We start from the raw sequence: 114293 nt of genomic DNA, 5'->3' as shown, positions 1-114293 counted from the left end.
CTTCAGCGTCCGCGCCTGGACGGGGTCCGGCAGGATGTCGAAGGTGGTGGCGCACTCGGCGGCGTGCACCCGCAGCGCGGCCCGGGTGTTGTGCGTGGTCGGCAGTGTCGAGCCCACCATCACCGCCGTGGTGGGCCGCAGGCTGGTGCCCGGCTCGCCGAGCTGGTCCAGCAGCGGGCCGATGGCCTGGAGCATCATCAGGTGGGCGGCGTCCATGTGCCGCATCGTCAGCGGCGGGATGCGCACCTGGCGGGGGGACGGCAGGGGGTACGGCGTGCCGAAGCCGGCCTCAGGGAGCGGCCCTTCGCCGCGCAGCCACGCGGGTACCTCGGCGGTGTCCAGGCCGGGCAGGTGGGTGTTCCAGCCCACCACGACCAGGTCCTCCGTGTCGGTGCGCACGTCCGTGCCGCGCCGCTGCGCGGGGGCGGCCGTCGGCACCCGGTCGGAGAGGATCACGTGCGCGTCCGCTCCTCCGAGGCCGAACGACGAGATCCCGACCGTCCGCGGCCGCGCGTGGTCCGTCGGCCAGGGCGCGTCCACGACCGGTACGGTCAGCCGCTCGCCGTCGCCCAGCAGCGGATGCGGATCGGTGACCACGGGCTGGCCGGGGACCGCCCCGCGTTCGAGGGCGACCAGCGCGTGGGCGACCGAGACCAGCCCCGCCAGCACACCGGTGTGTCCGAAGACCTGCTTGTTGGACGTCAGCAGGCACGCCCGCTGCCGCGGCCCCAACCGGGAGAGCAGCGAGCGCAGTTCGATCTCGTCGCCCACCGGCGTGCCGGTGCCGTGGGCCACGACCCAGTCCACGTCGTCGGCCTCGACGCCCGCGTCGGCCCAGGCCCGGCCGATCGCCAGCTCCTGCCCGCGGGTGGCCGGGGCGTGGATGCCCTTGCCCCGGCCGTCGGCGGCGAGACCGGTGCCCCGGACGACACCGAGCACCCGGTCGCCGTCCTCCACGGCCCGCGCGTACGACTTGAGGGCGAGCATGATGGCGCCCTCACCGATGAGGGTCCCGTCGGCAGCCTGGTCGAAGGGGCGTACCTTGCCGCTCATCGAGATGCCCTGGGCCCGGCAGAAGAGGGTGAACCCGATCGGCTCGATCACCGACGTACCACCGACCAGCGCCACCTCGCAGGAGCCCTCGCGCAGCGCCTTGACCGCCGCGTCCAGGGCGAACAGCCCGCTGGCGCAGGCCGCGTCGAGGGTCAGGTGCTGTGAGTCGCCGGGGATCAGTCCGCGCAGCGCGTTGCGGGAGACGGCGGCTGGCAGATACGCCTGCGGGTTGCCGCCGTCGCCACCGTAGTGGGCGCTGATCGCGTGGTCGGCCAGTTCGGCCAGCCAGTCACCGTCCTGGCCGGCGGGGATCGCCTCGCGCACCATGCGCTTGTACTCGTCACCGAGCACGACCCCCTGGGGGCCGAGCCCCGTCTGGTCGTGGATACCGGTGGTCGCGGCGAGCCACCGGTCCGTGGGGCGCCGGCGCACCCCCGCCAGGGCCTGGACGGTGCAGTGCCGCAGCCAGCGTGTGGTCCGCGGCCATCCGGGGTGGCCGACGTTCCCGTCCGGTTCGGTGAGCGAGGCGGGGTCGGGGACGAAGTTGTGGAGATAACCGGCTTCGCGGACGTAGAAGGAGTCGGTGTCCTCCCGGGTGGGCGCCCAGAAGTGCTTCAGGTCGAAGGCGGACGGCTCGCTGGAGAGCAGAACGCCCTCCCGCAGCCGGTCCCAGAACTCCGCCGTGTTGTTCGCGCCGGGCAGGGCCAGTCCGAGACCGACCACAGCGACGGCTCCGGGGTCCGCCTCCGGCGCCTGATCCGGCGCCGGGGCCGGTACGGGCACCGGGCGGGCCGCCGCCGGTTGTGCAGGGACGGGCCGCCTCGCTTCGGGGGACGTCTCCACCACCGGGGCCGCTACCGGGGACGGGGACGGGGAAGGGGCGGCGACCGGTACCGATACGGGTACGGGTGCCGGGCGGGCGGCCGCCGGTTGTTCGGCGGCGGGCGGGTTCGCCCGGGGCGCTGTAGCCGCTGTGGCCGGCGCGGCTACTGCGACCGGCGCGGCCACTGCGGCCGGTTGGCGCCGGGCGGTCGTACTCACCCGGTCCGCCAGTCTGCTGTGCAGCCGCAGGCCCTGCATCCCGCCGATGCTGATGCCGCCGTCGGCGACGATGGTCTGCCCGGTGATGAAGCCGGTGTCCTCGTGCAGGAGGTGGACGATCAACTTGGCCGCGTCCGGCGTCGAGAGGGTACGGCGCATCAGCTCCCCGGCCTCGGCCGGGTCACCGAGCGCCGCCGCCGGATCGTCGAGATTGACGACGATCTCGCTGGCGACGGAGCCCAGCAGCACCGTGTTGACGCGGACGCCCTGGCTGACCAGTTCGAGCGCAAGATAGCGGACCAGCGACTCCAGGGCGCCCTTGGTGACACCGCCGGGGCCGTATCCCGGAACCGGCTGGTGCGCTCCGACGCTGGACAGGCAGAGGATGCTCGCGCCCTCTCTTCCCGCCATCAGCTCGGCCGCCCGGCGTGAACAGTGGTAGGCCCCCATCACATTGGTGGACCACGCCCGCTGCCAGTAGGTGTCGTCGACCTCGAACAGCGGCAGGAACGCCCCGCCGGCGGCGTTGTTGATCAGAATGTCCAGACCGCCGTGCCGCTCCTGGACCAGGTCGAACATCCGGTCGATCTCGCTGGTCTTGGCCACCGAGGCGCGGATGAACTCGCAGCTGTGACCGGCCTCCTCCAGCTCCGCCCGCAGCAGCTTCGCCTGGTCGACCGAGTGGAAGTAGTTGACGATCACATGGGCACCGCCCTGCGCCAGGCGGCGGACGATGTCCGCGCCGAGGCTCTTCGCGGCCCCGGTCACGAGTGCGACCCGGCCCCGCAGGTTGTCCGTGGAGGTCATCGCCCGGCAGCCTCCGTCCGGCTCCGCACGACGCTCTCCGCGATCCGCCGCAGTGTGCCGGCGGTCAACAGGGAGGAATCCGACCGCAGATCGGGCAGTCCGAACTGGTCGGACACCCGGCCGAGCAGGACGACCTGCTTGAGCGACTCCACTCCCAGCTCGGACTCCAGGCCGTCGTCCTCGCCGAGGAGGTCCGGCGGGTAGCCCAGGAAGTCGCCGTAGATCGTCCGCAACTCGGCCAGGACCGTCTCGTAGTCCAGTCCGGCGGACACCGCCGAGGCGGCCGGGGCGACGGCGACCGGAGCGGCCACGACCTGAGCCGTCGGGGCGGCCGGGGCGGCCGGGGCGGTCAGATCCGCGGGGGGAGAGTAGGAGACGGGAGCCGTGTAGGACAGGGGGGCCGGGGGCGCGGGCGCCGTGGCGGGGAGTACCGCGACGGGGCCGGCCGCCGTGGGTGCGCTCACCCGCGCGGCGGAAACACGCCTGTCGCCCGAAGGCACCGTCGAGCCCGGGCGGAACGGGCCGCCGACGGTCTCGTCGAGCAGCGCCCTGACGGCTTCGACCGGGTCGCTCTCGCTCAGCGGGACGACACACTGCACGCCCGGGATCGACGCCTCGACGAACTTGGTGACGACGGGCCACTCCCCGCACTCCACAAAGGCGTCGGCGCCTGCCGCGTGCAGTTCACGGATCGTGTGCAGCATCCGGACCCGGGCGGTGAGCGCGCCGGCCACCAGGTCGACCGGGTCGTCGTCGCCGACGTCCCGCCCCAGCCAGGGTGAGCACACCCGCCAGCGCCCGGCGCCGTACGGAACGCGCGGCGCGCTGGTCCGCAGGTCACGCGCGGCCTGCGCCATCGCCGGAGTGTGGGTCGGATGCGGGACGTCCAGGGGAAGGCTCGGCCAGCCGAGCGCGTCGGCCACCCGCTCCACGTGCTCGATCAACGCCTCGGGACCGCTGATGACGCTCTGCCGGGGGGCGTTCTCGCAGGCCAGCACCAGGTGGGGATGGTTGAGCAGCCCGGCGAGCGACTCCGCTCGGCGGCCGTCCACACCGACGGCGATCATCTTTCCGTCCCAGCTCTGCCGGGTCAGTACCTGGGACCGGGCCACGGCCAGGCGCGCGGCGTCCTCCACGGACAGGTGCCCGGCGGCGGCCAGGGCCCACAGCTCCCCGATGCTCTGCCCGACGATCGCGACCGGCCGGGCGCCCTCGGCGATCAGCATGTGGTGCGTCGCGATGCTGACCGCGAAGATCTCCAGATATTGCACCTCCGGGCCGCGCCGGTCGCTCGTGTCGTTGTGTTCGATCAGCCGGGCACTGATGTTGGGCAGCCCCATTTCCCGGGCCGCCTTGTCGATGCGGGACAGTGTTTCCCGTACGGACTCGTAACGGTTGTGGAAATCGCGCAGAATACCCCCACGCGGGGCGGCCACCGTACCGGGCATGACAAAGACAGAATTCACCACGTGTATCACCCTCATCTCCGCCCCGGCCGCCGGCGATTTCACATCGGCCGACCGGGAGCCTGAAACGCCACAACGGCGCGACGAAATCGACGACATACGTCCACTTGCTGCGCTATACCCGAGCGGCGGCTTCAGCGAAATACGGGCTCTGTCCTTACTGTCGCTGATTGCCATTTCCACAAATGCGTGAACCTGTGCAGGGGGGGCTGCCGGACAGGGACGCCATTTAAGGTAACTGTGCTTCTTTCGGAGGGTCAATGATCTTCGGGACTTAGTTTCAGCCTAAACAGATCGTGTTTATTATTCGTCAATCATGTAACAGCGGGTGGCGATTGCGCTCTTGTCGCTGGGTGAGGTCTCGTGTAAGTCGCGGTCGGTCGTGTGGCCACAATCACCATGGCGGTCCGTTTCGACCGGATATGATTGTTTTACTCGAACGTAACGCGTCCAGGAATTCGAACACATCGCGACGAGCGAAATTGGCTGAGACCGGACGCTTGGACCGTACCGATGTGGTGATCGCCCGATGAGCTGTGTACGGGGGCGCGGCCGTACGCCGGGCACGCCCTACGCGTCCGACACCGAGTCGAAGTCGACCTCCGCGCGCCCGATCCCCTGCGCGTCCGCGTCGACCGAGCGGCGCAGCGCCTCGTGGAGCTTCGCCGGGGTCAGCACCCCCGCGAACCGGCTCCCGTCCAGGACCGCCACCCACCCCGCGTCGTGCTGGAGCATCTCGCTGAACGCCTGCTTCAGCGGCGAGCCGAGCGGCACCCATGCCTCCATCCGCCGGGCCAGATCGCCCACCCGAGGCTGCGCCGGCCCTCCACGCTCCGGCCGCTCCGGGTGCCGCCCCGCGTCCTTCCCGGCGCCGTCGAGCGCCTCGGCGGAGACCCAGCCGTGGAGTTCGCCGTCGCCGTTCAGCACCACCGCCCAGCGGGCGCCCTCCGCCCGCATCCGGCGCGCCGCGTCCCCGGCCGGCTCCTCGGTCCTGGCGACCGGCGGCTCCTCCAGATCGGCCCGTTCGACAGCGGTGACCGACAGCCGCTTCAGCCCCCGGTCGGCGCCGACGAAACGGGCCACGTACGGGGTGGCGGGGGTGCCGAGGACGGCCGCCGGGCTGTCGTACTGCTCGATGCGCCCCTCCCCGTACACGGCGATGCGGTCCCCCATCCGTACCGCCTCCTCGATGTCGTGCGTCACCAGCAGCACCGTCTTGCGCACCGTCGCCTGGAGCGTCAGGAACTCGTTCTGGAGCCGCTCGCGCGCCACCGGGTCCACCGCGCCGAACGGCTCGTCCATCAGCAGCACCGGCGGATCGGCGGCCAGGGCGCGTGCCACCCCCACCCGCTGGCGCTGCCCGCCCGACAGCTGCGCCGGATAGCGCGGACCGTACGTCGCCGGGTCGAGCCCCACCAGATCGAGCAGCTCCGCCGCCCGCGCCCGGGCCCGCGCCCTCTTCCAGCCGATCAGCGCGGGCACGGTCGCGGTGTTGTCGAGGACCGTACGGTGCGGGAACAGCCCGACCTGCTGGATGACATAGCCGATCCGGCGGCGCAGCTCCACCGGATCGACCCCGGATATGTCGTGCCCGTCGACGAACACCCGGCCGGAGGTGGGCTCGATCAGCCGGTTCACCATCATCATGGTGGTCGTCTTGCCGCAGCCGGACGGCCCGACCAGCGTCACCAGCTCGCCGGCGGCGACCTCGAAGGACAGCCCGTCGACGGCGGTCGTACCGTCCGGGTAGACCTTGCTCACCCGCTCGAACCGGATCATCACCTCACGCTAGGAGCCGTCCGCCCCGCGCGCACTCGGGCCGGGACTGTACGAGAACTCCCGAGCCGTCCGGCGCCGTCCGCGGGGCCCGGCCGGGCCCGGTCACGGCCGGGCCGCTGAACGCGACCGGCGCCCCGTGCGTATCGAGCCCGGGACAACGGGGCGGCTCGGGCGGGCCGTCCCCGGTGTGCTGAACTGTCCGGCATGGGCCGCCCCCGCCCGGGGGCCATCGAGAACGGGAACCGTCTTGACCAGCTATCGCCATCCCGGCGTCGTCCTCACCGACCACAGCTTCACGGTCCCCCTGGATCACGGGGATCCGGCGGGGGAGCGCATCGAGCTGTACGCGCGGGAGGCCGTCGCGAGCGCGCGGGCGGGCGAGGACCTGCCGTGGCTGGTCTATCTGGAGGGCGGACCCGGCTTCGGGGCGCGCAGGTTCATCGGCCGGCAGGCGTGGCTGGGCCGGGCCCTCCAGGAGTTCCGGGTGCTCCTCCTCGACCAGCGCGGCACCGGGCTCTCCACCCCGGCCAACCGGCAGACGCTCCCGCTGCGCGGCGGCCCCCGGGAACAGGCCGACTACCTCTGGCACTTCCGCGCCGACGCCATCGTGCGCGACTGCGAGACCATCCGGCCGCTGCTGACCGGCGGCGCCCCCTGGACCGTACTGGGCCAGAGCTTCGGCGGCTTCTGCGCCACCCACTACCTCAGCGCCGCCCCCGAGGGCCTGGCCACCGTCCTGATCACCGGCGGGCTGCCCTCGCTCGACGCCACGGCGGACGAGGTCTACCGCGCCGCGTATCCGCGGATCGCCCGCAAGGTCGAGGCGCACTACGCCCGCTATCCGCAGGACATCGGGCGGGCCCGCCGGATCGCGCGGTACGCGGCGGAGCACCGGCCGGTGCTGCCGGGCGGATACACCCTGACCCCCGAGGCGTTCCAGTCGCTCGGCATCCTCCTCGGCGGCGGCGACGGCAGCCACCAGTTGAACCACCTGCTGGAGAACGCCTTCATCCGCACGCCGAAGGGCCCGGTCCTCTCCGACGCCTTCCAGGAGAACGTGGCGTCCGCGCTCTCGTTCGCCGGACATCCGCTGTACGCGGTGCTCCACGAGGCGATCTACGCCCAGGACGGCCGGCCGGCCGAGTGGGCCGCCGAGCGGGTGCGCGGTGAGTTCGCCCGGTTCGACGCGGCCAAGACCCTGGCAGGTGAGGGGCCGTTGTACTTCACCGGCGAGTCCATCCACCCCTGGCACTTCGAGAACGACCCCGCCCTGGTCCCGCTGCGCGAGACCGCGGACCTGCTCGCGGCCCGTAACGACTGGCCCGCGCTGTACGACCCCGCCCGGCTCGCCGCCAACGAGGTGCCGGTCGCTGCGGCCGTCTACCACGACGACATGTACGTCGACACGGAGCAGTCGCTGCGCACCGCGCGGTCGATCCGGGGGCTGCGGACCTGGGTGACGGACGAGTTCGAGCACGACGGCGTACGGGCCGGTGGGCCGCGTGTCCTGGACCGGCTGCTGGCGCTCGCGCGCGGCGAGGGCTGAGGGCTCCGCGGTCCCGCTCCCGCCCCGCGTCCGCCCCGCCCCCGCCCCCGCGTTCGCTCACCGCGCGGATGCGGGGCCGCGGGGGCACAATGGAGCCATGGGGGCCGATGCTCCGCTGTGCGCCGAGGCGGGCGGGAGCGCGCCGATTCCGAGCGGGAGGTGGTGGACATGCTGCTGCCGAACAGACATCTGGTCGCCGATCTGCTGGCCCGGTACCGTGCCTGGGAGCGGCTCGTACTCGCCGATCCACTCGACGAGACCGTACGCGGCCGGTTCGAGGACGTCGCGTACACCCTGTGCGTACTGATGGGGCAGCGCACCGCTCGTGAGGCGATCTGGCAGGCGGAGGCGTATCTGCGCCGGATCAGACCCGTACCGATCTTCCCGGAGACGCCCAGGAGCGTCGCACCGGCGGGCCGCGACTAGGACCTGTCCGCACCCCACACCACCGCACGCACTCACACACACGTCACGGAGCCCGCGCGATTCGCGCGGGCTCCGCCGTCTCCGGCGTGACAAGGCTGTTTCCAGCGTGGCAAGCGACCGCTTAGTATGCGCGGTACTGCCCATCGTGTGTGGAGGCCCCCAATGCAGGCATGGCGAGTGCACCGGAACGGCGAGCCGAGCGAGGTGATGCGGCTGGAGGAGGTGGAGCGCCCGGTCCCCGCGGACGGACAGACCCTGCTGCTGGTCAGGGCGGCGAACATCAACTTCCCCGACGCGCTGCTCTGCCGGGGCCAGTACCAGGTCCGGCCGCCGCTGCCCTTCACCCCCGGTGTCGAGATCTGCGGCGAGACCGAGGACGGCCGCCGGGTCATCGCCACCCCCGCGCTGCCGAACGGCGGGCTCGCCGACTATGTCGTCGCCGACACGTCGGCTCTGCTGCCCGCGCCCGACGCGCTGGACGACGCCGAGGCCGCCGCGCTGCACATCGGCTACCAGACCGGCTGGTTCGGGCTGCACCGCAGGGCGCGCCTCCAGCCGGGGGAGACCCTGCTCGTCCACGCGGCGGCCGGCGGGGTCGGCAGCGCGGCCGTACAGCTCGGGAAGGCCGCCGGCGCCACCGTCATCGGCGTCGTCGGCGGCGCCGACAAGGCCGGGGTCGCCCGGGAGCTGGGCTGCGACCTGGTCATCGACCGGCGCACCGAAGACATCGTCGCGGCCGTCAAGGAGGCCACCGGCGGCCGGGGCGCTGACGTCGTCTACGACCCGGTGGGCGGGGACGCCTACGCCAAGTCCGTGAAGTGTGTCGCCTTCGAGGGCCGGGTGGTGGTCGTGGGCTTCGCCAGCGGTGTGGTCCCCACCCCCGCCCTCAACCACGCGCTGGTGAAGAACTACACGATCCTCGGCCTGCACTGGGGCCTCTACGCCACCAAGGACCCGGCGGCGGTGGCGCGTTGTCACCAGGAGCTGACCGCGCTCGCCGACCGGGGCGCCATCCGGCCGCTCGTCGGGGAGCGGGTGGCGATGAAGGGCGCCGCCGACGCCGTGCAGCGCGTCGCCGACGGCGCCACCACCGGCCGTTCCGTCGTACTCCCGCAAGGAGCCCGCCGATGACCGACGCCACCGAACTGCGCACCCGAGTAGCCGAGTTGATCGCCGCCCATCCGCCGTCCGGCACCGGCAGGGACGACTTCCTGCGAGCCCGCTTCGACGCCGGACTGGCCTGGCTGCACTACCCGCAGGGACTCGGCGGACTCGACGCGCCGCGCTCGCTCCAGAGCGTCGTGGACGCCGGTCTGGCGGCGGCGGGCGCCCCCGACAACGATCCGCGCCGCATCGGGATCGGCCTCGGCATGGCCGCGCCGACCATCCTGCGCTACGGCACCCAGGAGCAGAAGGAGCGCTTCCTGCGGCCCCTGTGGGTCGGTGACGAGGTGTGGTGCCAGCTGTTCAGCGAGCCGGGCGCGGGCTCCGACCTCGCCGCGCTGGCGACCCGCGCCGTACGTGACCAAGCCTCCGGCGACTGGATCGTCGACGGGCAGAAGGTGTGGACCTCCAGCGCGCATCTGGCCCGCTGGGCCATCCTCATCGCGCGCACCGATCCGACACTGCCCAAGCACCGGGGAATCACCTACTTCCTCTGCGACATGACCGACCCCGGTGTCGAGGTACGGCCGTTGCGCCAGCTCACCGGTGAGGCCGAGTTCAACGAGGTGTTCCTGACCGGTGTGCGCATCCCCGACGCACACCGCCTCGGCGGGATCGGCGAGGGCTGGCAGGTCGCCCGTACGACACTGATGAACGAGCGGGTCTCCATCGGCGGCGCCCGCCTCCCGCGCGAGGGCGGCATGATCGGCGCGGTCGCCCGCACCTGGCGCGAGCGGCCGGAGCTGCGCACCCACGAACTGCGTCAGCGGCTGCTCACCCTCTGGGTGGAGGCCGAGGTGGCGCGGCTCACCGCCGAGCGGGTGCGCCAGCAGCTCGTCGCCGGACAGCCGGGCCCCGAAGGCAGCGGGCTGAAGCTCTCCTTCGCCCGGCTCAACCAGGAGATCAGCGGCCTTGAGGTGGAACTCCTCGGTGACGAGGGCCTGTTGTACTCCGACTGGACCATGCGCCGGCCCGAGCTGGTCGACTTCACCGGCCGGGACGCCGGCTACCGCTATCTGCGCTCGAAGGGCAACTCCATCGAGGGCGGTACGAGCGAGGTACTGCTGAACATCGTCGCCGAACGCGTGCTCGGGCTGCCCTCGGAGCCGCGTGACGACAAGGACGTCGCCTGGAAGGACCTCGCCCGATGACCACACCCCCCGATCTGCTCTACTCCGAGCCCGAGGACGATCTGCGCGCCGCGGTACGGGCGCTGCTCACCGACCGCGCCGACCTCCCGGCCGCACTCACGCGCGCCGAGTCGGGCGACCCGTACGACCCCGCGTTGTGGACCTCGCTCACCGCCGGGATCGGCGTGGCCGGTCTGCTCGTACCGGAGAGCCTTGGCGGCCAGGGCGCGGGCCACCGCGAGGCGGCCGTCGTGCTGGAGGAGCTGGGCCGGGCCGTCACGCCCGCGCCGTATCTCACCAGTTCGGTGACGGCGACCGCGACGCTCCTCGCCTGCGACGCCGACAGCCCGGACATCGCGGGGCTGCTCACCGCGCTCGCGGAGGGCCGCAGGGTCGCGGTGCTCGCGCTGCCGTTCGGCACGGCCCCGGACTCCCCGCTCCCGGTCGGCGCGGACCCGGTGCGCGGTGTGGCCGACGCGGTACGGGCCGATGTGCTGCTCGTCCCGCGTCAGGACGGGCTGTACGCCGTCGAGACCGCCTCGCCCGCCGTCACCGTCGAGCCGCTGACGCCGCTCGATCTGACCCGGCCGCTCGCCGCCGTCACCGTCGACCCGGGCGCCGGACTGCGGATCGCCGCGGCGCCCGTGGCCGGGAGCGCGGTACGCGCGGGACTGCTGGCGGGGGCGGGGCTGCTCGCCTCGGAACAGCTCGGCATCGCCGAATGGTGTCTGGAGGAGAGCGTCCGGCACACCAAGGACCGGCACCAGTTCAACCGCCCCCTCGGATCCTTCCAGGCGCTCAAGCACCGGATGGCCCAGCTGTGGCTGGAGGTGGTCTCGGCCCGCGCCGCGGCGCGGGCGGCGGCCGACGCGCTGGCCACCGGCAGCCCCGACGCTCCGCTTGCGGTCGCGCTGGCCCAGGCGTATTGCGGCCCGGTCGCGGTCCACGCCGCCGAGGAGTGCGTCCAGTTGCACGGCGGTATCGGCATGACCTGGGAGCACCCCGCGCACCTCGCCCTCAAACGCGCCAAGTCCGATGCCACGGCGCTCGGTTCGACCGGCCGGCACAAGGAGGCGCTGGCCGCGCTCACCGACCTGCCCGCCCCCGGATAGCGACCGCGCCCGGCGTCCCGGCGCCGCCGGGCGCCACCCGTACGGCCCGCCCCCACTCCCGTCCCCGGCCCGAACCACCCGTACGGCGGACACGCCAGTCGGCCGTACGGACCGTCTCCTCCGCCACACTGGCGGCCGAATGCCGCGCACAACGGTGCGGCGGAGGAGGTTGTCCGTGGCCATTTCCATCTCAGTGCTGCTGCTTCTGGTGATTCTCGCGGTGGTCTTCCTGCGCAGCGGCGGGCTGAAGCTCTCGCACGCGCTGGTCTGTGTCCTGCTCGGGTTCTTCCTCGCGGGGACGAGCATGGCGCCGTCCATCGCGAACGGCATCTCCGCGACGGCCGGGGTGGTCAGCAGCCTCAACCCCTGATGTCCGCCGATGTCCGCGTTCTGTAACGGGCGTCCGCCGGGGCATGCGATATCCCTATTATGTGCGTCTGCCGAGCTGCCATTGGGGGGTGCTCGGCCCGAACGTGGGGATCACGCATGCGTCACACCCGCACACTCGCCACCGCCGCCGTCGCGGCGGCCTTCGCCGGATCGGTCCTGCTGCCCGCCCAGGCGCAGGCCGCCGCCGGTTCGGTGCACCTGCACAAGATCTACTACAACAGCCCGGGGCCGGACAACCGCTCCAACGCGAGCCTCAACGCCGAGTGGGTGCAGATCAAGAACACCACGTCGAAGGCCGTGAGCCTCAAGGGCTGGACGCTCACCGACGCGTCGAAGCACACGTACACCTTCGGGAGCTACAGCCTCGGCAAGGGCAAGACGGTGACCGTACGCACCGGCAAGGGCAAGAACACGGCGGCCAACCGCTACCAGAACCGCGGCGCCTACGTGTGGAACAACGACAAGGACACCGCGACGCTGCGCAAGGCGTCCGGTGCCAAGGCCGACACCTGCTCGTACAACAACCCGAGGGCCGACTACAAGAACTGCTGACGGACCCGCCGGAGTCAGCCCCCGTCGGCCCGCGGCCACTCCCAGGAGATGCCGTGGATGCCGGCGGGGCATCTGCCCGCCGCCGCGTGGACGGTGTGCGACGCGTCGAGGACGACCCGGTGGTTGTAGCTCTTCTCCGCGCCGGAGCGCTCGCGGTAGTAGCGGTGACCGACCACCGGCAGCGCCGCCGGGTGGAAATAGACGTGCAGCAGATATTCACGCAGCCGCACACGGGTACGGCGCTCGTAATGGTCGTCGCAGCCGTCTCCCGGATCGACGGAGATGGTGTAGTCGATGACCGCCGTCTCGTTCTTCGCCAGCTTTCTGCCGAACTCTATTTCGGTCACGGCGGTGCTCACCTCGGGCAGAAAGCGGACCTGGCCCGGCATTCCGCAGCGCACGGTGATGCGCACCGAGCGCGCCCCGCTGTCGAAGGTGTGGACGGCGGTCAGCCGGTCGGCGCCCTCGCGGGTGGCGCGCAGCACCTGCTGGATGGCGATGGAACTCAGGCGCCGGTTCTCGTCGATGGTGACGGTCTCGCGGATGCTCAGGGTGCCGATGTCCTCGTTGAGCGAGCCGAAGTCGTCGCCGAGGATCTGTTCGGCCAGCGAGTTCTCCCCGAACACCCGGTGCGAGGTCCGCAGATCGTGGGCCTGCGACGCGACGCGCCCGCGCGGCCGGTAGGGGCCGATCAGCGAACGGAGCGCGCCGGTCGGCAGCGCGAGGATCTGCTCCAGCGCGTCGACGGCGCGCAGTGATCCGGCCCGTTCGGGCTCGCTGCGTCCGCGCTGCCAGTAGCTGAGGGTGGTCAGGCTGATCCGTATGCCCTGCTCGGCGAGGCGGTTGCGCACACGGTCCAGGGACAGGCCGCGGCTCTTGATGGCCTGCTGGAAGACCAGGGCGAAGGTGGTGTCCGGGCCGCTCTCCTGGTGCACGGGTACTCCTCCCCTCATGGACCGGCCGGACGCGGCCGGGCTCGGACGAGGAGGGACGATCGAAGGACGGGGGCCACTCACCGTATCCGATGAGTGGCCCCCGTCATCCGGTGGGGGGAGGGGGATCAGTTGGTGTTCAGCGTGAGCTGGTAGTGCGAGAGGGCGTCGTCCAGCGGCTGGAAGTAGGAGGAACCGGGCGAGTTCACACTGCCGCTGCACCGCTGAGCTGACGGGCCGCCCGAGGTCATGCCCTGGGCCTGGTTGCCCGAGATGTAGGCGCCGCCGCTGTCACCGCCCTCGGTGCAGACCGTGGAGCTGCCCAGCCCGGTCACGACGGTGTCGGGGCCGCCGTTGGCGTCGGAGTAGGTGACGGTCACGTTGTACGAGCTGACCTTGCCGCAGGTCCAGAAGGTCGTACGGCCCGACTTGCACAGGTCGGCGCCGGCCGCGGCCCGCGTGCTGCCCTGGACGGCGACGGTGCCGGCGCTGCCGTACGTCCCGACCTGCGTGGCGATGGAGCTGCCCGAGTCGACGGCCGCGATGCCCATGTCGACGCTGCGGCTGCCGACGGCGAAGCGGGAGTCGGTTCCCTGGGCGAAGCGCGATCCCTTGTACGACAGCACGGGCAGGTCCTCGATGCAGTGGCCCGCCGTGACGAGGTACTGCTTGCCGGAGGAGTCGCTGGCACCGTAACCGACCGAGCAGACATAGCCGTTGAAGGCCATCTCGTCACCCGGGCTGACCACGGCCTGGGTGCTGAGCTTCTGCTGGTCCTCGACCACGCGGACGGCGTCGCCGTGGGCGCGGGCGGCCTTGAGGAAGGACTTGGCCGCCGCGCTCTTGGCGTTGTTGACCTCGACCGTGACGGTGTCGGAGGCGAGATCCACCGACCAGGCGGTGACGCCGGCCGGAGCCTGGTCGAGCGCCTTGGTGTCCAGCTCGGCCTTGATCCGGTCGAGCGCGGTCTTGCCGTGCTCGGCCACCCGCGGGGTCAGACCGGCGTCCTCGATACGCTGCTCGGCCTTGGCGCCGGTCGCGTTGACGACGAGCGAGCCCGCCTTGTCGAAGAAGGCGCCGTCCGTGGACACGCCCTTCTTGTCCAGCGCGGAGAGTCTGTCCTGCTGCGCTGCCTGGCGGTCGAGCCGCGTGGCGGCGGCCTGCTCGCTGACTCCGAGACTGGTGGCCAGGGCCTTGACCATCGCCGGGTCGTAGCGGTCGGCGGGCTGTTCGCCGGCCTGCGCGCCGGAGGCGGCGGTGACGGCGAGAAGGGCGCCGACGGCGGTGGCCGCCAGAATGTTCCGCGATATTCGCACGGTATTCCTTCCGTTCACAGAGCGGGCGGCCGTGCATGGGGGGAGTGCGATGGCCCGGACAAGCCGATCGCACAGGGTGGCCGCCGTCTGGCGGCGCCGGTTTCCCTGGCGCCGCAACGGAACTCTGACGCATTTTCATTGGCCGGTTCAAGAGCCTCCGTTGCTAAACATTCAACAGAGTTACCAGTCGCTGTTGAAAATCCGCGAAGAATTCTCGGGAAAGTCATTTCATGCGCGGAGATTCAGCGATTGGTTCCTTGTGGCCCGTATGGTCCAGATTGGCGGACATGACCGCGCCCCCTTCCCGGGAGGGGAAGGGGGCGCGGTCGCCGCTGGTCACTCGGCGGGGTACTCCTCGTGTCCCGGCACGGTCCCGGCCGGGAACGGGAGTTCTCCCCGCGTGGTGCGGCTGATCCTGTCGCTCAGGACTGGGGGCGGCTGCCGTGGTTGGCGCCGTTTTTACGACGTGCCTTCTTCTTACGGCGACGCTTCGATGACATGCCGTCTCCTTTCCGGTTGTACCGTGCGCTATTTCACCGGACGCCGGGCGCTTCGCGGTGCCCCGCGTCCGGTGAACACCGTACCCGGTCGCGGCACCGCTTCGGCGTTCCTCCGTATGTATGAAAAGTCGACCTTTCATCCTTGTGTCGCGTCCGGCCGGCCCGGAGCGCGGCCCGGACGCCGCCATGATGGGCGCGCGGGGGAGAAGCGGGCAGAGGGGAGCACAGTGACGGCCCTTCAGGTGTCAGTCGTCGTGCCGTGTTTCAACGAGGCGGAGGTGATCGAGACCTTCCACGCCGCGCTGCTCCTGGCCATGGAACCCACCCGCCTGGCCTTCGAGATCTGTTACGTGGACGACGGCAGCGGCGACCGGACCCGGGAACTGCTCAGCGCGCTCGCCGCGACGGACCGCCGCGTGCGCTACCTCGCCTTCAGCCGGAACTTCGGCAAGGAAGCGGCCATGCTCGCCGGACTGCGGATGTCCAGGGGAGGCGCTGTGGTCCTCATGGACGCCGACCTCCAGCACCCGCCGGAACTCCTTCCCCGCATGATCGAACTGCACCGGCACGGCTACGACCAGGTGATCGCCCGGCGGGACCGCACGGGCGAAGGCGCGGTGCGCTCCGCTCTCAGCCGGACCTACTACCGGGTGGTGCGGCACTGCATGGACGTCGAAGTCGTGGACGGATCAGGGGACTTCCGGCTGCTGTCCCGGCGCGCGGCGGACAGTGTGCTCGCACTGCCCGAGAGCAACCGCTTCTCCAAGGGCATCTTCTCCTGGATCGGCTTCGACACGATCGGCTTCACCTACCAGAACTGTGAACGGGTGGCCGGGACCTCGAAATGGGGCGGCAGACGGCTGCTCAACTACGGCATCGACGGAGTGCTCTCCTTCAACAGCCGCCCGCTGCGCCTGGCCATCCACGCCGGCCTCTGGATCTTTCTGTCGGCGCTCGGCTACGCGCTGTGGATCATCGTGGACGTCGCGCTCAACGGGGCCGCCGCGCCCGGCTACGCGACCCTGCTGACCGCCGTCGTCGCGCTCAGCGGAATCCAGCTCGCCACACTCGGCGTCATCGGCGAGTACGTCGGGCGCATCTACCACGAGACCAAACAACGCCCGCACTACGTGGTCCGGGAGACGGACGCGTCCGGTCCGGCGCTCCCGGTCCGGACGCCGACACCGCGCCTCGGGAGGCTGCGGCCGCTCGGAGCGGGCCGTACCCGCGGCCGTACCCTCCTGCGGGCCCGGACGCCCGAGCGGACCCGCACCCTGCGGCAGTTCGCCTACTTCGTGACGATCGGACTCGTCAACACCGCCGTCTATCTGGCGGTCTACGCCTCACTGAACAGGTCGATGCCGTATCTGGCCGCCCATGTGCTGGGCTATCTGGTGAGCGTGGTGGGATCCTTCTTCCTCAACACTTATCTCACCTGCCGGACCAGGCCGACCTGGCACGCCTTCCTGCGCTATCCGCTGTCGAGCGTCTTCAACCTCGTCGCCGCGGGCGGCCTCCTCTATCTCGGAGTCAGCGCCCTCGGCATGGACAAGAACCTCGCCGCCGTGGCCGCCGGAGTCCTCGTCACCCCCTTCTCCTTCCTGCTCGCCCGCTGGGCCATCACCTCCGGCGCGCTCGCCGCCGACCGTCCCGTCCAGCCGGCGGACGAATCCGATGCCGCCTGAGCGGCGCGCGGGACACGGGACGGCGGCCTGGCCGGCGGCGCTCGCGCTCCTGCCGCTCGGCCTCCTGGGCGCCGCGGCGTGGTTCGGGCGCCGGGTCCGCCCCGGCGCGGACGACTGGTGCTTCCTGCCCGTGGTGCGGGACGACGGCGTCTCCGGACTGGTGGGGAAGTTCTACCTCACGGACAACGGCCGGATCGCCAACGGTGTACTGACCGGTCTCTACGCGAAGTTCGGTGTCGCCGGGCACCAGTGGTACGCGCTGATCAGCGCCGTACTCGTGCTCGGCGTGCTGTGGGGCGTGAGCGTATCGGCGCTGGGCAGGGCCCGGCTGACGGCGCCGCGCGGCGTCCCGCTGCTCGTGGCGTCCGTGGTCACCGCGGTGTTCCTCCTCGCGACACCCAACACGTACAAGACGTTCTACTGGCCCGCCTCGTCCGTCTCGCACACCGTCGCTCCCGTGCTCGCCTGCGCCGCCGCGATTCCCCTGCTGCGGGCCCGCTCGCGCGCGGCCGGGAACGCGGCCGTGGCCACGGTGTTCGTCGCGGGAGCCGTGATGGGCACGCTGTCCGAGGGGGTCTCGGTCGTCGTGTTCGTGACGCTCGCGTGCGCCCTCGCGGCCGGCCACCGGATCCTCACCGGGCGCCGCTGGTCCTACGCGCGGATCTGGTGCGTGGCGGGCATCCTCGGCACCGCGGCCGGGACGCTCGTACTCGTCACGTCCCCCGGCTCGCGGATCCGTCGCGAACGCTACGGAGCGCAGGGCGTGTCCATGCTCGCGCCGGAGTCGCTGGCCGAATCACTGCGGGCCTTCGCGCACGTCCTCGCCACCCTGCTGACCACCTGGCAGTACCTGGGCGTGGTCGCGGCGGGCCTGCTGCTCGGCCTGCTCGTCCGAGGGGCGGACGGCCGCCCGCCGGCCCGGCCGCCGCACCTGGCCCTGCTGTCCGGGACCGGCGTCCTCGCCCTGCTGGTCTCCGGCTGGCTCTGCACGCTCATCGCGTACCCCGTCTTCGGCGCGGGGGTGGCGGGCGCCAGCCGGACCTGGAACGACTACCTCCTGCTGTACATCGCGCTGCTCGCCGGCGCCGGCGCCGTCCTGGGCGGCGCGCTGCGCGAGCGCGGGCGGCGGCGTACGGGAGTGATGCGGGCGACCGGCGCCGCGGTGTGCGCCGTGGTGTGCGTGGCCCTCGCCCTTCCTCTCGCGCGCCTGGAGGACACCATGCGGGCGCGGGCCCTCGCGTGGGACAGCCAGGACCGGTGGCTGCGTTCCCGGGCGGCGCTCGGCGCGCACGTCCTGCCGTACACGCCACTGCCGATCAGCGGGATGGGTGAGCCGTTCGCCGACCACGGCCGCAAGGTGTGGCCGGCGAAGTGCGTCGCGCGCTACTACCGCGTCGACCGGATCACCGACGCGACGAGACGCCCCTGACCGGGCGCGCGCCGCGCACCGTACGAAGGCCCCGGCCCCCGGAATCCACGGTGGGGGACGGGGCCTTCCGCCGTCGCGAACACAATGATCAATAAGAGCGCTACCTGCGCAAGAGTGACCCGGCTCACTCCCTTCGGCAGAGTCGGTGCGCGTGCGGGTCCGGTCGTTCAGCGAACGCCCCTTCCCGAATCACTGACTTCCGTGGGAAGGCGACACCACCGAGCATGAAGACCGAAGAAGTGCAGTCATCCCTGGGCACCCTGCCGCTCCTGCTGATAGCGGGGGTCGCGGTCCTGGCCCTGCTGTTCCTCATCATCAAAGTGAAGATCCACCCGCTGATCGTGCTGCCGCTGGTGAGCCTGGCGACCGCGTTCGCCGCCCGCGTACCCACGGACGAGATCGTGGACGTCCTGATCGACGGGTTCGGCGGGACCCTGGGCGAGGTCGCCCTGCTGGTCGGATTCGGCGTGATGTTCGCCCGGATCGTCGAGATCAGCGGCGGCGCCCAGGCCCTGTCCGACACCATGATCCGGCTGTTCGGCGAGAAACGGGCACCCCTGGCACTGGGGGTGGCGTCGCTGCTGTTCGGATTCCCCATCTTCTTCGACGCGGCGCTGATGGTCATGCTGCCCATCGTCTTCGCCGTGGCCCGCCGCCTCGGCGGCGGTGTGCTGCGCTACGCGCTGCCCGCGGCGGCGGCGCTGTCGACGATGCACATCTTCCTGCCGCCGCACCCGGGCGCGGTGGCGGCCACGGTCTTCCTCGGCGCGGACGTCGGCCTCGTGGTGCTGCTGGGCGTGCTCATCGCCGGACCCACCTGGTACATATCGGGCTACCTGTACGGGATCTGGATCGGCGGCCGGATCGTCCTGCCGGTGCCCGAACTCCTCGCCGGAGGACCGCGGAAGGACACCGGCGGCGACGGCGGATCCGACGGCGACCCCGCTCCGCCGAGGGCGTCGACGGTGCTCCTCCTGCTGATGCTCCCGCTCGGACTCATCTTCCTCAACACCGGCCTGCGTACGGCGGTGGACACCGGATCCCTGGCGAAGGACCTCGCGTGGGTCGACGTCCTGCGCGTGCTGGGCAGCACCCCGGTGGCCCTGCTGATCACCGTGCTCACGGCGTCGTACGTGCTCGGCACCCGGCGCGGACGCGGCAGGGACTTCCTGGAGGACCTGTACGACAACGCCCTCAAGCCGATCGCCCCGGTCGTCCTCATCACCGGCGCCGGCGGCATGTTCGGCAGCGTGCTGGTGACCAGTGGCATCGGCGACGCGCTGGCGGACACACTGCGTGACACCGGACTGCCCCTGATCGTCTCGACGTTCGTCGTCGCCGCGATCCTGCGGATCGCGCTGGGCACCGCCACCGTCGCCATCACCACCTCGGCCGGGCTGCTCAGTGCCTCGGTCCTCGCGGCCGGTCTCAACCCCGTACAGACGGCCGCGATGGTGCTCGCCCTGGCCGGCGGCTCGGCGGTCGTGCCGCACGTGAACGACGCCAGCTTCTGGCTCTTCGGCAAGCTGCTCGGAATGGACATCCCCACCACGTTCCGTACCTGGACGGTGATCAAGACGCTGATCGGTGTGATCGGATTCCTCTTCGCGTGGATCATCTTCGCCCTGGCCTCCTGAGCCGGGACCGGGCCGGTCCTCACGACATCAGTCCGAGCCGGGACAGGATCTCCGCCGTGGCCCTGTCCTGCTCGGCCAGATAGCCGGCGAAGCGGTCGCCGGTCAGGAACGCGTCGCTCCAGCCGTGCTTCACCAGCTCCGCCCGCCAGCGCGCCGAGCCGCGCATCCGGTCCAGCGCGTCGGTCCAGCGCGCGCGCTCGCGGGCGCTGATCCCCGGCGGGGCCACGATGCCCCGCCAGTTGGCGAAGACCAGATCGATACCGGACGCCTTCAGCGTGGGGACGTCGTCGAGGACGCCGACCGGCTCCGAACTCGTCACCGCGAGCACCCGCAGCTGACCCGCCGCGACCTGGTCGAGGAACTCCCCGTACCCACTGGCGCCGAACGCCACACTGCCGTCCATGACGGCCGTCAGCAGCTCGCCGCCGCCCTCGTACGCGTGGTAGCCGACCTTCCCGGGGTCGAGCCCGACGGCCCTGGCGAGCCGCATCGGCAGCAGATGGTCGGGGCCGCCGGGTGACGAACCGCCGCCGACGGTCACCCTGCCCGGGTCGGCGCGCCACGCCCTCACCAGCTCACCGATCGAGGTGTACGGCGAATCCCGCGCCACGACGATCGCCCCCGCCTCCTCGATCAGCCGGGCGATCGGTGTGGTCTGAGCCAGGGTCACCCGCGAACCCGACACATACGACGCCCCGACGATCCCGAGCCCCATCTGCATGGCCAGCGCGCCGTTGCCCCGCTCGTCGACCAGGCGCTGAAGGCCGACGGTGCCTCCGGCGCCCGGCAGATTGAACACCTGGACCCCCGAGGCGATGCCGGTCTCCTCCATCACCCGGGCCACCGTCCGCGCGGTGCTGTCGTACCCGCCGCCCGGGGCGTTGGGCGCCATGATCCGCGGCTCGGCGGCCCAGCCCCCGGTCCCGTCCGACCGGTCCCACGGGGCACCCCCGCAGCCGCCGGCCGTGAGCACCGGCACGATGACCAGCAGACTCAGCAGCGCGGTGATCCTAACCGTCACCATCCGCCCCTTTCGTTTCCGGACACCCGGCGCCATGATGGTCCGACGCGGTGGGCGTCGCCGTGTCCTGTGTGGTCAGAGAAGATTGAGTTCATCGTGTTCGCGAGATTCCGCCGGCTGACGCTGGCGGGTGAGCTGCTCGTCCTCCAACTCGCCATCATCGTGGTGGTCGTGGCGGCCGTCGGCGCGCTCTCGCTGGCACAGTCAGAGGCGACCTTCGACCGGGTCGAGGGACGCCGGGTGACGGCGCTCGCGGAGCAGATGGCCTGGAACCCGCTGGTACGCAGCAGACTCGGGAAGCCGGCGCCGGGCGAGGTGCTCGCCCCGCTGGTGCACAGTACACAGGCCCAGTCCGGAGTGACATCGGTGACCGTCGCGGACGCCGGGGGACGGACGGTCGCCTCCACCGACCCCACCCTGATCGGCACACCGCTGCCCCTCGGCGACAGCGACGCCGCCGAGGGGCGCGGCTGGTCCGGCCACATCGAGATCGACGGAGCCCACGAGCTGGCCGCCCGGGCGCCGGTCCTCGGCGAGACAGCCGCCGACCGGGGCCGGCAGCTGGGCACGGTGATGATCGGGGTGGCCGCGCCGACGGTGTGGGAGCGGCTGGCCGGCGCCTCCTCGTACCTGGTCCTCTATCTGGGTATCGCCGTCGTCCTCGGTGTCCTCGGATCGTGGCTGCTGGCTCGCCGCATCAAACGCCAGACCCTCGGCATGGAGCCACGCGAGATCACCGGCCTCGCCGAACACCGGGAAGCCATGCTCTACGGCATCGCCGAAGGCGTGATCGCGCTCGATCCCGCGCTGCGCGTCACTCTGGTGAACGAGGTGGGGCGCCGGCTGCTGGATCTGCCCGAGCGCTGCGTCGGCATGAGCCTGACCGAGCTGGGCATCGGGGACCGGCTCTACGACGTGCTGGCGGGCAAGAGGGAGGACCCCGGCGCCGCCGCCAGGGACGCGGGTGACGAGATCGCCATCCGGGGCGGCCGGGTGCTGGTGATGAACCGGATGACCGTCGTCAAGGACGGCCGCTCCCTCGGCTCGGTGACCACGCTGCGGGACCGTACCGAACTGGCCAGACTCGAACGCGAACTGGGCTCCTTCCGCTCCACCACCGAACTGCTCCGCGCCCAGGCGCACGAGTTCGCCAACCAGCTCCACATCATCTCCGGGCTGACGCAGATGGACGAGCCGGACGAGGTGCTGCGCTACATCCGCGTGCTGAGCGGCCACCGCAAGTCCCTGGACCTCCAGGTGACGAGCCGGATCGACGACACCGCCGTCGCCGCCCTCGTGATGGCCAAGTCCTCACTGGCCGCCGAGCGCAAGGTGAGGTTGCGGCTCTCGGAGCGCACGGCGCTGCCGAGACTGGAGCCCGGGGACTCCGCCGATGTGGCGACGGTGACCGGGAACCTCGTGGACAACGCCATCGACGCCGCCGCCGGGACCGTCGGTGCGGGCGGCGGCGGTGGCGGGGGTGCGGTCGAGGCGTGGGTGGAGGTCGAGCTGCGCCACGACGCCTCCGGCGTGGAGATCGTGGTACGGGACTCGGGGCCGGGGGTCGCGCCGGGACTGGCGCACGAGGTCTTCGCCCGGGGCTTCACCACCAAGGCGGCCCGGGGCGGCGAACGCGGCATCGGGCTGGCGCTCACCCAACTGGTCTGTACGCGCAGGGGCGGTGAGGTCGCGGTCGCCAACACCAGCGACGGCGCGGTGTTCACCGCGCACATGCCCGTGGGACACCTCGCCCACGAGACGGCGGACACGGCGGACACAGCTGAGACGGAAGAGACGGAAGAGACGGAAGAGACGGCGGAGACGATGGAGACGGTCCGATGATCGACGTACTCGTGGTCGACGACGACTTCATGGTCTCGCGGATCAACAGCGGATTCGTCGACCGGTGCGAGGGCTTCCGCGTCATCGGCGAGGCGAACTCCGGCGAGCAGGCGCTCGCACGGGTCGCGGAACTCGACCCGGACCTGGTGCTGCTCGACCTCTATCTGCCCGATGTCTTCGGACTCGACGTCGTCAGCCGCCTCAGGGCGACGGGGCACGACTGCGACGTCCTGGTGGTCAGCGCCGCGCGCGAGCTGGAGTCGGTGCGCGGAGCCGTACGCCGCGGAGTCGTCAACTACCTGCTGAAGCCCTTCGACTTCGACGACCTGCGGGTCCGGCTCGAACAGTACGCCGCGCAGCGGGCGAGCCTGGACAACGCCGTCATCAGCGGCCAGACCGATGTGGACCGGCTGCTGACCCGTACCGGTACGGCGGGACCGGCCGCCGCTCCCGCCGTACCCAAGGGGATGAGCCCCGAGACGGCGGATCTCGTCACCCGCGCCCTGCGCGCCGCCGACGGGACCCTCTCCGCCAGCGAGTGCGCCGTCCTCATCGGGATCTCCCGGGTCAGCGCGCGCCGCTATCTGGAGCACCTCACCGTCACCGGCAGCGTGGACGTCTCCCTGCGGTACGGCGTGGCCGGCCGCCCGGAGCGCCGCTACCGCTGGCTGCCGGCCGAGCGCGCCGGGAGCCGGTCCCGAGGCTGACGCCTCCCCGCCACCGTACGAACACGTCCGCCCGTGAGACGTGACGAACATGTTCGTCACGTACTTGTTCTGCACGAACATGTTCGTTACGGTGGAAGGCATGGACCCCCGCACCGAACCGCGCAGCCGCAGGGAGCGCCCCGCCAAACCGGCCCTGAGCCGGGCCGTGATCGTGGCCGCCGCCATGGAGATCACCCGGGCCGAGGGGCTGCGGAAAGTCACCATGCGACGCCTGGCGCGTGAGCTGGACACCGGCCCGGCCTCGCTCTACGTCTACGTCAGCAACACCGCCGCACTGCACGCGGCGATCCTCGACGAGTTCCTGGGAACGGTCGAGGCCCCGGCCGAGGGGGAGTGGCACGAGCGGCTGGAAGGGCTGCTCACCGCGTACACCGCCGTACTCCTCGCCCATCCGGGACTGGCCGCGTCCGCGCTGGTGGCCCGCCCCGGCGGGCCGTGCTACCTGGCCCTGCTCGAAACACTGCTGCGGCTGCTGGACGAGGGCGGGGTGGCCGCAGGGCGGGCCGCCTGGGGCGTGGACGCGCTGCTGCTGTACGCCACCGCGACGGCGGCCGAGCACGCGGGCCGGGACGGCGCGGACGACGAGCGGGACGACTGGGACGCCCTGACCCGCGCCATCGACGCGGTGGACGAGCGCACCCACCCGCGCATCGCGGCCCTCGGCTCCGCCTTGCTGTCCGGCGCGCCGCGCGAGCGTCTCGCCTGGGGCTTCCGCGCCCTGATCAACGGCATCGCGCGCACCCCGGTCCCGTCCGCCGCCCCCGACGGCGGCCCACTTTCCGCCCGCGACCAAGGAGCAGCATCATGAGTACGCACCATCGCATCGCCGTCGTGGGCGCCGGTCTCGGCGGCCTGACGCTGGCCCGGGTCCTGCACGTCCACGGCATCGAAGCGGCCGTCTACGACCAGGAGGCGTCCCGGGACGTGCGCCACCAGGGCGGCATGCTCGACATCCACGAGGAATCCGGCCAGGCGGCCCTGAGCGCCGCCGGGCTCCTGGACGACTTCCGCCCGCTGGTCCTGCCGGGAGGGGAGGCCACGCGGGTCCTCGACCGGCACGCCGAGGTCCGTATGGCGCGGGAGGACGACGGTACGGGCACCCGCCCCGAGGTCGAACGGGGGCAGCTGCGCGACCTGTTGCTCGACGCGCTGCCCGAGGGCACCGTCCACTGGGGGGCCAAGGCCGCCGACGTCCGTACCCTCGCCGACGGCCGGCACGAGGTGACCCTCGCCGACGGCGCCGTGTTCACCGCCGACCTGCTGGTCGGGGCGGACGGCGCCTGGTCCAGGGTGCGCCCGCTGGTCTCCGACGCCCGGCCCGCGTACACCGGCTTCTCGATGGTCGAGGTGAACCTCCGCGACGCGGACACCCGCCACCCCGTCAGCGCCTCGGTCGTCGGCGGCGGGACGCTCTTCGCGCTCGGCGCGGAGCGGGGCTTCCTCGCGCACCGCGAGTCCGACGGCTGCCTGCACACCTACGCCACGCTCAGGGTGCCGGAGAACTGGGTCTCCACCATCGACTTCACCGACACCCCGACCGCCAAGGAGGCCGTGCTGGCGCTCTTCCCCGACTGGGACCCGAGCCTGCGGGCGCTGGTCGCCGACGCCGACGACGCCCTGGTCCCGCGGGCGGTCCACGCCCTGCCCGTCGGTCACCGCTGGGAGCGCGTCCCCGGGGTGACGCTGCTGGGCGACGCCGCCCATCTGATGTCACCCTTCGCCGGGGAGGGCGCCAACCTCGCGATGATCGACGGGGCCGACCTCGGCCTGGCCCTGGCCGCCCGCCCCGATGACACCGAGGGCGCGCTGACCGCGTACGAGCGGGTGATGTTCCCGCGTGGTGAGTCCGCCGCGGCCGGGTCCGCCGCCAACCTCGTCATCTGCTTCGCCGCCGACGCGCCCCGGGGCCTGCTGGAGATGTTCGCCTCGGTGTGAGCGTCAGTGCTCCTTCACACCGCTCACCTCGTTCACGGCCTTCGGCAGGGTCACCGAGGCCGACCGCTCACCGGAGGCGAGGTCGATGGCGATCAGCTTCTTGTGCGCGGGGTCCGACACGTACGCGGTGGCGTCCCGTACGAACAGCGCCGGGCGCGGCTGCTGCCAGTCCAGCGGCTCCTGCCACGGGCCGAGGGCGGGGATCTTCTGGGTGACCTTGCCCGTCGTGGGGTCGATGACATGGATCCGGCCGTCCGTCCCCAGGACGAGCGCCTCACCCCGCGGGCCCCGGGCGAGCGAGCGGAACGTGTAGCTGGTGCCGAGGTCGACCAGCCGGAGCTTGCCCGTCGCCGTGTCGATCAGCGACACCTGTTCGGGGCGTTCCAGCTCCGCGTCCTTGTCCTTCTTGTAGTCGCCCAGCACGATCGGTGACGCGTCGGATCCGGCCTGGTTGCCGATCCGGCCGTACGCGTCGGGGCTCTTGACCTTCTTGATGGCGCCGTCACGGTAGATCAACACGCCGTTCTCGCAGCCGATGACCACCGCTTCGTCGCGCGCGGTGGCCTCGCCGTGCACCCCGGGGCACTCCTCGCTGCGGACGATCTCCTCGCGGTCCTTGTCCAGGACGGTGATGCCGACCCGCTTCTCCTCCGTGCCGAGCGTGGTCACCAGCTCGCCGTTGGCCAGTTGGATGGCCACGCCGTGGTGCGCGGAGGCGGAGGTGTATGTCTCGGCCTGCGGCTTCGTGTCACCGAGGTCCTTCGGGTCGAAGACGGTGACCTCGCCCGTGCCGTCGGAGAACAGCACCGTACGGCCCGCGTGACGCACGACGTGGCCCGGCTTGGCGCCCTTGAACTCGACGTCCGTGAGCCGCCGCCCCACCGCGTCCATGACGCGGAAGCCCGCGCTGGTGGAGACCATCACGTGACGGTCGTCGCCCGCCGGGTTGACCCGGTTGAACCCTGCCAGCGGTATGTCCTCGGCGAGCTTCAGCGTCGCGCCGTCCAGGACGTACAGACCGCCGTCGTACGTGGTGACGACCGGGTTAGCGACCGGCCGCGCCGACGGGCCCGACGAGCTGTCCGCCTTCGCGTCCGACGGCTCCGACGTCGTACCGCCGCACGCGGTGAGTGCCGCGGAGCCCGCCAGCAGCAGGGCGATGGCGGCTGTCGTTCTGGGGCGTGTCATTTTCTTCCTCATGTGTTTCCTTCTTCCTCGCGGTTGCTGTCGCGCGGTGTCATGCGGTGCTGAGACCGGCGGTGATGGACGCGGTGTTGGCGCGCATCATTTCCAGATAGGTGGCGGCTCCTTCGCCTTCGGCGGTGAGGGATTCCGAGAACAGCGGCACGATCTCCACGTCGATGCCGCTCTCGCGTCCGAGCACCTGGGCCAGCCGGTCCGGCTGCGAGGCGTCGGCGAAGACCGCCCGGACGCCCGCCTTCTCGATGGCGTCGGCCAGGGATTTGAGATCCGACGCGCTCGGTGAGGCCAGGGTGGTGCCGCTCGGGATCACGGCGCCGACGATCCGGAATCCGAAGCGCTGCGCCAGATAGCCGAAGACATGGTGATTGGTCACCAGCCGGCGTTTCTCCGGCGGTATGCGGTCGAACTCCTCGCGCATCCAGCCGGTCAGCTCGTCGATCTTCGCGGAGTACTCCGCCGCGTTCCTGCCGATGGCCGCCGCGTCGACTCCCGCGACCTGTTCGACGACCTGTCCGGCGATGAGATCCACGGCCTTGGCGACCCGCTCGGGGTCGGTCCAGAAGTGCGGGTCCAGGGTGTCGGCGCTCTCGCCCGACCCGTACCCGAGCGGGTCGACCCCCTCGGCCACCGCCAGGGTGGCGACGCCCGCCGCCCGCGCCGCCTCCACCGGCCGCAGGACGTTCTCCTCCAGGCCGAGCCCGTTGTACACGACGAGGTCGGCCCGCTCGATGGACGCGGCCTGGGGCGCGGAGATGCCGAAGGAGTGCGGATCGGCGTGGGGACGCATCAGCACCGTCACTTCGGCCTCGTCGCCGACGATGTTGCGGGTGATGTCACCGAGGATGTTCGTGGTGACCACCACACGGGGGCGGCCGCGGTCCTGCCCGGCGCAGCCGCTCACCCCCAGGAGGAGCAGCACGCAGAGCACCGGCAGCAGATACGACCGGGCGGGGACGGACCGGCCCGGCGTGGACCGGTGCGGGGCGGATCGGTGAAGGGCGGATCGGCGCGGGCCGGATCGGTGAGGGTTCGTCATCGTCCGGTCTCCACCATGTACGTGGGCGCGAAGCCGAGCGGGAAGGTACGGGCGAGCCGGAGCCGGTCGTTGTAGTCGATCTCGTAGACCTTGCGCGCGGCGGCGTCATTGACGTACGCCCGGCTGGTGTCGACCTCGATGACGGCGGACGCGGCTCCCTTCGCGGAGAGCAGTGGCACGCGGGCCGTGCGCTCGCCGGTGCCGGTGTCGTACGCGCTGAGGGCGCCGTCCTCGCCGAGCGCGAGCAGGGGAGCGCCCTCGCCCGCGGTGTTGACGGCGACGACCGGGCCCGTCTCCACCCGGGTCCAGGTGCGGTCGGTGACGTCGAGGATCCAGACGGCGTCGTCGCCCGAGGTGGCCACGAGGGTGGTGCTGCCCGCGCGGTGGCGCAGATCCACGGCACGCTCCGAGGCGCTCACCCGGGTGCCGTAGGAGATCTTCTCCGCGCTGAAGGCGCCCTTCTCCTCGGTGACCAGCAAGGCTCCGTCGGAGCATCCGAAGACCACGCCCCGGCGGGTCACGGCCGCGCCGCCGGCCGCCGCACACGGTTCGCCGAGTGTCGCCACGTCCGTACCGTCCCTGCTCAGGATCCGTACGGTGGCGCGTTCGGCTCCCGCCGAGGCGACCAGCAGATGTTCCCGGTACGGGACGACCGCTCCCCGGCCCGCACCGGCCAGGGCCCGGCCGCGGCCCGCGCTGCCGCTCTCCAACTTCTCGCGGTCCAGCAGCAGGGCGGTGCCCGTCCCGGAGGAGAGCGCGGTCAGGGCCGGGTCGCCGTGGACATGGGCGGGGGCCGTCGCTTCGATCGCGCCCACGTCGCGGATTCCGGTCCGGTAGTAGTGCACGTGGTCGCCGTGGTCCACCGTCCAGGCGCCGCTGTCGAGGACGCGGGTCGCGCCGGCGGCGGTGAGGTAGGCGAATCTGCCGTCGGCGCGCAGCCCTTGAACGCCCTCGGCCCGCTTCAGCGGCGTGACTTCTCCGCCGATCAGGTCCAGCACCCCGACCGCGCCGGTCCCCGCGTCCGCCAGTACCAGCCGGGACTGCTGCTCCGAGGTCTCCTCGGCTCCCTCGACGTAACCGTGGGGGACGGGCGCGTCGCTCGACCGCGCCTTCGGGTCCGGCCGGTCGCCGCTGCCGCCGCCGTCTCCGCGCTGGCATCCGGTCAGCAGCGCGCAGCCGACGAGAACGGCGCAGGACAGCACCGTCGCGGTGCGGATTCCGCCAAGTGCGCGGGACGCGGCGGGCGTTGTGAGTGTCATGAGGGGTGTCCGTATTCCAGGTGCGGGCGGTCGGTGCCGGGTGCGAGTGTGATGGAACGTGCCAGCCGGTCGCGCAGACCGGCCGCCAGAGTGGAGAGCGCGAACTGAAGGAGCGCGGTCGCGGCGATGGTCGCCCCCGCGGCCGTGTGGAGGTGCCAGGAGAGCAGCAGCCCGAGGAAAGTCGCGCTCATCCCCAGACAGGCGGCGCCGGTCATGATCACCGGGATACGGCGGGCCCACGGCAGCACGGCCGCCGGGGGCGCGATCAGCAGGCCGAACACCAGCAGGGTGCCCACGACATGGAAGGACGCGACGATCGCCAGGGTGAGCAGGCAGAGCAGCGCCGTGTGCGCGACCCGCGGCCGCAGCCCCAGTGTGTGCGCCTTGCGCTCGTCGAAGGCCAGGGCGACGAACGACCGGTGTCCCCGCACACACACCGCCAGCGCGACACACGCCGCGAGCCCGAGGTAGGCCAGATCGACCGGGCGCACGGCGAGCACCTCACCGAAGAGGAACCCGGTCAGGTCGACGGCGAACGACTGGGAGCGGGAGACGATGATCACGCCCAGCGACAGCATTCCCACGAACAGCAGCCCGATGCTGGTGTCCTGCGACAGCCGTGGTGACCGGCCGACCACACTGACGCCCAGCGCCATGACCGCCGCGCTCACCGCCGCGCCCACCAGCAGATTCGCCCCGAGGAGCGAGGCCAGCGCGATACCGGGAAGCATGCCGTGGGACATGGCGTCGCCGAAGAACGCCATACCGCGCAACACCACCCAGGTGCCGGCGAGGGCGCAGATCAGCGACACGAGCATGCCGCTCCACAGGGCTCGTTGCACAAAAGCCACCTCGAAGGGGCCCGTCAGCCATTCCATGCACCGGACCTTATAATGAAAATGATTATCAATACAACAAGAGGCTGGGAGGCGGTCGCGTGATCCGCGAACAGGTGGTGCTCCATGAACAGGTGGTGCTCCAAGAGGTGTCGGCCGGTTATGCCGGCCGTGCGGTGCTCCAGCGGCTCACCGTGGAGATACCGGCGTTCACCACCACCGCCGTGGTCGGCCCGAACGGCTCGGGCAAGTCCACGCTGCTCGGCGTGCTGGCCGGTGTGATCCCCGTGACCGGTGGAACGGTGACGCACAGGACCGCCCGCCGCCCGGCGTTCGTGGTGCAGCGCAGCAGGGCGGCCGACACGCTGCCGCTCACCGTGCGGGACGCCGTGGCGATGGGGAGGTGGGGGCACCTCGGATGGCGCAGGCGCCTCTCACGCGGTGACCGGGCGGTGGTCGAGGAGTGCATGGAGCGACTCGGCATCGCCGCCCTGGCCCACCGCCAACTGGGCGAGCTGTCCGGTGGGCAGCGCCAACGCGCCCTGGTGGCCCAGGGCTTGGCCCAGGACGCGGACCTTCTGCTGCTCGACGAACCCACCACGGGCCTGGACGCGACGGCCCGGCGTCTGATCGCCGACGTACTCGCCGAGGTCACGGCGGACGGTGTCACGGTCGTCCAGGCGACCCACGACCTGGACACGGCCGCGACGGCGGGACACGTCCTGCTGCTGCGCGAGGGAGCCCTCTGCGACGCGGGGACACCGGACACGGTGCTGGGCGGCCGGCCCGCCGAGCGGCTGACGAGCGCCGAGGCATCCCCGAGCGGACCGTCGTGAGACCGGGCGGTGCGACCCGTATCAGCCCGTTGGCGCAGCGGTCCCGACGGCGGCTTCGCCGGACGCTTCGCGCGGAGCCAGCCCCTGCGCCCTGAGCTGGCGGGCCTCCGTCGATTCGATGCGTGCCGCCTGGGACCGGGTGATGACATCGCACACCCAGTCCCAGTGCAGCGCCACCAGGTCGCCGGGGGCGACACCCGGGATCAGGGACCGGCCGCCCCGCGACCAGCGTACGGACTCCCGGCGCGGTGGACCGGGGACCAGGTGGGTGCCCGTCCAGCGCAGGGCCCGGGACTCGACGGTGGCCGACTCGCCGTGCACCGAACGGACCACGCCCGTACGGATACGGCACCGGTCGAGGACCGAGAGCGCCGTCGGATGGGCCGAGACCCGCAGCAGGCCGGCCCAGGGGTACACGTCGAAGACCTGGAAGCTGTGGTGTGCCAGCGCCCGGCCGGACGCCTCGCGCCAGGTGCCGCCCCGCTGGCCCCGGAAGCGGTCCCGCATCCGGGCCAGCAGGGCGGCGGGGTCGGTCAGGTCGAGGAGTTCGTTGCCGATCCAGTACGCCTCCACCACCCGCTCGTCCAGGGGGTCGGGGATGCCCGCGCTCTCGGCGAGCAGTTCGAGATAGCACCAGGCGCCCTCGAACCGCCGGGCGCTGCGCTCGATCCCCGCCGTCGCCTCCGCGCGGAGCAGGGCGGAGGCGTCGGCGGGGCCGCAGTAGCCGAGTTCGTTGGGCGGATAGGCGTACCGCGCGAAGAGGATCGCGCCGCGCTCGCTCATTCAGCAGATCCTCGGCAGCTGTTCCCCGACCGGCAGGCCGACCACCCGGGAGCCGCCCAGACCGGTCCTGGCGACCACCATGCCCGGATGCTCCGGCACACACGTGCCGATCCGGCGCGCCCCGCGCCCCAGCGGATGGCCCGTCATAGCGGCGAGGACGCGCTCGGCATCGTCGGCCGGCACGATGGCGATCAGCTTGCCCTCGTTCGCCACCTGGAGCGGGTCGAGCCCCAGCAGGCTGCACGCGTCCCGCACGGTGTCCGGTACGGGCAGCTCCCGCTCGATCAGCTCGACACCGACCCCGGAGGCGGTGGCGATCTCGTTGAGCGAGGCCGCCACACCTCCGCGCGTGGGATCGCGCAGGACGTGTACATCGGCGCCGGTCGCGATCATCGCGCCGACCAGTCCGTGCAGGGGCGCGGTGTCGCTCTCCACCGTCGTACCGAACTGCAGGCCCTCCCGGCAGCTCATCACCGCCACGCCGTGCACTCCGATGTCGCCGCTGATCAGCACGGCGTCACCGGGCCGCGCGCGACGCGGGCCGATGTCGACGCCGTCGGGGATCACACCGATCCCCGAGGTGTTGACGTACACACCGTCACCACTGCCGCTGTCGACGACCTTGGTGTCACCGGTGACCAGCCGGACCCCCGCCGCCCGCGCCGCCGCGCCCATGTCCTGGGCGATCCGGCCGAGGTCGCTGAGCGCCGTCCCCTCCTGGAGGATGAACGCGCAGGACAGGTAGAGCGGTACGGCGCCCGACATCGCCAGGTCGTTCACCGTACCGTTCACCGCCAGGTCGCCGGTGGAGCCGCCGGGGAAGAACATCGGCTTCACCACGAACGAGTCCGTGGAGAAGGCGAGCCGGGCGCCCGCGCCGACGGTGAGCACCGCGGAGTCGCCCAGTTCGGACGCGGCCGCCGAGCCGTACGCCGGGAGGAAGAGGTGCTCGACCAGCTCGGCCGACATCGCACCGCCGCCGCCGTGGCCCATCACCACCGTCGGGGTCTCGCGCAGCGGTACGGGGCAGACCCAGCTCTCGAAGTCCAGCTCGGCGCCCTGCGCGGAGGGGAGAGCCGTCGTCCCGGTCATCTCTGTCACATCAGTCACTTCGCATCGACCAGTTCCAGTCGGCGGTACGCGTAATACGCGGCGCACGCCCCCTCGGTGGACACCATCGTGGCGCCCAGCGGATTCCTCGGTGTGCACTCCTTGCCGAACGCGCCGCACGCGTGCGGCTTGATCAGCCCCTGGAGGACCTCGCCCGACCGGCACAGCGACGACTCGGCCGTACAGATCGCCGCCACGTCGAACCGGCGCTCGGCGTCGAACTCGCTGTACTTCTCCGCCAGTCGCCATCCGCTGAGCGGGATCATCCCGATGCCGCGCCAGGTCCGGTCGGTGACCTCGAAGACATCCCGCAGCATGTCCATGGCGGGCAGGTTCCCCTCGGCGCGCACGGCCCGCGGGTAGGCGTTCTCCACCTCGTGGCGGCCCTCTTCGAGCTGGAGAACGGTCCTGCGGACGCCCTCCAGGATGTCGAGCGGCTCGAAACCGGTGATGACGATGGGGACCCGGTACCGCTCCGCCAGTGCCGGGTACTGCGCGGTCCCCATCACACTGCACACATGCCCGGCGGCCAGGAACGCCTGGACCCGGCAGGTGGGGGACTCCATGATGGCCGCGATCGCGGGCGGCACGAGGACGTGCGAGACGAGCAGCGAGAAGTTGCGCACCCCGAGACGGCGTGCCTGATGGACCGTCATGGCGTTGGCCGGGGCGGTCGTCTCGAAGCCGATACCGAAGAAGACGACCTCCTTGTCCGGGTTCTCGCGGGCCAGTTTCAGCGCGTCGAGCGGCGAGTACACGACCCGTACGTCACCGCCCGCGCTCTTCACGGAGAACAGGTCCTGCCCGCTGCCCGGCACCCGCAGCATGTCGCCGAACGAGCAGAAGATGACACCGGGACGCGCGGCGATGGCCAGCGCCCGGTCGATGATCTCCAGCGGCGTCACACAGACCGGGCAGCCGGGACCGTGAATCAACTCGATCTGGTCCGGGAGAAGTTGGTCGATGCCGTGCCGGATGATCGAGTGGGTCTGACCGCCGCAGACCTCCATCATCGCCATCGGGCGGGTGGTGGCCGCGTGGATCTGGTCGAGCAGCCGCTCGGCCAGCTGGGGGTCGCTGAATTCGTCCAGGTACTTCACAGGTCCGTTCCTTCCACCGAGTCCCGCTGCCTGGCGGCCAGTTCGAAGCCGTCCCCGAACTCCTCCTCCAGGATTCCGAGCCTCTCGAAGTTGGCCAGGGTCTCCCGGGCCGATGCCTCGTCGAGCCGCTGGATGGCGAAGCCGACATGGACGACGACGTATTCACCGACCGCCGCGTCGGGGACGTACTGGAGGCAGACCTCCTTGCGTACGCCCCCGAAGTCGACCTCCGCCATCACGGCGCCGTCGACCTCGGCGGTGCGCAGGACGCGCCCCGGGACTGCCAGACACATGGTGCCTTCCTTCTCTGCGGGTCGTGAGTGGCTCTCGGTCTCGGGTGTCAGCCGCCGGCCGCCGCGATCAGCAACTGTCCGAAGGCGAGGCCGCCGTCGTTGGGCGGCAGCAGGCGGGGGCGCAGGACGGTGAAGTCCCGTTCCGTCAAGGCGCGATGTGTCGCTTCGAGCAGGACCGCGTTCTGGAAGACCCCGCCGCTCAGCGCCACCACGCCGAGCCCGGTGCGCTCGCGGCACATCTCGGCGAGGTCCGCGGTGAGGCGGGCGGCGGCCGTGTGGAAGCGCGCCGCGATCAGCTCCGGCGCGACGCCCGCCCGTACGTCGGCGGCCACCGCGCGGATCACCGGCCCCGGGTCGGCGAGCACCGGCTCGCCGGCGCCCGCACCGTCCCGTACGGCGAAGGTGAAGGCGTAGGCGTTTCCGGCGGGCTCCGGCGGCGCCGCCCGGGCCAGGCCCTCCAGCTCGATCGCCGCCTCCGCCTCGTACGCCACCTCGTGCCGTACGCCCGCCAGCGACGCCACCGCGTCGAAGAGGCGGCCCATGCTGGACGTCGGGACGCAGCCGAAATCCGTCGCGAACTGGTGCGCCAGCACGTCGCGTTCGGCCGTCGGGCAGGCCGCCACCGGGGGCAGCTCCTCGGCCCAGCCGACACCGGCGGCCCGCAGATGCGCGAGCGCCATCCGGTACGGCCGCAGCACGCTCGCGTCGCCGCCGGCCAGCGGCACGTACGCCAGGTGCGCCGCCCGCTGGTACGACTTGTAGCCCGCGATCAGCACCTCGCCGCCCCACACCGCCCCGTCGGCGCCGTGTCCGGTGCCGTCGAAGGCGAAGCCGATGACGCTCTCGCCGGGACCCAGGCCGTGCTCGCCCATCACGGAGGCGATGTGCGCGTGGTGGTGCTGCACGGTGCGCACGGCCCGGCCCCTGGCGTGGGTCCGGGCCCAGGTGCCGGAGCGGTAGCCCGGGTGCCGGTCGGCCACCAGCTGCTCGGGGGCGACGCCGGTCAGCAGCGAGAGATGGTCCGCCGTGCGGGTCAGCGCCTCGACCGTGGACAGGTCGTCCAGGTCGCCGATGTGCTGGCTGACCCAGGCGTAGCCGCCCTCGCCCAGCGCGCAGGTGTTCTTCAGATCGGCGCCCGCCGCCAGCAGCGGCGGGATCTCGAAGGGCAGCGCGAGGGGCAGCGGCGCGTACCCGCGCGATCTGCGCACGGGCAGTTCGGCGCCCGCGACGAACCGGCTCACCGAGTCGTCGCACGGCACCTGGATCGTCCGGTCGTGCCGCAGCCAGGCATCGGCCAGCGGGGCGAGTGCGGTCAGCGCCCTCGCGTCGTCGGTGACGATCGGCTCGCCGGAGCGGTTGCCGGAGGTCATCACGAGCGCGTCGGGCCCCGGGGCGTCGTCGCCGAGGCCGAAGAGCAGCACGTGCAGCGGCGTGTACGGGAGCATCAGCCCGAGATCCGGGCTCCCGGGCGCCACGGCGTCCGCGACGTCCCTGCCGGGGGCGGGGGTACGGCGGGCCAGCAGCACGATCGGCTTTCGCGCCCCCGCGAGCAGCGCCCGCTCGTCCTCCGTCATCGTCACCAGCTCCTCGGCCGCGCCGAGGTCCGCCACCATGACGGCGAAGGGCTTGCCGCCCCGGCCCTTGCGCCGCCGCAGCCGGGCGACGGCGGCCTCGTCGCGGGCGTCACAGGCCAGGTGGTAGCCGCCCAGTCCCTTCACCGCGACGATCCGGCCCGCCGCGAGCAACCGCCGCGCGGCGCGCAGCGCCGCATCACCGTGCAGTGGCGCCGCGCCGTCCTCGGCGACCAGTTCGAGCCGGGGACCGCAGGCGTGGCAGGCGATCGGCTGGGCGTGGAAGCGGCGGTCGAGCGGGTCGAGGTACTCCGTCCGGCACTCCTCGCACATCGCGAACGCCGCCATGGTGGTCGCCGCGCGGTCGTAGGGCAGACCGGTGACGATCGTGAACCGGGGGCCGCAGTGGGTGCAGGTGATGAAGGGGTGACGGTGGCGCCGGTCGCCCGGGTCGCGCAGCTCGGCCAGACAGTCCTGGCAGGTCGCGACATCGGGGGAGACCAGGGTGCGGGCCCGGTCGCCCCCGGTGGACTCCTCGATGGTGAACCCGGTGCCGCCACACGGTGGTTGGTCCGTCTCCGTGACGGATTCCACGACCGCCAGTGGGGGAGGCCCGGAGCGCAGCCGACGGCCGAACTCCGTCACCGCCTCCGTATCGCCCTCCACCTCGGCGATCACCCCGGCGGCGGTGTTGGCGACCGAACCGGTCAGGGCGAGTTCGGCGGCGGTGACATACACGAACGGGCGGAACCCGACGCCCTGGACGACGCCGCGCACCTCGAAGCGGCGGCGGACCCGGTGCTCCCCGGGAGCGTCCTGCGCCTGCTCCTCCTCACGGACGCCGCTGCCCATCATCTCCAGCCCCGACAGCGCCTCGGCCGCCTTCGCCTCGTCGATGATCTCCATCGCGAAGCCCATGTGGAGCAGCACCCAGTCACCGGCGGCCGGGGGCGCGTCGAGCATGCCGATGTTGATCCGGCGCCTGGCGCCCTCCACATCGACCAGGGCGAGCTGGTCCGCGTACCCCGCGACGATCTCCACGACGCGCCCGGGAATGCCGAGACACATGATCAGGTCCTCCGGGGCGGGTCGGGCGCGGTCAGGGGAACGGGGTCGGGCTCCTGGGACGACGCGGCCGCGGCTGCCGGCAGCCGGTGGAGCAGCGCGCGCACCGCCGCCACCGCTTCGGGAACCGCCGCGGCGACCGCCGCGCTGAGACCGATGCCTTCCTCGACACCGGCGGGGGTGCAGCCCACGAGGTGGGTCAGCGGCAGAGTACCGCCCAGATGATCCAGATTTGCCAGCACCGCGACGGGATTCATGCCATGTGCGTCGAATTCACCCTTACCGAGGTCGTCCGGGCCGACCTCCAGCACCGTCAGCTCACCGGGCGGCCCGCCGCCCGGGTAGGCGTCCACCAGCACCAGCGCGTCGTACCCGTCGAGCAGGTCGTACGCGAGGTGCATGCCCCGGATGCCGTAGTCGACGACCCGGACACCGGCCGGGAGCGGCTCACCGGGACCGGTGGTGAGCCGCCGTACGACCTCCGGGCCGAAGCCGTCGTCGCCGAGGAAGAGATTGCCGATGCCCGCGACGAGCACGCTCTCCCGCTCGCGCCGCGCGCTCACATGGAGCGCATTCTCAGGTACCTGCGAATGTCGGGGATCGACCGCACGCCGACGGCGACGGCGACGGCCGCCAGCGCGGCGGCCACACCTGTGGTGATCAGTCCGAGGGATCTCACGATGGGTTCTCCTTCCGGAACTCCGGTGCGTCGGGGATGTCCTGGCCGCCGCCGTCGGACGGCAGCGGTTCCAGCTCGTCGGGGGCGAAGTAGAAGTAGCGGCCGTACCAGTCGTGCAGATCGGCCGCCGGGTCGTCGACGAGTACGAGAGCGACGTGCACGCCACCGTCCACGTCCGAGAGCACGGCCGTCACCCGCGCCACCTGGCCCGCGAAGAACAGGTCCTGCGCGTCGGCGCGGCGCGCCGGGTGGACGCGTACGAGACTGCCCTTGGCGACGGGGACCCCGTCGATCACGACGGAGTCGGACCCCGGCGACACGGAGGCGTCGGCCGCCGGGTCCCACCAGGGGGCCCCGCCGGTGTCGAAGGCGGCGGGAGCGGCGTCCCGCGGATCACCGGCCGGATCCACCGTGTCCACCGGGCCCGAGGGCGCGGCCGGGGCGTGCGGATCCCGGAGGAGGCCGTGCAGCCGCCGCAGCTCTTCCGGCGCCATCGCGTCGCAGCGGTCGATGATCTCCCGGGCGCGGGGATCGGTGGCCCGCGCCTCCGCCTTCTCCCGGTCGGTCATCGTCATCACCCGCAGCGTCAGGATCTCGTCGATCTCGGTGGAGTCGAACAGGTCGCCCGCGCTCTGCTCGGCGATCTCCGGGTGGTCGTAGAGAATGATCGGCGCGCCGATCACCGTGTCCGTGGAGCCCTTCGCACCGGCCAGCACCGGCCAGCACCTGCGCTGTTCGCAGCGCGCCGCCGCCGGGGCCGCCTCGTCCGGGGGCTCGCGCAGGGAGACGAACGCGGCGCCGTGCGCCCGGAGGATCACGTGGGTGCCGATCAGCGAGGCGCGGATCGCCGCGTCCTTGTCGGCGGCGGTCCCCGGGTGCTCGTTGTCCACCGCGACCGTCAGGCGCAGGAATCCGCCGTCCCGCTCCGTACGGGTACGGATCCGTACGGCCAGGGGCTCCCGGCGCCGTACGACACTGCCGACCGTCACCCCCCGCGCGTCCGTGAGGTGCTCGGTCTCCTCGCCGCCGGGGACCGTGCGGTGCTGATCGGTCGGACCCGTCAGCGGGACCGGCGCCAGGTCGATCTCCCGCTCGACCGCTTCGTCCCAGCTCAGGAACGCCACGCCGTCCACGGTGAGTTCACCGACCGCGGTGTGGCGGCCGTCCTCCTCGCACCGCCGCACCTCGCGCACCTGGTGCTGGAGGAAACGCAGCCGTACCTCCACCTCCGCCGTACCGGCCGCCTCCGCGGGCACCGAGAGCAGGCACTGCGTCGCCATGCCCGGCTCCTCCGCGAAGCTCGCGGGCGCCGCCGAGGGCGGACCGAGTACGCCGAACTGCCAGCGGGAGCGGTTCTTGGCGGAGCCGGCGCGGTACGGATAGAGCAAATAGCCCTCGTACAGCACCGCGTCGGCGATCTCCCGCACATGGTCGAGCCCCACCGCTGCCGCCCGGGTCACTGGACCACCCCATCGAGATCCCCGGCCGCGGCACCGGTCTCCGCGCCCGCCAGTAAGGTCCCCACCGTCTCGTCCCAGCTGATCAGCCCGTGCCGTTCGCGGAACCCGGCGAAACGCGTGAGGACGTCGTGATCCAGCCTGATCCAGCCCGAGTTCGGGTAGTGGAACGCCATCAGCTGCCGCCACACCGCGACCGGCAGTTCGTGGCGCGCCTCGCGGTCCCAGGGCACCTGCCGCACCCCGAAGCCCGCGCGGCCACCGCCCCTGGTGAAGACGGTGCCCGAGAAGAGCAGACTGACCGGCACCGTCCCGTCCTCCCCGAGCGCGTGCAGATAGCGGGAGCCGACCACGTCGAAGTCGTAGGTGCACGGCAGCGCGAGGTCCACCTCGGTGGCGCCGGTGAACCCCTGCACCGTCGTGTTGCACTGCATCCACAGGAACGGCCGCAGTGTGTCCTGCCACCGCTCCCGCTCCCCGAACAGCCCCCGCAGACCCTCCTGTTCGGCCCGGTCGTAGCGCCGTCGCTGCGGTTCGATACGGACCTGGCAGCGCAGCACGATCGCGTGTACCCGCTCGCCGGACCCGTCCTCGATCCGCAGCCGCGCGGTGAGCTGCGGGGCCGCGGTGTACGGCTCGGCGACGATGTCGCGAACGGAGAACAGCGGGCCCTCCGCCGCCACGGGGCCGTTCATGAGGCACCGTCCGGGTGCGCCGCCCGCGCGCCCGCCGGCTCCGGCTCGGGCAGCTGCCCGGGCTCCTGATCCGGCTCGGGCCGCTCGGCGCGGGCCGGTTTGCCGCGCGCCCTGACCTGCTCGAAGAACGCGTCCATCGCCGCGTGCGCCTCCCGGCCGCCGTCGAAGCCGCGCCACAGCGTGCGCAGCCGGCCGACCAGCTCGTAACAGGCGTCGATCGGCACCAGATGACACGAGGTCACGGCCTCGCGCCCGTTGCCTTCCGTACGGCGGACGAGCAGCGCCTCCACATCGGCCCGTACCACCGCCAGTTCGGGGGCGGCCGTCACGAGCGCGGTCCAGGCGTCGAGCGGCAGCTCCGACTCCGTCGCCCCGGCCGGGCCCGGGTAGAACGCGACGGTACGGTCCTGGACGGAGTTGCGGAACAGGAAGGCCAGTCCCACCGGGATCTCCAGCTCGTCCCAGCGCCGCGCGTCGAGCGCGAGCCCGTCGAAGGCCAGATACCGGTCGGGCACCGAGCGGTAACGCAGCCGCGCCCCGTCGTCCGTGAACAGCAGATAGCAGGCGCGGCAGCAGCACATCAGGCTGCGGCTCTCCAGATTCACCACGTGCTGGTGCTCCCCGCCGACCGGGGCGGCGCACATCTCGCAGCGCTCCCCGGCCACCGGCGCCGGCCGGTTGCGGGTGACCCGCAGCAGCGCCGCGACGGGGGAGCGGCCCGCCGGCGCGCTCATGTCGCGACCACCGGCGCGGACGGTACGGCGACCGAGACCGAGGCGCCGTCCGCCAGCACGGGCAGCGGGTCCAGATGCGCGGCGCCCGCGTCGGCGTCGAGACAGGCGCCCGCCCGCCGTACGTCGTAGTGCGCGCGGCAGGTGGAGCACCGCAGCACCCCGTCCGCCGAACCGCCGCCCAGCCGCCGGGCCAGCGTCGCGCCCTTCATCGGCCCCTCGCACCGGGCGCACCGGTCGTGGAAGACGAACAGCTCGGCGCCGATCCGGCAGGCCACCACGGGGAACCCGCCGGCGGTCAGCCGTTCGACCCCGCCCGGCTCCAGACCGAGCAGGGCCGGCACCGGCTGCCAGGCCGCCCCCGGCTCGCTGCCATCGGCACCGGTCGTCGCCGTCCCGTGCGGCTCGTGCAGCCGGGCGAACAGCGCGTCCACCGGCACCAGCGGCCCCGGCGCCCCGGCCGTCTCCGCCGCGGCCTCCACCTCGATCGCGGTGACCTCCGGCGCCGCCGCCTCGACCGCGCCCCGTACCGCGAGGGCGAGGGTGGCGGAGGAGGACGGGCAGCCGTCGCAGCTGCCCAGCAGCCGCAGCCGCACCACCCCGTCCTCGGTGATCCCGAGCAGCTCCACATCACCGCCGTGCGAGCCGAGATACGGCCGTACGCTCGCCAGCGCGTGCTCGACCCGTGTCTCCACACCGTACGGATGCAGCCCGTGCACCAGCAGCACACTGGCGACCAGATCGTCGCCGGCGAGGGCGGCCAGCAGTGTGTCGTCCAGCACCCCGCGCTCGTGGACGAGATCGAGCAGCCGTTCCAGTCCCGCGCCGTAGAAGTCGGTGACGAGCCTGACCAGTTCCTCGCTGCGTTCGCGCGCCAGCGCGCCGCCCGCCGCGCTCGCGGTGATCGGGGTGTCGATCCGCTCCCCGGTGGCCCGCCAGGTCTCGGACTCCGCGGGCTCACGCGTCTGTGACTCCGTCATGTCATTCACTGCCCGCGGACTGCGTGGGCGAGTGCAGCAGCTCCAGCTTCTTGCCCTCACCGAGATACATGTGCACACCGCAGGGCAGACAGGGATCGAAGCTGCGCACCGTCCGCATGATGTCGATGCCCTTGAAGTTCTCCCGGTCGTTCTCCTCGAAGATCGGCTGGCCCTGCACCGCGTCCTCGTAGGGCCCGGGTGTCCCGTAGGTGTCGCGCGGGCTCGCGTTCCACGGAGTGGGCGGGTACGGATGGTAGTTGGCGATCTTGCCGTCCCTGATCACCATGTGGTGCGAGAGCACGCCGCGTACGGCCTCGGTGAATCCGCAGCCGACACCCTCCTCCGGCACCTCGAACTTCTCCCAGGTCTTGGTCCGGCCGGCCCGGATCTCCACCAGCGCCTTCTCGGCGAAGTGCAGCGCGCAGGCCGCGGCGTACGCCTGGAAGTAGCTGCGCGCCCGGTTGCGCTCGATGGTGTTGCTCCAGCGCGGGACGTGCCACTCCAGCTCGACCGGGCCCTTGGTGGCGGTCTTCGGGAGGTTGATCTTCACGCTGTTGCCGGTGGCCTTGATGTAGCCGATGTCGACCAGACCCGCCAGCGCGGTGGTCCACAGCCGGGCGAGCGGCCCGCCGCCGGTGTCGAGCGCCAGGTAGTCCTTGCCGTCGAACCAGCGCGGCGACATCACCCAGCTGTACTTGTCGTCCAGATCCCGCTTCTGCGGCTTGGGGTTGGTGTGCTGGTTCCACGGGTGCCGCCGGTCGACCGGGTTGCCGAGCGGGTCGTGGGTCACGAAGGTCTCCTGCTCGTCCCAGTCGTTGTAGTACGACGAGCCGAGCAGGATCCGGATGCCCAGGTTGATCTTGACCAGGTCGGTGGTGACGAGCTTGCCGTCCACGACGATGCCGGGGGTGACGTACATCTTCCGGCCCCAGTCGGTCATGTCCTTGTACGCGAAGTTGCAGTGCTCCGGGTCCTGGAAGGAGCCCCAGCACCCCAGCAGGATGCGGCGGTTGCCGACCTGCTCGTAGCCGGGCAGCGCCTCGTAGAAGAAGTCGAAGAGGTCGTCGTGCATGGGCACGACCTTCTTCATGAACTCCACATAGCGCTGGAGACGGGTGATGTAGTCCGTCATGAGCTGGATGGTGGCCACCGTGCCCACCCCGCCGGGGTAGAGCGTGGAGGGGTGGACGTGCCGCCCCTCCATCAGGCAGAACATCTCCCGGGTGAGCCGGCTGACCTGGAGGGCCTCGCGGTAGAACTCGCCGGTGAACGGGTTCAGCGAGCGCATGATGTCGCCGATGGTCCGGTAGCCGTGGGCGTCCGCGTGCGGCGAAGGGGTGCGATTGGCCTGTTCGAGGACGCCGGGATTGGTCTCGGCGACCATCTTCTCGCAGTAGTCGACCCCGACCAGGTTCTCCTGGAAGATGTTGTGGTCGAACATGTACTCGGCGGCCTCGCCGAGGTTCACGATCCACTCGCCGATGTGCGGCGGCTTCACGCCGTACGCCATGTTCTGCGCGTAGCAGGAGCAGGTGGCGTGGTTGTCACCGCAGATTCCGCAGATCCGGCTGGTGATGAAGTGGGCGTCGCGCGGGTCCTTGCCCTTCATGAAGACCGAGTAGCCGCGGAAGATCGAGCTGGTGCTGTGGCACTCTGCGACGACTTTCTGCTTGAAGTCGATCTTCGTGTAGATGCCCAGACTCCCGACGATACGGGTGATGGGATCCCACGCCATCTCGACCAGTTCGTCTTTTCCCTGGCTCGTCGTCGTCATGAGGCCGCCTCTTCTTTCCGGTCCGGTCGATGCGTTACCAGGTGCGGGTGGCGCCACTGGTCAGCTGCTTGCCGCGCTTACGCCATTTGGGTTCGCGGTCGAGGGTGTGCGTGGTGATGTGGCGAAGGCGCCGCATCGTCGATCCGTACAGCCCGACGGCGTTCGTGGAGAGCTTTCCGCCCGGCGGCTCGTCCATGAACGGCATGAATTTGTCGGGGAATCCGGGCATCGTGCAGCCGATGCAGATTCCGCCGACATTCGGGCAGCCGCCGATGCCGTTCATCCAGCCGCGCTTGGGCACATTGCATTTCACGGTCGGTCCCCAGCAGCCCAGTTTGACGATGCACTTGGGCGAGCCGTACTCCGTCGCGAAGTCGCCCTGCTCGTAATAGCCGGCCCGGTCGCACCCCTCGTGCACCGTCTGGCCGAACAGCCAGGTGGGGCGCAGCTCCTCGTCGAGAGGGATCATCGGGGCCTGGTCGGTGGCCATGTAGAGCAGGTAGGTGAGGGTCTCCGACAGGTTGTCCGGCTGGATGGGGCAGCCCGGGACGCACACGATCGGGATTCCGGCCTTGGACTTCCAGTCCCAGCCCAGATAGTCCGGCACGCCCATGGCGCCGGTCGGGTTGCCCGCCATGGCGTGGATGCCGCCGTACGTGGCGCAGGTGCCGACCGCGACGACCGCGGTGGCCTTGGGGGTCAGCCGGTCCAGCCACTCGCTGGTGGTCATCGGCTGCCCGGTCGCCGGGTCGTTGCCGAAGCCCGACCAGTACCCCTCGTCGTGGAGCTTCTCGTTGGGGATCGAGCCCTCGACGACCAGGACGAACGGGTCCAGCTCGCCCCGGTCCGCCTTGAAGAACCATTCGAGGAAGTCGTCGGCCCCGCCGTTCGGGCCGCACTCGAAGTCGATCAGCGGCCAGTGCATGGCGATCCGCGGCAGGCCGGGCAGGGCGCCGAGCGCGATCTCCTCGATGCTGGGCTGGGTCGCCGCGGTGAGCGCGACGGAATCTCCGTCACAGCTCAGTCCGGCGTTGATCCACAGCACATGGATGAGAGTGTTCTCCGCTTTTATCGCTGCTTCTGTCGGCATAGTCCGCTGCCTTTCGGGATCGAACCGCCCGATACCAGTGAGTGGGGTGTCACTCGCATTGCTACCATCTAGAATCCGCCGGGAATTTCTGTCAACACGAGTTTTCCGCGCGGCGGTCGTTTTCCCCTCGGACGGCCGGGACCACATGGGTGAGTACGGGAGAGCCGACAGTAAATGCATGAATTATCAATTACTCAGAGCGTGGTCGACGCGGTGTGCGAGCGCGCTGCCGGACGACCTGTGCGGGCCGTCAGAATCCGGGTGGGAATACTGACGGCCGTGGTACCCGACTCGATGCGGTTCTGCTTCGATCTGACCACCGCGGGCACGGTCGCCGAAGGCGCGCTGCTGGAGATCGACCAGCCGCCGGGAACAGCGCACTGCCGGGCGTGTGAGACGGACTTCGGCCTGACCGATCTTGTATTGCTTTGTCCGTGCGGCAGCGCCGACGTGGAGATCACGTCGGGGCGGGAGTTGCAGATCGTCTCGATGAGAGTGGGCTGACCACATGTGCGGTACTTGCGGTTGTGACGACGGGAGCGGTACGGGCGGCGGCGGGACGAGGATCGCCGTCCCGCACGGACATCCGCACGACCACGGCCAGGTCCACGACGGTGACGGCGACGCTCACCACCCCGGCCATGCCCACGAGCACCGATGGGACCGCTCGCCGGCCCTGGACGGCACGGCCGCGGGCGGCGAGACGCTCACTCTCGAACAGAAGGTCCTCGGCAAGAACGAGGACCTGGCCGCCCGCAACCGCGCCTGGCTCGCCGCGCGGGACATCGTGCTGGTGAACCTGATGAGTTCGCCCGGCGCCGGCAAGACCACCCTCCTGGAGCGCACCATCAGGGACTTCGCCGGCCACCGCCCGGTGGCGGTCATCGAGGGCGACCAGGAGACGATGCTCGACGCCGAGCGGATCGGACGGGCCGGCGGCGCCGTCGTCCAGGTCAACACCGGCGCCGGGTGCCACCTCGACGCGGAGATGGTGCGCGGCGCGCTCACCACCCTGGAGCCGCCGGACGGGTCGCTGGTCCTGGTCGAGAACGTGGGCAATCTCGTCTGCCCCGCCCTCTTCGACCTCGGCGAGCGCAGCCGGACCGTGATCATCTCGGTCACCGAGGGAACGGACAAGCCGCTCAAGTACCCGTACATGTTCGCCGCCGCGGACCTCGTGATCATCAACAAGATCGACCTGCTCCCGTACGTCGACTTCGACGTCGAGCGGTGCGAGAAGTACGCCCGTTCCGTCAACCCGGACGTACGGGTGCTGACCGTTTCCGCGACCACCGGCGAGGGCATGCGGGCCTGGTACGACTGGGTGGCCGAGCGCCCGGCCGGGGTGTTCCCCGGCGCCTGAGTCCGAGCGGCAGCCCGCCGGCGCGGGCGGCTCAGCCGCCGCTCGGCGCCGGGCGGGGCGCGCCGTGCCGGGTCCAGTAGAGCCCGGGCTGAATCTGCTCGTCACAGCCGATGAGACCGAGCCGGGGATGCTGCTCCGTGCGCGCCTCCCAGCGCGGCGGCAGCGGACGGTCGTCCTGGTAGAGGCACTTGTTCCCGTTGCCCGCGATGCGCCACGCCGCGCGCTTCCACGTGGCGCTCTTCCACGGCCGGTGCGTCCACCGCTGTTCGGCGTGCGACGGGGAACAGCGGGCCAGCCCCGCGCCCTTGGACAGCTCGGTCAGACAGTGGTTCTCGTGGAGGAGCGAGCGGATCGTGCCGTCGCTCCTGATGTCCCACCGCTGCGCGCGGGTCCCGTCGCAGCCGTTGATCCGGACGGCGCCGTCCTTCGCCTCCGCGCTCACCGCTTCGAGGCACTGCTCGGGACTCCGGCCGCTGAACGCGGTGGTCCTCCCGATGTCCGCCATGATCTCGCCCGGCCGGGGCGCGCGGTGTGTCTGCCCGTACTGCCGGTGAATCCACTTCGCGGAGTCGGGCGGGAGGTGCCCCTTGTAGACACCCTCGGTGGCGCAGCTGCTCCGGTAGCGGCACTCGGCCCCGGCGATGTACCGCCTGACCGCCGTCTCCTTCGGGGGCACCTGCGCCTCGGGGAGGTTGGCCCGCAGCGACGACATCGTGTAGCCGAGGTAGGCGGAGACGGGGATCCCGGCGACGTATCCCGCCCGCCTGAAGTACCGCGCCCCGATGCCGTGGTCGCTGTGGTCGACCCGGCCGCTCAGACCGTAGGCGAAGGAGGCGTTGTCGTGGTCGAGTGTGAGGATCCGCTGCGCCTTGTCCTGCCGGGCCAGGTCGGACAGGGTCCGCACGAGCTGTTCGCCGGTGAAGGTCTCCCGGCTCCCGAAGAGCGGGATGCGTTCGCGGGTCCCCCGGAACAGCTTGAGCATGCTCTCCTCGCCCTGTCCCTTGGGGAGTCCGTCGTGCAGGCCCAGGAACACCAGCCGCACGGTGGGCCCCGAGGACCGGTCGAGGGTGAACGATCTGATGGCGCGGCCGTCGACCCGTACCGTGCCCTCGGTCCAGCGGTCGGGCGCGCCGGCCAGCGCCGCGTACGCCGCGCGCACGCCCTGCTCCCTCTTCTCGACGTAGTCGAGCGCGACCCGCCGCGGCCTCTTCCCGCCGTCGCCCGCCGTGAGATACACGGTGGTGACCGGGCATCCTGCCCGGATGGTCGCGCGGATCTCCGGGTCGATGAAGTAGAGGTCGTCGTCGGGGTGTGCGACGCCCACCAGGGTGCGTCGGCACCCGGCAGGCCGCGCGCTCGCGGCGGCCGCCGCCTCCGCCTTCGCGCCCGCCTCCGTCCTCGTGGCGGGGGTGTCCCGCTCCCCGGGTGAGCAGGACACCCCCGCGAGGACGCACAGCGTCAGCGCGCCGGCCGCGACTGCCGCCCGGTACCCCGGGCGGGCCCTGTCTCCGGTACGTCGGTGACCCATGGAACCGTCCCCTCCTCCCGGCCTCGGCGGCCCCGTCCACGGGGCGCCGGACGGGCGCTGCCGGGCAGTCCGGTCCAGTCCATACGCCGCCGGTGCGTTCCGCACGCGGCCGGGGGCCAGGTGGGGGAGCGGACGGGAGGGCGCGGGCACCCGCGCCTATGGCGCCGCGTCACTCGTTGACGCCGACCAACCGGCCGATCACCTCGCCGCGTTCGAGCCTGCCGATGCCGTCGGCGATGTCGTCGAAGCCGATCCGGGTGACCCGGGAGGTGACCCTGCCCGCCGCGACGAGGCCGAGGACGGCCCGGCGGTCCTCGGCCGTACCCGCCTGCGAGCCGATGAGCACGACCTGGTTGAGGGTGAGCGTCTGGAGGTTGATGGTGCCCTCGCCGACCCCCAGCCCGACCTGGACGACCCGGCCGTCGCGCCGTACGGTCTCCACCGCCGCCGCGGTCGTGGTGCCGAACCCGGCGAAGTCCACCACCACGTCGAGCTTCTCGTCGGCGAACGCGCTGATGTCCGTCGCCACATCGGCCACGCCGAGTTCGCGGGCGAAGGCGTGAACCTTCTCGTTCTTCTCCGCCACATAGACCTCGGCACCGACCGCGAGCGCCACCTGCGCGCCCAGCGAGCCGAGTCCGCCGAAGCCGATGACACCGACCTTCGTGCCCGAGGCCACCCCGCCCTGGACGACCATCGCGTGGTACGAGGTGAGCCCCGCGTCGGTCGCCGCGGCGGCCTGGTCCCAGGCGATGCCGTCCGGCAGGGGGAGAACGAGGTTCTCGCGTACGGCGACCTTCGGCTGGAAGCCGCCGTTCGACGAGGTGCCGGGACCCTCGATCGCCGCCGGTACCGCGACCCGGTCGCCGACGGCGAAGCGCGTGACGCCGGGGCCGGTGGCCGCGACGACGCCCGCGATCTCGTGACCCAGGGTGATCGGACGGAACGGGAGGAGGGCGGTCAGGGTGCCGTCCAGGAAACCGACGTCACTGTGACACAGGCCCGCAGCCCTCACCTCGATGACGATCTCGCCGGGACCCGCCTCGGGCTCCGGGATCTCGTTGTGGCTGAGGGGCTTTCCGACCTCGGTGAACTGCCATGCCTTCATTGCGATTCAGTCTTTCTCTCCGTGCTCGGCGGGCGTCGTGCTTGGCGGCGGCCGAGAAGCTGGGGGCCCCTGCCGCATCGGCCCGCGCACCATGGAGCAACTGGACGCCCAGTGATGCCCACGCCGTCAACCCGGCCCTCGACGCGGTCAACCGGCGGCGCCGAACCACTCGCCCGGGGCTGACACCACCGCGCGGCACCCTGCCCGTGCCGGTACGGTCCGCTTCACTCCTCCCCCGCCCCCGCCCCTGTCTCCGGCGCGTCCGGATGGATCCGCAGCAGATAGGTGTCCATGATCCAGCCGTGCCGGGCGCGCGCTTCGGCGCGCGCCCGCCCGATCCGTTCGGCGACGTCGTCCAGCGGCCCGGAGATCAGGATCTCGTCCGGGGTCCCGATGTAGGCGCCCCAGTAGATCCAGGTGTCCGCGCCGGTGAAGTGGCGGAACGTCTCGTGTGCGTCGAGCATGACGACGATGTCGCCGTCGTCGTTCGGAAGGCTCTCGGCGAGCCGCCGTCCCGGGGTGATGTGGACGGGCCGGCCGACCCGGTTGAGGCCGATACGGTGCCGCGCGGCCAGCGCGGAGACACTGCTGATGCCGGGGATCACCTCGTGGTCGAACGCCACCCCGCCGCGGGCCCCGATGTCTTCGAGGATGCCGAGCGTGCTGTCGTACAGCGAGGGGTCGCCCCACACCAGGAACGCCCCGCACTGTCCCGGAGCCAGCTCCTCGCGGATCAGCCGTTCGCAGACGTCGGCGCGCCGGCGGCGCCAGTCGTGCACCGCGGCGGTGTATCCGGCCCGTTCGCCCTGCGCACGGTCGCGCCAGGGATCCTCGGCCTCGACGACGCGGTACGGACCGGGCACGTGCTCGTCGAGGATGTCCCGCCGCAACCGCGTCAGGTCGGACTTCTCCCTGCCCTTGCCGAGTACGAAGAAGACATCGGCCCTGCGCATGGCCTTCACGGCGGCCAGCGTCACATGGTCGGGGTCACCGGCGCCGATGCCGATGACCAGCAGGTGGCGTAGCCGGGTGGTCATGGTGCTGGTCTCCTCATGTTCGTCCTGCCGGTCCCTCACAGGCCCGTGCGACCCGTACCGCGTCCGCCGTCGCCCGGACCTCATGGACGCGTACGGCCCAGGCTCCCCGGTACGCGGCTATCGCCGAGACGGCTGCGGTGGCGGCGTCCCGCTCACGGGCCGGGGGCGGGGTGTTCCGGTCCTCGGTCAGAAGGTGGCCGAGGAACCTCTTCCGGGAGGCCGCGATCAGCACGGGGCGTCCCAGGCAACGCAGTTCACTCATGCTGCTCATCAGGCGCAGGTCGTGCTCGGCCCGTTTGGCGAAACCGAGACCGGGGTCGACCACGAGTCTCTCCGGCGCGATCCCCGCGCCCACCACGGCGTCGATACGGGAGCGAAGCTCCGCCACGACCTCGCCCACCACGTCCGCGTACACCGCGCGGCCGTTCGTCCCATGGCTGAAGCCGCGCCAGTGCATGACCACGAAGGGGATACCGGCGGCCGCCACGACGGGGACCATGGCGGGGTCGGCGAGTCCGCCGCTGACGTCGTTGACGAGGACCGCGCCCGCCGCGACCGCCCGTGCGGCGACGGCGGCGCGCATGGTGTCGACGGAGACGACGACGCCCTCGGCCGCCAGGCCCCGTACGACGGGAAGGACGCGCCGCAGCTCCTCGTCCTCGTCGACCCGGGTCGCGCCCGGACGTGTCGACTCGCCGCCGACGTCGACCAGATCGGCTCCCTCGGCCACGAGGTCCAGACCGTGCTCGATCGCGGCCGCCGCGTCGAAGCAGCGGCCGCCGTCCGAGAAGGAGTCCGGAGTCACGTTGACCACGCCCATGACCGCGCAGCGGTCCCAGACCGGCAGTCCCTCCACCGAGCCTCGTCCCTGCTGACCGGTCATGTGCACCGCATTCCCCTTGTCCGACTGACGACTGACGACTGACGACTGACGACTGACGACTCCGACTCCCGATCCGACCGCGGCGGGCCGTTGGTCCGATGCCGCTCGGGGCACGTCGGCCGGACACGGCGAGCTGTCCGGCCGACGTGCCCACCGGGATCAGGAGTTCTCGGTCGCCAGCTCGGCCCGGATTTCACGGGCGGCGGTGACGAGGTTCTCCAGGGAGGCCCGCGTCTCGGGCCAGCCGCGGGTCTTCAGACCGCAGTCCGGATTGACCCACAGCCGCTCGGCGGGGATGGCCTCCAGTCCCTTGCGCAGGAGGGCCGCGGCCTCCTCGGCGCTCGGGACGCGCGGGGAGTGGATGTCGTAGACACCGGGCCCGGCCTCGCGCGGGTAGCCGTGCTCGGCCAGTTCGCGGGCGACCTGCATGTGGGAGCGGGCCGCCTCCAGGCTGATGACGTCGGCGTCGAGGTCGTCGATGGCCTGGACGATGTCCCCGAACTCCGCGTAGCACATGTGCGTGTGGATCTGGGTGTCCGGCCGTACGCCACCGGTGGTCAGCCGGAACGACTCGGTCGCCCAGGCCAGGTAGGCGGCGTGGTCGGCGGCGCGCAGCGGCAGTGTTTCGCGCAGGGCCGGTTCGTCGACCTGGATGACCGAGGTGCCGGCCGCCTCCAGGTCGTCGACCTCGTCGCGCAGGGCGAGCGCGACCTGGCGCGCGGTGTCGCCGAGCGGCTGGTCGTCGCGGACGAAGGACCAGGCGAGCATGGTGACGGGGCCGGTCAGCATGCCCTTGACGGGGCGCTCGGTCAGCGACTGCGCGTAGGTCGTCCAGCGCACCGTCATCGGCTCGGGGCGGGAGATGTCCCCGGCCAGCACCGGGGGCCGGACGTAGCGGGTGCCGTAGGACTGGACCCAGCCGTGCCGGGTGGCGAGGTAGCCGGTGAGCTGTTCGGCGAAGTACTGCACCATGTCGTTGCGTTCGGGCTCGCCGTGGACCAGGACGTCGATCCCGGCCTTCTCCTGGAAGGAGAGCACCTCCCGGATCTCGTCCTTGATCCGCTCCTCGTACCCGGCGACATCGATCCGCCCGGCCCGCAGGTCGGCCCGTGCCGTGCGCAGTTCGGTGGTCTGCGGGAACGAACCGATGGTCGTCGTCGGCAGCGGCGGGAGGCCGAGGTGCGCGCGCTGGGCGGCGGTCCGTTCGGCGTACGGCTGCGACCGCCGGCCGTCCGCGTCGGTGATGGCGGCGGTACGGGCACGTACCCCGGGATCGTGGGTCAGCGCGGACCCGGCCCGGGAGACCAGGTCGGCGCGGTTCGCCGCGAGTTCGGCCTGGATGGTGCCGGTGCCCTGGCCGAGACCGCGCGCCAGGACGGCGATCTCGTGCGTCTTCTGCCGGGCGAAGGCGAGCCACCGGGCGATCCGCGGGTCGATGTCGCGTTCGGCGGAGGCGTCCAGCGGTACGTGCAGGAGCGAGCAGGACGTGGAGACGTCCACGCGGTCGGCGAGGCCGAGCAGCGTGCCGAGAGTGGCGAGGGACTTCTCGTAGTCGTTGATCCAGATGTTGCGTCCGTTGACGACGCCCGCGACCAGCCGCTTGCCGGGCAGTCCGCCGGCCGCCGCGAGGTCTTCGAGGTTGGCGGCGCCCGATTCGGTGAAGTCGAGGGCCAGTCCTTCGACCGGGGCCTTGGCCAGTACGGTCAGCGCCTCGCCGAGCCGCCCGAAGTACGAGGCGACCAGCAGCTTCGGCCGGTCGGTGGCCGCGCCCAGGTCGCGGTAGGCGCGGGCGGTCGCGTTCAGTTCGGCCGGGGTACGGTCCTGGACCAGCGCGGGTTCGTCGAGCTGGACCCACTCGGCGCCGGCCGCCCGCAGATCGGCGAGCACCTCCGCGTACACCGGCAGCAGCCGGTCCAGCAGGGTCAGCGGCTCGAAGTCGGCCGCGACGCCCGGGGCGGGCTTGGCCAGCAGCAGGTAGGTGACGGGGCCGACGAGGACCGGGCGGGCGGTGTGGCCGAGCGCGAGGGCTTCCGTGAACTCGGCGACCTGCTTGGCGGAGTCGGCGGTGAAGACGGTGTCGGGGCCCAGCTCGGGCACCAGGTAGTGGTAGTTCGTGTCGAACCACTTCGTCATTTCCAGCGGGGCGATGTCCTGGGTACCCCGGGCCATCGCGAAGTAGCCGTCCAGCGCGTCGGCCTCGACCGCCGCGCGGTGCCGCTCGGGGACAGCGCCGACCATGACGCTGGTGTCCAGGACATGGTCGTAGTACGAGAAATCACCGGACGGCACTTCATGGATTCCGGCGTCGGCCAGCTGCCGCCAGTTCGAACGGCGGAGGTCCGCCGCGGTCTCCCGGAGGGCGTCGGCGCCGACCCGGCCCTTCCAGTAGCCCTCGATGGCCTTCTTCAGCTCACGGTTCCGACCCTGGCGGGGGTAGCCGTACACGGTGGCTCGTGCTGCCGCGGCTGCGGGCTTCGCTGTCACGGAACTCTCCTTCGCGAGATGTGTCCTGGTATCCCGGGGACGGGACCGAGGACGCGAAGGGACGACCGACCGGGCGGCCCACGACGCTGTGCCGTCGCGCGTGCCGCTCGATATGTACGCCGACCCGCCCACGAGGTCACCGGGATGTCCGCGCGCGATCGGTCGCGTGCGGGCAACGGGCAGGTCTTCGGACTCGCGGGCCCGTCTCGTGTGGATCACGAGACACCTACTGGCCGTCGCTTCCCGGACCCGGTCGGATCCAGTGCTTGTATGACGGCGGTCGTTCCCACTCACCGCTGCGGGGCAGTCCCGGATTCCCACCGGGTTCCCTCTTACGACACCCCGCCTGGCGGACGGGGCGAACCAGCTGCACGTCCACCTTAGAGCGAGAAGAGGCGGGCGCACACTCCTGCCCGCATCCCGGGACGCGACCCGGGTCACGCGAAGTGACGGTATGGTGACGCCCCGGAGTTCCGGGGGGCTCCGTGTTCGGACCCGGGGCCCGCCGCGTTCACGCCCGGGCGACTCCGCGTTCCGGTTCGCGGCGGGGTCACCGTAGGGTGACCGACGCGATCGTGTTCACGTTCCGGACCGGGGCAGGCCGGACCGGGGCTGTGGGTCCAACTCCCCCCAGAGGTACGGCGAAAGGACACCCGTCCGTGAAGGTTCACCACCTCAACTGCGGCACCATGCTGCTGCCCACCGCCCACCTGGTGTGCCACGTCCTTCTGCTCGAAACCGACAACGGCCTGGTCCTCGTCGACTCCGGCTTCGGCCTGGAGGACATCGCCGACCCCAAGCGGCGCCTGGGGGCTTCGCGGCACGTGATCCGGCCGGTGCTCCGCGTGGAGGAGACCGCCGCCCGTCAGGTGGAACGGCTCGGCTTCAGCCGGGACGACGTCCGGCACATCGTCGTCACGCACTTCGACGCCGACCACATAGGAGGGCTCTCCGACTTCCCCCGCGCGCGCATACATGTCACCGCCGCCGAGGCGCTCGGGTCCATGATCGCGCCGTCCCGGCGAGAACGCATGCGCTACAGCTCGGCGCAGTGGGCGCACGGCCCGAGGATCGTCGAACACAGCCCCGACGGGGAGAAATGGCGAGGATTCGCTGCGGCCAGGGAACTCGACTCCATCGCTCCCGGGATCGTCCTCGTCTCGCTGCCCGGCCACACCCGTGGACACGCGTGCGTCGCGGTCGACACCGGCCCCCGCTGGCTGCTGCACGCCGGTGACGCCTTCTACCACTCCGCGACGGTCGACGGCCGCTCCCGCATCCCCGTCGCCCTGCGGGCCATGGAATCCTTCATCGCCTTCGACCTGGGCAGAGTGCGTGACAACCACGCCCGTCTCGCCGAACTCCAGCGACGCGCGGAGCCCGATCTGGCGATCATCTGCGCCCATGACCCGGAGATGTACGCGAGGGCGAGCGCCGGGAATTAGCCGGTCCGCCCGGGCGATGGAGACGCTGCCGGGGTGATCACCCGGGGTCGTGGGATATATATCGGCGGTCGATATATGCTCGACGCATGACACGACGGAACCCGTCCTTGACGGAACCGCAGTACTTCATCCTCGCCGCGCTCATGGACGGGCCGTTGCACGGTTACGGCATCATCAAAGCCGCCGAGCAGGCCACCGACGGGCGGCTCCGGATCGCTGTCGGCACCCTCTACGGCGCGCTGGACCGGATGGAGCGGGCCGGGCTGGTGGCCGCCGACCATGAGGAGATCGTGGCCGGGCGGGCGCGGCGCTACTACCGGCTCACCGAGGACGGCACCGCGGTACTCGGCCGGGAGGCGCAGCGGATGCGGCAGGCGGCGGCCGTCGTCATCGGACGCGCGCGGGATGTCGGAGCGGCGCCGGCATGAACCGTCTGCTGCTCGCGGCCTACCCCGCGCCCTACCGTTCCCGGCACGGAGAGGAGCTGCTGGCCTGCCTGGCCGAGGCGTATCCCGGCCGCTCCTGGCCCCCGCCGCGGGAGTTCGTCGCCTTGGCGCGGTCCGGGGTGCAGGTCCGTGCCCGTGCCGTCGCCGACGACACGGCCCGGCCGTGGTGGCTGGACGGCGTCCATCTGACCGCTCTCGTCCTCGCCGCGCTGGCGCTGGTGCCGTACCTACAGGACGTGTGGCACTGGGCACTGCGCATCGATCCCGGCCGGCACGCCATCGCCTTCCACTTCTCCGGGTGGTACCCGTGGGCGGAAGGCCCCACGGGGACCCGGCTCCTGCCCTACGGGCTGCTTCCGCTGGTCTGCCTGATCGCCCTGCTGCGCGGCAGGCCGTGGATCGCCCTGCCGGTCGCGGCAGTGATGATCTACGCCGGTGCCACGTTCAACAGCGGTACGCTCTTCGGCGACGAGGGCAAGGCGGGCCTGGGCTACTACGGTCTGGGCGCCCCGATCACGGCCCGTGACCTGGTGCTGTCGGGCACGTTGTGCGCCGCGTGCGCGGTGCTGGCGGTCTGCCGTCCCGGCCGGCTGCGGCGCCACTCGTACCGCTGGCTGGTCCCCGTCGTGCTCGCCATGATCGTGGCCGGGGGCCTGCACGTCATCTCCATCAGTCCGGCCTTCCAGCGCGGCCTGTTCGCCGTCGAAGTCGTCGCGCTGATCGCGGCGTGGGTGGCGACGGCCGCCACCGGCGACTACCGGTGGCTGATCCCCGTCGCGGTGTTCGCGTTCATCCGCACACAGGCGATCGTCATCCGGCCGAACGGGTTCGTGAACTCCCTGCCGGACCTGGTCGTCCTTCTCCTCCTGATCGCCCCGCTCCCGGTCCTGGCGATCGCCGCCCAGCGTCGGCAGAGCCGGGCCCTCCTCCGGTAGCAACAGCCCCCCCCGCACGGAGCGGCGCGTGACCGCGCCGCCCCCCACCAAGCCGCTGCCCCCACGAAGACAGAGAACGCGATGACTCGGCGAGATCCCTCCAACCTGTCCACGCACCCGGGCCCCGGCCAGGTCCACGGCACCACGTCCGAACCCGGTCCCGCGCGGAGGCCACGGCTACGCGTCTCGGCTCCGCTGTGCCTCCTGGGGTTCCTGGCGGTCTACCTGATCGCTGTCCGTACCCCGTTCGGGCAGCGGGCGGAGAACGCCCTGTTCGGCGGGTACGGCGCCAAACCGGCGTGGATCTACGGCTGGTCGGGGGCGGCCTACGGTTCATCGGCCATGCCGCCGCTGGAGCACACCGCGATGTCCACCCTGCTCGTGGGCGTCGCGGTCATCGTCGCCGTCACTCTGGTGCGCAGGTGCTGGTGGCGAGGGTGCGCGGCGATCGGGATCGTCGTGGGCACGATGGGCGGCAAGGAAGTCGCCAGGATGATCCTGCCCCGCCCCGATCTGGTGGGTGCGAGGGAGTCACTCATCGAGTCGAGCTTCCCCAGCGGACACGCGGCCATCCCCGCCGCGCTGGCCCTCGGCGCCGTCCTCGTCGCTTCTCCCCGCGTCCGCCCCTACGCCACGGCGGCCGGGATGCTGTGGCTCGCCGTCACCGCCGGCGCCGTCCTGGCCACCTACCACCATCGCCCGAGCGACGTACTGGGTTCCACACTGCTGGCCTGCGCCTGCTACGGCCTCGCGGCCCGGCTGCTGCCACCGGGCGACGGACCGGGCGACGCACCGGGCGACGCATCGGGCGACGCATCGGTCGTCACGCGGCGCCCTTGTGCGCTGCCTGCGGTCTCCCTGGCGGTGTCGGCGGCCGGCGCGCTCGTCGCCGGTGCGCGGCACGACTCCGTCCCCCAATCGCTGGTCTTCGCGGCGGCGGCCTTCCTGTGCGCGGCCCTGTTCTGGTTCACCACGGCGCGGGGGCCCGCGCACACCGCACGCCGCACGGACCCCGCACCGGGCTGACCATCCCAGTCGCAGAACGAACGCTGCCTGGTGCTCTAGCAGGTACCGTCCGACACCTGAAGCCCCTTGCCCGCGCCCGCGGTCCGGTTCACGATGCTCGGTACGCAGGCCGTCCCGTCGAGGCTGTAGGAGTACGGGATGCTGACGGTGGTGTTGGACTGTGGGTCGGGCCCGGCGGGCTTGTTCTCGCTGGTGGGGCTGGACCAGGTGACGTTGTCGAACGTGTTGCCGCCGACCTGCCAGTAACCGACCGTGTCGGTGTAGAAGGTGCCCAGGACGTCCTTGGAGTCCTCGAAGTAGTTGTTGTCCACCTTGGCCCGGGCCCCGGCCCGGGAGTTGATGCCGGACTTGTTGAGCTTCACGTAGTGGTTGTTGTACATGTGGGCGACGCCGCCCCGCAGCAAGGGCGTGCGGGAGTCGATGTTCTCGTACCGGTTGTGGTGGTACGTGATGAAGCTGTTCGACAGCTCGCTCTCACTGGAGCCGACGAGCCCGCCGCGGCCGGAGTTGCGCAGGACGCTGTAGGACAGCGTCACGTACTGGGTGTTGTCCTTCATGTCGAAGAGGCCGTCGAACCCCTCCGACTCGCCGCCCGACGCCTCCAGGGTGGTGTGATCGACCCAGATGTTGCGGACGTTCCGCTCCATGCCGATGGCGTCACCCCCGTTGGAGGTGGGCGAGCCGGACTTCTTGACGTTCCGCACGGTCACGTTCTGGATGATGATGTTGCTGGACTCCCTGATGTGGATGCCCAGTTGATCGAAGACGGCACCGCTGCCGACGCCTAAGATCGTGACGTTGCTGATCTCCTTGAGCTCGATCAGACCGGCGGCCGTGTTGCAGCTCCCGCCCGACACCTTGCTGGTGTTGCCGTGGTTGATGGTCCCCTCGACCTCGATGGTGATCGGGGTGCTGCTGCTGGCCCGGCCGCACAGGGCCTGATGGATCGCGGTCCCTGTGGTGGCCCGTACGGTCTGCCCGCCGGCCCCGCCGGTGGTCCCCCCGTTCTGGGTCGCGTAGCCGGTGACACCGCCGACCGCGGCCGACGCCGGGGGTACCGACACCGCCGCACCGGACGTGGCCGCGAGGGCCACCGTGACCAGCGCCGCGCGGAATCGTGGTGCGACTCGTCTGCTCATATCGTCTCTCCTCAACCGTTTCGAACCGAGTGCGACACCTCTGACGTGAGACTGTCATGACCATGACACGTCATGGGGCATCGAGAGTGGAAAGCGCTTTCTAATCGGAGGATAGGGCGCCTCCCGCCGGGTCGGCAAGGCTCTGGACGCCTCCGGAACGGGCCGCCTGGCACCGTTCAGGCGGCGGCTCCCCGAGCGCCTCGCGCCTTGGCGCTCCCTCTCAGGCCCGTTCCCGCTCGCCCTCGGTGCGGGCCACTTTCAGCTCGACGCCCCCGGCGAGCAGCGCCTCTTGGACGGTCGGGGTGAGCGCGTCGTCGGTGATCACGGTGTCGAACGCGGTCAGGGCGGCGACCCGGTACATGCCGAAGGTGTCGTACTTGGCGCTGCCCGCCAGCAGTACCGAGCGCGAGGCGCTGCTCATCGCCGCCTGCTTCACCTCCACCTTGGGCGCCGACGGTGTGGTCACCCCGCGCCGGACGTCCCAGGAACTGGTGGAGATGAAGGCCATGTCCAGGGCGAGCTGCTGGAGGGTCAGCGCCGCCAGCCGGCCCACGGTGGAGCGGTTGGCGTGCTCGGTGCGCCCGCCGGTGTGGATCACCTCGATGTCAGGGTTCCCGATCAGCGCGTTGGCGGTGGTGAAGTCGTTGGTGACGACGGTCATTCCCTTCAGCCGCACCAGATGGGGCACCAGGCCCTGACAGGTGGTGCCGGCGTCCAGATAGACGGTGGTGTGGTCCCGCAGCAGCTCACCCGCCTCGCGGGTGATGGCCAGCTTGGCGGGCTGGTCCATCATCGACTTGTCGACCCTGCTGGGCTCGTGGTGCAGCTGCCGGCCGGCGATCCGCACCCCGCCGGTCACCGAGACGGCGCGGCCCTGTGCCTCCAGCGCGGCGATGTCCCGCCGTACGGTCATGTGGGAGACGCCCAGCATCTCGGTGAGCTGGTGGACGCTGAGCACCGAGTGTCCCCGCAGCAGCTCGATCAGCAACTCCCGGCGCTGGTCGGGGATGAGGGGGGTGTCGTCGGTGGTCACCCGGGTCTCCTTCACTCGTGTCTTCCTGATGTGTCCGCGGCGTGCCTCCCGCGTCACGGGACGCCCGCCCGGGGTGGCGCCGGAGTGTGACGGTACCCCGGGCGGGCGGCGCGTCGGCCCGGTCAGACCAGCCCCATCGCGTACAGGACGTAGAGGATGGCGAACCCGGTCACCCCGGAGATGGCGGAGGCGACCCCGATGGACCTGATTCCCTGTCCCACGGTCATGTTGGAGAGGGTCGTGGTCACCCAGAAGCCCGACGAGTTCGCGTGCTTCATGATCTGCGCGCCGGTGCCGCACGCCAGGTAGACGGCGAGGGCGGAGATGCCGAGCCCCGCCATCAGCGGTTCCATGATCGCGGCAGCGGTCATCACACCGAGGATGTTCGAGCCGGTGATCGTGCAGATGGCCGCGGCCACCAGGAACGGGACGATGATCGGCGACAGCCCCATGTCCCGGATCATGTCGGCGGCCCCGTCGGCGACCTTGGTGTCACGGATGATCAGGGCCAGCGCGCCGCCGACTCCGGTGAGGGCGAGCGGGAGGGCGGCGAGCTTCAGCCCGGCCTCGAAGAGGTCGTTGAGGGTGCTCTTGCGCCGCCAGTCCCGGCCGAACAGCGGCAGGGCGGTGAGACAGCCGATGAAGAGCGCCATCAGCGGTGTGCCGAGGAAGCTCAGCACCCCGCCGAGCCAGGACTTCTCGCCGACCATGTCCACGGCGTAGGAGTCGAGCATGATGAGCAGGATCGGGGTGAAGATCGGTATCAGCGAGAGGGGCAGGCTCGGCAGCCTCGGGGCCTCGGGGCCGTTTGTGCCGGCCGCTTCCTTCGTACCGCCCGTAGCGGCTGCCTCGCCGGCGCCGGGAGCCTCCTCGGCACCGGCGGCCTGCTCGGTGTCCTCCGCGCCACCCGCGCCGCCCGCCGCGCCGACCGGGACCGGGGCGGGCAGGTGGTCGACGTACTCGGCCTTCGGCGCCACGTACGTCTTGATGGTCAGCAGATAGACGGTGGCGGCGATGATGCCGGGGATGCCGACGAGCGCGCCGTAGAGCATCGCCTGACCGAGGTCCACGCCCAGGAGGGCGGAGGCGGCCAGCGGGCCGGGGCCCGGCGGGACCAGCGAGGTCATCACATAGGCGCCGATGTAGAGGATCGGACCGAGCCGCATCATCGACATGCCGCTGCGCATCGCGATGGCGGAGACCACCGGGATCAGCATCAGCACCACGGTGTCGGCGATCAGCGGGATGCCGACGACGGCGGAGGCGAGCGCGATCGCCCAGGGGACCTTCTTGCCGGAGAACCAGCGCAGCGCCTCCTCGGTGATGCGCAGCGCGGCGCCGCTCAGCTCCAGCATCTTGCCGAGCACGCAGCCGAAGATGATCAGCAGCCCGACACTCGACATGGTCGAGCCGAACCCCTCGGTGACCAGTGCGAGCGTCTTCTCGCCGCCGAGCCCGAGGACCAGCCCGAGCGTGGTGACGATGACGAAGAGGGTGGCGACCGGATGGACCTTGAACTTGGCGATCAGCAGCACCAGCGCGACGATCGCTCCGCCGAACGCGAGCAGCGTGTAGGCGTCGGACATGGAATACCTCTTTGTACTCGGTCGGAGCGGCTCAGCGCGTCTGAGGCGCGCGGTCCGCGTCGGCGCGCCAGGCGGCGAGCAGGTCGGGGTCGTAGCCGTCGATGTCGGCCACGGTGATCAGCGCGCCGCGCGGGACGTTCCGGACGAGGCGGGAGTGGGCGGCCAGATAGAAGGGGGCGGTGTCGGAGGGCGCCTCGGCCGCGGGCAGCAGGACGGGAGCGACCCCGTCGATCTCGTGGTGGTGGCCGCCCATGGCGAGGACGGTCCCGGCGGGCAGGTCGCGGGCCGCGCGCCCCGCGAGCACGGCGTGCCGGCCGGGCACGGCCACGCCCGTCGGAACGCCGTCGCGGACGGCGGCCAGCAGGGTGAGCGGCGTCTCCACGCCCATCAGGTGGTACGGCAGGTAGAGACAGGCGTAGCGGCCGTTCCGGCTGACGACATGGCCCTTCTGGGCGAGGACGCTCCAGGTGACCGGGTCGTGGGTGCGTACGACGGCGAAGACACCGCCCGCGAAGCTGGCCTCCTCCGGCAGCCGGAGCACACTGAAGACATCGATCACACCGGCCCTGCCGAGCACACCGCCGTCCTCGCGCAGGGCGTACACATCGGCGAGTTCGGCGGTGCGCGCGACCGGGTAGTGCAGGGCCTCGCGGTCGGGTACGAAGCCCGTCCCGGCCGCCACCACGGCCATCTCGCAGTAGTCGGCCGCCGCCGCGCGCTTGAGCGGGGCGACGGCGCGGGCGCGGGCCGCGAGTGTGGCGGGCACATCGTCGCCGAGCCGCAGCAGGGCGCTCAGTTCGGGGGCGTGCAGGGACTCGTCGAGCTGACGGACCTCGCCGGTGGCCGGGTCGAAGACCAGGTCGTACTCGCCGGACTTGCCGATGGCGACGATCTCCAGACCGAGTGTGCGGATCCGGTCGTGCCACTCGATCAGGTTGGCGGGCTGGTCCCCGGCGGCGGGGGTGTAGACGACGCCGTGCAGACGGGCGAGCCGGTCCAGTTCGACCCCGGCGACGGAGTCGACCTCCTTGCTGACCATCGCCACGTGGTGGCGGTTCTCGATCGCTTCCCTGGCGGCCCGGAATCCGGCCGAGGGGCTGCCGGTGGCCTCCACGAGAATGTCGTACGCCGCGTCGGCCAGCAGCGCCGTGTCGGCGACGACGGCGGTGTGTCCGGCGGCACGGGCCTCGCGCAGCCCGTCCGCGTCGGACACGAGGGTCAGGGCGGCCGGGTCGTATCCGAGGTCGGCGCACAGGGCCAGGACCGCGTCGGGGTCCAGATCGCACAGCACGGCCGGATGCAGGCCGGGGAGCAGCAGCGACTGCGCGAGCAGAGTGCGGGCGAAGCCCCCGCCCGCACCGGTGAGCGCGTAGGTCACGGGGCCCGCCGTGAGCGGATCGCCCGGCGTGTCGACGTTCATGAGCCCTCCTGGGAAAGCGGCCCGTGAGGGGCCGGTGTGGTGCCATGCGGTTTCCCGCTTCGCAGCGTGAACGTAACGTGGATTAACATGAGCGTCAACGTATGTAACATTGATTCACAGATCTCGATCGTGTGACAGTCGGGATGACCGGATAGTCCGGAGCGAGTCCGAGAAACCGGGCTCCTCGGGACGTGTTCACGACACAAGGACGGGTGGCAGACGGTGCGCAGAGCACACACAGCACTCCGATGGGGCGGTATCGCCGACGACTTCACCGGCGCCACCGATCTCGCGACGAACTGGGTGGCCAGAGGGGTACGGACCAGTGTCACACTCGGTGTGCCCACCGAGGAGGAGCTGGCCGGGCTGGCGGACATGGACGCCGTGGTGGTCGCGCTGAAGTCCCGTACGGCGCCGGTCGCCGAAGCCGTCGGCGAGAGCGTGGCCGCGCTCGCGGCCCTGCGCCGGCTGGGCTGTGAGCGGATCTACGACAAGTACTGCTCGACCTTCGACTCCACACCGCGCGGGAACATCGGCCCCGTCGCCGACGCGCTGATGGCCGGGCTGGACACCGGGACCGCGGTGGTGGTGCCCTCCTTCCCGGCCACCGGGCGCACCGTCTACCGGGGCCATCTGTTCGTGGGCGACCAACTGCTCGGTGACAGCCCCATGCGCCACCACCCGCTGACCCCGATGACCGACTCCAGCCTGGTCAGGCTGCTCTCCCCGCAGACCACGCACCCCGTCTCCGCCGTCGGCCTGGACGTGGTCCGCGGCGATCCGCGCGCGCTGCGGGCGGCCCTGGACGCCGAGGCGGGCGACGGGCGGCGCTACGTGGTGGTCGACGCCATCGACACCGAGGACCTCACCCGGATCGCCGCGGCCACCGCACACCACCCGCTCGTCACCGGCGGTTCCGGGCTCGCCCTCGGACTGCCGTCGCGCGGCGCCCCGGCCGCCGGAGCCATGCCCGTGATCCCCGGACACCGCGTGGTGCTGGCCGGCAGCGCCTCGGCGGCCACCCGCGCCCAGACCGACGCCGCCCGCTCGGCCCTGCCCAGCCGCCGGCTCGATCTGGCCGCCCTGCGCGCCGACCCGGCGGCCGAGGTCGCCCGGCTGACCGACTGGGCCCGTACCAACTGGTCCGCGGCGCCCGGCGTGCCGGTCCTCGTCTACGCCGTCGGCTCGCTGTCGGACGTCGAGCGGCACACGCCCGAGGGGCTGCGCCCCGCCGCCGAGCTGGTGGAGGAGGCACTCGCCGACTGCGCCACGGCCTTCGCCGGGGCGGGCGCCCGGCAGTTCGTCGTGGCGGGCGGCGAGACCTCGGGCAGTGTGGTGCGCGCCCTGGGCGTGCGCCGCCTCGAACTCGGCCCGGCCCTCGCGCCCGGAGTCTCGTGGGCGCTGGGCTCGGCTCCGGACGGAGCCTCGTACAACCTCGCGCTGAAGTCGGGGAACTTCGGCGGGCAGTCCCTGTTCACGAGCGCCTGGGAGGAACTGGGATGAGCGACCCCCGCAGCGAACTCGTCGCCGCCGGACGCGCGTTGTCGGACGCCGGACTGAGCCCGGGAGCGTCCGGCAACCTCAGTGTGCGCGTCGGCGACCGCATATACATGACCCCCACCGGGTCCCGACTCGAAGCGCTGGACCCCGAGCGGCTGGCCGTGCTGGACGCCCGGGCGCCCCTGCACGAAGGCCATACGGCGGGGCCGCCACCGTCCAAGGAGTTCCCCCTCCACCGGGCCTTCTACCGGCGCGACCCCGCCACCCGCGCCGTCGTCCATCTGCACAGCGCCCACGCCGCGGCCTGCTCCTGCCTGCCGGCCTGGTCCCGCCGCAGCGCGCTGGCGCCCCTCACCCCGTACTTCGTCATGCGCGTGGGCCAGACCCCGCTGATCCCGTACGCGGCCCCCGGCGACCTGGACCAGGCGCGCCGGCTGGAGGAGCTGGGCTTCCCCTTCCACGCCGCCCTCCTCCAGAACCACGGCCCCATCACCGCCGGTGACACCCTCGCGCGGGCCGTGGACGCCGCCGTCGAACTGGAGGAGGTCGCACGGCTCACCCTCCTCCTCAAGGACACGGCCCCCCGTCTCCTCACCACCGAGGAGGCGACGGCCCTCGCCCACCGGTACGGCAGCACCTGGGAGGGCGCGGTGGACTGAGGCGGCGGGCGCGGAACGGTGGCGGCCCGGGAGGACGGCGATCCGGCCGTCGTACGGTCCTGGGCGCGCGCCGTTCCGCCCCGGCGGCAGTCTCGGTCCGGCCCCCAGCGCCGCGCCCGGGGCCGAAAAATCCGGCGGCCGAAAACTCCGACGGCCAAGCGGGAACAGATGGCGCGGTCGTGTTGCTTCAGATCCTGGCGACGTGAACACGACCCCGGAATCCGGGCATTGCGCGGGGCAGGTGGCCCGCGTAACGTTCGGGTCAGGTCATGAGTGTCAGCGTGAAGCCCTGGCTTGCTGACCGGCAACCCTCCCACCGCGGTGGGGTGCTCCAGGTGACGACCGGGCGGAGCCCGTCCGGGTTCCGCAAGCGCGAGACGGCGAGGCCCTGGGGCCCGCCGGAGACGGAAGGGGCGGAGGCGGACATGGTGTCACCCATCGCCCCGCTGCCCGCCAGGGTCCTGGCCCCGCGACGTCGCGTGCACCTTTACTCCCGGCCCCATATCGACCTCCAGCGTGTGGCCGGCGCGCTCTGTTGTTCCTGACCTGTTTCGCCGCCACCCGCCCCTCCCGATGAGGGACGGCGCTCTCCCACGGTCGATCAGGAAGGCACACTTCCGTGTCCTCGTCTTCTTCGCTGCCCTTTTCCCCGTCCTCCGCGCTCCACCTCGCCGTCGCCCTCGACGGCGCGGGATGGCACCCGGCCGCCTGGCGCGAGCCGGGAGCCCGGTCCCGGGACCTGTTCACCGCCGCCTACTGGGCCGACCTCATCGCCGAGGCCGAGCGCGGCCTGCTCGACTTCGTGACGATCGAGGACGGACTCGGACTCCAGTCCTCGGACCTCACGGAACCCGACGGGCGCACCGACCAGGTGCGCGGGCGGCTGGACGCGGTACTCATCGCCGCGCGCGTCGCCCCGCTGACCCGGCACATCGGGATCGTACCGACCGTGGTCGCCACGCACACCGAGCCGTTCCACCTCTCCAAGGCGATCGCCACCCTGGACTATGTGAGCTCCGGCCGCGCGGGCCTGCGGGTCCAGGTGTCGGGGCGGCAGAACGAGGCGGCGCACTTCGGCCGCCGCACGATCCCGCCCATCCGCTTCGGCGGGACGTACACACCGCGGGCGCGGGAAGCGATCGCCGAACTCTTCGACGAGGCCGCCGACTACGTCGAGGTGGTGCGCCGCCTCTGGGACAGCTGGGAGGACGACGCCGAGATCAGGTCCGTCCCCACCGGCCGCTTCATCGACCGCGACAAGCTCCACTACATCGACTTCGAGGGGCGGCACTTCAGCGTCAAGGGCCCCTCCATCACCCCCCGCCCGCCGCAGGGCCAGCCCCTCGTCACCGCGCTGGGACACGAGAGTGTGCCGTACCGGCTGATCGCGGGCTCCACCGACCTCGGCTACGTCACCCCGCACGACGCCGGCCAGGCCCGCGGCATCGTCGACGAGATACGTACCGAACGGGCCGGGACGGCACGGGCCGAGGAGCCCCTGCACATCTTCGGCGATCTGGTGGTCTTCCTCGACGACGACCCCGCCGCGGCGGCGGCCCGCCGGGACCGGCTGGACGGTCTCGCGGGACAGCCCTTCACCAGCGACGCGAAGGTGTTCACGGGCACACCGGCACAACTGGCCGACCTGCTCCTGGAATGGCAGCGCGCCGGACTCTCCGGCTTCCGGCTGCGCCCCGCCGTGATCGCCCACGACCTGCCGGCGATCACCCGCGGTCTGGTGCCCGAACTGCGGCGCCGCGACGCCTTCCGGCACACCTACGAAGCCGTCACCCTGCGCGGGCTGCTCGGACTGCCCCGCCCCGCCAACCGCTACGCCACCGCCTGAGCCGGAGGGAACACCGATCATGAGCAAGCCGCTCAAGCAGATACATCTCGCGGCCCACTTCCCCGGCGTCAACAACACCACCGTGTGGAGCGACCCCGAGGCCGGCAGCCACATCGAGTTCAGCTCCTTCGCGCACTTCGCGAAGACCGCCGAACGCGCCAAATTCGACTTCCTGTTCCTCGCCGAAGGGCTGCGCCTTCGCGAACAGGGCGGAAAGATATACGACTTGGACGTGGTCGGCCGCCCCGACACCTTCACCGTGCTGTCCGCCCTCGCCGCCGTGACCGAACGCCTCGGCCTGGCCGGCACCATCAACTCCACCTTCAACGAGCCCTACGAGGTGGCCCGCCAGTTCGCCAGCCTCGACCACCTCTCGGACGGCCGCGCCGCCTGGAACGTCGTCACCTCCTGGGACGCCTTCACCGGCGAGAACTTCCGCCGCGGCGGCTACCTCCCGCAGGAGGAGCGCTACTCCCGCGCCCAGGAGTTCCTGTCCACCGCGAACGAGCTGTTCGACTCGTGGCGCGGCGACGAGATCGTCTCCGACCCGGGGACCGGCGCCTTCCTCCGGGACGCCCGCGCCGGAGCCTTCGTGCACAAGGGGCAGCACTTCGACATCGAGGGGCAGTTCAACGTCCCGCGCAGCCCGCAGGGCCGCCCCGTGATCTTCCAGGCCGGCGACTCCGAGGAAGGAAGGGAGTTCGCCGCCGCCGGCGCCGACGCGATCTTCAGCCGGTACAGCACGCTCACGGAGGGCCAGGCGTTCTACACGGACGTCAAGAACCGCCTGGCGCGCCACGGCCGCGCCCACGACCAGCTGCTGATCCTGCCCGCCGCGACCTTCGTCCTCGGCGACACGGACGCCGAGGCCCAGGAGGCGGCCCGCGAGATACGCGGGCAGCAGGTCAGCGGTGCCACGGCGATCAAACACCTGGAGTTCGTCTGGAACCGCGACCTCTCCGGATACGACCCGGACGGCCCGCTCCCCGACATCGACCCGGACCTCGGCCGGCACAGCATCGCCCGCGGCCGCGCCCAGGTACGGATGTACCGCGACCCGCTGGCCACCGCCCGCGAGTGGCGGGAGCGCGCCGCCGCCAACAACTGGTCGATCCGGGACCTGGTCATCGAGACCGGCAGCCGGCAGGCATTCGTCGGCGCCCCGGCCACGGTCGCCCGGGCCGTCAACGACTTCGTCCAGGCCGATGTCAGCGACGGCTTCATCCTCGTCCCGCACATCACCCCCGGCGGACTGGACGTCTTCGCCGACACCGTGGTCCCGCTGCTCCAGGAGCGCGGTGTGTTCCGTACGGAGTACGAGGGCACGACCCTGCGCGACCACCTCGGCCTGGCCCACCCCGACGCCGAGGCGACGGGCGAGCGGGCCGCCTCGTGAAGTTCCTCGCCATCACCCTGATCGCGCACGCCCCGCACCCGGTGACCGGTGTGCGCAAGCCGACCGGCGAGCGCTTCCGCGAGGTCCTGGACAACGCGCTGCTCGCCGAGCAGCTGGGGTTCGACGGCTTCGGTGTGGGGGAGCGGCACGAGCGGCCGTTCATCTCCTCCTCGCCGCCGGTCGTGCTCAGCCATATCGCCGCGCTCACCTCCCGGATCCGGCTGTTCACCGCGGTTACCACACTCAGTCTGCTGGACCCGGTGCGCGCCTACGAGGACTACGCGACCCTGGACCAGCTGTCCGGCGGCCGACTGGAGTTGATCATCGGCAAGGGCAACGGCGCCGCCCAGCGTGAGCTGTTCCACGTCACGCCCGAGGACCAGTGGGAGCGCAACGCCGAGAGCTACGAGGTGTTCCGACAGATCTGGCGGCAGGACAAGGTGACGGCCGCCACGCGTTTCCGCCCCGGGCTCAAGGACGCGGAGGTGTGGCCGAGACCGCTCCAGCAGCCCATCAGGGTCTGGCACGGCAGCGCCACCAGCAAGGAGTCGGTCGACCTGGCCGCCCGCCACGGCGACCCGCTGTTCTCCGCGAACGTCACCAACACCATAGAGCCGTACGCCGAGTTGATCCGTTACTACCGCGAGCGCTGGGAGCACTACGGGCACGACCCGGCGCGCATCGCCGTCGGGGCGGGTTCGGCGGGCTACTACGCGGCACGCACCTCCCAGGAGGCGATCGCCCACTACCGCCCGGTGTTCGAGGGCTATCTCGCCTTCCAGAAGCGGCTGGGCGTCGACCCGGTGTTCCCGACTCTGGAGGACTTCATCGAGCGGAGCTCGGCGCTGATCGGCAGCCCCCAGCAGGTGATCGAGAAGGTGCACCGCTACCACGAGCGGTTCGGGCACACCGTGCTGCACCTGCACGCCGACGCCGGCGGGCTCACCGACACCCAGCACCGCGACGCCCTCGAACTCTTCCAGTCCGACATCGCCCCCGTACTGCGACGGGAGATCCCCGACCCGCCCTTCGCCTGGGGCCCGGTGCTCGCCGAGCGCGAGGACGGCGCCGTCGAAGCCGCGGCCGGAACCCCGGCCGACGCCCCGGCCGGGCCCGCACCCGCGCTCCCCACCCCTGCCCCCGACCACTGAGGAGAACCCCGACCGTGTCCCGCATCCCCCTCGGGGTCCTCGACCTCGTCCCGATCTCGTCCGGTTCCAACGCCACCGAGGCGCTGCGCAACACCATCGACCTGGCCCAGCAGGCGGAACGGTGCGGCTACACCCGCTACTGGATCGCCGAACACCACCTCAACCCCGGTGTGGCCGGCACCTCGCCGGCCGTGGTGCTGGCCCTGACCGCCTCGGCGACCTCGACGATCAGGCTCGGCTCCGGGGCCGCGCAACTCGGCCATCGCACCGCCCTGTCCACCGTGGAGGAGTTCGGCCTGATCGACGCCCTGCACCCGGGACGGCTCGACCTGGGCCTCGGCCGCTCGGGAGGCCGCCCCACCGGGCCCACGGGGAAGGAGCCGTCCGCGCCGGCCACGATTCCCGTCGTCGACGGACGGGCCCCCAACGGGCTGAGGATCCCGCCGAGGTTCTCCTTCGAGCGGCTGCTCGGCTCACCCCGGATCGCGCTCCAGCAACAGCTGCTCCACCAACCGGACGCCCGGCCACAGGACTACGGCGAGCAGATAGCCGACATCCTCGCCCTGCTGCGGGGTACGTACCGTTCCGCGGACGGTATCGAGGCACATGTCGTACCCGGCGAGGGCGCCGACGTGCAGGTGTGGATCCTGGGCAGCAGCGGCGGACAGAGCGCCGAGGTCGCGGGCCGCAACGGTCTGCGCTTCGCCGCGAACTACCACGTCAGCCCGGCCACCGTACTGGAGGCGGCCGAGGGCTACCGCGCCGCGTTCGAGCCCTCCGAGGTACTCGACAAGCCGTACGTCAGCGTCTCCGCCGATGTCGTCGTCGCCGAGGACGACGAGACCGCACGCGAACTCGCCACCGGCTACGGTCCCTGGGTCCGCAGCATCCGTACCGCCGAGGGCGCCATCGAGTTCCCCACGCCCGAACAGGCCCGTGCCCGCGTCTGGACCGAGGAGGACCGCGAGCTGGTCGCTGACCGCGTCGACACCCAGTTCGTCGGAACGCCGGGACACGTGGCCGACCAGCTCGAACAGCTCCAGGAAGCCACCGGGGCCGATGAGTTGCTCGTCACCACCATCACCCACGGCCACGCCGACCGGGTGCGTTCCTACGAACTGCTGGCGCGGGAGTGGCAACGCAGGTGAGACCCGGACCGGGAGGCCGGGCGCCCGCACCCGCGGGAAGGCGGTGCGGGCGCCCGGCACCCGGTCTGTTTGTCATGGCGGTCGTCGCCTGCTGACATAGGGCGCATGCTCCGACGGATACGCACACGGATACGGGTACGAGTACGGGGCGCCGGGCGTCCGGCCGCGCTGGCGGCGAGTCTCGCCGCCGTCCTCGCCACCGCCTCCGCGCCCGCGGTGGCCGACGGCTCCCGCGAGGTCGCGCTACGGCTCGAAGCCCCGGCGGTCTTCTCCATGTACCACGCGGACGAGGGCGCCGGGGCCACGAACAGCGACTTCGTCGTGCCCGTCGCCGTCGAGCCCAGCGGCAACGGCCCGGCCCGTAATGTCCACGTCGTCGTGGACGCGTCGGGGCTGGCGGGCGTCGCCCGGGCCGGAAAGGGCGGCCACGGGAACTGCACCGGCGAGGGACCGGTGTTCACCTGCGCGTACGGCGACGTGCGGAACGGGGACGGGGAGTCCAACGCGCCCTTCACCCTGCACGGTGCGGACGGCGTCGAGCCGGGCGACAGCGGCACGGTGACGTACACCGTCACCGCCGACAACGCGGCCCCGGTCACCGGCACCACCCGGATGACCGTGGACGGTCCCACGCTGCACACGCCCAAGGACGAGAAGACCGTCAAGGGCGTGGCACCGGGGAAGCCGGTACCGCTGTCGCCCAGGTTCGCCAACCACAGCCGGTTCACCGCGGAACGGGGCGTCGCCCTGCGCCTCACGGCGCGGGACGGTGTGCTGACGTCGCGCCCCGGCAACTGCTACTTCGACACCGCCTTCACCTCGGCGTGGTGTGTGTTCGCCACGAAGGCCGCACCGGGCACCGCCTACCGCACCGGTTCCCCGATCGGTTACGCGGCCGACGCCGGGAAGCTGACGGGCACACTGTCGTACAGCTGGTCGTCCGAACCCCGCAAGCCCGGCGACCTCACCGTGCGCGGCACGGGCGCCCCGCTGTCGCTGACCGAAACGGCCGGCCGCGGCCTCACGAACGGCAGCAGCGAAGTCCACGTCGAGACCACCGTGCAGGCCGACTACGAGGCGCTCACGGCAACCGTCCGGGGCCGGGTCGGTGACACGGTGAAGGTACGGCTCGGACTGCGCGACCACGGCCCCGGCCGGCTCAGGAGCATCGCGGGGATGGACCCCGACGTGATGGGCGGCTTCGAGGTGGTTCCGCCGGAGGGCACCACCGTCACCTCCATCCCGTACACCTTCGAGGACTCGGGCGGCACATGGGCGTGCGAGCGGCCGAAGAAGCCCGGCGGGGCGTTCGTCTGCGACATCGGCTACGACAACTTCCACGAGGCGCGCCACGAAGGAGGGACGACCGCCATCGACTTCCACATCCGGATCGACCGGCAGGTCCCCGGCGCGCGGGGCACCATCCGCACGTACAACCCCTACGACCGCACCCCCGGAAACGACACCGCCGTCATCCCGCTCGACGCGTCGCCCGCCCCGTTCTACCGGAACCCCACCGTATGGGCGGTGGGCGGCGCGGTGGCGGTGGTGGCGGCGGTGGTACTGGCGACCCTGTACCGGCGCCGGGCGGGACTTCCCGGGCAAGCGCCCTAAGGTGTGCTCGGCATCCGTATGACCGCCGTACCGCCGTCCAGATCCACCGTGGTCCGGTGCGGCGGGGCGCCGTCCTCCTCGTCGTCACGGAGCAGCAGCGCCGACTGCCCGGCGCGCAGCAGGAGCTGATCGACGAAGGCCACCATGGTCAGCGCGATGACCAGTCCGGGAAGCGTCATGAACACCATGGTCTCCATCGCCCCAGTATGGGCGAGAACATGGTGCGGCAGGAGGCGTGGGCCGCAGCTTTCGCTGTCGCGTCACGGTGCGAGAGTTTTATCCCCGGAATTCGTCCCGGCAGCGTTCTCGGCGCCGGTGAGATGTGAGAGGAATGCCGTCGTGCCGGAAAATGGATCCGCGGCTCAGAAGGCGCTCGGTGATCTTGCGCCGAAAATGGTGGAACTCACGGACGGGGTTCTGTTCGGGGACGTGTGGGAGCGACCGGAGCTTTCGCCCCGGGACCGCAGCCTGATCACCGTGACGACGCCGGCGGCGCCGTACCGCACCGAGCAGCTCGGTTTTCATCTGCGACCGGCGATGGACAACGGGCTCAGTCGCGAGGAACCCGTCGAGGCACTGACCGACCTGGCGTTCTAGGCCGGCTGGCCCAATTCCATGAGTGCCCTCGGCCTGCTGAAGGACATCATCGGAACCACGGACACCACCCACGCGGCCACGGAAGCGGCCGCGCGCTGAAGCCCGCTCCCGGGCCACGGAGACGTCACCCGCACCTGAAAGAAGAAGACACCGATGGAGTTCGTCAAGCAGGGGCCCACCACGAAGGCCCCCGAGGAATGGTTCACGGGGGACGTGTGGTTCGACGTGATCCACGCCGGCCAGGAGCCCTCCCGGATACGCGCCAATATGGTGCGGTTCTCCCCGGGCGCGCACACCGCGTGGCACCACCACGCCGTGGGGCAGACCCTGCACGTCGTCGAGGGAGTCGCGCTGATCGGCACCCGGGACGGCACGGTCTTCGAGGCCCGTCCGGGCGAGACGGTGACCTGCCCGCCCGGCGAGGAGCACTGGCACGGCGCGACGCCGGAGCGCTTCATGCAGCATCTGGCCCTGTGGGAGGGCCCGGGTGACGACCGGCCGGAGACCACCTGGCTGGAGAAGGTCACCGCCGGCGAGTACGGCGGCCCCCGGACCCGGAGCCACTGACCTCCGGGCCGGATCGCCGCCACGGGCAGGAACCATTCTCTTGATCATTCAGAAAGCGAGATCTCCCCATGCGGGCAACGTTCATGCACCAAGCGGGCGACGTGCGCGTCCAGGATGCCCCGGACCCGGTCGTCGAGCAGCCCACCGACGCGGTCGTACGCGTCGTACGCTCCTGCGTCTGCGGTAGCGACCTGCACCCGTACCACAGCCTGTCCGCCGCGGACGGGCCCGCCCCGATGGGCCACGAGTTCATCGGCGTCGTCGAGGAACTCGGCTCGGAGGTGTCCGGCCTCAGCCGTGGCGACCTGGTGGTCTCCCCGTTCGCCTTCGCCGACAACACCTGTGAGTACTGCCGCGAGGGCCTGCAGACCTCCTGCCCGAACGGCGGCTTCTTCGCCGCCGGTGTCGGTGGCGCCCAGGCCGAGGCCGTCCGCGTCCCGCAGGCGCAGGGCACGCTGGTCAAGCTCCCCAAGGACGTCGACTCCGCGCTGCTGCCGTCGCTGCTGACCCTGGCCGACGTCTACGGCACCGGCTATCACGCGGCCCGTCAGGCCCGCGTCCGGCAGGGCGACAGCGTCACCGTCATCGGTGACGGCGCCGTCGGTCTGCTCGCGGTCCTCTCGGCCAGGCAGCTCGGCGCCGAGCGGATCATTCTCATGGGGCGGCACAAGGACCGCACCGATCTGGGCCGCTTCTTCGGTGCCACCGATGTCGTCGCCGAGCGCGGCGAGGAGGGCATCGCCAAGGTCCGCGAGCTGACCGGCGGCCAGGGCACCCGCGCCGTACTGGAGGCCGTCGGCCATCTGCCGGCCTACGAGATGGCCGTCGGCGCGGTCCGTGCGGGCGGTGTGATCAGCCGGGTCGGCGTCCCGCAGTACGAGGAGGCCCCGGTCGGCTTCGGCAGCCTGTTCGGCCCGAACGTCACGCTCACCGGCGGACCGGCCCCGGTGCGCGCCTACATCGACGAACTGCTGCCCGCCGTCCTGAACGGCACCGTCGAGCCGGGCCGCGTCTTCGACCGCACCGTCTCCCTGGCGGAGACACCGGAGGGCTACCGGGCGATGGACCGGCGCGAAGCTCTCAAGGTCATGATCACGCTCTGAGTCACGGGCTCACGAGCACCCGGGGTGGGCAGGCCGACCGGCGCCTGCCCACCCCGACCCGGGTCCCGGACTCCGTACGACCTGAGCCGCTGTCTGCTCGGTCACCGATCGCGTCGGTCACCGATCGCGCCCGCGGCCCCCTCGGCTACGCCCAGTCGGCCAGCTCCGGCATGGCCTTCTCGTTGACCCGCAGCCCGATGCCGGGCTCCGTCGGCAACTGCGGCCGTCCGTCGATCACTTCGGGCTCCCCGAGGAACAGCGGCTCCACCCGCTGGTCCTGTCCCCAGTAGGACGGGTTGGTGAGGTGCTCGATCCAGGTGCAGCCCGGCTGTGACAGCACGACGTGCAGGGTGGCCGCCGAGTAGACGTGCGGGATGACGTCGAGACCGGCGCCGGAGGCCATCTGGCACACCCGCCGCAGTTCGGTGATGCCACCGACCCGGTGCACGTCCGGTTGCAGCACGTCCGCCGCTCCGGCGTCGATGAGGTGCTGGAAGCCGTACCGGGTGAACTCGTGCTCGCCGGTCGCGATGGGCACCAGGCCCAGGTCGCGGAGCATCGCGTGGCCCGCCACATCGTCCGGGACGAGCGGCTCCTCGACCCAGCGCAGGCCGAGCCCCGACAGGCCGCGCAGCATCTCGACGGCGAACGCGCGGTCCCACCCCATGTAGGCGTCGCTCATCAGCTCGATGTCGTCGTCCAACTCGTCGCGAACGGCCTCGATATGGCGGAGGTTGGCGAGGAGCCCGCGGCGCCCGTCGGCCGGACCGTACGGCCAGTTCGCCTTGACCCCCGTGTAGCCCCGCTCCGCGTAGTCCCGTGCCATGCGCCGGACTTCGGCCGGATCGTCGTCGGGCTGCACCTTGCTGGCGTACGCGCGGACCTCCCTGCCGTGTTCTCCGCCCAGCAGCTGGTAGACCGGCCGGCCCAGTGACTTGCCCACGGCATCCCAGACCGCGATGTCGATGGCGCTCATCGCCTCGATCGCCGCGCCCTTGCGGCCGTACACGATCGACGACCGGTACAGCTGTTCCCAGATCTGCTCGGTCGCCTGCGCGTCGAGCCCGGTGGCGATGCGCCCGAGGTGCTCGTTGACCATCAGTGTGGCCGCCCCGATGCCGTCCTCGGAGTAGCCGAGGCCGGTGGTGCCGTCGGCGAGTGTGACGCGTACGACGACGATGCCCTGTGGCCAGGTGTACCAGGACCAGCCGTCCCCGCGGCGCGCGAATCCGTTCATCGGGCTCGGCCCCCTGACGCTCTTCTGCTGCTGCCAGAAGTTGCCCCACATCGACCGGGCGACGTGTCGTGCTTCGACGTTGATGATCTCCACGGATCTGTCCTCTCTCCGGTCGGCATACCCGTCCGGGCCGTTGACACCTTAAACCCGACCGACCTATGTTTTGCACATGCCGCTAAGGCATTGCAACATACGCAACCAGGAGGACGTTTTGGACACCGGATCGGACACCCCATCGGGCCCGGACACGGACACCGGCTCCGACACGGGCTCTGACACCGGCACCGGCACGATGCGCGCCGTGTCGTGGGCCGGACCCGGCCGCCTCGAAGAGCACGAGGCGCCCGTCCCGCCCGTCCCGCCGGGCCGCGTGCTGGTCGAGGTCACCCGGGTCGGAGTGTGCGGCTCGGACCTGGCGATCCTGCGCGGTCAGCACGCCCGCGCCGAGCCCGGTGTGATCCTCGGCCACGAGTTCGTCGGTACGGTCGCGGCGTCCGGCACGGCCGACGCCCCGCCGGTCGGCACCCAGGTCGCCGTACGGCCGCTGATCGCCTGCGCGGACCGCGGCACCGTACCGCCGTGCCGCGCCTGCGCGTCCGGCAACGCCCACGTGTGCGCCGCGCTCGGTCTGTACGGAGTGGACGAGCCGGGCGGCCTCGCCGGGTACGTCTCCGTACGCGCCGCCGCCGTCCACCCGGTGGCGCCGGCCGTCCCGCCCGGACTGGCCGCACTCGCCGAACCACTGGCCGTGGCGGTGCACGCGGTGGCCCGCTCCGGGCTGACCGCCGGCGCCACCGTCGTGGTCTTCGGCGCGGGCCCGATCGGGCTGTTCACCGCGCTGGTCGCCCGCCGCGGCGGGGCCGGGGACGTGCTGATCGTCGAGCCCAACGCCTGGCGGCGCGAGATCGCGGAACGGTACGGCTTCGCCACACTGGCCGCAGGTGACGACACCCCGGCGCTGATCCGGGAGCGCACCGGGGGCGAGGGCGCCGACCTCGTCTTCGACTCGGCGGGGCATCCGTCGGTCGCGCTCCAGCTCACCGGGGCGGCCCGGATCCAGGGCACCATCGTCGTCGTCGGCGTCTACAAGACACCGCCGCCGGTGGACCTCCGCACGGTCAACTTCGCCGAACACCGGCTGATCGGCACCCGGGTGTACACCCGCGACGACTTCATCACGGCGATCGGCCTCATCGAGACGGACGAGCTGGGGCTGTCCACCCTTCCCACCCGCACCTTCCCGCTCGACGAGGCGGCGGACGCGCTCGCCGCCGCGGGCGGTGGCGAGGGCAGTGTGAAGGTACTGATCGAGCCGGGCCACACCTCCGGAAACCAGGGGAACGCATGACGGACACAGCGGGTACGGAAACAGCGGGTACGGAAACAGCGAGTACGGACACGACGCGCACGGGCGGAGCCCCCGCGCCCCGGGGCGCCTGGGTCATCGGCGGCGGCAGCGGCATCGGCCGCGCCACGGCGCTGCGCCTGGCGCGCGACGGCTACCGCGTCGCCGTCTCCGGCCGACGCGAAGCCCTGCTGGCGGAGACCGTCGCCGAGATCACCGCCGCGGGCGGCCTGGCCGTGTCCGTACCGGTCGACGTGACGGACGAGGAGTCGGTGACGGCGGCCCACCGCGCCGCCGCGGACGGCGCCGGACCACTGGAGGTGCTGGTCTGTTCGGCCGGCACCAACGTGCCCAACCGCTGGTGGGCGGAGCTGACCGGCAAAGACTTCGACCGGGTCGTCGACACCAACCTCAACGCGGTGGTGCGCTGCGTGCTCGCGGTCCTCCCCGGGTTCAGAGCGGCGGGCTTCGGCCAGATCGTGGTCGTGTCCTCCTGGGCCGGCCGGCACTACATGTCCGCGGCCGGGGCCGCCTACAGCGCCGGCAAGACGGCGCTGGGCTCGCTGGTCGAGACGCTCAACGACCAGGAGGGGCGCCACGGAGTGCGGGCCACCCATCTCTGTCCCGGGGAGGTGGACACACCGATTCTGCGCACCCGGCCCGTCCCGCCGCCGCCCGAGGAGATCGCCCGCATGCTCGTCCCGGAGGACGTCGCGGACGTCGTCGCCTCCGTGACGGCGCTGCCGCCCCACGTGTGTGTCAACGAACTGGTCGTCACACCGGTCTGGAATCGCATGTACATCGACAACAGCGCCTACCGGCCGGACGGGGGCTGAGATGCGCGTCGTCGTCTCCGACGAGAACGTCTGGCCGTACCTGCGCGACAGCGCGGACCTGGCCGGCCGCACCGTCGAACTGACCCGTGTCCCCTTCACCGACCGGGCCCGGCTCCTCGAAGGGATCAGCCGCGCCGACGCCTATGTCGGGGTCCACTTCGACGAGGAGTGTGCCCGCGCCGCCGGCCCCGGCCTCGCCTTCCTCCAGATCACCGCCGCGGGCACCGACCACGTGGCGCTCGACGCACTGCCCGCCTCCGTCACGGTCGCCAACGCCTACGGCCACGGCCGTTCCATCGCCGAGCACGTCCTGATGGTCACCCTCGCGGCCCGCCGCCACCTGCTGTGGCGTGACGCGGAGCTGCGGCAGGGGCGCTGGCGGACCCGGATGACCGACCCCACGGCGCCGCTGTTCGCCACTCTGCCCGGCACCGTCGTCGGCATCATCGGCCTGGGACACATCGGCCGGGCCATCGCCCGGCTCTCCCGGGCCGTGGGCATGGTGCCGATCGGGGTACGGCGCTCCGCGCGCCACCGCGACACCACCGACCCGGACCTGGAGTGGACCGACGGCATGGACGCGCTCGACGAACTGATCGACGCCTGCGACGTCCTGGTCGTGGCCTGCCCGCTCACCGACGAGACCCGCGGCCTCATCGGCGCTGCCCGCCTCCGGCGGCTGGGCGCGAGCGGCACGCTGGTCAACGTCGGGAGGGGAGCCGTGGTCGACGAGGCGGCCCTCTACACGGCGCTGCGGGACGGAACCATCGCCTCCGCAGCCCTCGACGTGTGGACCACCCCGGCCGCCGGCGGCACCGTTCCGCCCTCGTCCCACCCCTTCACGGAGCTGGACAACGTCATCATGACCCCCCACTACTCGGGCACGGCCGACAACACCTACCAGGACAGGGCCGCCGAGGTCGTGGAGAACCTCGTCGGATGCCTCGACGGCATCCCGCCGAGGAACACCGTCCGCAGCGGTGCGCTGTCATGACGGACACGGACACTCCCACCACGGACACTCCCACCACGGGCACTCCCACCACGGGCACTCCCACCACGGGCACTCCCACCACGGGCACTCCCACCACGGGCACTCCCACCACGGACACCCCCACCGCGGCCCCGCTCGACCTGCTCGCCATCGGCGAGACGATGGTGATGGTCACACCGAGCCACGGCGGCGGGCTGACCACCGACAACACCTTCGTACTGCGCCCCGGCGGGGCCGAGTCGAACGTCGCGGCCCTCATGGCCCGGCTCGGCCACACCACGGCCTGGGCGGGCGCCGTCGGCGCCGACCCGTTCGGCGAACTGATCACCGGCACACTGCGCGGCCAGGGCGTGGACGTGGGGCTCGTACGGCGCGACGCGGTGCGTCCCACCGCCGTCTACTTCAAGCACCCCACCGACGAGGGCACCCAGGTCTTCTACTACCGGACCGGTTCGGCGGCGACCGCGATGCACACCGGCGACATCGCGGCCTGGCGCACCAGGCCCGCCCGTCTCACCCACCTGTCCGGCATCACCGCGGCGATCTCCGGGCAGAGCCTGGACCTCGTACGGCACCTGGTGCGCGACCGCCCGCTGGGACCGGCCCCGCTCAGCTTCGACGTCAACCACCGACCCGTCCTCTGGGGCCCCGGCCGGGGCCCGGCGGAACTCCTCGACCTGGCCCGGCGCAGCGACATCGTCTTCGTCGGCCGGGACGAGGCCCAGGCGCTGTGGGGGACCTCCGACGCACGCAGCGTGCGCGACCTGCTGCCGGAACCCGCCCACCTCGTCGTCAAGGACGCCGCCGTCGAGGCGGTCGCCTTCACCCCCGACGGCCTCTTCCGCGCACCGGCGCGGAAGGTGGAGGTCGTCGACGCCGTCGGCGCGGGCGACGCCTTCGCGGCGGGCTGGCTCAGCGGACTGCTGGACGGCCGGGACCAGGAGACCCGGCTGCGGCTCGGCCACTACGCCGCCTCCCAGGTGCTGATGTCGTCCTCCGATCACGCCGACCTGCCGCCCGCCCACCAGGCCGTCGCCCTGCTGGAGAATGGTCCGCCGCACACCGGTACGTCATCCGTACCGCCGATCGAAGGGCAGGCCATCCGTGTCGCAGACCGTAGCGCGCGCCATTGACATCATCGGGTTCGTCTCGGACAGGCCCCGCTCACTGGGCGAGATCGCCGAACGGCTCGGGGTCCACAAGTCGACCGCGCTGCGCCTGCTCCAGACCCTGGAGGAAGGCGCGTTCGTCCGGCGGCTGCCCGAGGGCGGGTACGCCATGGGCTTCCAGCTCATCGCGCTGGGCCAGCTCGCGCTCGACCAGGTCGAGGCCCGCTCACTGGCCCGGCCGGTCCTCCAGGAGCTGAGCGAACGGTACGGACACACCGTCCACCTCGGCGAACTCGTCGGGGACGGCATCATCTACGTCGACAAGATCGACGGACGCGGCAGTGTGGCCATGGGGTCCCGGATCGGGCTCCCGGCACAGACACACACCGCGGGCGTGGCGAAGGTCATCGCCGCCTTCCAGGACGACGCGACCCGCTCCCGCATCCTCGACCACGCGACGTACGAGCGGTACACCCCTACCACCGTCACCGACCGGAGCACCCTCGAAGCGGAGCTGGACCTCACCCGGTCCCGCGGCTGGGCCGAGGACAACGGCGAACACGAGGACTACATCAACTGCGTCGCCCTGCCCGTCTTCGACGCCCGGGGCAGGGCGACCCATGGCATTTCGATCACCGCGCTGAGCGCCGCGGCGCCGCTGGAGGAACTCCGCGGCCACATCGAGGAGTTCCGCCGCGCCGCTCAGCGGGTGTCCCAAAGACTCGGCTGGAGAGGAGACGACCGTGGAAACCGATGAATTCTTCCGGGACCACTTGGCACGCAACCCCGTACTGGGCATCTTCCGCAATCTCACCCCCGAAAAGACGGTGGAGATGTGCGAGAGGGCCTGGGACTTCGGAGTGGAGCTGGTCGAGGTCCCCGTACAGAGCCCCGACGCGTTCCCCGCGCTGCGCGCGGCGATCGCCGCCGCCGCGCCCCTCGGCAAACGGATCGGTGCCGGTACGGTCACCTCGGTCGAACAGCTGACCGCCGTCCATGACCTGGGCGCCGCCTTCACGGTGGCGCCCGGGTTCCACCCCGAGGTCGTCGCCGGGTCGGCGCGCCTCGGCCTGCCCCACCTGCCCGGCGTGGCCACCGCCACCGAGATCGCCACGGCCCTCGCCGCCGGCCACACCTGGCTCAAGGCGTTCCCCGCGAAACAACTGGGCCCCGACTGGATAGCCGCCCACCTCGCCCCGTTCCCCACGGCGCGTTTCGTCGCGACGGGCGGGGTGGACGCCTCGAACGCCGCCGCGTTCCTCGCCGCCGGCTGCCGCGGTGTCGCCGTCGGCTCGGCCCTCTCCGACCCGGAGGCGCTCCCCGCGCTCCGGCAGGCGGTCGCCGCGCGCTGAGGACCCCGTCCCGCGTCGCCCCGTACCGCCTTCCGCTTCCCCCCTCCCCAGTACCCGCGCGGCGCCCGGCGCCGTGCCGGGCGGCCGGCCCTTCCCCGCGCACGCCGAGCGTGCGGGGGAGCGGCCCCGGCCAGGTGCTCATCGACCCACGTCGCGTTCTGCCTTTCAACGACGAACAGCAACAGCGATCCAGAAAAGAGTCACCGTGACACAGCAGCCGCCTTCTCCACCCGTGTACGACAAGCGGGCCACCAGAAGAGTTGTCATCGCCAGCTCCATCGGCACGGTCATCGAGTGGTACGACTTCGCGCTCTACGGAGCCGCCTCGGCCCTGGTGTTCGGCCCCCTGTTCTTCCCCGACCAGTCCACCGTGGCCGGCACACTCGCCTCCTTCGCCATCTTCGCCGTGGCCTTCTTCGTCCGGCCCCTCGGCGGCCTGCTCGCCGCACACGTCGGGGACCGGGTGGGCCGCAAGCCCGTCCTGATCTTCACCATCACCCTGATGGGCGCCGCCACCGTCGCCGTCGGACTGCTGCCCACGTACGAGACCATCGGAGTGTGGGCGCCGATCCTGCTCGCCCTCACCCGCATGCTCCAGGGGCTCGGCGCGGGAGCCGAGTTCGCCGGAGCGGTCACCGCCGTGTCGGAGTACACACCGGCACACCGCCGGGGCTTCTACACCTCGTTCTCCCAGGCGTCCGTCGGACTCGCCTTCGTCCTGTCCACCGGGTTCTTCGCCATCCTGGGCGCCGTACCGCGCGACGTCCTGCTCGACTGGGCCTGGCGCGTCCCGTTCCTCGCGAGCTTCGTCATCTTCGGTGTGGCCCTCTTCATCCGCCGCAGGATCGAGGAGACCCCCGAGTTCCTCGAAGCCAAGAAGACCGCCGGTCAGGGGACGGCTGCCGCCCCGAAGAAGATCCCGTTGATACAGGCGCTGCGGGAGAGCCCCCGCCAGCTCGTCATCGGGCTGCTCTGCGGCTCCGGACTGAACGTGGCCGGCTACCTCGTCAACACGTTCTCGCTGAGCTACATCAAGAACACACTCGACATGTCCGCGACCGTGGCCACCGTGGGTGTCATCGCGGCCACCGGCACCAGCATCTTCACCGTCCCGCTCTTCGGCCTTCTCTCCGACCGGATCGGCCGGATGCCCGTCCTGGCCGGCGGGGCCGTCTTCACGGCGCTCTACATCCCGCCCTTCTTCCTGATGCTCGACACCAGGCAGCCGGTCGTCGTCGTCCTGGCCATGGCCGTGGCGTACGGGGTCGGGCAGAGCGCCATGCTCGGCTCACAGTCCGCCTTCCTGGCCGAACTCTTCGAGACGCGCTACCGGTTCACCGCGATCGCCGCGTCCCGTGAACTCAACGTCATGCTGCTCGGCGGCACCACGCCGTTCATCGCCACCGCCCTCGTCGCCGTCAGCGGCGGCCCCTGGCTCGTCGTCCTCTTCGTCGTCCTCTGCCAGCTCCTGACCATTTTCGCCGTCCTGTACGCACGGCACATCGCACGCGGCTCGGACGCGCGCCGGGACGGGGCCACGGACCCGAGCACACCCGCCGCGTCGCTGCGCGGCTGACTCTCCCCGGGGCGGCGAACGCCGACCGGGCAGGACCGGCACGGGAGCCCGGTCCTGCCCGGCGAGTCGTCGGACGGCGGAAGGTCAGCGGGTGACCATGAGCTTGCGGACGCCGTAGTTGGTGCCGGTGAAGTCCATGGGGACCTCCTCCGGGGAGCCGGCGAGCCGCAGGTTCGGGAAGCGCTGGAAGAGCTTGGGCAGGACGGTCTTCAGCTCGGCCCGGGCGACGTTCTGGCCGAGGCAGGCGTGGACGCCGTAGCCGAAGCCCATGTGGCGGGCCATCTTGCGGTCGATGTCCAGGGTGTCGGGGTCCTGGAAGGCGCGGGGGTCACGGTTGGCGGCGTTCATCGCGACCACCACCAGCTCGCCCTTCTTGATCTGCGCGCCGCCGATCTCCAGATCCTCCTTCGCCACCCGGCCCAGGCCGAACTGGACGATGGTCAGGTAGCGCATCAGCTCCTCGACCGCGGTGCCCATCTTCTCCGGATGCTCCATCAGCTCCGCGCGCTGCTCGTCATGCGTGAGCAGGGTGAGTGTGGACAGGCCCATCATGGCGGCCGTGGTGTCGTGCCCGGCGAACAGCAGCAGCACGCCCAGGCCGATGAGCTGCCGTTCGCTCAGTATCGCGTCCTCGCCGTCGGCCTTGTTGATCAGCTCGGCGAGGATGCCGTCGGTGGCTCCGGTCCGGCGCTTCTCGGCGACCAGGCCGGTGATGTAACGGATCAGCCAGTGGGCGCCCTTGTCGCGCACCTCGCGGCTCTTGCCCATGTCCATCAGGTCCACCGTGGCCTCGTGGAAGCCGTCGCGGTCCTCGTAGGGGACGCCGAGCAGCTCGCAGATCACCAGGCACGGGATGGGCAGCGCCATGGCCTCGACGAAGTCGAACGTCTCCGGCCCGGCGGCGATGGCGTCCAGGTGTTCGTCCACGATCTTGTCGATGTACGGCTGCAGCTTGTTCTGGACGGCCTTCGGTGTGAAGCGGCCGGTGAGCAGCCGACGGTAGGCGCCGTGCTCGGGTTCGTCCATCATGACGAAGCCCACGTCGAACGGCGCGCTGTCGTCGGCCTCGTCGACCTCTCCCTCGGGCGTGTCGTGGCGCGGACGCCTCGCGCTCAGCCGCGGGTCGTTGAAGACCTGGCTGCCCTCTTCGAAGCGGGTGACCATCCAGCCGGCCGAGCCGTTGGGGAAGCGCACCTTGACGATGGGCTGGTCCTCGCGCAGCCGGGTGTACTCGGCGGGCGGGTCGAGGGGGCTGAGCGGGTCGCGGGTGACGGGCTGGCTGATGAGGGGCTGGTCGCCGACGGGCTGCTTGCTGAGGGACTCGGTCATTTCTGCTCCTGCGCGGTGGGGGGCTGCGCCGCGGTGTGCGCGTCGATGGCGGCGGTGATGCCCGCGTGGGTGGCCGTGGCTTTGCACCAGCCGGTGTAGACGGCCAGATGGAGCACGGCCTCACGCAGCTGGTCGGGGGTGAACTCGTCGTTGACCAGGCCGCCGTTGGCGATGATCTGGATCAGCTCCGCCCGGCCGACGGTGGCGGCGACGCCGAGGGTGAGCAGGCGGCGGTCGCGAACGGACAGGCCCTCGCGCCCCCAGACCTGGGCGAAGAGGTAGTCGACGGTCTGGTCGGTGAAGGGATCGCCGGCCCCCTGGACCGCGGTGCTGAAGCCGGGTCCGTAGACCTGGTCCATCATGTCCAGGCCGAACCGGTGGAGATCGTCGCCGGCCGCGGGCGGCTGCTCGGCCAGCTCCAGCGTCTGACGGGCCCGGGTGCGGACGACATCCACCAGGGGGACGTCGACGCCGAGCGTGGCGGCCAGGTCGCGTGCGGCGTCGAGGTCCTTGGTCATCAGCGGCTCGATCTGCCGGACGACGGCGTCCGGCAGGGCATCGTCGGGGCCTTGCATACGCAGCAGTTGCAGCAGGGTGCGGCCCTCGGGGTCGGCGGTGTCGATGACCTCGGCGAGCCGGGCCGGGTCCACACCGGCGGCGCGGGCCAGCGCGGCGGCCTCGGAGACGGTGCGCCAGCTGCCGTAGGTGATGACATTGCGGGCGATCTTGGTGGCCATGCCGGCGCCGAGCGGGCCGCAGTGCACGACCTTCTTGGCCCAGCCGTCCAGTACGGGCCGCGCCGCGTCCACGGTGGCCTGTTCTCCGCCGAGGACGGCGACCATGCCGTGCTCGGCGGCCTTGTCGCCCGGTGTCACCCCGCAGTCGAGGAAGCCCACGTCGTGCCGGGCGCACAGGGCCCCCAGCTCGTGGACGGCCGGCAGGGCGACGGTGGCCAGCAGGACGATGGTCAGCCCCGGGCGCGCGGCCGACAGCAGGCCGTTCTCCCCGCCGATCACCTCACGCGCCTGGTCCGCGTTCACGACCGCGACCATCACCACGTCGGCGGCCCGGGCCACTTCGGCGGGGGAGTCCAGCGGGTCCGGAACACCGGCGAGGTTCGCGGAGGCGTCCGTCCGGATGTCGTGGACCGCCGGAACACGTCCGCTCCGGGCCAGGCTGACGGCCACGCCGCCGCCGATCATGCCCAGGCCGACCACGCCGGCCCTGAGATCCTGACTGTCGGTCATGGTGTGCTCCTCTCCTTGAGTTCGGCGGCCTCGGCCACCTGCGGGCGGTAACCCCGCAGGGCCCGCGTCATGTTGACGCCGACCGCGGCGCAGACCCGGCCGTCCCTGCCGTACAGGGCGATCAGCCTGCGTTCGGCGAGGCCGCCCTCCACGATCCGCACCTCGTCGGCGTCGCGGGTGCGGCCGTAGATCTGGATCTTGAGGTCGTACTGATCGGTCCATACGTACGGGACCGTCTCGAAGGGGGTCGCGTGCTCCGGCCCGGCCAGGATGTTGCGGGCGACGGCCAGGCCCTGCTCGGCGGCGTTCGTGCGGTGCTCCACCCGTACCAGCTCACCGGTGCGCGGATCCGGCCACGAGGCGACGTCGCCGGCCGCCCAGACCCCGGATCCGGCGTGGAGCGTCGCGTCGCACACCACCCCGCCCGAGACCGGGACACCGCTGCCGGCGAGCCATTCCACGTTGGGCCGCGCGCCGATGCCGACGAGAACGGCGTCCGCCGCGATGGTGCGGCCGTCGACGAGACGGACCCCGGAGGCCCGCCCGTCGGCCGTGAGCACCCGGTCGACCAGGACGCCGGTCTCCACACGTACGCCGTGCTCGGTGTGGACGGCGCGGAGCATGGCTCCCAGTTCGTCGCCGAGCGCGTCGCCCATGGGCTGCGCGGTGTCGGTGACCATGGTGACCTCGCAGCCCAGGGCGCGGGCCACGGCAGCGGCCTCGGCGCCGACGAAACCGCCGCCCACGACCACCAGGTGCGGCTTCGCCGCCACGTCCTCGCGCAGGGCGAAGGCGTCCTCCAGGGTGCGCAGGACATGCACCCCGCCGATCCCCTCGGTTCCGGGCAGCCTGCGGGCCCGGGCGCCCGTGGCCACCACGAGAGCGTCGTGGCCGACACGGCTGCCGTCGGCGAGCGCGACCTCGCCAGCGGCGGTGTCGAGAGCGGCGGCCCGGGTGCCGAGCCGCAGATCCAGATCGAGGGCCTCGATGGCAGCGGAATCCCGCAGTCGCAGCCGGTCCGCCTCCCACTGGCCCGACAGCAGCTGTTTGGACAGCGGCGGCCGGTCGTACGGGAGATGCGCTTCCTCACCGATGAGCGTCAGCCGGCCCGGGTAGCCCTCGCGCCGCAGCCCCTCCGCGACGCTCAGACCGGCCGCCGAGGCGCCGACCACGGTGATCCGGGAGGGGGCTGCGGCCGTCACTGCTCCACCTTGATGGCGGCGGCGGGGCAGACGGCCTCGGCCTGCCGCACCGTCTCGTACTGATCGGCCGGCGGACGGGGGTCGAGCAGGATCACGATGCCGTCCTCGTCCCGCTGGTCGAAGACCTCGGGTGCGGCCAGTACGCACTGGCCGGCGCCACAGCATTTGTCGAAGTCGATGGAAATCCGCATGGGGGGTCCACTTCCGTCAAGCCTTTGGGGGCGACGCGGGTCAGGCACCGGGGAATTAGTTGCCCCAGTAACCTAACTAAGTTCAGTCGAGACTGTACTCCTGGCCGGAGGGGGCGGCAACCGCCTCTGGGGATGGGGGTGATCCGCTTGTTCCCGCGTGTTCGGGGATGCGGATCAGGCGCACACGGCGATGTGGCCGAAAGGCCGCGGCCGGCTCTCCGGCCGCGGGTCCCCGGGGCCGGAGAGCTCTACGGCTGCGGGTCCCCGGGGCGCGAGGGCGACAGGATGTCCCGGATCAGGCGCGCGGCCTCGGTCTCCGCGGGGGCCGCGCGGGGGAGCGGCGGGACACCGGGCGGGCCGGTGACGAGCGAGTCGACCAGCCCGTCCGCCAGGAGCAGGGTCAGGGCTTCCGTCGACTCGTCGTGGTAGAGGCTGTGATGGAGCGCCACGCTGCCGTGCAGCCCGGACCACAGGGTCTGCGCCGCCTGCTCGACCGGCAGGGAAAGCGCGTATCCGGCCTCCTGGCAGCCGCGGAGTCCCGCGCGGAAACTGGCCGAGATGTGCCGGGCGGGGTGGCCGCTGATCCTGGACGGCTCGACCGTCGGCTGACGCACTTCGAACATGAGCCGGTAATGGCCGGGATTGCTCATCGCGAACAGGCAGTAGGCATGCGCCTGCGCGCGCAGCCTGCTCCGGGGATCCAGGTGCTCGGCGGCCTCGGCGGCGGCGGCCATCCGGGCGACCAGCTCGTCGTATCTGTCGGCCAGGGCCGCCCACACCAGTTCGGTCTTGTCGGCGAAGTGCAGATAGATGCTCGGGGCCGAGATGCCCACCTCTTTGGCGACGGCCCGCATGGTCAGCTTGTCGGCGCTGCCCCACTCCGCGAGCAGGTGCTGGACCGCGGCCACGATCTCCCGGCGCAGCCGCGCGCCCTGGCCGCGCGGACTGCGCGCCCGTCCGTTCTCCGCTCCGGTGTCCGCGGACCGTGTCGCCATCAGTTGCCCTTTCCGCCTGGTGACAGCCTAACCAGCCGCGACACGGGATCCACTCGTGGCGAGCGCCCTCCTGGCGGTCGTCCGCCGAAGAGGGTGACGCGCGGTCGCCACCGGCGCCTATCGGTGACCTAGCGGCCCTGGTCCGGGGTCGCCCCCAACTCCTCGATGACGCTGCTGAGGTGAGCCCGCGCCGCCGCTTCGGCCGCGTCCGGGTCACCGGCCACGATCGCGTCGATGATCGCCAGGTGCTGGGGCAGTGACCGCGCCGGGCGGCCCGGCCGGAGGGCCAGCCGGAACTGGTAGCGGACCATCTGCCCGTTCAGCCGTTCCAGCAGCGCCTTCGCGACCTCCTGCCCGCTCACCTCGGCGACCAGATCGTGGAGGCGCCGGTTGAGACCGGAGTAGGTGTCGAGTTCGCCGCCGGCCACCGCCGCTCGCATCGCCGCGCCGATCTCCAGCAGCCGCTCGTGGTGCTGCTCCGTGGCCAGCTCGGCGGCGCGCCGGGCGCACAGGCCCTCCAGCGAGGCACGGCACTCCGTGATCTGAACGGCTTCCGCCACCGGCACCACCCGGATCCGCGCGCCCCGGCGGGGGATCAGCTCGACGAGCCCCTCGGCGGCGAGGTCCTGCAATGCCTCGCGGGCCGCACTGCGCGTGGCGCCGAACGCCTCGGACAGCTCCTGCTCGATCAGCCGCTGTCCGGGGACCATGTCTCCCGCGGCCAGCGCCGCCCGGATCCCCGCGCCGATCACGCTCCGGCCCTCCAGCCCGGTGACCTGTTTCTGCCCCACCCCTACCGCCTTCCTCGACCGGGCGACCGTCAACGCCGCGCGAGTGGCAGTCTATCCGGCCCCGCAGCATCCATGAACAATGCCTGGAACTTTTTCGTCAAATGGATTGTCAACAATTTGGTCGACGGTTAAGTTGTCGAGCGACATCGCACGGAGGGAATGCAATGGCGCAGCCCACGGCGGCCGAAGCCGCCCCCGACCACCGCCCGCGGCCACGGACGCACGGCGGCCAGCTGGCCGTCCCCTGCTGGTTCATGCGCGGCGGCACCTCACGCGGACCGTTCTTCCGCGCCGCCGACCTGCCGACGGACCGCACCGCGCGGGACGCCGTGCTCCTGGCGGCCATGGGATCGCCCGACCCTCGTCAGATCGACGGACTGGGCGGGGCGAACCCGCTGACGAGCAAGGCCGGCATCGTCGGTACCAGCGCCCGGCCCGACATCGACCTGGAGTTCCGCTTCGCACAGCTGCAACCCGGCAGTGACCTCGTGGACACCACGGCGAACTGCGGCAACATGCTCGCGGCCGTGGTCCCCTTCGCCGTCGAGTCGGGTCTGCTGGTCCCGGACGGCGATACGACGACGGCACGTGTCCTCACCCTCAACACCGGACTCGTCGCCGAGATCTCCATCCGCACTCCCGGCCGCACTCCCGGCCGTACTTCCGGGGGCGAGGGCGCGGAGGGGGACTCGGGAGGCCGGTACGTCGAATACGCGGGGGACACCTCCATCGACGGCGTGCCGGGCACCGCCGCACCCGTCACCATCGGCTTCCTCGACACCGCGGGCTCCGTGTGTTCCGCGCTGCTGCCCACCGGGAACGTCCGCGACCGGGTCGAGGTCCCGGGCTACGGCCCCGTCGATGTCACCTGCATCGACAACGGCCAGCCCCTCGTGATCGTCGGCGCGGCGGACCTGGGACGCACCGGTCACGAGTCCGTCGGCGCGCTGAACACCGACACCGGGCTGAGGGAACACCTGGAAGCGCTGCGGCTGGTCTGCGGAGAGCTGATGGGGCTCGGGGACGTGACCCCGAAGAACTACCCCAAGATGACGCTCGTCTCCCCGCCGGCACACGGCGGCGCGATCAGCACCCGCAGTTTCATCCCGCACATCTGCCACGAGTCGATCGGCGTGCTCGCCGCCGTCACCGCCGCCACCGCCTGCGCGCTCGACGGAACGGTCGCGGCCGACCTGGCCACCGTCCCGCCCGGCACCGACATCAACGTGTCGGTGGAACACCCCGCCGGCGAGTTCACCGTGGCACTGGGAATGAGCGCGGACGACCCGCGACGCGTGACGAGATCCGCCCTGGTGCGCACCGCTCGGCTGATCATGTCCGGCGACGTCATGGTCCCCCGCGGCGCCCCGCACCCCCGCCACAGCTGATCCGCTCGACACACCCGCACGACCCGAACAAGCCCCAGGAGGAGCAGCGATGATCATCGACTGCCACGGCCACTACACCACCGCGCCCCCGGCGCTGGGGGAGTGGCGCAACCGCCAGATCGCCGGACTGACCGATCCCGCGCTCGTCCCCGACCCCGCCGACCCGCGGATCAGCGACGACGAACTGCGCCGGAGTGTCGAGGACAATCAGCTGAGGCTGATGGACGAACGTGGCATCGACATGACGGTCTTCTCCCCGCGGGCGTCCTTCATGGCCCACCACATCGGGGACTTCCCCACCTCCGCCCGGTGGGCCGCCCTCTGCAACGAGCTGATCGCCCGGGTCTGCGCGCTGTACCCGGAACGCTTCGCCCCCGCCGCGATGCTTCCCCAGTCGCCCGGTGCCGACCCGGCCACCTGCGTCCCCGAACTGATCCGCTGCGTCGAGGAGTACGGGGCCGTCGCCCTGAACCTCAACCCCGATCCGTCCGGCGGTCACTGGACGGCGCCGCCGCTGACCGACCGCTCGTGGTACCCGCTCTACGAGAAGATGGTCGAGTACGACATCCCGGCGATGGTCCATGTGAGCACGAGCGCCAACCCGGCGTTCCACACCACCGGCGCCCACTATCTCAACGCCGACACCACGGCGTTCATGCAGCTCGTACAGGGCGATCTCTTCGCCGACTTCCCCGGCCTGCGGCTGATCATTCCGCACGGCGGCGGAGCGGTCCCCTACCACTGGGGGCGCTTCCGGGGGCTGGCGGCGGCGCTGGGCAGGCCACCGATCGAGGAGCATGTCCTGGGCAATGTCTTCTTCGACACCTGTGTCTACCACCAGCCCGGCATCGACCTGTTGCTCGATGTCGTACCCGCCCGCAACATCCTCTTCGCCTCGGAGATGATCGGCGCCGTCCGTGGCATCGACCCGGGCACCGGCCACCACTTCGACGACACCCGCCGCTATGTGGAGGCCGCGGGGCTGCCCCCGGAAACACTGGCCGAACTCTGCGAACACAACGCACGCACCGTCTACCCACGCCTCGACGCCCTGCTGAAGCAGCAGGGACGCTGACCGGAGCGAAGGAACAGCACCCCAGATGAACACACTCGGAGTCGTCCACCGGAACGTCACCCGGGCCTCCCGCCCGGATGTCGACGCGCTCGCGCCGTACGGTGTCAGCACCATCCACGAGGCCATGGGCCGCACCGGGCTGATGCGCCCGTACCTCAGGCCCGTCTACCCCGGCGCCGCCTTCCGCGGGACGGCCGTCACCGTACTGCTCCAGCCCGGCGACAACTGGATGCTGCATGTGGCGGCCGAACAGCTGAGGCCCGGCGACGTGCTGGTCGCGTCCTGCACCACGGAGTCCGAGGACGGGTTCTTCGGCGAACTGCTGGCCACCTCGGTCCGCGCCCGGGGCTGCGCCGGTCTGGTCATCGACGGCGGGTGCCGTGATGTGGACGCGCTGCGGGAGATGGACTTCCCCGTGTTCAGCCGGGCCGTCAACGCGAAGGGGACCGTCAAGGCCACGCTGGGCTCGGTCAATGTGCCGGTCGTCTGCGGCAACGCGCTGGTCCGGCCCGGTGACGTCGTTGTCGCGGATGTCGACGGTGTGGTCGTCGTACCGGCCGAGCGGGCCGGCGAGGTCGCCGAGGCGTCCCGGGTCCGCGAGGCCAACGAGGAGGAGAAGCGGCGGCGGTTCGCGACCGGGGAGCTCGGCCTCGACATGTACGCCATGCGTGAGCCGCTCAGGGCCGCCGGCCTTCGCTACGTCGACTGAGTCACATGTACGCACCCGCGCCCACCTTCGCACCCGTACGACCGGAGTTCCGATGAGCACACCTGCCCCCAAGTCCCCGGGCTGGCTGGACTGGTACCCGAACCCGTCCCGGCCCGTCTTCGAGCTGCCGCCGGGGGCCGTCGACACCCACTGCCATGTGTTCGGGCCCCAGGACCGGTTCCCGTTCGCCCCCGAGCGCACGTACACGCCCTGCGACGGCGGGAAGGAACAGCTCTTCGCGCTGCGCGACCGGCTCGGTGTCAGCCGCAACGTCATCGTGCAGGCCACCTGCCACGGCGCGGACAACAGCGCCATGCTCGACGCCGTCCTGGCGTCCGGGGGCAGGGCCCGCGGTGTCGCCACTGTCCGCCCTGACATCGACGACGCCGAGTTGCGCCGCCTCCACGAGGCGGGTGTGCGCGGGGTCCGCTTCAACTTCCTGAAGCGGCTCGTCACCACCGCGCCCCAGGACGAACTGGCCGCCGTGGCACGGCGGATCGCCCCCCTGGGCTGGCATGTCGTCCTCTACTTCGAGAGCGCCGACCTGCCCGAACTGGAGGGTTTCTTCGCCTCGCTGCCCACCCCGCTGGTCGTGGACCACATGGGGCGGCCGGATGTGACCGCGCCGGTGGACGGCCCGGAGTTCAGCCGCTTCCTGCGCTTCGTCGAGCGCAACGACGTCTGGGTGAAGGTCAGTTGCCCCGAGCGTCTGAGCGTCACGGGTCCCCCCGCCCTCGACGGCGAGCGCCACGCGTACACCGATGTGGTGCCCTTCGCCCGCCGGGTCGTCGAGGAGTTCCCCGACGACGTGCTGTGGGGCACCGACTGGCCGCATCCCAATCTCACCGGCCACATGCCCGACGACGGTCTCCTCGTCGACCACGTTCCGCGTGTCGCGGTCACCTCCGGGCAGCAGCGGAAACTGCTGGTCGACAACCCGATGCGGCTCTACTGGCCCGGCGAATCGGCCAACTGACGGCCGTCACCGCCCCGCGCCCCCTCCACCCGTCACCGCCCCCACCCGTCATCACCCCCGCGCCCCCCACCCGTCACCGCTCCCGGCTGGACCCGTTCGCCCCCCCACTCCCTCTTCTCCCCTCCTTCTCCGACAGAGGCCCGCCATGTCCCACTCCAACGCGCTGAACCGCTTGAACAGGCTGCCGGTCTTCCGGTTCCACAGGACCACCCTGCTCGTGGTGTCCTTCGCCTACTTCTTCGAGTTCGCCGACATCAACAGCTTCGCGACCACCGCACCCAAGCTGATCAACCTGTGGGGCGTCACCGTGAATCAGGTGGCTTACGTCACCTCGCTGTCGTTCGTCGGCATGTTCTTCGGCTCGATCATCGCCAGCGGCGTCGCCGACCGGTGGGGGCGCAAGAAGGCGCTCACGATGACCACGGTGTTCTTCGGAGTCTTCTCCTTCGCCTCGGTCTTCTCCTGGGACGTCGTGTCCCTCGGTGTGTTCCGGGTCCTGACCTCGGCCGGACTCTCCGCGATGACCGTCGTGGCGGTCATCTACGTCAACGAGATCTACCCGGCGGCCTTCCGCGGCAAGTACCAGGCGTACGCGATCGTCATCGGCATCTGCGGCACGCCCGTCACCAATCTGATCGCCAGCGCCGTGGTGCCCCTCAACGACTGGTCGTGGCGGCTGGTCTACCTGTGGGGTTCGCTCGGACTGCTCTTCGTCTACTTCGCCCGCAGCCTCAAGGAGTCGCCGCGCTGGCTCGAGAACAGGGGCCGGCACACCGAGGCGGACGCGATCCTGACCGAGCTGGAGGCCCAAGCCACCGCCGAGAAGGGCACGTTGCCCGAACCCGCGCCGCCGGTCGACGAACCACCGGCCGCCAGAGCGACCCTGCGGCTGCTGCTCCAGAAGAAGTACCTCGCGCCGACACTGCTGCTCACCGTGGTGTGGGTCACCCAGACCATCGGCTTCTTCGGCTACTCCAGCTGGGCACCCACCCTGCTGGCCAAGGAGGGCTTCAGCGTCGAGAAGTCGGTGTTCTACGTGGCCCTGACGACGGTCGGCGCGCCGCTCGGCTCCTTCCTGGCCTCGCTGGTCACCGACCGGTTCGAGCGCAAGTGGTGTCTGGTCGCCTTCGGTACGGTCATCGCGTTCTGCGGGCTTCTCTACGGGCTCACCTTCAATCCGGTCCTGATCGTCGTCTTCGGCTTCCTCGTGAACCTCTTCGAGCGCGGCTACACCGCCCTGGGATACGCCTATTCCCCCGAGGTCTTCGACACGCGCAGCCGCTCCCTGGGCACCGGCGTCTCGTACGGGCTGGGCCGGCTGTCGAACGCGGCCGGGCCACTGATCATCGCGGCCCTCTACAACAACACCGGTTACCAGAGCGTCTTCTACTTCATCGCCGGTACCTGGATCTTCGGCGCCGTCGCCCTGGCGATCTTCGGCCCCAGGACCAGGGCCGCCAGGATCGCGCAGACGGAGAAGCCGCGCGCGGCGGCCTGACGCGTCCCCGATCCCGTCGCCGTCCCACCCGCCTGCAACGTGACCACCTGCCTGCCACATGACCGACGGCCTGCTACGTGACCGGCGGCCGGGGGCCGTGGGTGACGCGCAGGTGGTGCAGGTAGGCGCGGCGTTGGGCGGTACGGCGGCCCGACTTCACCCAGGAGGCCGCGGCGCGTGTCCGGTCCGGATCGAGCCGATGGCCGAGGCACGCGGCGACGGCGGTGATCACACGGGCGCTGGCGAGGTGCGTGAGGATCACCCGGGGCTCGATGCCCAGGAGTTCGCGCGGATCGCAGGGTTCGAACAGCCGGGGGTGGCCGAACGGGGTCCCGGTGGAGATGGTGCCGACCCCGTCCCCGACGATCGGCGTGGTCACCCCGAGCGGTGCCCCGGTCGCGGCCGACACCATGCGCGCGATCCCGGGCAGCCCTGGCCCGCGTACTGCACCTGGGCGACGAGCAGCGGGACTGCATGATGGAACTGGCCGGAAAGGCGACGGGACGCTCGCGACGGCGCACCGTGCAAAAGGGCCAGCCGCAACTGCGAAGACTGCTCAACGATCTCACGGCGACCCCGGCATGGTTCTGGGCCGCCGTACGGACGTCCTCACGTGGAATCCGCTGGCCGCCGCCCTGATCTCCGATTTCGGGACGGTCCCGGAGAAGAAGCGGCAGTACATCCGGCTGCTCTTCACGGATCCGGCCATGAGGTCGCTGTACCCGGACCGGAAGAAGGCCGGCCGGTACACCGTCGCGCAGCTGCGCGTGGAAGCCGCCAAGACCCGGATCAGCAACTCATCGTCTGGACCGCGGAGCCCGGCACGCCCGCCTACGAGGGCCTGCGCTTCCTGTCCTCCTGGGCCGAGCCCGAGGCCGAGCCCGCGGAAGGCGCCGGTGCCTGACGGCGAGGAGCCGGGCCGCCGCGTGCGTCCGGCTACTGGTTGGTCTTGGGCAGCCCCTTCGGGTTCAGTTCGGACGAGGAGATGGCCTCGTTCGCCAGCCCCCAACGGTCCAGGACCTTCTGGTACGTGCCGTTCTTGATGACGGTGTTGAGCGCTTCCTGAATGGGCTTGATCAGGTTGTTGTCCTTCTGCGTGGTCGCCGCGATCTCGCCCCGCACATCGGCGCCGCCGCCCGAGTACGTACCGATGATCTCGCTCTGTCCTGCGGACGCCACGTGGTACGCGGCCGTCGGGTTGGGGCCGAGATAGGCGTCGATGCGCCCGGAGCCGAGCGCGAGGTAGTAGTCGGTGGCCTTCTGGTAGTACTTGATGTCGGTGGGCTTGAGCCCCTTCTTCACGTTCTGCTCGCTCCAGGTGACCAGCAGCTTCTCCTGGTTGGTGCCGGAGCCGACCGCGATGGTCCTGCCCGCCACGTCCGCCGGCTCGCTCACCTTCCAGCCGGCGCCCTTCTTCGCCTCGAAGGCGAGGTTGTCCAGGCGGTACGTGGCGAAGTCGTACTTCTCCTTGCGTTCCTCGGTGACCGTGATGTTGCTCAGCCCCACGTCGTACTTGCCGCTGTCGAGACCGACGAAGATGTTCGCCCAGTCGACCGTGTTGAAGTGCGGCTTGAGTCCGAGCACATTCGCGACCAGCGTGGCGATGTCCGGTTCCACCCCGATCACCGTCTTGTCGTCGGTGGCGTAGAAGCTCAGCGGGGGCGCGGTGCCGGTCGTACCGACGACCTCCAGGGTGCCCCGCTCGCGGATCGCCTCGGGGACGAGGGCGGCGATGGAATCCACCTTGGGGGTGCTGACCCGGTCCTGGTCCGGGCCGAGGTTGATCTTCGAGTCGCCGCCCGCGTTCTTGGCATCGATCCTGTCGGTGGCATCGTCGCGGGAGCCGCCGCAGGCGGTGAGCGAGAACGCGGTGACGAGGCCGAGAACGGCGGCGGTGGTACGGGCGAAGGCGCGGCGGGGTGGCACGGTGGCTCCTTGACGGGGTGTCGGCTGAAAGGGAGGAAGGGGAGGGGGAGGAGAGGGAGGGCGGCGCGTCAGAGGACCTTCGAGAGGAACGCCTTCGTCCGCGCGTGCCGCGGCCGGTCGAGCACCTCCACGGGCGGGCCCTGCTCGACGATCACACCCTCGTCCATGAAGACGACGGTGTCGGCCACCTCACGCGCGAAGCCGATCTCATGAGTGACGACGATCATGGTGGTCCCGCTGACGGCCAGGTCCTTGATGACATCCAGCACCTCACCCACCAGCTCGGGGTCGAGCGCCGAGGTCGGCTCGTCGAAGAGCAGCACCTTCGGCTCCAGCGCGAGCGCGCGGGCGATGGCCACCCGCTGCTGCTGGCCGCCGGAGAGCTGGCGCGGATACGCGTCAGCCTTGTCCGCGAGCCCCACCCGCTCCAGCAGCGCCCCGGCCTGCTCGACGGCCTCCTTACGGGGCCGGCGCAGCGCCGAGACCGGGGCCTCGATGATGTTCTCGACGACCGTCAGATGCGGGAAGAGATTGAAGTTCTGGAAGACGAACCCGATGTGGCGCCGCTGCTTGAGCACCTCCCGCTCCTTGAGCTCGTGGAGCGTGGAGCCGGAGCGGCGGTAGCCGATCAGCTCGCCGTCGATGGAGACGTGACCGCGGTTCAGCTTTTCGAGATGGTTGATGCTCCGCAGCAGGGTCGACTTCCCCGAACCGGACGGGCCGAGTACCACCGTCACCTCTCCGGCGCGGACCCGGAGGTCGACCCCGCGCAGCACTTCGAGCGTGCCGAAGCTCTTGTGGACGCCGCGTACCTCGACCATCGGACGGCCGGCGGCGCTGCCCGCGTCGCCGGTCCTGTCCGTCCTGTCGGTGCTCATTTCTGGATCCCTCCGGTGGCGGCGGCTGCCCGCATCCTGATGGTGAACGCCCGGGCGCGCTGGAGCGGGGTGGGCGGGGGAGTGCGTTCGGCGCCGCGCGCGAAGTGCCGTTCCACGTAGTACTGGGCGAGGGACAGCAGGGTGGTCAGCAGGATGTACCAGGCCGTGGCGACCATCAGCAGTGGTACGACCCGTCCGTTGCGGCCGTAGACCACCTGCACCTGGTAGAACAGCTCCCCGATGGCCATCACGGAGACGATCGAAGTGCCCTTGAAGAGGGAGATCACCTCGTTGGCCGCGTTGGGCAGGATGCCGCGCATCGCCTGCGGCAGCAGAATGCGGCGCAGTTGCCGCAGCCGGGGAATGCCGAGCGCCGCGGCGGCCTCCAGCTGTCCGCTGTCGACGGAGATGATCCCGCCACGCACGATCTCCGCGGCGTAGGCGGCCTGATGCAGTGCGAGCCCGATGACGGCGGCCGAGAGCGCGCCGACCAGATTCATCGTGTCGAAGCTCCACAACACCGGACCGAAGGGGATACCGAACCCCAACTCCTGGTACAGATAGGCGAGATTGAACCAGAACAGCAGTTGCACGATGAGCGGGATCGACCGGAACGCCCAGATGTACGTCCAGGCGACCGTCTGGAGAATCACACTGCGCGACAGCCGCATGAAGGCCAGCACAATGCCGAGGGCGAAGCCGATCGCCGTTCCGTAGAAGGTGAGTTGCAGCGTCACCCAGACGGCCTTCAGTACGGTGTCGGCCGTGAGATAGAGGAAGAACGTGTCCCAGTCCCAGCCGGGATTGGTGAGCAGGCCGTGGCCGAACTGGGCGACGACGACCAGCGCGGCCGCGCCAGCCGCCCAACGCCAGTAGTGGCGCGCGGGCACGACCTTCAGCGCGGCGAGATCGTCGCCCGACGGCTCGGCCGCAACGGCTACGGAGGCGGGGGCGGAGGCGGGGGAGGGTACGGCTGCGGGCGGGGCGGTGCTGGTCGCGGCGGCGTCGGTCGCGGCGTCCGCGCCGGTTGCGGTGTCCATTCGGGCGGCTCCTGCGGCTACTTGTGTTCGGGTGGGCTGATCAGGGATTTCTCGATGGCCGAGTCCCGCGTTCCCCACTTGTCGAGGGTCCGGCCGTACGTCCCGTCCTCGATCCGTTCGTCGACGGCTCCCTGGAACGCCGGGTGCTGTCGCACGGGATCAGCCCTCGTCCTTCCGCGTGCGGGAGGTGACTTTCCCGGGCCGGCCCGCGATGCTCCCCGGTTGATCCGCGAATTCCTCGCGCTGATCCGTGACTTCCTGGCGCTGCCGCGCGAGGTCCTTCGTGAACGGCAACGGGCCGATCGTCTCCGGATCCGCGTCCGTGTCGAACAGCGGTGTGTACCCGGCCGCCAGATACAGCCCACGGGCCTCGGGCTGGCGCGGCCCGGTGGTGAGGTAGATCCGGCGGTAGCCCCGGACGGCGGCGATCCGCTCCAACTCCCCGACCACGCGCAGCGCGAGTCCGCGCCGCCGGTGCGCTGAGTGGGTCCAGATGCGCTTCAGCTCGGCCGTGGCCGCGTCGTACCCGCGGAACGCGCCACCGGCCACCGGCTCGCCGTGCTCCAGCAGGAGCAGCAGGACACCGTGCGGCGGCTCGAACTCCTCCTTCGGATAGCGGGCCAGCTCGCCGTGCGCGTCCTTGCCGTACCGGGCGGAGTACTCGTCCCCCAGCTCCCGCAGCATCGGACGCACCAGCGGATCGGAGACCCGGGCCCGCAGCCAGGTCAGACCGCCCGGCTCGGCCACGGAGGTCATCGGCCGACCCCGGCGGCACTCTGCGGACCGGCGGCGTTCCGCGCACCGGCGACGCTCCGCGCGGGGGTGGCCCTCGGGCCGAGGATCTGCGGATCCAGTGTCTGCGGGCCCCGGGGAGCGCCCTCGGCATCGCGCCGGGCCACGCCTTCCCGCACCAGCGGGATGACATGCCGGCCGAAGTCGATGGCGTCGCCCAGCAGGTCGTAGCCGCGGGCGGAGATGATGTCCACACCGAGGTCGTAGTAGTCCAGCAGCGCCTGAGCGACCGTCTCCGGCGTGCCGACCAGGGCGTTGGAATTGCCCGCGCCGCCGGTCGCCGCCGCGGTCGGCGTCCAGAGTGCCCGGTCGTACCGTTCACCGCCCCGCGCGATCGAGATCAGCCGCTGCGCGCCGGTGTTCTCGGGCGTCAGCCGGGAGTGATCACGTACGGTGACCCGTTGGCCCTTGTTCTGCCTGGCCTTGATCGCGTCCACGGTCCGGTACGCCTTCTCCCAGGCCAGCTCCTCCGTCGGCGCGATGATCGGCCGGAACGCCGCCTGGATGCGGGGCGGGGTCGCGCGTCCGGCGGCGCGGGCCGCCGCCCGTACCGACTCGATCTGCTCCGCCGTCCGCTCCAGCGGCTCGCCCCACAGGGCGTAGATGTCCGCCCCGGCGCCGCCCGCCGCGTACGCCGCCGCCGAGGAGCCGCCGAACGACACATCGGGCCGGGGCCGCTGAACGGGGAAGACGTCGCTGACGAAGTCGTGGAACCGGTAGTGCTCGCCCTCGTGGTCGAAGGACTCGTGCGAGGTCCAGACGCGCTTGACGATCTCGATGTACTCGCGGGTGCGGGCGTACCGCTCGTCCTTGGTGAGAGTGTCGCCCTCGCGCCCCTGCTCGTGATCGTTGCCGCCGGTGATGAAGTGCACCGTGAGCCGGCCGTCGCTGATCTGATCCAGCGTCGCGAAGGTCTTCGCGGCGAACGTCGGATATGACACATTCGGCCGGTGCGCGAGCAGGATCTGGAGCCTGTCCAGCCGGGAGGCGATGTACGCGGCGGCCGGCGCCGGGTCGGGGGAGCCCGAGCCGTAAGCGAACAGCACCCGGTCCCAGCCGTGGTCCTCATGGGCGCGGGCGAGCTTGAGTGTGTATTCCTTGTCGAACGCGGCACCGGAACGCGGGTTCGTCTCCGACCCGTCGTGGGTGGCGGCGATACCGAGGAACTCCACAGGCATGAGGAACCTTTCGTGCGGGACAGGAGGTGAGGAATCCGGTACGGAACGCACGGCCGCGGACCACACGGACATGGCCGTACGGCGGCAGTGCGCGGTAGGCGGAACGCGGTGCCGGTACGAGGTGCGGGTGCCGCGTCGGGATACGGGCGCGCGGTACGGAGCCGGGCGTGATGACCAACGGCGCGGCAGGGGTGCGGCGGCAGCGTGCGCCCGGTGAGGGAGAGGTGCTCGGCCCGCGACGGGGTCACCGAGGGAGGGAAGGGCCGGTCAGGCGGCCCGCTGCCGGGTCAGGCGCAACAAGAGGCGGACCACACGCGACCGAAGTCGATGTGCCCGCGGGTGACCAACGGCAGTTGCCTCTGCATGAAGCCAATTGAGCACGGGACATCGGGCGAAGTCAACACGCGCTCACTCCGTGGTCGGTGTCCGGAGGAGGCGGTGGCCGACGCGCGTTCCTTGACAGTGACGCGTCGGGCGCCCGCGCGATCGAGGCACGTGTGGCCAGGGGGCGGCGCGCATTGACATTCCGGTCGATCGCACAGAGACTCCGTGGCATGTACGAGGTCCCGCTGCTCACCCGCGAGCGCTGTGTCGACCTCGTGCGCGTGTCCAGCGCCCAGTGTTGACCTTCCGGTCCACCGCGCGCCACGCCGTCCAGCCCCCGACGCCCGGCCACCCGGCGGCCGCGCGTACGCGCCCACGGCCGAGCGCGTCGCGCGGCGGCGCGGTGGTGGCCCTGTCGAGCCGGGCCACGCGCGCCCTCTGACATCCCCAGTTCCGCACGGGGCCGTGCCCGCGTCGCCGTGGCGGCGGCCAAGCAGAGATCGGAATCACGATGAGCCCGGAATTCCTCTGGTACATCCCGAACACCGTCGAACCGGGCCACCGCGGTGACGACACGACGACCGGCTGGGGCTCCATCGAGCACTCCACCGAACTGGCCCGCACGGCGGAGGCGCACGGCTGGGGCGGCGCGCTGCTGGGCGCCGGGTGGGAGCGCCCGGACACCTTCACCGTGGCCACCGCGCTGGCCGCCAGGACCAGCACCTTCAAGCCCCTGATCGCGGTCCGCCCCGGCTACTGGCAGCCGGCCCACTTCGCCGCGGCGGCGGCGACACTCGACCAGCTCAGCCGCGGCCGGGTCCTGGTCAACATCGTCAGCGGACTGGACAATCCGGCCGCCTACGGCGACACACTCAGGGACCCCGCGCGACGCTACGACCGCACCCGGGAGTTCCTGCATCTCGTACGGCGGCTGTGGACGGAGGAGGACGTGACGTACGACGGCGAGTACTACCGGGTCAGCCGGTCCACGGTCGCGCCACGCCCGTACACCACCGACAAGAGGGCGCATCCGACGCTCTACTTCGGCGGTGCCTCCGAGGCCGCCGAACGGGTGTCGGCGGGGGAGGCGGACGTCCAGCTCTTCTGGGGCGAGCCGCTGGACGGCATCGCCGAACGCGTCGACCGGCTCAAGGCGTTGAGCGAGCGGGTGGGCCGCCGGCACACGCCCCTCCAGTTCGGACTGCGGATCACCACGCTGGTGCGCGACACCACGGAGGAGGCTTGGCGGGCGGCCGAGGAGAGGATCGCGAAGATGGCGGGGAGCGAGGGGAGGACCACCTGGGCGGGGAGCCACAGGAACGCCGTCGGACAGGAGCGGCTCATCGGCCTCGCGGCGCGGGGCGAGGTTCTCGACACCTGCCTGTACACCACGCCCGGCAAGGTCGGCGGCGAGGGAGCGGCCACCACCTGGCTGGTCGGCTCCGCCGCCGATGTGGCGACGGCGCTGGACAACTACCGCAAGCTGGGCGTCACCCACTTCGTCCTCTCCGACACACCGTACAAGCAGGAGACCATCCGCGTCGGAGACCAACTGCTGCCCAGGCTGCGCTGACCGTGCCCGGCACACGCCCCCGGCCGGTCGGCCGTGACGTGGGCCGGGCATGGCGCCCACCGCTCGCGCGGGCCGCTACTCCGCTGCCGTCAAGGCGGCCAGGGCGCTGGACTGCGTACGCCAGTCCGTCTGGTTCGGGTCGCCGCCCGCCCAGCGCTGGCCGAGCCTGTTGAGGCCGTCGCGGTCGGCCGCCCACACCGAGTCGGCCTGTTTCCGGACGAATTGCCGGTACGCCGCGGAGTCGGCGGCCTGCCGGAGGCTGTCCAGGTTCCGCATGAAGACCCCCTTGAACTGCTTCTGGTTGTCGTCGCAGGCGCGCTGCCCGACATCGCAGCTCTCGGTGAGCACCCCGCCCACCGTCAGCCGCGTACTGGCCAGCGCGGAGTCGGCCAGCCGCCGCGCGGCGTCCAGCACGGTGGCGTCACCGGTGCCCCGCCACAGCTCGGTCAGGCCGCCGATGGCCAACCCCTGGTTGTAACTCCACACGGTCTGGCCGTTGTTGCGGCAGTCCCCGGTCAGCCCGTCGTTCACCAGGCCGGACGAGTCGATCAGCCCGCTGGACAGGAACCACTTCCCGGCCTCCGCGGCCCGCCCGCCCCACACCGTGTCGTCGGCGACGCGCCGGTGCAGCGACGCGGTCAGCGAGAGATACAGTCCGGTGGTCACCGAGTTTTTGTAGGTACGTTCGCGGTCCCACCACATGCCGCCGCCGCAGGTGCCGGTGTCCCAGTACTGGCGGAGGTACTCGGCGATCGTGGTGGCTTCCGTCAGGTACCGGGGGTCGTGCGTGTAGTCGTACGCCGTCACCCAGGCCATGCCCCACCAGGCGGTGTCGTCGATGGACCGGCTGATGAAGTGTCCCTCGACCGGGTCCGACGACCGCTCGCCGGCGGCGAAGACCCCTTTGTTGCGGTCGAAGGTACGCGCGACGACCCAGTCGTAGTCGTGCGTGCCGGTGCGTCGGGCGAAGTCGATGAGAGCGGTGAGCGTGGCCGCCGAGTTCCACCAACTGCTGTGCCACCAGCCCTGGTCGGGGTCGTACGACGCCATCAGGGCATCCGCCGCCGCGCGCGGCCTGGACGGTACCGGGCGTACCCACGCTGTGCAGCCGCCCTCCTGGTGAGTGGCCTCCCGGCCGCAGGCGCGGACCGCGCCGCCGTAGAGCAGACCGCGCGGGTCGCGGGTGGCGAACATGGCCGTACGGGTCGTGGTGGCGCCACCCGGCACGGCGGTGCGGCCGAGCGAGGAGCCGTCCGGCCAGGTGGCCCCCTCGTCCCAGGACCGGTCGAGCCAGATCTCGTCACCCGGTCCGCCGCTTTCGACACTGCCCCAGGCCATGGAGTTGCGCTGGTCCACGTGCAGCCTGATGACGCGGCCGTAGAGGGTGGCCGACGGCACCGGCTGGTCGTCACCGGCCGCCCGGCCGGCGTCCGTACCGTCGCAGAGTGTGTCGCACACCGTCGGGTGGACCCAGTTCGTACAGCCCACCGTGCCCGCGTCGCCGCACGCGCGGAGCCAACCGCGCTTGTGGTGACGGGGATCGGTGAGGTTGTACATCAGCGTTCTGGTGCCGGTCCAGGTGCCGGGGATGCTCGCTCTGCCCAGCAGCGGTTCCCAGGTGACACCCGCGTCCCAGGACCGGTCCAGCCAGACCGAATCCCCGCTCAGCCCGTCGTCGACGCTGGCCCACGCCATGCTGTCGGGGTCGGAGACGTGCAGGCGCAGCCGCCGCCCGTTGATGTCCTCGTCCGGTACGGGGAAACTCTCCCGCTGGGCCAGCGAGGGGTCCAGCCGGTCGCAGGACAGGGAGCACACCACGGCCGCTTCGGCCGCGGCAGGTCGGGGGCCGGGATCGGCCTGGGCCGGTACCCCGGCCGACACCGTCATGACCAGGGCGACGGCGAGCAGCGGCCCGGAGACCAGGAGGCGCCTCACCCCACGGACGCCTCGCACCACACGGGCATGTGCCGCACCGGGAACACGTCTCGTACCACGGACACTTCGCACGCCGGAGACACCTCTCATATCAGCCGCCACAGGTGGTCGGGCGTCCCGTTGTCCGTCCACTGGGTGATCTGCGCGCCGTCGGCCTGGGACCGCCCGTCGACGGCCAGCACCTTGCCGCTGCGTACGTTCACGATCTTCGACCAGCCACCGCCCGCTTCGGCGATCCGCCACAGGTGGTCGGGGGTGCCGTTGTCCTGGTACTGCTGGACATGGGCCCCGTCGTCCAGGCTCTGTCGGTGCACCGCGAGCGCCTTGCCGCTGTTGCGGTTGACGATGCGTACGGTCCCGTCGCCGTTGTCGACCACCGTCCACAGATGGTCGGCGGTGCCGTTGTCCTCCCACTGGGTCACTTCGGCGGAGTCGGCGAGCGACATCCCTGACACCGCGAGGAGCTTGCCCGACCGCTGGTTCCGGATGCGCCGCCAGACGGTGGCGGAGGCGGTGGGACGCACGACGAGCGCGAGCATGCCGCCGATCACGGGCCGCGCCTGGAAGCCGCGCTGGGTGGCGTCGGCGACCATGTACCAGTCGGTGAACGGTACGCGCTGCGGAGTGGAGTCGGCGAAGCCGTAGACACCCTCGACGAGGGTGTCGCGTACGGCCGGCCGGTCGGCGAGCCAGCCGGCGGTCCACATCTCCCAGTCGCCCTTGGTGTACTGGTTGCGGGGGTCGAGAATCACGCCGTGCGGACCCGCCTTCGCCCGGTACCAGTCAGCCTCGCGGGCGGCCACGCCGACCGGCACCAGGTCCAGTCCCAGCAGCCGGTCGGCGAACCCGTTGTACTTCAGGCTCCAGGTGCCGTCCTGGTCGTAGGCGAGCTTGAGGTGCTCGCCGGAGGAGTCCTCGGCGAGGGTGACCCACTGGCTGATGTAGCCGCGGGACAGCGAGCGGTAGCGGGCGGCGTCCGAGGTGTTGCCGGTGGTTCCGGCGAGTACGCCCATCGCGCCGATGCCGATGATGCCCTTGAGCGCGAGGTTGGCGCTGTGCGCGATGAATCCGGTGAAGTCGTCGGTCTGGTTCTGGTATCCGGGGTCGAGCGCGTGGCCCACCAGATACTCGGCCCACTGGCGCAGGATCCGGTAGTGCCTGGTGGCGAACGAGGTCGCGTCGGCCGCGGGCAGCCGCTGCACCAGGGCGGCCGACATGATCAGCATGTTGGCCGACTCCTCGACCTCCATGCTCTCCTCGTCGCCGTCGTTGTGCCCGGTCGCGTTGGGGTAGTGGGTGCCGAGGTCGTGCTCGCAGAACTCCTTCGGCCAGCCGCCGTTCTCCGCGTAGTCCAGCACGGGCTCCAGCAGCAGCCGCAGATACTCCGGGCTCAGGTACAGATACGCCGGGGACGCGGGGTAGATGACGTCCACCGTGGACATGTTCCCGTTGGAGGAGATCTCCTTGAGGAACGCCCACGGCGAGCCGTTCCGGTCGACCAGTTCGGTGCCCGCGAGCGCCTGACGCACCGCCAGCGCGCAGACCGCCGCGTAGTGTTCGCCGGTGCTCCCGCCGCCCGCGGCGGCCGAAGCGTCGTCGTGCACCTGCTTGTCCAGCGCGGTCGCGGCGGCCAGCGCCGCCGGGTAGTCGCTGTTGAACCAGTCCACCATGTCGGTCCAGGAGCCCCAGTAGTGTGTCCACCACGGCGCCAGCGGCGCGGTGAGATAGCTGACCGCCGGGGTGCGTACGTGACCGATGGAGACGGTGAACGGCTCGGAGGGGGCACCGGGGCCGACGGAGCCAAGGCTCTTGCTGAGGGCCAGCACCGGCCACCGGTCCTTGATCGCGCGCGGCTGGGCGGTGTCGGAGGTGTTGTCCAGCGCGCCCTGCGCCGCCGACGCCGCCCGCACCACCGTGTCCTGGCCGATCCGCCAGGTCAGCCCGCCGCCGGTGGGCGCGGCCAGGACCAGGCTGCCCCCACTCGCCTGGTCGCCGTTCTCCTGGAGCGCGCCGGGGCTCGCGGGGGTGCAGGAGAGCACGGTCATGGTGGCGGTCCGCTGCCCGGCCCAGGTGATCGGTGTGTTCACATCGCCGTGCACCCACTCACCCGAAGTGTCGACGTGCAGCTCCACCGTGTGGACAACGTTGTCGTCACTGGCCGCCCGGACGGTCATGTACCCGAAGGGCACACACTGACGGCGGGGGTTGCCCGGGTCCACCGGCGAGAGGAACGTGACCGTCAGTGTGACGCCCCCACCGGTCAGCGTGTAGACCGAGCGGGTCGCCGTCACCTCCAGCGACGTCTGCGTCATCACGCCGAGGGCCGGCCCGCCCGGCAGGGCCGGCGAACCGGCGAAGACGTACGCGATGCCATCGACCCGGGCGATTCCGCAGAGGGCCGTGGTGTGGCCGTTCCAGAAACTCGGCCAGGTGCCGGTGAGGGTGTCGGCCGCCTGCCAGGTCGACAGGTACGGCGACCGGACGATCAGCGGGGTGGCCGGAGGACGTATCGGACGGAACGTCCCGGCCGACGGTTCGGCCAGTGGCGGCGCGGCGGCGGCCGTCGTACGGGGGGCCGCGGCGGCGTACGCCACCGACGGCAGCCACATGGCCGCCGCCGCGGCCGCTGACGCGGCACCACCCCGGCGCAGCAGATCACGACGGGACAGCGAGGTGGTGAAGACGGGAGTGGGCGCGGGAGCGGGGGCGGGAACGGGAACGGGGGCGTGGACGGGGCCGGGTGCGGGGCCGTCCGATGCCGGGTCGTGCTCCTGGGAAGCCATGGGAGGCGTCCTTCCTGAAGCGGGCGTGCATGGGGGGCTCACGGGGTGACGTGGCGCTGCACACTTCCGACCGGACCGCGCCGGCTCCGGCGCGCTCACGCACTGCTGGTCCCGCCGATGCGTCCCGGTCGGCTCGTCCTGGGAATCGTCCGCAACCTTCGTACTCCCTCCCTATAACGTTGTAAATACGCTGGACACGGCCTTGATACGGGAGGCGCCCGGACCCGTACCGTGGTGGCGGACCCAGGCTTCGTCCTCGCGAGGCAGAGCGGAGTGGCCTCCGTCCAGCACGACGCGCAGGCCGGTGGCGGCGTTCTCGGAGGTGAAACCGACGCGTGCTGGGAGGTCGTCCACGCGCGCGTCGTCGTTGGTCAGCGCGATATCGCTCAACTGGTCTCTCATCAGGGCGAGTGCGACCGGTCCGCCGCCGATGTCGGCGTCGGTGTCCCCGCCCGGCGGCGCTACGGTTCGCCGGGGAAGACGCCAAGGTGGTCATCGCCGACATCAACGCGGCCACGGCCGAGGCCATGGCCGGGAAGATCACCGCCACCGGTGGCACGGCGGTGACCGTGAGCGGCGGTCTCAGCTACCGGAGCGTGGTGGACGAACTGGTCGACAACGCCGTACGTACCTTCGGCGGAATCGACGTCCTGGTCAACAACGCCGGAATCATGGACCGGATGTCCGCGGCGGCCGATGTCTCCGACACGGAGTGGGAGCGGGTCGTCCGCGTCAATCTGACCGCGCCGTTCCTGCTCACCCGGGCTGTCCTGCCCCATATGGTCGCCGCCGGCAAGGGCGCGATCGTCAACACCGCCTCCGAGGCGAGCCTGCGCGGCAGCACGGCCGGCACCGCTTACACCGCTGCCAAGCACGGCGTCCTGGGACTCGCCAAGTCCATCGCGGTCCTGCCGGTCGACAAACGGGTGGTCGGCGATCCGAGCAGGCCGCGGGCAACGCCCGGCCTGAGCGGGCCGGTCCGGTTCCGGCTGCCCGGCCCGCGGGCCCGCCGCGCGGGGTCAGGCCGGCGGGCGCGTGCTCGGGGCCGTGAGCATGCCGGTGACCGCGTCGACCAGAAAGCGGCCCACGGCGTCCCAACTGCCGCCGGGGCGCGTCCTGCCCTGCGCCAGTTCACGCTCGAAGTCGGCGCAGGCGTGGCAGACGACCAATGCGACCAGCCGGCTCCGGTGCCCGAGGGTGGCGAGGTCCGTACGGTCGAAGAGGGCTGTGAGCTTCGCCCAGCTCTGCTGGTTGGACGGTGTGTCGGACACCTCGCGGGTGAAGTCCGCGAGGAAGGCCGGATCGGTCATCGCCTGGAGGCTGAAGCGCGCGTACCAGGTGGGCCGCCCGAGCCGCTGGAGGTGCTCGATCATGGGGAGCACCATGCAGGCGATGTAGTCGCGGGGGTTGTCCGAGCCCTCCACCTCGGCCAGCATGCGGAGCCTGATCGCCTCCAGATCGGCGTTGTGCTTGCGGACAATGGCGAGCAGAAGACCGGTCTTGCTCCCGTAGTGGTAGTTGACGGCCGAGTTGTTGGCCGCTCCGGCCACCTCGGCCACACGGCGGTTCGAGACCGTCGCTATGCCGTTCTCGGCGAACAGGCACTCCGCCGTGTGCAGCAGCATGTCCGGTGTGGGCAGTCGTACGCCCCCCGCTGGCTTTCTCGGTTCCATGGACCTTGAGATATCACATGCCGGAACGCGGGGCGGAACGGTCTTCCCGCGCGGGCCCGCGCGTCGGACCACGGAGACGGCCACGGTGGAAGGTGCGGACGAAGCGACCCTTCGGGCGGCGGTGCCGGTGGAGCTCCCACACATCGCGGCACAGTTAAGTCAACCGCTTTGCGGTGTGCGGTTAATTTAGCACGGGTATATTTGCCGACTTGTCTTTGCGGCTTTCGCGCGCTTAAATCGAGTGATTGAATCATTTGGGTGAGCGGTGGGAGCGGAGGAGCTGAACGGGCCGGCGGGCGCGCACATCCGGTCCATGGTGGACCTGTCCGGGGCCCGCAGGCTGGGTACTCCGGAGGACATCGTGAGCGCGGCGGCGTTCCTGGCCGGACCGGACTCCGCCTTCATCACGGGCAATGACCTGCTGGTGGACGGCGGAGCGATCGCCGCGCGGCGCTGGAACGCCGCGCCGACCGCCTGACCGCTCCGTCACGTCGTACGTACGGGGGCCGCCCCGACCGGGGCGGCCCCCGTACGGCGTGCACGCCGGGCGCGGCCGCGACGCGCACGGGTCACCGGCTCCCGGCTCCGGTCACTCCGTGAGGTGGATGGCCGCGGTGGGGCACACCGCGGCCGCGTCGCGCACCCCGGCGTACTGCTCCTCCGGCGGGTTGTCGTTCAGTACGACGACGACTCCGTCCTCGTCCCGCTGGTCGAAGACCTGGTCGGCCTTGACCACGCACAGTCCGCTGCCGCAGCAGAGGTCTTCCTCCACGGTGATCTTCATCTGCGCTCCGTGTTCTCCTTGTCCGGACGGATTGAGCCGACGGGCGGGGCGTTACCAGGTGACCCAGATGTCCTGGAGGCCGCCGGACATGCCGCCGGTACGGAGCTTGAGGTCGTCGGCCGAGTCCCGCAGCCGGAGCGTCGGCAGCCGACGGGCGAGCGTGGAGAGGACGACCTGGAGTTCCATCCGGGCCAGTGGCTGGCCGACGCAGAAGTGCGCCCCGGTACCGAAGGTCAGATGCCGGTTGCTGTTCTCCCGCTCCAGGTCGAAGCGGTCCGGGTCGGGGAAGGTGCGCGGATCCCGGTTGGCGGCCGGTGTGCTGGGAAGCACCGTCGTCCCCGCCGGCACCGTCACCCCGTCCAGCTCGATGTTCTCCGTGACGAACCGGGGAACACCGATGACCGCCAGCGTGGTGTCCAGGCGGAGGACTTCCTCGACCGTGTTCGGGATGAGCGCCGGATCGGCGGTCACGGCCTCGAACCGGTCCCGCTCGGAGAGCAGCATCGCGACCATGATCGAGATCATGTTCGAGGTGGTCTCGTGTCCGGCGAGCAGAATCCCCCGGACGGTGGTGACCAGCTGGGCGGTGCTGAGCCGGCCGTCGCCGCTGTCGGTGACCTTGATCAGATCGCTCAGCAGATCGTCGCCCGGATCCGTCCGGCGCCGCTCCACGAGGTCGGAGACATAGCTGTCGAAGTCCCGGTACGCCTCATCGACCTCGGCCTGGCTGTAGCGCGTGAGCGTGAGCATGACGGTCGACCAGTGGCCGAACTTGTCCTGGTCCTTGTCCGGCGCTCCGACCAGGGCGCAGATGACGCGCACCGGCAGCGGAAAGCCCAGACCGGCCGAGAGGTTCGCCGGGGATCCGCCCGCGATCAGACCGTCCACCAGGTCGTCGGCCATGGCCTGGACCCTGGGCTGCCACTCCTGGACCTTCCGGGCCGTGAACCAGCGGCTCAGCAGCCGTCGCCACTGCTGGTGCCCGGCGCCCTGCGTGGGGATGTCGCCGCTGCCGCGGTCGCGGTTGAAGAGGCCGCCGTCGTCGGTGGTGGAGATCCGGGCCGCGCCTTCTCCCGAACGCCCGAACCGGGGGTCCGCCAGGACCGCCCGGACGCTCTCGTAGCGGGTCAGCAGGGTGGCCTGGTCCCCGCTCGGCAGCCGTACGTGGGCCACGGGGCACTGCTCGCGCAGTTCGGCCCATTGCCGCGGGGGCTCCAGAGGGGTCTCGCGGTCGAACGGGAAATCGGGGGTCGGATCAGCAGTCATCGTGCCTCCGCTCATAGCCGGGAAGAAGCACCGTAAATCGATTGACTTACGCAGTCAATCGCGCGACTGTCGAATTTCCGCCACATCTGATGTGTAAATTTTTCATCAGATGCGAAGAGTGTTCGGGAGATTAAGAGTCTTGACTTAGGCGATTCTCTGTGTGGTGGGTCATCGCGTCATCTCCATGCGCACGGCCTCGAAGGGCCTCGTCCAGGTACGGGCGAGCGGCCCCTGGAATAGCTTTCAGGGCGCTGAAAGCATGCTGAAACCGTACTGAACGCGCCCTGCCGCAACCTCTGCCGCATGACGATTTCCCACCCTCCCGCCATCGCGGACAAGGGGCTGCGCAAGGCATACGGGGCCACACGGTCCTCGACGGCATCGACCTGGCGGTGCCGGACCGGTACGTCCACCCGACGGCGGCCGGCGCGTCCTCGGGATCGCCGATGTCCTGGAGATCTCCCGCTACGGCACACTGCTCGACTCACGGCCGGCCGGCTCGTACAACGGCGTGGTGGACGACCTGAGGACCGGACACATTCCGCACGCGGTCCACGCGCACTCGACCGAGCTGATCGCACCCGACGGACTGCTCCGATCGCCGACGGAACTGCGCAAGTGGTTCCTGTCCCGTCGTGCGATCGGCGGCCACGAGGTCGGTGCCTACTGCGGCGGCGGGGTGTCCAGCTCCCTGCTGGTGTTCGCCGGGACCCTGCTCGGCCAGCGGGTGGGCCTGTTCGTCGGCTCGTGGTCCGCCTGGGAGCGCGATCCCTCGCTGCCCGTCGAACAGGGCAGCGTCCTGAGCCGCTCCGCCGCCGTCGACACCGACTGCGTATGACGCGGAGAACGCGGGGGGGCAGGACCACCCTCGCCTCACGTCAACGCGCTTTGCACACCTTCGGCGGTGTCCGGTCGATGCCGAGCAGCCTGAAGTAGTTCCGGCCGAGGGCGATGTCCCGGAACGCCTCGTCCCCCAAAGCCTTGTTGATACGGCTGGTGACCTCCAGCTCCTCCTCGTAGACCTGGTAGTCCTTGTTCGCGGACGCCACGAAGTCCGTCCCGGGAATGGCCCTGGTCGGATAGCGGTCGAGGAAGGAGGCGTACTTCTGCCGTACTCCCGGCCTGCTGAAGTACTGGTCCTCCAGCACGCGCCAGCTGAGGTCCAGCGTCAGCCGGGGATAGCGGTCCAGAAGCCTCTTCATGATCCCGAGGTGCTGGTCGGGGTCCATCGTGGAGAGTTCCTTCGACAGCCCCATGTGCGCCCACACGATCTTGTTCTTCGGGTAGCGCCGGAGTGTTTCCTCCATCAGCGGGAGATACCTCGTCTGTTCGGCGTCGCTGCCGAGATCCGAGTGGATGGTGATCGGAATGCCCCGGTCTCGGAGCACCTTCATGAACGGTGCCCAGTTCTTGATGTTCTCGTTCGTCGCGGGCTCGTGCTGGTTGGGGAAGAGCGCCTGCTTGACGAGGTTGACCTCGCCCGCCCAGCGGAACGCCCCGGGGAATTCCTTGTCGTAGAGGTCGATCCCGCTCGGGATGGTCTCCGGGCGGTTCAGATCCATGAACGTCATGGAGAGCGCGAGTTCGGGGTCCTCGGGCTTCGCCTCCAGGTAGTTCGCGGCGTTGACGAAGTCGTTCTTCATGCTCGGCGCCACGGGGACCCCGGGACAGTCGAGGTAGTACGTGCACCCGGAGTCCACGGGCAGCGTCTGGCCGATGCCGTACATGCTCGCGTAGCGGACACCGCTCTTGTGCAGGTAGCCGGTGAGCTCCTCGAACGGAATCGCCTTGCCGCCGAACGGGCGCGTGTGCAGGTGGCTGTCGACGACCGAGGTGTAGGGCTCCCGCGCCCGGTCGAAACACGCGTCCAGCGCCAGAACCGGACCCGCCCCCGCCGGAGAGAGACCGATGGCCACCGCCGTCACGACGGCGCCCGCGAGCGCGAACCGCCTGCTGATCCGAAATGTGCGATTGATGATAAACCTCCACCGAAGAAAGGTGAGTTGATGTCCTGGATTGTCCCGGCGCGACGTCCGGCGTTCCGTGGAACAGGGCTGCCGTCGAGCACAAAACACCCGGATGGATGAATCGTTCGCGACCGATCGGAGGGGCGGTCACCGAGGCGGTCACCGGGGCGCGGGAGCGGCGTCGGAGACCACGCGCATGCCCAGTCCGCGCACGCGGTAGATGCACGTGCCGTCACCCCACAACGACGCGTCCGCCACCGCGTACGGGCCCCGCGCGTCCGTACCGGACTCGACGATGTCCATGTCCACCCGGATCAGCCGGTTGGCCGGGGTGATCTGGCCGCGGTACGTCCAGGCCGTCTCGCGGCCGGGCAGCACCGGCTCGAACCGGGGGTGCGGGATCCCGTCGGCGGCGCCGCGTTCGAGCAGATGGCACTGGAGCAGCTGGCACATGGCCTCCAGGCCCAACGACCCCGGCTGCACCGGGTCCTGGAAGAAGTGCGCCCGGAAGAACCACTCGCCGGGGACCACGTCCTTCTCCGACCGCAGCCGGCCGAGCCCCGCGCGGCCCCCGTCCGGCCAGGAGCCGGTGATCCGGTCGAGCATCAGCAGCATCGGGCCCGGCAGCCGCGCTTCCCCGGCGAAGTACCGGGCGGGCCGTGCCGTGAGATCGACCGGGCGCCCGCAGGGTTCGTCGAGCCGCGCCCGGTCCTCGGCCGGCACCACGAGGCCCGGCTGGTGATCGAAGGCCGACGGCGGGAAGTAGCCGAAGACCGTGGAGAGTTCGAACAGCGGCGCGCCGTCCGCCGTGCACCTCACCCGGAAGGACTCGACGGTCATGTCCCCGCTGCGCGAGATACGGGTCAGTACGGCATGGACGCGGACCGTGCCCGTCGCCGGGGTGACCTCACCGCTGACCGTCCCCGTCCCGTCGAGGTTGCGGAACAGCAGATCCGTGCCGGTGGTCAGCGCGCTGCCCACGTACGAGGCCAGCCACCCGCACGGTTGCAGCGCGATCTCCATCAGGACGGCGAACGGCATCGAGCGGCCGCCGCTCTGCTCGAAGTACCAGGCCCGCGCGGGTACGTCGTACTCCGCGACGACTCCGCTGTCCTCCCGCATACCGCCCTGCGGCCCGTCCACCGAGACGATCCGGCTCATGAAGTGGTACGGGGGGCCTGGCAGCCGCGCGACCCTGCGGGTGCCGTCGAAGGGCTCGTACGCGGCGCCGAACGCCTCGCTCGGTCTGCCCCAGGCGCACGCCAGCAGCGAGGCGTAGCCGAAGGGGAATCCGTCGGCCGCCGTGGCCACGGGCTTCTCCTCCCGGTGCCCGGCCAGCCCGCCGAGCAGGGGAAGCGGCACCGGCGCCGCGTCGGCCTGCACGGCGGGCTGGCCCGAGCGCCGCCAGTGCGACAGCGGCCAGTCGGGCACCAGCCGCAGTGCCACATCGCGGCCCAGGAACGCCTTCGCCCCGTCCACCGAACCCAGCACATCGGCATGGAGCGTGGGCACCGGGCCGGCCGAGACGCCGCGCACGAACACCTCGTAGACGACCCGCCGTCCTGACGGGGTGGCCTGGCCCCGGCACATCGTCCGGCACGGGTGATCGTCGACCGGCTCGAAGCGCCAGCCGTCCCGGTCCACGGTGAAGCCCATGGCCGCCAGGTAGAACGCCATCGCCTGGAGACCGCCCTGGAGCATCAGGGTGCCCGGCATGCAGGGGTCGTTCTTGAAGTGCCCCGCGAAGAACCAGTCGTCCGGCGACAGCGGGGTCTCGGCCCGCAGATAGCCCCGTCCCCACGGTCCGCCCGCCGGGTCGAACGCGGTCACCTCGTGGATCAGCCGCAGCCGGCCGCCGTCCAGCCCCGGTGGACGGACATGGGCCGCCGTCGCCTCCCAGCCGGGCCCGAAGCAGTCCGCCGGCCGGCCCTGGACCAGCGCCGAGACCCGATCCGCGCCGAACCGTGTCAGCTCGCAGCGTACGGCGGGCGGGTCGAGCGGCAGCCCGTCACCGGGCGGTCGCTCGGCGGGATCCCACCGCACCCCGCCACCCCCGGACAGCTCCTGCGGAGTGAAGAACCCGGCCTGGCCCTCGCGGACGCTCAGCCGCAGTTGGCCGTCCACGAAGCAGTCGTAGTGGAAGAAGGCCAGCCGGACGCCGTCGTGCTCCGCGTGGCCGTCGACGTGGATCTCGTAGCGCAGGACGTCTCCCGCCTGCGGCGGGCCGCCGTGGTAGGTCACCTCGCAGCCGAGCAGCCGGTAGGCGCGCTCGCCCCGGTTGAGGAGATCCGCGCCCAGCCAGCTGAGCAGGAGCAGGTCCGCCTGGCCCGCCTCGATCAGCACCCCGGCCGGAACCCGCCCGGTGGAGTCCAGATACCAGCTGTCGGGCAGGACGTCGGTCTCGGTCCAGATCATTCCGTCGGTGCGTACCGGGCCGGGCGCGACGAGCGCCGCCGGTACCGCGTCGATGCCGGTGACCCGGTCCGCGAACAGCATGGGCGGCTCGGGCATCCGGGTCTGTACCGCGTACGCGTCCTGCTCGGCGAACCGGGGGCCGAACAGCGCGGAGATCTCCCCGGAGGCGAGGTGCTCCAGCTGGGCGCGGTCGAACTTCGGCCCCGGCCGCACGGGTTGGGCGGGTGCGGGTGCGGGTGCGGATGCGGGCGTGGTCTCCGGGGGCCGCTCGGGACGTACGGGGGCGAGCGCCCCGGCGGCCGGACGCGGCGCCGGAAGGCCGGGCGCCCGTGCGGGGAGAGGCCCGGCGGCCGTCAGCGCGGTGACGGCGAGGGCCGACACCCGCAGGAACCGCTGGTGCGCCTCGGTATGCCCGGCCATGACCTCCTGGTGCAGCGCGGCGACCCGCAGGCTCTGCCGGACGACAGCGGCACGGACCCCCGCCGCTTCCGCCGTCTCCGCCACTTCTGCCGACCGGGGCCCGGGGCCCGGGGTGCCGGGCCGCGTGGCCTCCCGGTCCGGCACCGGCAGCAGTTCGGGGGCCCGGGGCAGGGTCACCACGGCCGGCTCCGGGGACGGCGGCGGCAGACACGGAGCCGCGGGTACGGTAACGGTGACGGTGGCACCCGGGCGCGGCATCTCGGTGGCGGCGTCCGCGAGTTGGGCGAACAGCTCGTCGGCGTGTACCGGCACCCCGGCGACGACGAGTTCGGCGACCGCGAGGCACAGCTGCCGCAACCCGGTGTCGCCCGGGGCGTCCAGGGCGACGGCCACATGGTCCCGGTCGCCGAGCACCCGCTTGATCCAGCCGGTGCACAGTTTGCGCGGCCCGTGCTCCACGAAGATCCGGACACCGTCGGCCCAGGC

The 114293-nt window shown here is 71.4% G+C and carries 102 protein-coding genes, 4 pseudogenes and 2 riboswitches (2 of these 108 running past the window's edge); of the genes and pseudogenes, 50 read left to right on the top strand and 56 right to left on the bottom strand.

Features of this window, described 5'->3' with window-relative positions:
- Positions 1-2901: the 5' end (the start) of an SDR family oxidoreductase gene (locus OG627_RS02335; protein WP_329060882.1), read on the bottom strand. 3228 nt of this gene lie to the left of the window's left edge; 2901 of the gene's 6129 nt are visible here — the first part of the coding sequence; it begins with the start codon at positions 2899-2901; its stop codon lies off the left edge, out of view.
- On the bottom strand, positions 2898-4349 hold the full coding sequence (locus tag OG627_RS02330) for an acyltransferase domain-containing protein (protein WP_329060880.1): 1452 nt from the start codon (positions 4347-4349) through the stop codon (positions 2898-2900). The genes OG627_RS02335 and OG627_RS02330 overlap by 4 nt, the downstream gene beginning before the upstream one ends.
- On the opposite strand from OG627_RS02330, the gene OG627_RS02325 reads away from it, so the two are divergent.
- Positions 4348-4560, top strand: a complete 213-nt coding sequence (locus tag OG627_RS02325; RefSeq protein WP_329060878.1) for a hypothetical protein — start codon at positions 4348-4350, stop codon at positions 4558-4560. The two genes, OG627_RS02330 and OG627_RS02325, sit on opposite strands and share 2 nt — an antisense overlap.
- 377 nt (positions 4561-4937) lie before the next feature.
- On the opposite strand, the gene OG627_RS02320 is transcribed toward OG627_RS02325, so the two are convergent.
- Entirely contained in the window at positions 4938-6146 is a 1209-nt protein-coding gene (locus OG627_RS02320; protein WP_329060876.1) for an ABC transporter ATP-binding protein, read from the bottom strand.
- 247 nt (positions 6147-6393) lie between these two features.
- Between OG627_RS02320 and OG627_RS02315 the strand changes: the two genes are divergently transcribed.
- From OG627_RS02315 to OG627_RS02285, 7 genes are all read left to right on the top strand, one after another.
- The gene (locus OG627_RS02315) at positions 6394-7692 is read left to right on the top strand and encodes an alpha/beta fold hydrolase (RefSeq protein ID WP_329060874.1); all 1299 of its coding nucleotides are present in this window, start codon (positions 6394-6396) and stop codon (positions 7690-7692) included.
- 168 nt (positions 7693-7860) lie between these two features.
- Complete coding sequence (locus OG627_RS02310) at positions 7861-8118, top strand: DUF5133 domain-containing protein (RefSeq protein WP_329060872.1); 258 nt, start codon at positions 7861-7863, stop codon at positions 8116-8118.
- A gap of 162 nt (positions 8119-8280) precedes the next feature.
- Positions 8281-9249, top strand: a complete 969-nt coding sequence (locus OG627_RS02305; protein ID WP_329060870.1) for an NADPH:quinone oxidoreductase family protein — start codon at positions 8281-8283, stop codon at positions 9247-9249.
- Entirely contained in the window at positions 9246-10433 is a 1188-nt protein-coding gene (locus OG627_RS02300) for an acyl-CoA dehydrogenase family protein (RefSeq protein WP_329060868.1), read from the top strand. Before OG627_RS02305 ends, OG627_RS02300 begins: the two co-directional genes overlap by 4 nt.
- A complete protein-coding gene (locus OG627_RS02295; RefSeq protein WP_329060866.1) occupies positions 10430-11524 on the top strand; it encodes an acyl-CoA dehydrogenase family protein in 1095 nt (364 codons plus the stop codon). Before OG627_RS02300 ends, OG627_RS02295 begins: the two co-directional genes overlap by 4 nt.
- Before the next feature lie 175 nt (positions 11525-11699).
- Positions 11700-11894, top strand: coding sequence for a hypothetical protein (locus OG627_RS02290; protein WP_329060864.1), 195 nt, complete (start codon positions 11700-11702; stop codon positions 11892-11894).
- Positions 11895-12010: 116 nt separating this feature from the next.
- Positions 12011-12466 (top strand): lamin tail domain-containing protein, encoded by a 456-nt coding sequence (locus OG627_RS02285; protein ID WP_329060862.1) that lies wholly within the window; start codon positions 12011-12013, stop codon positions 12464-12466.
- A 14-nt stretch (positions 12467-12480) separates the two neighbouring features.
- On the opposite strand, the gene OG627_RS02280 is transcribed toward OG627_RS02285, so the two are convergent.
- The 3 genes from OG627_RS02280 to OG627_RS35425 form a co-directional block, all read right to left on the bottom strand.
- Positions 12481-13401 carry an XRE family transcriptional regulator gene (locus OG627_RS02280; protein WP_329060860.1) on the bottom strand — a complete coding sequence of 307 codons (921 nt, stop codon included), beginning with the start codon at positions 13399-13401 and terminating at the stop codon, positions 12481-12483.
- Between the two features lie 125 nt (positions 13402-13526).
- Positions 13527-14714 (bottom strand): S1 family peptidase, encoded by a 1188-nt coding sequence (locus tag OG627_RS02275; protein WP_329060858.1) that lies wholly within the window; start codon positions 14712-14714, stop codon positions 13527-13529.
- Positions 14715-15136: 422 nt separating this feature from the next.
- Positions 15137-15214 (bottom strand): 50S ribosomal protein bL37, encoded by a 78-nt coding sequence (locus OG627_RS35425; protein ID WP_370443954.1) that lies wholly within the window; start codon positions 15212-15214, stop codon positions 15137-15139.
- A gap of 227 nt (positions 15215-15441) precedes the next feature.
- Between OG627_RS35425 and OG627_RS02270 the strand changes: the two genes are divergently transcribed.
- The 3 genes from OG627_RS02270 (at position 15442) to OG627_RS02260 (ending at position 19965) form a co-directional block, all read left to right on the top strand.
- Positions 15442-16899 (top strand): glycosyltransferase, encoded by a 1458-nt coding sequence (locus OG627_RS02270; protein WP_329060856.1) that lies wholly within the window; start codon positions 15442-15444, stop codon positions 16897-16899.
- Positions 16889-18328 carry a DUF6056 family protein gene (locus tag OG627_RS02265; RefSeq protein WP_329060854.1) on the top strand — a complete coding sequence of 480 codons (1440 nt, stop codon included), beginning with the start codon at positions 16889-16891 and terminating at the stop codon, positions 18326-18328. The genes OG627_RS02270 and OG627_RS02265 overlap by 11 nt, the downstream gene beginning before the upstream one ends.
- 224 nt (positions 18329-18552) lie before the next feature.
- The gene (locus OG627_RS02260; protein WP_329060853.1) at positions 18553-19965 is read left to right on the top strand and encodes a GntP family permease; all 1413 of its coding nucleotides are present in this window, start codon (positions 18553-18555) and stop codon (positions 19963-19965) included.
- Positions 19966-19984: 19 nt separating this feature from the next.
- On the opposite strand, the gene OG627_RS02255 is transcribed toward OG627_RS02260, so the two are convergent.
- The gene (locus tag OG627_RS02255; protein ID WP_329060851.1) at positions 19985-20989 is read right to left on the bottom strand and encodes a Bug family tripartite tricarboxylate transporter substrate binding protein; all 1005 of its coding nucleotides are present in this window, start codon (positions 20987-20989) and stop codon (positions 19985-19987) included.
- A gap of 93 nt (positions 20990-21082) precedes the next feature.
- Here OG627_RS02255 and OG627_RS02250 point away from each other — a divergent pair, with 93 nt between their 5' ends.
- From OG627_RS02250 to OG627_RS02235, 4 genes are all read left to right on the top strand, one after another.
- Positions 21083-22828 (top strand): sensor histidine kinase, encoded by a 1746-nt coding sequence (locus OG627_RS02250; RefSeq protein ID WP_329060849.1) that lies wholly within the window; start codon positions 21083-21085, stop codon positions 22826-22828.
- Positions 22825-23535 carry a response regulator gene (locus OG627_RS02245; protein WP_329060847.1) on the top strand — a complete coding sequence of 237 codons (711 nt, stop codon included), beginning with the start codon at positions 22825-22827 and terminating at the stop codon, positions 23533-23535. Before OG627_RS02250 ends, OG627_RS02245 begins: the two co-directional genes overlap by 4 nt.
- Before the next feature lie 100 nt (positions 23536-23635).
- Complete coding sequence (locus tag OG627_RS02240; protein WP_329060846.1) at positions 23636-24364, top strand: TetR/AcrR family transcriptional regulator; 729 nt, start codon at positions 23636-23638, stop codon at positions 24362-24364.
- Positions 24361-25491: an FAD-dependent oxidoreductase gene (locus OG627_RS02235; RefSeq protein ID WP_329060845.1), complete on the top strand. Its 1131-nt coding sequence runs from the start codon at positions 24361-24363 to the stop codon at positions 25489-25491. The genes OG627_RS02240 and OG627_RS02235 overlap by 4 nt, the downstream gene beginning before the upstream one ends.
- A gap of 3 nt (positions 25492-25494) precedes the next feature.
- Here OG627_RS02235 and aztD read toward each other — a convergent pair whose 3' ends face one another.
- Genes aztD through aztB form a run of 4 tightly spaced genes read right to left on the bottom strand, consistent with a single transcriptional unit; the run spans position 25495 to position 29867 of the window.
- On the bottom strand, positions 25495-26679 hold the full coding sequence (gene aztD, locus OG627_RS02230) for a zinc metallochaperone AztD (protein ID WP_329060843.1): 1185 nt from the start codon (positions 26677-26679) through the stop codon (positions 25495-25497).
- Between the two features lie 49 nt (positions 26680-26728).
- Positions 26729-27730, bottom strand: coding sequence for a zinc ABC transporter substrate-binding protein AztC (gene aztC, locus OG627_RS02225; RefSeq protein WP_329060840.1), 1002 nt, complete (start codon positions 27728-27730; stop codon positions 26729-26731).
- Positions 27727-28989 carry a hypothetical protein gene (locus OG627_RS02220; protein WP_329060838.1) on the bottom strand — a complete coding sequence of 421 codons (1263 nt, stop codon included), beginning with the start codon at positions 28987-28989 and terminating at the stop codon, positions 27727-27729. The genes aztC and OG627_RS02220 overlap by 4 nt, the downstream gene beginning before the upstream one ends.
- Complete coding sequence (aztB, locus tag OG627_RS02215) at positions 28986-29867, bottom strand: zinc ABC transporter permease AztB (protein ID WP_329060837.1); 882 nt, start codon at positions 29865-29867, stop codon at positions 28986-28988. Before aztB ends, OG627_RS02220 begins: the two co-directional genes overlap by 4 nt.
- A 59-nt stretch (positions 29868-29926) precedes the next feature.
- Here aztB and aztA point away from each other — a divergent pair, with 59 nt between their 5' ends.
- Complete coding sequence (gene aztA / locus OG627_RS02210) at positions 29927-30661, top strand: zinc ABC transporter ATP-binding protein AztA (RefSeq protein ID WP_329060835.1); 735 nt, start codon at positions 29927-29929, stop codon at positions 30659-30661.
- A 21-nt stretch (positions 30662-30682) separates the two neighbouring features.
- Here the strand turns inward: aztA and OG627_RS02205 are convergent, their stop codons facing one another.
- Genes OG627_RS02205 through OG627_RS02150 form a run of 13 tightly spaced genes read right to left on the bottom strand, consistent with a single transcriptional unit; the run spans position 30683 to position 43989 of the window.
- Positions 30683-31444: a DUF6390 family protein gene (locus OG627_RS02205; protein ID WP_329060833.1), complete on the bottom strand. Its 762-nt coding sequence runs from the start codon at positions 31442-31444 to the stop codon at positions 30683-30685.
- On the bottom strand, positions 31445-32536 hold the full coding sequence (gene hypE, locus OG627_RS02200; RefSeq protein WP_329072289.1) for a hydrogenase expression/formation protein HypE: 1092 nt from the start codon (positions 32534-32536) through the stop codon (positions 31445-31447). It lies immediately after the preceding gene.
- Between the two features lie 14 nt (positions 32537-32550).
- Complete coding sequence (gene hypD, locus OG627_RS02195; RefSeq protein WP_329060831.1) at positions 32551-33654, bottom strand: hydrogenase formation protein HypD; 1104 nt, start codon at positions 33652-33654, stop codon at positions 32551-32553.
- Positions 33651-33947: a HypC/HybG/HupF family hydrogenase formation chaperone gene (locus OG627_RS02190; protein WP_329060829.1), complete on the bottom strand. Its 297-nt coding sequence runs from the start codon at positions 33945-33947 to the stop codon at positions 33651-33653. Before OG627_RS02190 ends, hypD begins: the two co-directional genes overlap by 4 nt.
- A gap of 47 nt (positions 33948-33994) precedes the next feature.
- Positions 33995-36586, bottom strand: coding sequence for a carbamoyltransferase HypF (hypF, locus tag OG627_RS02185; RefSeq protein ID WP_329060827.1), 2592 nt, complete (start codon positions 36584-36586; stop codon positions 33995-33997).
- Between the two features lie 2 nt (positions 36587-36588).
- The gene (locus tag OG627_RS02180; RefSeq protein ID WP_329060825.1) at positions 36589-37146 is read right to left on the bottom strand and encodes a hydrogenase maturation protease; all 558 of its coding nucleotides are present in this window, start codon (positions 37144-37146) and stop codon (positions 36589-36591) included.
- On the bottom strand, positions 37143-37262 hold the full coding sequence (locus OG627_RS35420; protein ID WP_443073410.1) for a DUF6893 family small protein: 120 nt from the start codon (positions 37260-37262) through the stop codon (positions 37143-37145). The genes OG627_RS02180 and OG627_RS35420 overlap by 4 nt, the downstream gene beginning before the upstream one ends.
- Positions 37259-38722, bottom strand: a complete 1464-nt coding sequence (locus OG627_RS02175) for a hypothetical protein (RefSeq protein WP_329060823.1) — start codon at positions 38720-38722, stop codon at positions 37259-37261. Before OG627_RS02175 ends, OG627_RS35420 begins: the two co-directional genes overlap by 4 nt.
- Entirely contained in the window at positions 38719-39414 is a 696-nt protein-coding gene (locus OG627_RS02170) for a DUF6084 family protein (RefSeq protein WP_329060821.1), read from the bottom strand. Before OG627_RS02170 ends, OG627_RS02175 begins: the two co-directional genes overlap by 4 nt.
- The gene (locus OG627_RS02165) at positions 39411-40148 is read right to left on the bottom strand and encodes a DUF5947 family protein (RefSeq protein WP_329060818.1); all 738 of its coding nucleotides are present in this window, start codon (positions 40146-40148) and stop codon (positions 39411-39413) included. Before OG627_RS02165 ends, OG627_RS02170 begins: the two co-directional genes overlap by 4 nt.
- A complete protein-coding gene (locus tag OG627_RS02160; RefSeq protein ID WP_329060817.1) occupies positions 40145-41125 on the bottom strand; it encodes a NifU family protein in 981 nt (326 codons plus the stop codon). The genes OG627_RS02165 and OG627_RS02160 overlap by 4 nt, the downstream gene beginning before the upstream one ends.
- 1 nt (position 41126) lies before the next feature.
- Positions 41127-42899: a nickel-dependent hydrogenase large subunit gene (locus tag OG627_RS02155; RefSeq protein ID WP_329060815.1), complete on the bottom strand. Its 1773-nt coding sequence runs from the start codon at positions 42897-42899 to the stop codon at positions 41127-41129.
- A gap of 34 nt (positions 42900-42933) precedes the next feature.
- Positions 42934-43989, bottom strand: coding sequence for a hydrogenase expression protein HypE (locus OG627_RS02150; RefSeq protein WP_329060813.1), 1056 nt, complete (start codon positions 43987-43989; stop codon positions 42934-42936).
- A gap of 174 nt (positions 43990-44163) precedes the next feature.
- Here OG627_RS02150 and OG627_RS02145 point away from each other — a divergent pair, with 174 nt between their 5' ends.
- Positions 44164-44493 (top strand): hydrogenase maturation nickel metallochaperone HypA/HybF, encoded by a 330-nt coding sequence (locus OG627_RS02145; protein WP_329060811.1) that lies wholly within the window; start codon positions 44164-44166, stop codon positions 44491-44493.
- A gap of 4 nt (positions 44494-44497) precedes the next feature.
- Positions 44498-45352, top strand: a complete 855-nt coding sequence (gene hypB, locus OG627_RS02140) for a hydrogenase nickel incorporation protein HypB (RefSeq protein ID WP_329060809.1) — start codon at positions 44498-44500, stop codon at positions 45350-45352.
- 31 nt (positions 45353-45383) lie between these two features.
- Here hypB and OG627_RS02135 read toward each other — a convergent pair whose 3' ends face one another.
- From OG627_RS02135 to metE, 5 genes are all read right to left on the bottom strand, one after another.
- Complete coding sequence (locus OG627_RS02135; protein ID WP_329060807.1) at positions 45384-46880, bottom strand: ricin-type beta-trefoil lectin domain protein; 1497 nt, start codon at positions 46878-46880, stop codon at positions 45384-45386.
- 169 nt (positions 46881-47049) lie between these two features.
- Entirely contained in the window at positions 47050-47988 is a 939-nt protein-coding gene (locus OG627_RS02130; RefSeq protein WP_329060805.1) for a zinc-binding dehydrogenase, read from the bottom strand.
- Between the two features lie 224 nt (positions 47989-48212).
- Positions 48213-49025, bottom strand: coding sequence for a precorrin-6A synthase (deacetylating) (cobF, locus tag OG627_RS02125; protein ID WP_329060803.1), 813 nt, complete (start codon positions 49023-49025; stop codon positions 48213-48215).
- Between the two features lie 13 nt (positions 49026-49038).
- Positions 49039-49908 carry a dihydropteroate synthase gene (gene folP / locus OG627_RS02120; RefSeq protein WP_329060801.1) on the bottom strand — a complete coding sequence of 290 codons (870 nt, stop codon included), beginning with the start codon at positions 49906-49908 and terminating at the stop codon, positions 49039-49041.
- Positions 49909-50067: 159 nt separating this feature from the next.
- A complete protein-coding gene (metE, locus tag OG627_RS02115; protein ID WP_329060799.1) occupies positions 50068-52392 on the bottom strand; it encodes a 5-methyltetrahydropteroyltriglutamate--homocysteine S-methyltransferase in 2325 nt (774 codons plus the stop codon).
- A gap of 161 nt (positions 52393-52553) precedes the next feature.
- Positions 52554-52775, bottom strand: a riboswitch (cobalamin riboswitch).
- Between the two features lie 276 nt (positions 52776-53051).
- On the opposite strand from metE, the gene OG627_RS02110 reads away from it, so the two are divergent.
- From OG627_RS02110 to OG627_RS02095, 4 genes are all read left to right on the top strand, one after another.
- The gene (locus OG627_RS02110; RefSeq protein WP_329060797.1) at positions 53052-53837 is read left to right on the top strand and encodes an MBL fold metallo-hydrolase; all 786 of its coding nucleotides are present in this window, start codon (positions 53052-53054) and stop codon (positions 53835-53837) included.
- A gap of 86 nt (positions 53838-53923) precedes the next feature.
- Entirely contained in the window at positions 53924-54265 is a 342-nt protein-coding gene (locus OG627_RS02105; RefSeq protein ID WP_329060795.1) for a PadR family transcriptional regulator, read from the top strand.
- A complete protein-coding gene (locus OG627_RS02100) occupies positions 54262-55218 on the top strand; it encodes a hypothetical protein (protein ID WP_329060793.1) in 957 nt (318 codons plus the stop codon). The genes OG627_RS02105 and OG627_RS02100 overlap by 4 nt, the downstream gene beginning before the upstream one ends.
- 81 nt (positions 55219-55299) lie before the next feature.
- Positions 55300-56244 (top strand): phosphatase PAP2 family protein, encoded by a 945-nt coding sequence (locus tag OG627_RS02095; protein WP_329060791.1) that lies wholly within the window; start codon positions 55300-55302, stop codon positions 56242-56244.
- Between the two features lie 38 nt (positions 56245-56282).
- Here OG627_RS02095 and OG627_RS02090 read toward each other — a convergent pair.
- The 4 genes and pseudogenes from OG627_RS02090 to OG627_RS02075 all read right to left on the bottom strand — a co-directional run.
- Positions 56283-57383 (bottom strand): annotated as a pseudogene (locus OG627_RS02090) (pectate lyase family protein); the annotation flags it as partial.
- Positions 57384-57603: 220 nt separating this feature from the next.
- On the bottom strand, positions 57604-58416 hold the full coding sequence (locus OG627_RS02085) for a DeoR/GlpR family DNA-binding transcription regulator (protein WP_329060790.1): 813 nt from the start codon (positions 58414-58416) through the stop codon (positions 57604-57606).
- Between the two features lie 122 nt (positions 58417-58538).
- Complete coding sequence (locus tag OG627_RS02080; protein WP_329060788.1) at positions 58539-60002, bottom strand: GntP family permease; 1464 nt, start codon at positions 60000-60002, stop codon at positions 58539-58541.
- A gap of 31 nt (positions 60003-60033) precedes the next feature.
- Entirely contained in the window at positions 60034-61422 is a 1389-nt protein-coding gene (locus OG627_RS02075; RefSeq protein ID WP_329060786.1) for a homoserine dehydrogenase, read from the bottom strand.
- A 222-nt stretch (positions 61423-61644) separates the two neighbouring features.
- Here OG627_RS02075 and otnK point away from each other — a divergent pair, with 222 nt between their 5' ends.
- The 8 genes from otnK to OG627_RS02040 all read left to right on the top strand — a co-directional run bounded on the left by otnK (position 61645) and on the right by OG627_RS02040 (position 70736).
- On the top strand, positions 61645-62925 hold the full coding sequence (gene otnK, locus OG627_RS02070; RefSeq protein ID WP_329060783.1) for a 3-oxo-tetronate kinase: 1281 nt from the start codon (positions 61645-61647) through the stop codon (positions 62923-62925).
- Positions 62922-63581, top strand: a complete 660-nt coding sequence (locus OG627_RS02065; RefSeq protein ID WP_329060781.1) for a class II aldolase/adducin family protein — start codon at positions 62922-62924, stop codon at positions 63579-63581. The genes otnK and OG627_RS02065 overlap by 4 nt, the downstream gene beginning before the upstream one ends.
- A gap of 265 nt (positions 63582-63846) precedes the next feature.
- A riboswitch (SAM riboswitch) is annotated at positions 63847-63960 on the top strand.
- Positions 63961-64006: 46 nt separating this feature from the next.
- Entirely contained in the window at positions 64007-64126 is a 120-nt protein-coding gene (locus OG627_RS35415) for a putative leader peptide (RefSeq protein WP_365384135.1), read from the top strand.
- A 74-nt stretch (positions 64127-64200) separates the two neighbouring features.
- Positions 64201-65427, top strand: a complete 1227-nt coding sequence (locus tag OG627_RS02060; protein WP_443073409.1) for an LLM class flavin-dependent oxidoreductase — start codon at positions 64201-64203, stop codon at positions 65425-65427.
- A gap of 19 nt (positions 65428-65446) precedes the next feature.
- On the top strand, positions 65447-66823 hold the full coding sequence (locus OG627_RS02055) for an NtaA/DmoA family FMN-dependent monooxygenase (RefSeq protein ID WP_329060779.1): 1377 nt from the start codon (positions 65447-65449) through the stop codon (positions 66821-66823).
- The gene (locus tag OG627_RS02050) at positions 66820-67974 is read left to right on the top strand and encodes an LLM class flavin-dependent oxidoreductase (protein WP_329060777.1); all 1155 of its coding nucleotides are present in this window, start codon (positions 66820-66822) and stop codon (positions 67972-67974) included. The genes OG627_RS02055 and OG627_RS02050 overlap by 4 nt, the downstream gene beginning before the upstream one ends.
- Before the next feature lie 14 nt (positions 67975-67988).
- Positions 67989-69122, top strand: a complete 1134-nt coding sequence (locus tag OG627_RS02045) for an LLM class flavin-dependent oxidoreductase (RefSeq protein ID WP_329060775.1) — start codon at positions 67989-67991, stop codon at positions 69120-69122.
- A 105-nt stretch (positions 69123-69227) separates the two neighbouring features.
- Positions 69228-70736 (top strand): hypothetical protein, encoded by a 1509-nt coding sequence (locus tag OG627_RS02040; protein ID WP_329060773.1) that lies wholly within the window; start codon positions 69228-69230, stop codon positions 70734-70736.
- On the opposite strand, the gene OG627_RS02035 is transcribed toward OG627_RS02040, so the two are convergent.
- Entirely contained in the window at positions 70733-70933 is a 201-nt protein-coding gene (locus tag OG627_RS02035; protein ID WP_329060771.1) for a DUF6191 domain-containing protein, read from the bottom strand. The two genes, OG627_RS02040 and OG627_RS02035, sit on opposite strands and share 4 nt — an antisense overlap.
- Before the next feature lie 196 nt (positions 70934-71129).
- On the opposite strand from OG627_RS02035, the pseudogene OG627_RS02030 reads away from it, so the two are divergent.
- The 3 genes and pseudogenes from OG627_RS02030 to OG627_RS02020 form a co-directional block, all read left to right on the top strand.
- Positions 71130-71330: pseudogene (locus OG627_RS02030) on the top strand (carboxymuconolactone decarboxylase family protein); the annotation flags it as partial.
- A 156-nt stretch (positions 71331-71486) separates the two neighbouring features.
- Positions 71487-71900, top strand: a complete 414-nt coding sequence (locus OG627_RS02025) for a (R)-mandelonitrile lyase (RefSeq protein ID WP_329060770.1) — start codon at positions 71487-71489, stop codon at positions 71898-71900.
- A gap of 68 nt (positions 71901-71968) precedes the next feature.
- Complete coding sequence (locus OG627_RS02020; protein WP_329060768.1) at positions 71969-73003, top strand: alcohol dehydrogenase catalytic domain-containing protein; 1035 nt, start codon at positions 71969-71971, stop codon at positions 73001-73003.
- A gap of 145 nt (positions 73004-73148) precedes the next feature.
- Here OG627_RS02020 and OG627_RS02015 read toward each other — a convergent pair whose 3' ends face one another.
- Positions 73149-74333, bottom strand: a complete 1185-nt coding sequence (locus OG627_RS02015) for an enolase C-terminal domain-like protein (protein ID WP_329060765.1) — start codon at positions 74331-74333, stop codon at positions 73149-73151.
- A gap of 118 nt (positions 74334-74451) precedes the next feature.
- On the opposite strand from OG627_RS02015, the gene OG627_RS02010 reads away from it, so the two are divergent.
- The 7 genes from OG627_RS02010 (at position 74452) to OG627_RS01980 (ending at position 81452) form a co-directional block, all read left to right on the top strand.
- Positions 74452-75588 carry a zinc-dependent alcohol dehydrogenase gene (locus tag OG627_RS02010; RefSeq protein ID WP_329060763.1) on the top strand — a complete coding sequence of 379 codons (1137 nt, stop codon included), beginning with the start codon at positions 74452-74454 and terminating at the stop codon, positions 75586-75588.
- Complete coding sequence (locus tag OG627_RS02005) at positions 75585-76421, top strand: SDR family oxidoreductase (protein WP_329060761.1); 837 nt, start codon at positions 75585-75587, stop codon at positions 76419-76421. Before OG627_RS02010 ends, OG627_RS02005 begins: the two co-directional genes overlap by 4 nt.
- Position 76422: 1 nt before the next feature.
- Complete coding sequence (locus OG627_RS02000) at positions 76423-77415, top strand: 2-hydroxyacid dehydrogenase (RefSeq protein ID WP_329060759.1); 993 nt, start codon at positions 76423-76425, stop codon at positions 77413-77415.
- The gene (locus tag OG627_RS01995; protein ID WP_329060757.1) at positions 77412-78548 is read left to right on the top strand and encodes a sugar kinase; all 1137 of its coding nucleotides are present in this window, start codon (positions 77412-77414) and stop codon (positions 78546-78548) included. Before OG627_RS02000 ends, OG627_RS01995 begins: the two co-directional genes overlap by 4 nt.
- Positions 78520-79281: an IclR family transcriptional regulator gene (locus OG627_RS01990; RefSeq protein ID WP_329060755.1), complete on the top strand. Its 762-nt coding sequence runs from the start codon at positions 78520-78522 to the stop codon at positions 79279-79281. Before OG627_RS01995 ends, OG627_RS01990 begins: the two co-directional genes overlap by 29 nt.
- Positions 79268-79876, top strand: coding sequence for a bifunctional 4-hydroxy-2-oxoglutarate aldolase/2-dehydro-3-deoxy-phosphogluconate aldolase (locus tag OG627_RS01985; protein WP_329060753.1), 609 nt, complete (start codon positions 79268-79270; stop codon positions 79874-79876). Before OG627_RS01990 ends, OG627_RS01985 begins: the two co-directional genes overlap by 14 nt.
- A gap of 205 nt (positions 79877-80081) precedes the next feature.
- Complete coding sequence (locus tag OG627_RS01980) at positions 80082-81452, top strand: MFS transporter (RefSeq protein WP_329060752.1); 1371 nt, start codon at positions 80082-80084, stop codon at positions 81450-81452.
- Between the two features lie 84 nt (positions 81453-81536).
- Here the strand turns inward: OG627_RS01980 and OG627_RS01975 are convergent, their stop codons facing one another.
- The 6 genes from OG627_RS01975 to OG627_RS01950 form a co-directional block, all read right to left on the bottom strand.
- On the bottom strand, positions 81537-82781 hold the full coding sequence (locus OG627_RS01975; RefSeq protein WP_329060749.1) for a cytochrome P450: 1245 nt from the start codon (positions 82779-82781) through the stop codon (positions 81537-81539).
- Positions 82778-84028, bottom strand: a complete 1251-nt coding sequence (locus tag OG627_RS01970) for an NAD(P)-binding domain-containing protein (protein ID WP_329060747.1) — start codon at positions 84026-84028, stop codon at positions 82778-82780. The genes OG627_RS01975 and OG627_RS01970 overlap by 4 nt, the downstream gene beginning before the upstream one ends.
- Positions 84025-85260 (bottom strand): NAD(P)/FAD-dependent oxidoreductase, encoded by a 1236-nt coding sequence (locus OG627_RS01965; RefSeq protein ID WP_329072285.1) that lies wholly within the window; start codon positions 85258-85260, stop codon positions 84025-84027. The genes OG627_RS01970 and OG627_RS01965 overlap by 4 nt, the downstream gene beginning before the upstream one ends.
- Complete coding sequence (locus OG627_RS01960) at positions 85227-85421, bottom strand: ferredoxin (RefSeq protein ID WP_329060745.1); 195 nt, start codon at positions 85419-85421, stop codon at positions 85227-85229. The genes OG627_RS01965 and OG627_RS01960 overlap by 34 nt, the downstream gene beginning before the upstream one ends.
- Before the next feature lie 248 nt (positions 85422-85669).
- The gene (locus tag OG627_RS01955) at positions 85670-86416 is read right to left on the bottom strand and encodes a TetR/AcrR family transcriptional regulator (protein WP_329060743.1); all 747 of its coding nucleotides are present in this window, start codon (positions 86414-86416) and stop codon (positions 85670-85672) included.
- Between the two features lie 128 nt (positions 86417-86544).
- On the bottom strand, positions 86545-87207 hold the full coding sequence (locus OG627_RS01950) for a GntR family transcriptional regulator (protein ID WP_329060741.1): 663 nt from the start codon (positions 87205-87207) through the stop codon (positions 86545-86547).
- A gap of 164 nt (positions 87208-87371) precedes the next feature.
- On the opposite strand from OG627_RS01950, the gene OG627_RS01945 reads away from it, so the two are divergent.
- From OG627_RS01945 to OG627_RS01925, 5 genes are all read left to right on the top strand, one after another.
- Positions 87372-88595: a 4-oxalomesaconate tautomerase gene (locus OG627_RS01945; protein ID WP_329060739.1), complete on the top strand. Its 1224-nt coding sequence runs from the start codon at positions 87372-87374 to the stop codon at positions 88593-88595.
- Positions 88596-88644: 49 nt separating this feature from the next.
- Positions 88645-89670: an amidohydrolase family protein gene (locus tag OG627_RS01940; RefSeq protein ID WP_329060737.1), complete on the top strand. Its 1026-nt coding sequence runs from the start codon at positions 88645-88647 to the stop codon at positions 89668-89670.
- Positions 89671-89695: 25 nt separating this feature from the next.
- The gene (ligK, locus tag OG627_RS01935; protein ID WP_329060735.1) at positions 89696-90379 is read left to right on the top strand and encodes a 4-carboxy-4-hydroxy-2-oxoadipate aldolase/oxaloacetate decarboxylase; all 684 of its coding nucleotides are present in this window, start codon (positions 89696-89698) and stop codon (positions 90377-90379) included.
- 52 nt (positions 90380-90431) lie between these two features.
- Entirely contained in the window at positions 90432-91355 is a 924-nt protein-coding gene (locus OG627_RS01930) for an amidohydrolase family protein (protein ID WP_329060732.1), read from the top strand.
- A gap of 145 nt (positions 91356-91500) precedes the next feature.
- The gene (locus OG627_RS01925) at positions 91501-92853 is read left to right on the top strand and encodes an MFS transporter (RefSeq protein ID WP_329060731.1); all 1353 of its coding nucleotides are present in this window, start codon (positions 91501-91503) and stop codon (positions 92851-92853) included.
- Positions 92854-92926: 73 nt separating this feature from the next.
- Here OG627_RS01925 and OG627_RS01920 read toward each other — a convergent pair whose 3' ends face one another.
- Positions 92927-93265: a hypothetical protein gene (locus OG627_RS01920; RefSeq protein ID WP_329073210.1), complete on the bottom strand. Its 339-nt coding sequence runs from the start codon at positions 93263-93265 to the stop codon at positions 92927-92929.
- A gap of 20 nt (positions 93266-93285) precedes the next feature.
- Here OG627_RS01920 and OG627_RS01915 point away from each other — a divergent pair.
- A pseudogene (locus tag OG627_RS01915) lies at positions 93286-93757 on the top strand (MmyB family transcriptional regulator); the annotation flags it as partial.
- A 32-nt stretch (positions 93758-93789) separates the two neighbouring features.
- Here OG627_RS01915 and OG627_RS01910 read toward each other — a convergent pair.
- The 6 genes from OG627_RS01910 to OG627_RS01885 form a co-directional block, all read right to left on the bottom strand.
- The gene (locus tag OG627_RS01910; protein ID WP_329060729.1) at positions 93790-94779 is read right to left on the bottom strand and encodes an ABC transporter substrate-binding protein; all 990 of its coding nucleotides are present in this window, start codon (positions 94777-94779) and stop codon (positions 93790-93792) included.
- Between the two features lie 68 nt (positions 94780-94847).
- Positions 94848-95657: an amino acid ABC transporter ATP-binding protein gene (locus OG627_RS01905; RefSeq protein ID WP_443073408.1), complete on the bottom strand. Its 810-nt coding sequence runs from the start codon at positions 95655-95657 to the stop codon at positions 94848-94850.
- Positions 95654-96697 carry an amino acid ABC transporter permease gene (locus tag OG627_RS01900; RefSeq protein ID WP_329060727.1) on the bottom strand — a complete coding sequence of 348 codons (1044 nt, stop codon included), beginning with the start codon at positions 96695-96697 and terminating at the stop codon, positions 95654-95656. Before OG627_RS01900 ends, OG627_RS01905 begins: the two co-directional genes overlap by 4 nt.
- 17 nt (positions 96698-96714) lie before the next feature.
- Complete coding sequence (locus OG627_RS01895; RefSeq protein WP_443073407.1) at positions 96715-96852, bottom strand: hypothetical protein; 138 nt, start codon at positions 96850-96852, stop codon at positions 96715-96717.
- A gap of 4 nt (positions 96853-96856) precedes the next feature.
- The gene (locus OG627_RS01890) at positions 96857-97453 is read right to left on the bottom strand and encodes a GNAT family N-acetyltransferase (RefSeq protein ID WP_329060725.1); all 597 of its coding nucleotides are present in this window, start codon (positions 97451-97453) and stop codon (positions 96857-96859) included.
- Complete coding sequence (locus OG627_RS01885; RefSeq protein WP_329060723.1) at positions 97450-98667, bottom strand: LLM class flavin-dependent oxidoreductase; 1218 nt, start codon at positions 98665-98667, stop codon at positions 97450-97452. The genes OG627_RS01890 and OG627_RS01885 overlap by 4 nt, the downstream gene beginning before the upstream one ends.
- An 835-nt stretch (positions 98668-99502) precedes the next feature.
- Here OG627_RS01885 and OG627_RS01880 point away from each other — a divergent pair.
- The gene (locus OG627_RS01880; protein WP_329060721.1) at positions 99503-100564 is read left to right on the top strand and encodes an LLM class flavin-dependent oxidoreductase; all 1062 of its coding nucleotides are present in this window, start codon (positions 99503-99505) and stop codon (positions 100562-100564) included.
- Positions 100565-100639: 75 nt separating this feature from the next.
- Here the strand turns inward: OG627_RS01880 and OG627_RS01875 are convergent, their stop codons facing one another.
- The 3 genes from OG627_RS01875 to OG627_RS01865 all read right to left on the bottom strand — a co-directional run bounded on the left by OG627_RS01875 (position 100640) and on the right by OG627_RS01865 (position 105684).
- Positions 100640-102499, bottom strand: a complete 1860-nt coding sequence (locus OG627_RS01875) for a glycoside hydrolase family 76 protein (RefSeq protein ID WP_329060719.1) — start codon at positions 102497-102499, stop codon at positions 100640-100642.
- 86 nt (positions 102500-102585) lie between these two features.
- Positions 102586-105282, bottom strand: coding sequence for a glutaminase domain-containing protein (locus tag OG627_RS01870; RefSeq protein WP_329060718.1), 2697 nt, complete (start codon positions 105280-105282; stop codon positions 102586-102588).
- A 171-nt stretch (positions 105283-105453) separates the two neighbouring features.
- Positions 105454-105684 (bottom strand): hypothetical protein, encoded by a 231-nt coding sequence (locus OG627_RS01865; protein ID WP_329060716.1) that lies wholly within the window; start codon positions 105682-105684, stop codon positions 105454-105456.
- An 8-nt stretch (positions 105685-105692) separates the two neighbouring features.
- Between OG627_RS01865 and OG627_RS01860 the strand changes: the two are divergent.
- Positions 105693-106241: pseudogene (locus OG627_RS01860) on the top strand (SDR family NAD(P)-dependent oxidoreductase); the annotation flags it as partial.
- A gap of 60 nt (positions 106242-106301) precedes the next feature.
- On the opposite strand, the gene OG627_RS01855 reads toward OG627_RS01860, so the two are convergent.
- Positions 106302-106955, bottom strand: a complete 654-nt coding sequence (locus OG627_RS01855) for a TetR/AcrR family transcriptional regulator (RefSeq protein ID WP_329060714.1) — start codon at positions 106953-106955, stop codon at positions 106302-106304.
- Between the two features lie 313 nt (positions 106956-107268).
- Here OG627_RS01855 and OG627_RS01850 point away from each other — a divergent pair, with 313 nt between their 5' ends.
- Positions 107269-107433, top strand: coding sequence for an SDR family oxidoreductase (locus OG627_RS01850; RefSeq protein ID WP_329060712.1), 165 nt, complete (start codon positions 107269-107271; stop codon positions 107431-107433).
- A gap of 111 nt (positions 107434-107544) precedes the next feature.
- Here OG627_RS01850 and OG627_RS01845 read toward each other — a convergent pair whose 3' ends face one another.
- A complete protein-coding gene (locus OG627_RS01845; protein ID WP_329060711.1) occupies positions 107545-107739 on the bottom strand; it encodes a ferredoxin in 195 nt (64 codons plus the stop codon).
- Between the two features lie 51 nt (positions 107740-107790).
- Positions 107791-109005: a cytochrome P450 gene (locus OG627_RS01840; protein ID WP_329060708.1), complete on the bottom strand. Its 1215-nt coding sequence runs from the start codon at positions 109003-109005 to the stop codon at positions 107791-107793.
- A gap of 439 nt (positions 109006-109444) precedes the next feature.
- Here OG627_RS01840 and OG627_RS01835 point away from each other — a divergent pair, with 439 nt between their 5' ends.
- The gene (locus OG627_RS01835; protein WP_329072281.1) at positions 109445-109843 is read left to right on the top strand and encodes a sulfurtransferase; all 399 of its coding nucleotides are present in this window, start codon (positions 109445-109447) and stop codon (positions 109841-109843) included.
- Between the two features lie 40 nt (positions 109844-109883).
- Here OG627_RS01835 and OG627_RS01830 read toward each other — a convergent pair whose 3' ends face one another.
- On the bottom strand, positions 109884-110921 hold the full coding sequence (locus tag OG627_RS01830) for an amidohydrolase family protein (RefSeq protein ID WP_329060706.1): 1038 nt from the start codon (positions 110919-110921) through the stop codon (positions 109884-109886).
- 210 nt (positions 110922-111131) lie between these two features.
- Positions 111132-114293, bottom strand: the 3' end of a protein-coding gene (locus OG627_RS01825) for a polyketide synthase (RefSeq protein WP_329060704.1). It continues 3441 nt past the right edge of the window; 3162 of the gene's 6603 nt are visible here — the last part of the coding sequence; its start codon lies off the right edge, out of view; it ends in the stop codon at positions 111132-111134.

This window comes from Streptomyces sp. NBC_01429 (assembly GCF_036231945.1).
GTDB lineage: Bacteria > Actinomycetota > Actinomycetes > Streptomycetales > Streptomycetaceae > Streptomyces.
Note: the sequence above shows the minus strand (reverse complement) of the source record. Positions and strands in the feature narration are given on the sequence as shown.

Excerpts from the sequence above, each read along its gene's own strand:
- OG627_RS01880 (WP_329060721.1), top strand. The coding sequence starts at position 99,503 with ATGAGCCCGGAATTCCTCTGGTACATCCCGAACACCGTCGAACCGGGC.
- OG627_RS01970 (WP_329060747.1), bottom strand. The coding sequence starts at position 84,028 with ATGACCGACAGTCAGGATCTCAGGGCCGGCGTGGTCGGCCTGGGCATG.
- OG627_RS01850 (WP_329060712.1), top strand. The coding sequence starts at position 107,269 with ATGGTGGACCTGTCCGGGGCCCGCAGGCTGGGTACTCCGGAGGACATC.
- OG627_RS02095 (WP_329060791.1), top strand. The coding sequence starts at position 55,300 with ATGACTCGGCGAGATCCCTCCAACCTGTCCACGCACCCGGGCCCCGGC.
- OG627_RS02235 (WP_329060845.1), top strand. The coding sequence starts at position 24,361 with ATGAGTACGCACCATCGCATCGCCGTCGTGGGCGCCGGTCTCGGCGGC.
- OG627_RS02025 (WP_329060770.1), top strand. The coding sequence starts at position 71,487 with ATGGAGTTCGTCAAGCAGGGGCCCACCACGAAGGCCCCCGAGGAATGG.
- OG627_RS02080 (WP_329060788.1), bottom strand. The coding sequence starts at position 60,002 with ATGTCCGACGCCTACACGCTGCTCGCGTTCGGCGGAGCGATCGTCGCG.
- OG627_RS02170 (WP_329060821.1), bottom strand. The coding sequence starts at position 39,414 with ATGAACGGCCCCGTGGCGGCGGAGGGCCCGCTGTTCTCCGTTCGCGAC.
- OG627_RS02300 (WP_329060868.1), top strand. The coding sequence starts at position 9,246 with ATGACCGACGCCACCGAACTGCGCACCCGAGTAGCCGAGTTGATCGCC.
- OG627_RS01955 (WP_329060743.1), bottom strand. The coding sequence starts at position 86,416 with ATGGCGACACGGTCCGCGGACACCGGAGCGGAGAACGGACGGGCGCGC.
- OG627_RS01905 (WP_443073408.1), bottom strand. The coding sequence starts at position 95,657 with ATGAGCACCGACAGGACGGACAGGACCGGCGACGCGGGCAGCGCCGCC.
- OG627_RS01940 (WP_329060737.1), top strand. The coding sequence starts at position 88,645 with ATGATCATCGACTGCCACGGCCACTACACCACCGCGCCCCCGGCGCTG.
- OG627_RS01945 (WP_329060739.1), top strand. The coding sequence starts at position 87,372 with ATGGCGCAGCCCACGGCGGCCGAAGCCGCCCCCGACCACCGCCCGCGG.
- OG627_RS02240 (WP_329060846.1), top strand. The coding sequence starts at position 23,636 with ATGGACCCCCGCACCGAACCGCGCAGCCGCAGGGAGCGCCCCGCCAAA.
- OG627_RS02075 (WP_329060786.1), bottom strand. The coding sequence starts at position 61,422 with ATGAACGTCGACACGCCGGGCGATCCGCTCACGGCGGGCCCCGTGACC.
- OG627_RS02330 (WP_329060880.1), bottom strand. The coding sequence starts at position 4,349 with ATGCCCGGTACGGTGGCCGCCCCGCGTGGGGGTATTCTGCGCGATTTC.
- folP (WP_329060801.1), bottom strand. The coding sequence starts at position 49,908 with ATGACCGGTCAGCAGGGACGAGGCTCGGTGGAGGGACTGCCGGTCTGG.
- OG627_RS02295 (WP_329060866.1), top strand. The coding sequence starts at position 10,430 with ATGACCACACCCCCCGATCTGCTCTACTCCGAGCCCGAGGACGATCTG.
- OG627_RS35415 (WP_365384135.1), top strand. The coding sequence starts at position 64,007 with ATGGTGTCACCCATCGCCCCGCTGCCCGCCAGGGTCCTGGCCCCGCGA.
- OG627_RS02190 (WP_329060829.1), bottom strand. The coding sequence starts at position 33,947 with ATGTGTCTGGCAGTCCCGGGGCGCGTCCTGCGCACCGCCGAGGTCGAC.
- aztB (WP_329060837.1), bottom strand. The coding sequence starts at position 29,867 with ATGGAATGGCTGACGGGCCCCTTCGAGGTGGCTTTTGTGCAACGAGCC.
- OG627_RS02105 (WP_329060795.1), top strand. The coding sequence starts at position 53,924 with ATGACACGACGGAACCCGTCCTTGACGGAACCGCAGTACTTCATCCTC.
- OG627_RS01900 (WP_329060727.1), bottom strand. The coding sequence starts at position 96,697 with ATGGACACCGCAACCGGCGCGGACGCCGCGACCGACGCCGCCGCGACC.
- OG627_RS02325 (WP_329060878.1), top strand. The coding sequence starts at position 4,348 with ATGACAAAGACAGAATTCACCACGTGTATCACCCTCATCTCCGCCCCG.
- OG627_RS02265 (WP_329060854.1), top strand. The coding sequence starts at position 16,889 with ATGCCGCCTGAGCGGCGCGCGGGACACGGGACGGCGGCCTGGCCGGCG.
- aztC (WP_329060840.1), bottom strand. The coding sequence starts at position 27,730 with ATGACGAACCCTCACCGATCCGGCCCGCGCCGATCCGCCCTTCACCGA.
- OG627_RS02005 (WP_329060761.1), top strand. The coding sequence starts at position 75,585 with ATGACGGACACAGCGGGTACGGAAACAGCGGGTACGGAAACAGCGAGT.
- hypB (WP_329060809.1), top strand. The coding sequence starts at position 44,498 with ATGTGCGGTACTTGCGGTTGTGACGACGGGAGCGGTACGGGCGGCGGC.
- OG627_RS01870 (WP_329060718.1), bottom strand. The coding sequence starts at position 105,282 with ATGGCTTCCCAGGAGCACGACCCGGCATCGGACGGCCCCGCACCCGGC.
- OG627_RS01855 (WP_329060714.1), bottom strand. The coding sequence starts at position 106,955 with ATGGAACCGAGAAAGCCAGCGGGGGGCGTACGACTGCCCACACCGGAC.
- OG627_RS02100 (WP_329060793.1), top strand. The coding sequence starts at position 54,262 with ATGAACCGTCTGCTGCTCGCGGCCTACCCCGCGCCCTACCGTTCCCGG.
- OG627_RS02000 (WP_329060759.1), top strand. The coding sequence starts at position 76,423 with ATGCGCGTCGTCGTCTCCGACGAGAACGTCTGGCCGTACCTGCGCGAC.
- OG627_RS02255 (WP_329060851.1), bottom strand. The coding sequence starts at position 20,989 with ATGGTGACGGTTAGGATCACCGCGCTGCTGAGTCTGCTGGTCATCGTG.
- OG627_RS02065 (WP_329060781.1), top strand. The coding sequence starts at position 62,922 with ATGAGCGACCCCCGCAGCGAACTCGTCGCCGCCGGACGCGCGTTGTCG.
- OG627_RS02055 (WP_329060779.1), top strand. The coding sequence starts at position 65,447 with ATGAGCAAGCCGCTCAAGCAGATACATCTCGCGGCCCACTTCCCCGGC.
- ligK (WP_329060735.1), top strand. The coding sequence starts at position 89,696 with ATGAACACACTCGGAGTCGTCCACCGGAACGTCACCCGGGCCTCCCGC.
- OG627_RS02145 (WP_329060811.1), top strand. The coding sequence starts at position 44,164 with ATGCATGAATTATCAATTACTCAGAGCGTGGTCGACGCGGTGTGCGAG.
- OG627_RS01865 (WP_329060716.1), bottom strand. The coding sequence starts at position 105,684 with ATGAGAGACCAGTTGAGCGATATCGCGCTGACCAACGACGACGCGCGC.
- OG627_RS02220 (WP_329060838.1), bottom strand. The coding sequence starts at position 28,989 with ATGACACTCACAACGCCCGCCGCGTCCCGCGCACTTGGCGGAATCCGC.
- OG627_RS01995 (WP_329060757.1), top strand. The coding sequence starts at position 77,412 with ATGACGGACACGGACACTCCCACCACGGACACTCCCACCACGGGCACT.
- OG627_RS02160 (WP_329060817.1), bottom strand. The coding sequence starts at position 41,125 with ATGACGGAGTCACAGACGCGTGAGCCCGCGGAGTCCGAGACCTGGCGG.
- OG627_RS01925 (WP_329060731.1), top strand. The coding sequence starts at position 91,501 with ATGTCCCACTCCAACGCGCTGAACCGCTTGAACAGGCTGCCGGTCTTC.
- OG627_RS02035 (WP_329060771.1), bottom strand. The coding sequence starts at position 70,933 with ATGGAGACCATGGTGTTCATGACGCTTCCCGGACTGGTCATCGCGCTG.
- OG627_RS02165 (WP_329060818.1), bottom strand. The coding sequence starts at position 40,148 with ATGAGCGCGCCGGCGGGCCGCTCCCCCGTCGCGGCGCTGCTGCGGGTC.
- OG627_RS02040 (WP_329060773.1), top strand. The coding sequence starts at position 69,228 with ATGCTCCGACGGATACGCACACGGATACGGGTACGAGTACGGGGCGCC.
- OG627_RS35425 (WP_370443954.1), bottom strand. The coding sequence starts at position 15,214 with ATGTCATCGAAGCGTCGCCGTAAGAAGAAGGCACGTCGTAAAAACGGC.
- OG627_RS02205 (WP_329060833.1), bottom strand. The coding sequence starts at position 31,444 with ATGAGCGAGCGCGGCGCGATCCTCTTCGCGCGGTACGCCTATCCGCCC.
- OG627_RS02150 (WP_329060813.1), bottom strand. The coding sequence starts at position 43,989 with ATGCCGACAGAAGCAGCGATAAAAGCGGAGAACACTCTCATCCATGTG.
- OG627_RS02135 (WP_329060807.1), bottom strand. The coding sequence starts at position 46,880 with ATGGGTCACCGACGTACCGGAGACAGGGCCCGCCCGGGGTACCGGGCG.
- OG627_RS02310 (WP_329060872.1), top strand. The coding sequence starts at position 7,861 with ATGCTGCTGCCGAACAGACATCTGGTCGCCGATCTGCTGGCCCGGTAC.
- aztD (WP_329060843.1), bottom strand. The coding sequence starts at position 26,679 with ATGACACGCCCCAGAACGACAGCCGCCATCGCCCTGCTGCTGGCGGGC.
- OG627_RS02320 (WP_329060876.1), bottom strand. The coding sequence starts at position 6,146 with ATGATCCGGTTCGAGCGGGTGAGCAAGGTCTACCCGGACGGTACGACC.
- OG627_RS01840 (WP_329060708.1), bottom strand. The coding sequence starts at position 109,005 with ATGACTGCTGATCCGACCCCCGATTTCCCGTTCGACCGCGAGACCCCT.
- OG627_RS01930 (WP_329060732.1), top strand. The coding sequence starts at position 90,432 with ATGAGCACACCTGCCCCCAAGTCCCCGGGCTGGCTGGACTGGTACCCG.
- OG627_RS01975 (WP_329060749.1), bottom strand. The coding sequence starts at position 82,781 with ATGACCGAGTCCCTCAGCAAGCAGCCCGTCGGCGACCAGCCCCTCATC.
- OG627_RS02305 (WP_329060870.1), top strand. The coding sequence starts at position 8,281 with ATGCAGGCATGGCGAGTGCACCGGAACGGCGAGCCGAGCGAGGTGATG.
- OG627_RS01960 (WP_329060745.1), bottom strand. The coding sequence starts at position 85,421 with ATGCGGATTTCCATCGACTTCGACAAATGCTGTGGCGCCGGCCAGTGC.
- OG627_RS01890 (WP_329060725.1), bottom strand. The coding sequence starts at position 97,453 with ATGACCTCCGTGGCCGAGCCGGGCGGTCTGACCTGGCTGCGGGCCCGG.
- cobF (WP_329060803.1), bottom strand. The coding sequence starts at position 49,025 with ATGACCACCCGGCTACGCCACCTGCTGGTCATCGGCATCGGCGCCGGT.
- hypF (WP_329060827.1), bottom strand. The coding sequence starts at position 36,586 with ATGTGTCTCGGCATTCCCGGGCGCGTCGTGGAGATCGTCGCGGGGTAC.
- OG627_RS01845 (WP_329060711.1), bottom strand. The coding sequence starts at position 107,739 with ATGAAGATCACCGTGGAGGAAGACCTCTGCTGCGGCAGCGGACTGTGC.
- OG627_RS02155 (WP_329060815.1), bottom strand. The coding sequence starts at position 42,899 with ATGACGACGACGAGCCAGGGAAAAGACGAACTGGTCGAGATGGCGTGG.
- OG627_RS02285 (WP_329060862.1), top strand. The coding sequence starts at position 12,011 with ATGCGTCACACCCGCACACTCGCCACCGCCGCCGTCGCGGCGGCCTTC.
- OG627_RS02260 (WP_329060853.1), top strand. The coding sequence starts at position 18,553 with ATGAAGACCGAAGAAGTGCAGTCATCCCTGGGCACCCTGCCGCTCCTG.
- OG627_RS02245 (WP_329060847.1), top strand. The coding sequence starts at position 22,825 with ATGATCGACGTACTCGTGGTCGACGACGACTTCATGGTCTCGCGGATC.
- OG627_RS02130 (WP_329060805.1), bottom strand. The coding sequence starts at position 47,988 with ATGAAGGCATGGCAGTTCACCGAGGTCGGAAAGCCCCTCAGCCACAAC.
- OG627_RS01885 (WP_329060723.1), bottom strand. The coding sequence starts at position 98,667 with ATGCCTGTGGAGTTCCTCGGTATCGCCGCCACCCACGACGGGTCGGAG.
- OG627_RS02020 (WP_329060768.1), top strand. The coding sequence starts at position 71,969 with ATGCGGGCAACGTTCATGCACCAAGCGGGCGACGTGCGCGTCCAGGAT.
- OG627_RS01920 (WP_329073210.1), bottom strand. The coding sequence starts at position 93,265 with ATGGTGTCGGCCGCGACCGGGGCACCGCTCGGGGTGACCACGCCGATC.
- hypE (WP_329072289.1), bottom strand. The coding sequence starts at position 32,536 with ATGACCGGGACGACGGCTCTCCCCTCCGCGCAGGGCGCCGAGCTGGAC.